Genomic DNA, 112,947 nt, shown 5'->3' with positions numbered 1-112,947 from the left:
AGCTATTACCGGACGGCGACCATTCCGGGGGGCATGTATCGCGGCACCGATGGCGATGTCACCACCTTTGGTGTGGGCGCGACCTTTGTGACCTCGGCGGATGTATCGGAAGACGCGGTCTATGCGGTTGTCTCGTCGGTCTTTGACAATTTCGATGACTTCAAGAAACTGCACCCGGCCTTTGCCAACCTCAAGCCCGAGGAAATGGCCACGGCGGGCCTGTCGGCACCGCTGCATCCCGGCGCGGCCAAGTATTACAAGGAAAAGGGCTGGATCGAGTAAACCGGCCACGGACCGGGGGCAGGAGGCTGCCCCCGGTCGTCATGTTACCGAACAATAAGAAATCGCACGAATGCGATGACCAGGGAGAGTAATCGATGGCCCAAGACACGCCGGGCAAAGGCCCTCTGAGCGAAGAAGAACTTCAGGAGCTGGTATCCTCCAGCGACTCAGGCGCACGCAATCCTGCCGGCACCGTCGGCACGTTTCTTGCCATCGTCGCGGTGATCTGGTCGGTGTTCCAGGTAGTGCTGGCCTCGCCGGTATCCAACCTCGTGCTGCCCGGAGCGATCATCAACAACGACCGCTCGATCCACCTTGCCTTTGGCCTGTTCCTGGCTTTCATGGCCTATCCGGCGCTGAAATCGTCACCGCGCGACTATATCCCGATCCAGGACTGGATCATGGGTGTGCTTGGTGCCTTTATCGCCATGTACGGATATTTCTTTTACGACAAGATCGTGAAATCCGGCGGCCTTGCGGATGACACCGACAAGTGGTTTGCGCTGGTCGGGTTGCTGCTGCTGTTCGAAGGCGCGCGCCGCGCGCTTGGTCCGGCAATGGCGATCATTGCCTCGATCTTCCTGCTCTACGTGTTCTTCGGCTCGTCCGCATGGGTGCCCGATGTGATCCGCTGGAAAGGTGCCAGCCTGCAAAAGGCGATGAGTCACATGTGGATCACGTCCGAGGGCGTGTTTGGCATCGCGCTCGGGGTGTCGACCAAGTTCGTGTTCCTCTTCGTGCTGTTTGGCGCGCTGCTCGACAAGGCGGGGGCAGGCAATTACTTTATCAAGATGGCCTTTGGTGCCCTTGGGCACCTGCGCGGCGGTCCGGCCAAGGCGGCGGTTGTCGGTTCGGCGGCCACCGGGTTGATCTCGGGCTCGTCCATCGCAAATGTCGTGACAACCGGCACCTTTACCATCCCGCTGATGAAGCGCGTGGGATTCAGCAGCGAACAGGCCGGATCGGTCGAGGTCGCCAGCTCGGTCAACGGCCAGATCATGCCACCGGTCATGGGGGCGGCTGCGTTCCTGATGGTGGAATATGTCGGCATTTCCTATGTCGAGGTCATCACCCACGCTTTCCTGCCCGCCGCGATTTCCTATATCGCACTGGTCTATATCGTGCATCTCGAGGCGGTAAAGCGGAACATGCCGACCCTGGGCAACCGCACCGTGTCGATGGGCAAGACCATTGGCGGCATGGCGCTGTTCTTTGTCGGCTTTGCGCTGCTGTGTTACGGTGTGCAGTATCCGGTCAAGGCGATCATCGCGCTGATGCCCAATGCTTCGGGGCTGTCGCTTTCGATCCTCGTCATCGCCGCCTATATCGTGCTGTTGTGGCTGGCGTCGGGCACCGATGACCTGGTGCCGGACGATCCGAATGCCGAAGATGTGGAATTGCCGGTGGTGGCCGAGATCTACCGCGCCGGGCTCTATTTCCTGTTGCCGATCATCGTGCTGGTCTATTTCCTGATGATCGAGCAGAAATCTCCGGGGCTGTCTGCCTTCTGGGCCACCGCGCTGCTGTTCGTGATCCTGCTGACCCAGAAGCCGCTCAAGGCGATTTTCCGCGGCCAGAGCAACATGGCGCAAACCTTCATGAGCGGTGTCGGTGATCTGTGGCAGGGGCTGATCGATGGGGCGCGCAACATGATCGGGATCGCCCTTGCAACCGCAACCGCCGGTGTGATCGTCGGCACCGTCACGCTGACCGGTGTGGGTCAGGTGATGGCCGATCTGGTCGAGTTCCTCTCGGGAGGCAACCTGATCCTGATGCTGGTCATGGTGGGGCTGCTATCGCTGATCCTCGGAATGGGGCTTCCGACCACGGCCAATTACATCGTGGTCAGTTCGCTCATGGCGGGGGTCGTGGTGGAACTGGGCGCGCAATCGGGGCTGATCGTGCCGTTGATCGCGGTGCACCTCTTCGTGTTCTATTTCGGGATCATGGCCGATGTGACGCCGCCCGTGGGGCTGGCCAGCTTTGCGGCTGCGGCAGTATCCGGGGGGGATGCGATCAAGACCGGGTTTATCGCCTTTTTCTACAGCCTGCGGACCGTTGCGCTGCCCTTCGTGTTCATCTTTAACACCGATCTTCTGCTGATCGATGTCGGGTGGGTTCAGGGGATACTTGTTGCGGTCACGGCGACAATCGCAATTCTGGTGTTCACCGCCGGCACCATGGGCTGGTTCGTGACCAAGAACCGCATCTATGAAAGCGTCGCGCTGATCCTGATCGCCTTTGCGTTGTTCCGGCCCGATTTCTTCATGAACCGGCTGCAACCGCCCTATCAGGAGATCGAGCCCACGGCTCTTGTCGAGCGGCTGGATGGCGCGGCCGAGGGGCGCGAGCTGCGGGTGGTGGTCAGCGGCCCGGATTTCGATACCGGCGAGCCCAAGGAAACCACCCTGGTCCTGACCGTCGGGCCAGAGGCCAGCGGGCAGGAGCGGCTGGATGCGATGGGGCTGATCTTGCTGGAAGAAGACGGCATTGCCAGGCTGGACGAGCCGATGTTCGGCACCCCGGTATCCGGTGACCTGGGCAGCTTTGACTTCTACGGCGACACACCGGTGCAACTGGCCAAGGTGCAGGTGCCGGCGGATCAGATGCCCAAGGAGCTGGTCTTTATCCCGGCGCTGATCCTGCTGGCATTGCTCGCCTTTGCGCAGCGCGCCCGCGCATCCCGACAAGGAGTTCCCGCATGACGACATCCGTTCTTTGTGCCGTTGATGTCAGCGACGGCGATACCGACAGTGCCGTTCTGACCGAGGCCGCCAAGATCGCCGCGTTGCATGACGCACAGCTGGATGTGATCACCGTGCTGCCCGATTTCGGCAGCAGCCTGGTCTCGGGGTTCTTTCAGCCGGGGTTCCACCAGCAGGCCGAGGAAGAGGCGGCGAAACACCTTCAGGAACTGTGCATCGCGACCCTCGGGGAAGAGCGCAACCAGACCGTGCGCCATGTCATCGCAACCGGGTCCGCCTACAAGGAAATCCTCACCACCGCGCAAAAGGCGGGCAGCGACCTGATTGTCATCGGGGCGAGCAAGGCGGATATCAAGGATTTCCTGCTTGGCCCCAACGCATCGCGGATCGTCAACCATTCGCAATGCTCGGTCTATGTCGTGCGGTGACACGTAATGCGGCGCGGGCGGGGCTCTGCCCGCGCCCGCGCGCAACCACCAATCCGGCGGATCACAACCCTGTGCAGCGCTGCCCCACAACGGCGACCCTGCTCATTGACCCATCAGGGCGGCATCGAACGGGTATCGGGTCAGGTTCTCGTAGCCGTCCTTGGTTATCAGCACCTGGTCTTCGAGCTTGATCGTGAAATCGCCGCCAACCTCGCCGACACAGGCTTCGACACACAGCACCATCCCCGGTTCCAGCGCATAGTCAAAGGCACCGGCAACCGCCTTGTCCGGATAGCTGACCAGGGGCCATTCATCGCAGAGACCGACCCCGTGCATGATACATCCGTATTTCTGGGCCTGGTATTTGTCGTCCAGCCGATGCGCCCCGGCGGTCAGCTCGGGGATGGTTACGCCGGGCCTCAGCATCTCCATGTTGGTCATGACATGTTCATGCGCGTGCTGCATCGCATAGACCATGTCGGGCCGGGGTTTCTGATCGCCGATCCACCAGCTGCGCGAGATGTCGATGCAGATGCCATAGCTGCCCACCAGGTCGGTATCAAAGCTGATGATCTCGTTGGGCTGGGCGATGCGGGGGCCGCATTCCTGGAACCACGGGTTGGTGCGCGGGCCTGACGCCAGCAGACGGGTTTCGATCCATTCGCCGCCACGGCGAATATTCTCGGCATGCAGCACCGCCCAGATATCGTCTTCCGAGGCATCGGCTGTCGGCACCGTGGCGCGGGCGAAATCCTCCATCGCCCGCACGGCGGTTTCACAGGCATGGCTGGCGCAGCGCATTGCCAGAATCTCGTCCGGCCCCTTGACGGCGCGGGACTTCTCGGTGACTTCCTCGCCTTCCATGATCTCAAAACCCTGCGCCTGCAATGCGCGCAACCCGTGCAGCATCACCTTGTCCACCGCCAGCCGCATGTTGCCGGGGGCATGTTCCGCCAGCAGCGCGCGGACCTCGTTGGCAAAGACATCGGCGGCCACGTCCACCTTGTCGCCGCGGTCGAAATAGAACAGATCGGCCCCGCTGCGCTGTTCGCGGACCAGGGGGTTGAATTTGCTGAGAAAGGGCGAGTTCTTGTAATCCCAGATCACCATGTAGCCATCGGCGCAGAGCAGCACCGCGCGAAACGGGTTATGGGTGTTCCACAGCTGCATGTTGGTGCTGTCGGTGGCATAGCGGATGTTCAGCGGATCGAACATCAGCAGACCGCCATAGTCGCGGTCAACCACGTGCTGCGTCAGCCGCGCCCAGCGGTGTTCGCGCATCGCCGGCAGATTGGGCAGTGTCAGCCCCGCCGCCTGCCACTCGGACAGGGCCAGCCGGGTGGGGCCGATTTCAACGCGGTCCTGGTCGTTTGGGGTCCCGTCATCCAGGGTATCGCCCCGGCTCGGATCGATCTTGCGCGTGTCGCGGTAATGAGTGTTCATCGGACACCTCCTGGGGGCAGGGTGCAGGGCGTCGCGCGGCTTTTCCGCTCCGAATGCGACGGGTGCCATGTCATATTGCGACCCGGTCGGAAATTGTACGCCGCGCGGCGGAGCACCACCGTCAGCGATCGAACGAGATCGGCACCGTAAAACTGTAGCTGGCGTTGGACAGTCCTTTGGGCGCGGCCGGAAACCGGCGGGCGGATTGCACCGCGCGCAGGGCCGCCTGATCGATATGCGCATTGCCTGACGAGCTGACGATCGATGCCCCCTGCAAGGTGCCGCCAGAGCTCACCGAGAGGCGAATCCTGACGATTCCCGAGGCCCCGCGCGCCGCACGGGGATATGATTTTCGCCGTTCGATACGTGAACGGATCTGCGCGCCCCATTGTGACATCAGGCTCTGACGCTGACCCTTGCTGAGCGTGGCGGTGGCCTGGCTGTTGGCGAGCCCGGCCTGTTGCCCGCCGCCCTGGCCGGCGGCGCGTTGGACCGCGCTTGCCGCCGACGCCCGGCTCTTCTGGGCGGCTGGCTCGGTCGGAGTCTTGCGCGGTGGCTGCTTGGGGTGTTGTGGCCGTGATTGTGGGCGGATATCGGCGATCTCGGGCTGTTCCGGCTGCACCTCGTCGGGCACATCGGGTGGCGGCGGCGGGGCGGTTGCCTGTGCATCCGGCAGGGTTTCCGGCCGGGGCAGGGCCAGCCCCGCAACCCTGGGCAGGGCGGGTACTACCGGCGCGTCGGGGGTGGTCTGTTGCGGCAGATCGGGCGTGTCTGGCCTTGGCTGTACCAGCTTTGGTGCGGTCCGCGGTGACGGGGTCACCGGCGGCTTTTCCCAGGTCTCGACCATTTCCGCGATACTGGCGGTTGACGCTTGCAGCGACATCAGCGCTTCGCCGCCCTCGCCGGATGACGCGATCCCGGCTTCGGATGCGCGCAGGGTCAACAGCGCCAGATGCACCGCCACGGCCAGCGCCACGAAGACCACGAGTTCCGCCAGGCGTTTCATTGCTTGACCGTCACCAGCTGAACCACCTGAAACCCTGCGGCACCCAGTTTCGGCATCAGCGCGGCCAGCCGCGTGGCGTCCAGCCCGGCATCCGCGCGCAGGATCAACGCCGGTGGCGCGTTCTCGGGGCAAGGTTCGGAGTCGCAATGGCTTTCACGCGCGGCGGTGAGGGCTGCCAGCGCCTCGGTCTCGCCGATGATGTCGAGATAGCCCAGCCGCCCCTCGGCATCCATGTAGAGACGAAATGCCCCCTCGGCACTTTCGGTCTCGGCCATCACCGGCGGTTCGACGGCAAAGGGTTCCGGCGGGGCGATCTGGGCTGACATCAGGAAAAAGATCAGCAACAGGAACACGACATTGATCATCGGAACGATGCTCTCGGTCGGTTGCCGGCGCGGAGGAGTGGAGAATTGCACGGGGCTACTCGATCAACACAAGCGCGGAATATCCCGCCGCTGACAGCGTTTCCATCACCGTGATGACCCGTTGCAGATCGGCCCCCTGAGCGGGGCGCAGGATGATCGTGTCGTCCGGTTTGGCGGTCAGCTCGCCAATCTGCGCCAAAAGCGCGTTTGGCGTCAGGGCCACGCCGTTCAGCAACAGCGCATCAGGCTGGATATCGATCAGTCGGGGCGGGCCGGAATACCCTTGGCCACTGGCCGTGCCCGCGACATTCAATGGGATATGCATGTCGAGACCAAAGCGCGAAGCCAGCATGAAAAAGACCAGCAGCAGAAACACCACGTCGATCATCGGCGTCAGGCTGGGCTTGCGCCGGGGGCGGTCTTCGGTGAAGTCGAACATTATTCCGCCGCGGTGCGCAGCGTGGCGTTGGCGGCGTTGGTCGTCGGGCGCAGAAAGATGCGGGTGGCGGCGTCTTCCATTTGCAGGCGCAGGCGGTCGACGATGCTCTCGAACCATGTCAGGGCCGCCGCCGCCGGGATCGCCACCGCCATGCCCGCCGCCGTGGTCAGGAGCGCCTCCCAGATGCCGCCGGCAAGGGTGGCGGGATCGGCGCTGCTGCCGGCTTCTTGCAGGGCCTGGAACGCGGCGATCATGCCCATCACCGTGCCCAGCAGGCCGAGCAGCGGCGCGATGGTGGCGATCAGTTCGAGCGGACGCAGGCCGGACCGTGCGCCGGCGATCAGGTTGCGGGCCACGCGCGCGGTTTCTTCGCGGGCGGCCTCGTCATCCAGGGTTGCGTCGTGGCGCGCCGACATGGCGGCACGGGCCAGCACCGCACGGCAGGTGCGGCGATTGCGCAGCAGGTCAAGCGCGGCGTCCTCGTCGCCTTCCGACCACAGGGTTACCGCGCGCCTAGCCCGCGTGCCGCCGGACCATGCGCCCAGAATGGCCAGCCGCCAGATCTTCCAGAGGATCAGCGCCAGCGCCGCGACGCTGAGCGCGGAGATCGCCCAGATCGCGGGGCCGCCAAGCAGGATGAAATCATAGAGCCTGTTCAGTGCCTCGGCGCCGAGAACCGTTGATCCGTCAAACTCCATACCGCGTCTCTTTCAGGCTGGTTCCATGAAACGCCTTTGTCGCTATTTATACAGAGTGTTTTTGTCAACATTTTATCCGTAGTATTTTGGTCAGGATCGGCGGCGCGGGCAGGAACCGGCGCGGCCATGTGCAGAGATCAATGGAAATCCCGGCTGGGAAACAATTGCTTGGCCTGCTCGCGCGGGTGGCGGGCACCGCTGCGATAGCGGGGCGGGCGCGGGGCATCGTCGGCTTGCGGCTGGGTGATGCCGATCGCATCCTCCAGCGGGTGCCCCAGATCGGTCAGCCGATGCGACAGATCCTCGATCGTGGCGGCGATCAGGTGCACCACGATGCCTTCGCGCTGGATCTGGCCCGTCACGCGCAGCAGGCGGCCACCCATGACAATGCGGCGATAGCGTTCATAGACCTTGGGCCAGACCACCACGTTGCTGACGCCGGTTTCGTCTTCGAGGGTGAGAAAGATCACCCCCGAGGCGGTCCCGGGCCGCTGGCGGGTGATCACCAGCCCGGCCACCGAAATCCGGCCCGGCGGCACCTGTGCCAGGTCGCCATGCAGGGTCAGGCCGGGCAGGTCGGGGCGCAGCAACTCCATCGGGTGGGCGCGCAGCGACAGGCGCATGGCAACGTAATCCTCGACCACCTCTTCGCCCAGATGCATCACCGGCAGATCGACTTGGGGTTCCTTCAGGCCCTCGCCATCCAGCGGGTCGGCAAAGAGCGGCAGCGGTGCGGGTGCGCGGATCGCCCGCACCTGCCACAGCGCGTCGCGCCGGGTCAGGCCAAGGCCCGAAAATGCATCCGCCTCGGCCAGCCGCTCCAGAACCGGCGGGGCCATGCCCGCGCGCAGCCACAGGCTCTCGGGGTCGGTATATCCATTGCCACGCGCGGCCACGATCCATTCGGCGTCGTCCTTGCGGAACCCCTTGATCTGGCGAAACCCCAGCCGCAGCGCCAGCGCGCCATCCGCACGCCGTTCCAGATGATTGTCCCAATCGCTGTGATTGACACAGACGGGGCGGATTTCGACATGGTGTTCACGGGCGTCCCGCACGATCTGGGCCGGGGCGTAAAACCCCATCGGCTGGGAATTGAGCAGCGCGCAGGCAAAGATCGCCGGGTGATGACGTTTCAGCCATGAGGAGACATAGGTCAGCATGGCAAAGGCCGCCGCGTGGCTCTCCGGAAAGCCGTAATCGGCAAAGCCCTCGATCTGGGAAAAGCATTTTTCCGCCATGTCGCGGGGATAGCCATTGCCCATCATGCCGTCGACAAACCGGTCCCGATGCGCGCCGATGGTGCCCATGCGCCGGAACGAAGCCAGCGAGCGGCGCAGCCGGTCGGCCTCTTCGGCGGTATAGCCCGCGCCAACCACGGCGATCTGCATGGCCTGTTCCTGAAACAGCGGCACGCCCAATGTCTTGCGCGTCACTTCCGCCAGCGCCGGGCCAAAGGGTTCCGCCTTTTCCAGCCCCTGACGCCGCCGGATAAATGGCTGCACCATGCCGCCCTGGATCGGGCCGGGGCGCACGATGGCGACCTCGATCACCAGATCGTAAAAGGTGCGGGGCCGCATCCGGGGCAGGAAATTCATCTGCGCGCGGCTTTCGACCTGAAACACACCAACCGCATCGGCCACGCACAGCATGTCATAGGTTGCCGTGTCCTCTTGTGGCACCGAATCCAGCGTCAACTGTGCGCCTTCGTGCCGGTCGATCAGCTCAAACGCCTTGCGGATACAGGTCAGCATGCCAAGGCTCAGCACATCGACCTTGAGAATGCCCAGCGTGTCGATATCGTCCTTGTCCCATTCAATGACGGTGCGGTCTTCCATTGCGGCGTTTTCGATGGGGCACAGCTCGTCCAGCCGCCCCTTGGTGATGATGAACCCGCCGACATGCTGGCTCAGATGGCGGGGAAAGCCGATGATCTCGCCGATCAGGTGAATGGTCTGGGCCAGCCGCCGGTCGTTCAGATCCAGCCCCAGTTCGCGGATGCGGTCGGGATCGGCACCGCCGTTGGACATGCCCCAGATCTGTCCCGACAGGCTGGCCGTCACGTCCTGGCTCAGGCCCATCACCTTGCCCACCTCGCGGATCGCGGCCCGGCTGCGGAAATGGATCACGGTGGCGCAGAGCCCGGCGCGGTGGCGGCCGTATTTTTCATAAATCCACTGGATGACCTCTTCGCGCCGCTCATGTTCGAAATCCACATCGATATCGGGCGGCTCGCCGCGATAGCGCGAGACAAAGCGTTCAAACACCATGCCGATCTGATCGGGGCTGACATCGGTGATGCCAAGCGCCCAGCACAGGATCGAATTGGCCGCCGAACCGCGCCCCTGGCACAGGATGCCCAGCGATCGGGCATAGGTCACGATGTCATGCACGGTGAGGAAATAGGCGGCAAAGCCGAGTTCCTCGACCAGCTGCAATTCCTTGTTCGCCAGCGCGTGGTAGCGGTCGGGGATGCCATCGGGACAGCGCCGCGCCAGCCCCTCATCGGTCAACCGCATCAGCCGCTCCTGCGGGGTTTCGCCCCCCTTGGCAATCTCGTCGGGGTATTCATAGCTGAGTTCGCTCAGGCAAAAGGCGCACCGTGCGGCGATTTCCAGCGTCCGGCGCAGGGCGGCGGGATGGTTGCGATAAAGCCGCGTCATGTCGCTGGCCCCCTTGAGCCGCCGTTCGCCATTGGGCAGGGCGCGGGTGCCGATCTGGTCAATGGTGCAGCCCTCGCGCAGACAGGTCAGCACATCGGCCAGTTGCCGCCGTGCAGCGCGGTGCATCAGCACATCGCCCACCGCCACCATCGGTGCCCCGACCCGCAGCGCCAGCCGCGCGCAGCGATCGAACCATGCCTGGTCCGAGCCGTCATAACGCGGCGCGGCCCCGAGGAAGACCGACCGGGGATAGCGGCGTTTGACCCCCTGGATGATACGGGCGCTGGCCGCCGGATCGCTGGCCATGTCGGCCGGGGGCAGGGCGATCAGGATCATCCCGGCGCAACCCTCTTGCAGGTCGTGCAGGTCAAGATGGCATTCCCCTTTGCCCGCCCGGCGTTTGCCGCGGGTCAGTAATCGGGACAGGCGGTGATAGGCGGCGCGGTCCGTGGGCAGGGCGATCCAGTCGACCGGGCAGTCGCGCAGCACCAGCCGGCAACCGGTGATCAGGCGGGGCAGCGAGATCCCGGTGGGGCGGGTTATATCCTCGGGGGTGCCAACCTCCTGTCGCGAGCAGCTGTCGGTGCGGTGTTGCGAGCGGATTTGCACCGCCTCTTCGGCCTCGCGGCGCAACTCTTTCAACGCGCTATAGGCGCGCACCACCCCGGCCAGCGAATTGTGGTCGGTGATGGCAATGGCATGCAGGCCCAGTTCGGCGGCGCGCACCACCAGTTCCTCGGGATGCGAGGCCCCGGTCAGGAAGGTGAAATTGGTGGTGACGCCCAGCTCGGCATACCCGGTCTGGGCAGGGTGGGCATTCATGCGAACTCTCCCTGCACGAACCAGCCGGGGTTCTGCGGCGTATAGAACAGCCACAGCCGCCGGCCTTGCCGCGTGTCGACCTGCCAGTAATCGCGCACGCCGCTGCGCCAGGCATCATCCTCCAGCCACCATTCCGGGGCGATGCGTTCCGGGCCGGTGGCGCGGGCGGTGTCCAGCGTCATGCGCCGCCAGCGCAGGCGGCGCGGCGGGCGGGGTCCGGCCCCGGCGATGGGTTCCGGCGGAAACAACCGCACCGGGCGCGGGCGCGGCGCATGCCACGGGCCTTCGGGGCGGGCATAGGCCGCCGGTGCAACCAGGAACCCGCGTTCCGGGATGTGGCTGTCGGCGGGCAGGAAACGTTGCACATTCTCCAGCCCGATCCGCGTGCCGATCCGGGTGATCAGATCGTCGAGCTGTTGCTTGCTGTTGTCGGTGACGGAACTGATCTGCTGAACCGGCAGCGGCTCGACCTGCACCGCCTCAAGCCGCATCTGGTCGATGCCGAACCCGGCCTCGATCCCGGAAACACCACGTTCAAACAGCGGCAGGATACGCGTGGCATGGCGCATGGCGCTGGCCAGCCGCAATTCCACCTGCTGGTTGCTCTGGTCGATCCGCCGCAGCGTCAGGCACAGCAACCGCGCCCCGGTTTCCCGTTCTTTCAAACGATCGCATAACCGCTCCAGCAGGCGCGCGGTGCCGGCCATCACGTCACCGACCAGCCCGATCGGCTCGGGCAGGGTCAGGCGCACCGCGTAATGCGGCGGCTCGGCCATCGGCGTTATCGCCTCGGGCTGCGCGCCAAGCGCCTGATCGAGCCGCAACAGCACTGCCTGTCCAAACCGGCGGGCCAGCGGCGCGCGCGGGGCCACGGCCAGGTCGGATATCCGCCGCAGGCCCAGCCGCTGCAACCCGGTGACGGTGTCCTGCGGCAGGCGCAGCGCGGCCACGGGCAGACCGCCAAGGGCCGCCAGCGGATCGCCGGGCTCGGCAACCCCTTCGCCATGATGCGCCAGCGCCCAGGCCGCGCCACGGCTGTCGGCGAGGCCAAGCTGCAAGCCCAGCCCGGCGCGCGCCATCCGCCTGCGCATATCCGCCAGTAGCCCGGATTCGCCGCCCAGCAGATGCGCCGCACCGGTGATGTCGAGCACCAGCCCGTCCTCGCCCTCGGGGCCCACCCAGGGGCAATAGCGGGTCGCCCAACGCGCCAGGGCGGCGAGGAAACGGGCATCGCCGCGCGGATCGGCGGGCTGGCTCAGCAGGTCGGGGCAAAAGGCACGGGCGTCGGAAAACGGCATGCCGCGCGACAGGCCAAGCGCCTCTGCCCGCCGGTTCAGGCAATAGAGGCGTTCGGTGTTGTTTTGTTTCAGCGTCAGCGCAAAGGGCGCGTCAACCGGGCTGGCCCGCAGGACCCGGTCACTGGGCAGGCGGGGAAACCACATCGAGACGACGCGCCGGGTGATCCCATCGAACATCCCAGGCTCCTAATGTTCCTGATTTGTTCTTTATAAGTTTCCACCGCATCAGTGTCGAGTCCCCCGGCAGCGGATCATAGAGCGCAGAGACGTGCCAACGGGTCTCGGCGGCATTGCTGCCCATGTCTTCTGCAATCAGGCACAGCCCGGTCGAGCCCCCCGCCTTGGCCGCCAGTTGCAGGCGCCGCCCGGCGGTCAGGCCAAGGGGCTGGCCAAGTTCGGCGATCACCAGCGGCACGCTGCCATCGCGCAGGGCCTCTTCGGCTACGGCCAGCACATCGGTCTGCTCTCGGGTCTGCGCCACCAGCAGCCGGTCGGGATCAAAGAACCGGCAGAGCCCCACGGGGTTCGGGAACTCAGCCCGCCAGGTTTCGCGAATCCACAACAGGTTGCCCGGAACGCGGGCACAGGCCGCGGCGGCAAACCCGGTCGCACCGGGGCCGCAGACCTCGTGAACGCGGGTCTTGCGCAGGGGGAAACAGGTATGAAAGGCCGCAGACATGAGATCAAAATAACCCGGATTTCCGGCGATAGAAACCACCGTTGATCGCGATGCCTAGCGATCCGGTTCGATCAGCCCAAGCCCGCGCAAATAGATGCCGATCCCGGATTCCAGCAATTCCTCGGGCGGAAAGGGCGAGCGATTGCCCGGCGTGGCGCGCGCGTAAAGTTCGACAACCCCGTGGCTGAGGGCCCAGATATGCGCGCTGAACATCGACGCGGGCGGACGCTTGTCGGGGGGGATATGTTCGGACAGATCCGCCGCCGCGCGTTCCAGCACATCACGCGCCCGCGCCGAGGCCGCCGCCAGTTCGGGGGTGCGATTGACCGAAATCCCGCTTTCGAACATCGAGATGTAATGCCCGGGATGTTTGCGCGCAAAGGCGAGATAGGCGCGCCCGGTTGCCTCGAACGCCGCCAGTGCCGAAGGTTGGCCGGATTCATAGGCATATTGCATGAGATCGGCGAACATCTCGAAACCCTGCCGCGCGGCTTCGGCGATCAGGTCCTCGCGCCCGGCGAAATGGCGATAGACCGCCGCCGGCGTGACGCCCGCCTGCTTCGCCGCCTCCGACAGGGTAAAGCCGGTGGGCCCCTTCACCTCGATCAACTCGAGCGCGGCGTCGATCAACGCCTGCCGCAGGTTGCCGTGATGATAGCCGCGTTTAGACATCCCAGATGTCCGGCCCGCCGCAGACCTTGTCGTCGATCCGCCCGAGCGCCTTGCTGCTCTTGCGCTGATAATCCACGCCGTCCAGCACCGCGCGGATGGCATTCAACCGGGCGCGGCGCTTGTCGTCCGAGCGGATGATGGTCCAGGGCGCGGCCTTGCTGTGGGTGCGCTCCAGCGTTTCGGCGATCGCGCCCGAATAAGACTCCCATTTGCGCAGCCCGTCCACATCGATCGAACTCAGCTTCCATTGCTTCAGCGGGTCCGATTCCCGCGCGAGAAAGCGGCGCAGCTGTTCGGCGCGCCCGACATTGATCCAGAACTTGAAGAGCAGGATGCCGTCCCCCACCAGCGCCTGTTCAAAGGGTGCGACCTGGCGGAAAAACCGCTCGCGCTCCTTGTCGGTGCAAAAGCCATGCACCTTTTCGACCACCGCCCGGTTGTACCAGCTGCGGTCGAAAAACGTGATCTCTCCGGCAGAGGGCAGGTGGTCGATATAGCGCTGGAAATACCATTGGCTCTGTTCGGCATCCGAGGGTTTGGGCAGGGCGATCACCTTGGCCCCGCGCGGGTTCAGATTCTCGCGGAACCGCTTGATGGTGCCGCCCTTGCCCGAAGCATCGCGGCCTTCGAACACGATGACGACCCGCTGGCCGCTTGCCTTGACCCAGGCCTGCATCTTGACCAGCTCGATCTGAAGCGCGCGCAGTTCCTTTTCATAGACCTTGCGGGCCAGCCGTTCGCTATGCGGATATGTCGGTGACAGGATATCTCCCTTTTCCGCGCGCTTGATCGCGTTCCGGATGTCTTCGGGCGCGTCGTTCTTGAAATAGGCACTGATCGCGCCGTCAAACGGGAGTTCCATCGACATGTCCTTTTGTCTGTCTTTTCAGCAATATGGGATGTTAATGGGCTTAACGCAAACCCGCACGTGTCGCGGCGCGGTCGATTGCGGCAACGATCTCGTCCTCCGAGGCGTGATGGGGCATGTGACCGATCCCCTCAAGACGGGTCAGGAGCGCGCCGGGGATTTGTTCAACCAGCTTCTCGGAATGGATCGACAGGCCGACGATCTCGTCCGCCGTGCCATGTACGATTTCGGTGGGCACGGCGATCCGGTCGTAATCCGCGACCTGGGCGGTGATTTCGTCCAGCAGGTTGGCGCGCTGATCGGCATTGGCGCGCATCGAGACACGCCGCAAGGTCAGCGGCGCGCCGATCTGCGCAGCGTAACCTTGGGGCGCGGCTTGCGGTTCAAAGATCGACCGGATGGTGCGTTCGACGCGTGCTTCGCTGACCAGCGCGGTGATCAGCGGCACGACGATGCGGCTGCCCCACCACGAGGATGTCACGCGATAGAGCGGGTCAAGCGGGGTGGTCCAGGGGTTCGAGGGCGCGGATACCGGCACCAGCGCGGCAAGCGTGTCGGGATGATGGATCGCCCAGGCCAGCGCCACCGCGCCGCCATAGCTGTGCCCCACGACAATGGGCGCGCGCGCGCCCAGCAGCCCCGCGGCCTGCTGCATGAGCGCCGCCTGCTGGCGCAGGCTGGCTCCGGTCGTGCTCAGCCGGTCCGTATAACCCAGCCCCGGACGGTCGATGACAAAGACGCGATATGTCTCGGCCAGACGCGGCGCGAGCGAAAAGGTCATGTCGCGGGTGCTGCCGCTGGCGCCGTGGATCAGAACGAGATCGGGGCCGCTGCCCATCACCACCGCATGTACATCCGTGTCGCCGACGCGCAGGATTTGGCCCTGCGGGGGAAACCGCCGTTCGGCCGCGTCTTCGCGCGCGCCGGCGCGCAGCAGGACAATGGCCCAGCCGATGGCCAGGACCGCGATGATCAGGATGAACGCCTTGACAGCCATACCCTGGATCAAGCGCGAAGGTCGGTTGTTTCCAGTCCTATTTTCGCGATGTCAAAGGGCGTGGTCTCGTAAACCTCGTTGATCCAGTTGCCATAGAGCAGATGCGCGTGGCTGCGCCAGCGGTTCTGCGGTGCCTTGCTCGGGTCATCGCCGGGGTAATAGTTGATCGGCACGTTGATCGAGACGCCTTCGGCAACGTCGCGGTCATATTCCTGTTTCAGCGTGTCGCTGTCATATTCGAAATGATTGAAGATATAGAGCGCGCGATGGGCGCGATCCTCAACCAGACAGGGGCCGACCTCGTCGCTGCCAAGCAGGGTGCGCAGGCCATCGGCGGCATCGATCTCGGCCTGCCGCATCTCGGTCCAGCGCGACACGGGAATCACGCAGATATCGGAGAAGCCGCGCAGATAGGGCGATGCGGGCGCAAGGTTGTTATGCCCGAAACAGCCGAACGCCTTGTGGTCCAGAATGTGTTTCCTGACCCCGTGAAAATGGTTGATCATCGCCATCCCGCCCCAACACACACCCAGCGTCGAGTGCACATTGGTCTGGGTCCATTCAAAGACCCGGGTGATTTCCTCCCAATAGGTGACCTGGTCGAAATCCAGATGCTCGATCGGCGCGCCGGTGATGATCAGCCCATCGAATTTCTTGTCCTGCAATTCCGAGAAGGGCCGGTAAAAGCTCTCCATGTGATCGGCGGCGGTGTTCTTGGCCTGATGTTCGGACATGCGGATCAGGGTAAGTTCGATCTGAAGCGGTGTGGCGCCAATCAGCCGGGCAAACTGGGTCTCGGTCTGGATTTTCTTGGGCATCAGGTTCAGCAACCCGATATGCAGCGGGCGAATATCCTGCCGGGCGGCCTGATCCTCGGCCATGACCATCACGCCTTCCTGGGTCAGAACCTCATAGGCGGGCAGGTCGGCTGGGATCTTGATGGGCATGTCGGATTTCCTCTTGCTCGAACGCGGTAGATAGCCCCGTCAGCGCCGGCTGCCAAGGGGGCGGAGGCGCACAATATGGTGTTGTATGTCGTTGGGATTGCGGTAACTCCTTGTCAGGTATCCTGTTGCTGTCCGAAATCAGAGCGGAGCGTCACATGCCGAGACTTGCACTTGCCTTCTGCCTGCTGGCAACCGGTGTCCTAGCGCAGGGGAATGACCCGATGGCCATGCAGCGGTGCATCTGGCGGTGTCTTGCCAATTCGCCGGGCGCGAGCAGCGTGGAATACAACCAATGTGTTGCCCGCCTGTGTACCGGTGATGAAACCCCCACCGCATCCGCGGCGATCTCCGGGACCTGGCGCAGCGGGATCGCCGGGGACGGGCGCACCGCCTTTGCCGGTGTCGACAGCCCCGATGGCGATGGCTCGGGCCTGTTCTACATGTGCGACCCGGCCGGGCAGAGCTATCTCATGCTGTATGGTGCGGATGCGCCGCCCGGCGCGTTTCACCTGGACGTGGCCGGACAGCGATATACCCTGAACTTCGACATGATGCGCAGTCAATTGACCAGCAACATCGCGCCGCGCGTCGGTCTGTTGTCGGTGCTGGCCAGCGCGTCTTCGGTTGCGATTGTCAATCCGTTCGGGCACCGGCTGTTCCAGGTCGGGCTGGGCAATTCCCGTGCGGCGCTGGAGCGGGCCTATGCCGCCTGCGGCAGATAGGCACCGGGATCAGGCCGCGCCAGACGCGATGCGCGAGTCGATTGCCCCGGCGATCAGATCGTCGAAATCCCCGGCATCGCGCAACCCGGCAATTTGATCGGCGCTGACCGTGACGCCCCATTTCGCCATCGCCTCATACCGGGGCTGACGATGTGCAAGCGCCTGGGCATAGGTCCAGCGCACAAAGGCATCCGGATCAACATCACCCTCCTGGCAATTGTTTTCGCTCAGGTATTTTTCCCACATGCGCGACAGGAATTCGGGCTGATAGGACATCGGCTTGGGGGCCTTGTCAAAGCGGCGGATCAGGTCCTGGGTATGCGCCTCGTCGCCCTTGATCCACACCATCAGCGTGTGTTTGGCAAGTTCGGACAGGATCGGATCGTCGGGGTTGGCCGCGTCCACCCATTCGCAGATCGACCCCCCGGTGTCGCAGATGAAGTTGGAATAGCCATACAGCCGCTGGGCGCGATCGATGAAATACTCGGTGTCCAGCAACGCATGAATCTCTGCCTGCCGGAACTGTTCCTGCCGGCGGCGATATTCCTCCATGCTCATCCCGCCCTTATCGGTGTTTCCGGGCTTGCCCAGATAGGCGGAAACCGGGGTCAGGTTGGCAAAGCTGATATTCGACCCGATATAGATCGAGTCCGACAGGAGCAGGTCGCGCAGGAAGGGTACTTTCATCGCCTCGGCCTTGGCGTTGTCGGCGATGTACTCGCCCATATAGCGCGTGCCGATGCGGTAATCGATGCTGTAGTGAAACCAGCCGCCGGAATCGCGCAGCAGCTGGCTTGCATGGGTCTTGCCAAGGCCGGACATGCCAAAGAATAGAATGCGTTTGGTCGGCGCGGCGCGCCAGTCCTGTGCCGTTTGGTAGATCATCAAACCCGTTCCCTTTTTGCCTAGCTACTCAGCCGGGCGGGCGGGGTCAATTGCGTGGTTTTCCAATCGTTCCGTTCAGGATCAGCAACCCGAGCGCCAGCAGGGCAAACCCGGCATAGGCGCGGGGGTGGAGATCTTCTCCGAGCAGCCATGCACCCAGAACGATGGCCACCGGCGGGATCAGCAGCGTGACCAGCATCAGATTGCCGCTCCCCGCCATGGCCAGCACCCGGTAATAGAGCAGATAGGCCCCGGCAGTGGCGATCAGCGCGTAATACCCGATGGCCGCCCATGTGACCGGTTGCAGGTCAAGCGCAACCGGGCCGTCGATGATGAACGCGGCGGGCAGCATGATCAGCGTGGACCCGCTCAGCATCCCGGCAGCGGCGACCTGCGGCGGCAGATGGCCCAGCCGGGCACGGGCCCAGGCGCTGGCAAAGGCATAGCTGACCGTTCCGGCGAGCACCGCCAACTGTGCGGTGCTGCGCAGATCGAAGGTGGCGAGATTGCTCAACCCGATGGCCGTGGCCACCCCGACAAAGCCCAGCCCGACGCCGGCCACCTTGCGCAGGGTCAGACGTTCATCGGCAAACAGGATCGCGGCGACAAGCACGCCGAATATCGCGGTGGCGGCGTTGAGGATCGAGGTCAGCCCGCTTTCGATATGCAATTGTCCCCAGCTCATCAGGCCAAAGGGAATGACATTGTTCAGTACCCCCATGACAAGGAACGCGCCCCAGACGCGCGGCGCGCGCGGGATCGGTAGCCGCGCGCAGAATACGACAATCCAAAGGACCAGCATCGCCCAGCCGGTGCGATGCAGCACGGCAGTGGTTACCGGAACCTCGTTGAGCGCGACCCGGATCGACAGGAACGAGCCGCCCCAGATCAGGCCAAGCAACAGCAATTCGCCCCAGGCGCGCGGGGATATGGTTTTCTGTTCGGTCATGCCGTCTTATGTCTGGCTTTGACCGTCCAACGCGACCCGGATCTTGCGGGTTTCCGACAGGATGTTGAGGTAGTTGGCAACAAAGATCACCGCCGCGCCGACAAAGACCCAGACATCCAGGGCCTCGTGATAGAGCAGCATCCCCACCACCGCGATGGTCGGCAGACGGGCAAAATCGATGGGCATGACCACGGTGGCCGGAGCGATGGCCAGCGCGTTGGTGATGCAGAAATGCGCAAGCAGCCCGCCAAGCGCGATCACCACCAGCCAGGGGGCCGTTTGCAGATCCGGCAACGCCACGTCGCCGTCGAACCCGGCCGCGAGCAGCCCAAAGCCCAGTTGCATCACCGTCAGCCAGAACATGATGCAGCCGACGCTGTCGGTGCGGGTCAGGCGCTTGGTGAACATGCCGGTAAAGGCAAAGAAGATCGCCGCAGAAGCCGCCGCGAGGATGCCGGTATTGATGCTGTCGGGGCTGGGCCGCGCGACGATCAGGATGCCGACAAATCCCAAAGCGGCGGCAAAGGCCCGCATCGGGGTCAGACGTTCGCCAAGCACCAGCGGCGACAGGATGATGATCCAGAGCGGTGAGGTGAATTCGAGCGCAAAGACCTGGGCCAGCGGGATCAGGGTGATCGCGTAGAACCACAGGTTCTGGCCGCTGAAATGCACCAGGTTGCGCAGGAAATGCAGCCCGATCCGCTCGCGGGAGACCTGTTGCAACGTGCCGGTCAGCCCCAGGACAGCGACCACGATCACCACGCCGATGGCACTGCGATACATCATGATTTCAAAGGTATCGAGCGCAAAGCTCACCTCGCGCCCCGCCACCGCCATCGACGAGAACGAGGCAATCGCCCCGGTCATCCAGAGCGCCGCGCGCAGGGTTTGCGCCGGTTGCGGGCCGCTCGCCGGGGGGCGTTTTGTCGACATGCTCTCAGCGACCGCCCGGCGGTGCAAAGAGCGATGTCAGATCGCTGCGGATAAAGACGAAGTTGGAAAACATGAACAGGTTGGACAAGGGATCCTTGGGATCGCGGGGTGCGATGCCGCCGGGCACCAACTGGAACACGTCATAGCCCTTGAGAAGCGCCGACAGCATGTAAAGAGAATGGCCCCGGAACATGTGGTGCCAGTTGAATTCGAGTTGAACCACGCGTGGTCGGTGCTGGGCAATCACCCGCTGGGCACCTTGCAGGACCTCGTATTCGAACCCTTCCACATCGATCTTGATCAGATCGATGGTCTTGCCGTCGAGCGGCCCGTCAAAATAGCTATCCAGAGTGACAACGTCGATCAGCTCTCTCTGCGCGTTCTCGACATAGGGAACTTCGGTGGCTTCGTTCGAAAACGAAGCATGGGTCTCGGCGCCATCGCTGAATTGCAGCTCAAGTTCGCCATTCTCGGCACCGACACCGGCATGCACTGGCGTGAAGCGCGCGCCATGTTCCTGGGCCAACCCTTCAAGCGCGACGAATGTATTGCGCAGTGGCTCAAACGCATGGACCTGTGCCTGGGGAAAGGTCTCAAGCAGTTTCTTACTGTATTTGCCGACATTTGCGCCAACATCGACCATGATGCCAGCACCAGCGCCCTGCGCCAGAAGCTGCTGAAGAACGACATCTTCGGCATCGGTCCCGATGTCGACATCGTTGTTGTATCCATAAGCCCGAAGCGCGCGGTAGATATTCTTGCGGTTGCGGGCCTGCAGATCGACCCGGCCGTAGCGCTCGGTGTATTTCCTTGTCAGAAAATTGGACAGCCAGCTCATTTTGCAACCTCCGTTCCCTTGGGAATCGCCTCATGGTCGTCTGGGTCAGGGACGGTCTCGCGCGATGCCGGGATCACTCCCATTCAATCGTTCCCGGCGGTTTGCTCGTCACGTCATAGGTAACGCGGTTGATGCCCTTGACCTCGTTGATGATGCGGGTGGCGGTTTCGCCCAGGAAATCGTGGCTGAACGGGTAGTAATCCGCCGTCATGCCATCGACCGAGGTGACCGCGCGCAGGGCGCAGGCATAGTCATAGGTGCGCCCATCGCCCATCACCCCGACCGTGCGCACGGGCAGGATTGCCACGAAGGCCTGCCAGATCTCGTCATAGAGCCCGTGTTTGCGGATTTGGTCGATATAGACCGCATCGGCCTTGCGCAGGATTTCCAGCTTTTCGCGGGTGATTTCGCCGGGGCAGCGGATCGCGAGGCCGGGTCCGGGAAAGGGGTGGCGACCGATGAAGCTGGCCGGCAGGCCAAGCTCATGGCCCAGCACGCGCACCTCGTCCTTGAAGAGTTCGCGCAGGGGTTCGACAAGCTTGAGCCCCATCTTTTCCGGCAGGCCGCCCACATTGTGGTGGCTCTTGATGGTAACCGAGGGGCCGCCCGAGAACGACACCGATTCGATCACGTCGGGATACAACGTGCCCTGGGCGAGGAACTCGGCCCCTTCGATGGTGTCGGCATATTTCTGGAACACGTCGATGAACAGCTTGCCGATGATCTTGCGCTTGGTCTCGGGGTCGCTGACGCCGTCAAGCTCGCCAAGGAACAGTTCGCTTTCATCCGCGTGGATCAGTTGCAGGTTGTAATGTTCGCGGAACATCGACACGACTTCCTGCGCCTCGTTCATCCGCAGCAGGCCGTGATCGACAAAGACACAGGTCAGTTGCTCGCCGATCGCCTCGTGGATGAGGATCGCCGCGACCGAGCTGTCGACGCCGCCGGAAAGGGCACAGATCACTTTGCGATCGCCGACCTGTTCGCGGATCTTGCGGATCATTTCCTCGCGATAGGCCCCCATCGTCCAGTCGCCGGTGAACCCCGCGGCGCGCACAAAGTTCTCATAGAGCGTCTTGCCGTTGGGGGTGTGGTGAACCTCGGGATGGAACTGTACCGCGTAAAAGTTGCGCGCAGGGTCGGCGGTGATGGCATAGGGCGCGCCAGGCGATGTGCCGAACACCTCAAAGCCCGGGGCGATTTCGGAAACATGGTCGCCATGGCTCATCCAGACCTGTTCGCGCCCGGTGCCATCCATGAACCAGCCGTTCAGGAAATCGACACGCGCCTCAGCGGGCGAGACATAGGCCCGCCCGAATTCGGCGGTGGCGTGTTCCCCGGCTTCGACCTTGCCGCCGAGGTCATGCATCATGACCTGCTGGCCATAACAGATGCCGAGGATCGGCACGCCAAGCCCATAAACCGATTTCGGCGGTCGCGGGCTGCCCTCGCGCATGACCGAATCCGGTCCGCCGGAAAAGATCACGGCCCTGGGTGCAAACTCGGCGAGAAACGCGTCGGTCACGTTCTGGTAGGGGTGGATTTCGCAATAGACGTTCAATTCGCGCAGGCGACGCGCGATGAGCTGCGTTACCTGGCTGCCGAAGTCGATGATGAGAAGGCGGTCATGGCTGGTCTGGGTCATGTGCTGGCTTTAGGACGGAGCGGGCAGGCTGGCAAGAGGAATGCCGCCCGCGCGCGGTTTCAGCCCATCGAATCCGAGCTTTGCTTGCCACGCTGGACGGCGCGATCCACGTCCATGCGATAGCTCCAGAAGGCGATGGCGGACCATGTGAGAATGTAGAGAAATCCGACGATGATCACGACAAGACCGGGCAGGGGGCCGACATCGGCGCGCGCGAGCGCCTGCTCCAGCGAGGTCACAGGGGTCGGGTGAACCGCCAGCTTGCCGGCAAAGGCGATCGACTGGATCAGCAGGATCCAGAGATAATTCCGCCGAATCCGACGCCCGATCGCGATGAGCAACCCGACATGATAGGTCGGGCGCATGTAATCTTCTGCCAGAACCTGCTGCCAGTTGTCTTCCATGTGCAGGTCGCCGTCATAGAGCAACGGTGCGTAGAAATGGGTTTCAAGCCACCGGGCGCGGGCGCGCCAGACGCTGAAATAGCGGTAACGGCGCGCTTCCAGCATCAGGAACAGGATGATCAGTACCCCGACAAGCACCAGCGGCAGCGGCGAGGCTTCGGGGGAGGCAAAGGAAATCGACAATGCGACACCCAGGGTGACAACCGCCCAGTTCGTTGTCGTATCGAGCCGGGTCCGCCAGATCGTGCTGCGATAGACCTCGCCACGATAGAGATGCGCAACCGCCCCGATCTCCGCCGCGTTCAGGGTTTTACGGACTGATTCTGTTTCTGATATGACGCCGTCCTCCCATGGCTGACCGTCATAATGCCCCGGCAGTTACCCGGGGTCAAAGCCCGCGCCGCCGCCGCATATGTCGCTTTTCCCCCCCATGCGCCGCTATCTTCCCCGGCGGGGGCATCGCCTTGGGGTAAACCACAGGCGCAGAAGCCGCTTTCAACAGGGGACGTGGGCATGACCGAAGCAAATACCAGACGCAGGGCACGAGGTGGCGGCGGCGCGGCGCGCCGGGCCGAGCGAACCGCGGTCAGCGTCGAGACGGCCAAGTATATCGAACGCAATATTCCGAATTTCGAGGTTCTGACCACCGAGGCGCTCGAGATCATCGAGGCCAATGCGGAAAAGGTGCTGGCCGAGATTGGTGTGAATTTCGTCAACAATCCGGCGGCGCTCGAACGTTGGCGCGATGCCGGTGCCGAAGTTGATGGCGAGCGGGTTCGGATCCCGCCGGGCCTGGCGCGCAAGCTGTGCGCCACCGCGCCGTCAAGCTTTGTTCAGCACGCCCGCAACCCCGCACGCAATGTCGAGATCGGCGGCAAGAACCTGGTGCTGGCACCGGTTTACGGCCCGCCCTTTGTGCGTGATGCCGAGGGTGGCCGCCGCTATGCGACGATGGAAGATTTCCGCAAATTCGTGAAGCTCGGTTACATGTCCAAGTGGCTGCACCATTCGGGCGGGACAGTGTGTGAACCCACTGACGTTCCGGTGAACAAACGCCACCTGGACATGTTGCTCGCGCATATGACGCTGAGTGACAAACCCTTCATGGGATCGGTGACGGAACCCAGCCGGGCGCAGGATTCGGTCGATATGTGCGAAATCCTGTTCGGCAGGGACTTTGTTCAGCAGAACACGGTGATGACATCGCTGATCAACGTGAATTCGCCGCTGACCTTTGATGATGTGATGATGGGCGCGCTCGAGGTCTATGCACGCAACAATCAGGCCTGCATTGTTTCGCCGTTCATCGTCGGCGGCGCGATGGCGCCGGTTTCGGTTGCCGGAACGCTGACGCAGGTTTTGGCCGAAGTGCTTGCCGGGATCGCCTATTCCCAGCTGATCCGTCCCGGTGCGCCGGTGATCTTTGGCGCCTTTGTGACGTCGATCGACATGAACAGTGGCGCGCCCACCTTCGGGACGCCCGAGGCCAGCCAGATCCTCTATGGCGCGGGGCAACTGGCGCGGCGTCTCGGGCTGCCGTTCCGTTCGGGCGGCGGGTTGTGCGCCTCAAAACTGCCGGATGCACAGGCGGCATATGAAACCGCCAATACCCTGAACGCAGCGTTGCTTGGCGGGGTCAATTTCATGCTCCACGCCTGTGGCTGGCTGGAAGGCGGGTTGGTCAGCAGTTTCGAGAAATTTGTTCTCGACGCGGACCAGCTCGGCGTGTTGCACAAGCTCGCCCAGGGGGTGCCGGTGGATGACAATGCCCAGGCCATGGGGGCCATTTCCGAGGTCGGCCCGGGCGGGCATTACCTTGGATGCGAGCATACCCAGGCCAACTTCAAGACCGCGTTCTGGCGCTCGGAAGTGTTTGATTACAAACCTTTCGAGACCTGGGAGGAAGAGGGCGCCCGCGATACGCAGACGCTCGCGTCGCTTCGTGTGGCACGCCTGCTGGAGACCTATCAGCAGCCGGCGATCGACCCGGCGGTCCAGGCCGAGCTCGAAGCCTATGTCGCGGCCAAGAAGGACTCGATGCCGGACGCCTTCATGTAGCAGAGTCCGAACGGGCGGAGCGCAGCAACTGGGCTTCGCCCATCATCGCTATCAGCACATCGACATGCCGCGCCAGCGCATAGCCGGCGTCATCGCTGTTGCGCTGTTCGTTCAGCGTGCGTTCGATGTCCATCAGCCGCATGATCGCCGCCGCCGGGCGCGGCAGGGTGCCATATCCAAGCAACCGCTGTAGGTGCCGGTCGCGGCGATATTCCCGTGCGCCAAACTGCGCAGCACGGATCAAAAGCTGTGGACGGCGCAGTGCGTTCAACATGCTCATTACATCTTGCATTTCCCGAAATCCTTTTCCCTCGTTTTCCTGATGGGGTTGATCTATTGCACAACTTTCGCGGGTGTTGCGTGCATTTCGAAACCACCGTGCGCCGGTTTCATTACTGTTTATCATTTAAAAACAATGGTGAACGGGTGGGTGCTCCATTAACACTAGAGTAATAGAATCGCTCATAGGTTGTTGGTTAATGAATAGGTAATCGATACAGCCCTGACGATTTCGAGGACGGATCAACATGGGAAATCAAGTTGTGATGGCGCTGCCAAACTGGGTTCCGGAGAGCGTTCAGCGGTATCTCGCGCATACCGAAGCCGGGCAACCGATCCGCGACCTCGCCCGGAGTGCGAGCTGTCATGCATCCACGGTTCTGAGACAAATCCGCAAGGTCGAAACCCGCCGGGACGACCCGCTTGTCGATGCGGCGCTGGCGATGCTTGCGGATATTCATTTCCCCGTGCCCCGGCGCGGCGCCGCGATCAGTGGCGACCCGGCACAAGCGAAAAAGGACAAGACTGCAATGAGCTATAGCGAAAAGATCACGGTCCCGACGCCCGATGCGGCCACTCTTGAGAGCGAGGCGCGCCGCGTCTTGCGCCGGCTCTGTGAAACCGGAGCCGTTCTGGCGGTCGCCGAGAACATGGAAAAGGCGGTGATCGTGCGGGATGGCGAGGGGGCGACTACCACCCGAACCGCCGTCGTGGATTGCGAGATCGCCCAGGCCATGGCGTTGAAAGACTGGATTTCCTGCGCCAATCCCGGACGGATCAGCCGCTATCGCATCACCGCGGCGGGGCGCGCGGCGCTCGGGCAATTGCTGGCCGAACAGGAAAACCGCGCGCGGCAGGAAAAGGAACATGGCTTTGCCGAGGCACAGACCCCCTTTGTCGTGTCGGGCGAGGCAGGCTCGGCGACGGCGGGCAACGCCGCCGCGCCCCTGCGCCGCACCCGGTACAACCTGTCGGAAAGCCCGCTGATCGCGCTGGCGCGGCGCAAGGACCGGGATGGCAAACCGTTTCTGGATGATGACCTGGTGCGCGCCGGCGAACGGCTGCGCGAGGATTTCGAGCTTGCACAGATGGGGCCGCGTGTGGCGCAGAACTGGGATCGCTTCCTGACCGGCGGCGGGCGCGGGGGCTTTGATGCGGGGCTTGACGTGGCTTCGCGCCCTTCAGAAGCGCGCGACCGCGTGGCCCGTGCCCTGTCGGATCTCGGTCCGGGGCTGAGCGACGTGGCGCTGCGCTGTTGCTGTTATCTCGAGGGGCTTGAAACCGCCGAAAAGAAAATGGGCTGGTCCGCGCGCTCGGGCAAGATCGTCCTGCGTATTGCCCTGCAACGCCTGCGGCACCACTATGACGGCCTGAACGAGCCGGACCGCATGATCGGCTGACGCCGCCCATACCGGTCGGCCCAAACCTCAGAGTTTGCTGTCGGCCTCTTCGACCAGATCCTCCGCCGCATTGAACGCGTCTTCGCCGGCCTTGTGCTGATCGGCAACGGATTTGATCAGGCTGTTCATCTTGCCCTGTTCGTTATGCGCCGCGATCAGCTTGGCCTGTTTCTTCTTGGCAGCCTGTAATTCCTTGTTGAGCCCTTCGAGCGTCTTCAGATGTTCGGAGGCTTTTTTCAGGCAGGCCTTGGCGGTCTGAACATCCTTTTCCAGATCCTTCTTGCCCGGCACATCCGCCGGAATTGTCGCGAATTTCTCCTTGGCGCAGAGCATATTGGCGTGGCTGGTGAATTTCTCGATATTGCGGGCCAGCCGTTTCGCCTTGTTATCGGTCTGTTGCCGCTTGGGATTTTCCAGCAACATGTCGGGCAATTCGTCGCCTTTGCCTTCCTTCAATGCCTTGGTGACGATCACATCCCGCGATTTCTTGAGATTGGCACCGAAAAACGCGTCCTTGGCCTGCAAGGTTCCAAACGCGTCTTTCGAGGTGGTCAGATCGGTCAGGATCGCGGCGGATTTATCCATCCATTTCTTGACCGACTTGTTGGTTCGTTCCGCCTGGCCCGCCTTTTTCATTTCCTTTTCGAAATCGTCGCGGGCGCGTTTGAATTCCTGGAACCGCTTCCGGGCATCTGCACTCAGATCTTCCAGCGACTTGACCAGCGCCTGCTGTTCGCCCAGCGATGCTTCCCAATCCGCCAGGGCTTTCTTGAAATCCTTGTCGGCCAGGAAGTCTTTCCACTTCTTGCCGGTGACGCCCTTCTTGATCGCTGCCGGGATGCTCTCCGAGAGCTTGTCTTCGCGATCATAGGCCATCTTGCGATTGCTCTTCATCCTGGCCTTGAGCGCGGTCGCATTGGCCGGCGGGCACAGTTTGGCGACCTCCTTTTCCATCGCGACACATTTCTTTTCAAAGATCTTGGCCTTCAGTTCCCAGGGTTCGATACTTGGCATGGCGTCACCTCGCTTTCGGTTCGTGCCACGGCCGCTCTGCCGTGACAGGAAGTCATCCAACTTGCGAATCAGTATTGCGGCAGAGCGGCGTTTGAACAAGGAACTGGTTCACATACCGGCCACGAACGCGCCCCCGAACGCATAGCACCTATGTGCTGCTGGCAGTTTCAATGACGCCGCGTTATGTTAGGGAGTACTGCAATCGACGCAAGAGACCGGATTCCCATGACGCGAGACCTGAAAATCCCCGAACAGCGCCATCCGGAGAAGGCGCACCGTCCCGACAATGCACAGCCGAAGAAGCCAGCATGGATTCGTGTCAAGGCACCCGGCGGCAAGGGATATGCAGATACCCGCAAGATCATGCGCGACAACAACCTCGTGACGGTCTGCGAAGAGGCGGGTTGCCCCAATGTCGGCGAATGCTGGAGCCAGGGCCACGCCACCATGATGATCATGGGCGAAATCTGTACCCGCGGCTGCACCTTCTGCAATATCGCCACCGGGCGTCCGGACACGCTGGACGCGTTCGAACCGGGCCGCGTGGCGCATGCGGTGGAAAAGCTGGGGCTGAATCACGTGGTGATCACCTCGGTGGATCGGGATGACCTCAAGGATGGCGGCGCGGACCATTTTGCCCAGACCATTCGCGCCATCCGCCATCGCAGCCCGAAAACCACCATCGAAATCCTGACCCCGGACTTTTTGAAATGCGACCCGTCGGTTCTGGAAATCGTCGTCGAGGCGCGGCCCGATGTGTTCAACCACAACCTCGAGACGGTGCCGGGCCTCTATCCGACGGTCCGACCCGGTGCGCGCTATTTCCACTCGCTGCGCCTGCTGCAACGGGTCAAGGAACTTGACCCGGCAATCTTTACCAAGTCGGGCATCATGGTCGGGCTGGGCGAAGACAGCCAGGCGGTGAAACAGGTGATGGATGACATGCGCGCGGCGGATGTGGATTTCCTGACCATCGGACAATACCTGCAACCGACGCCCAAACATCACCGCGTCGATCGTTTCGTGACACCGGAAGAATTCGAAACCTATGAAAAGGCGGCCTTTGGCAAGGGGTTCCTTATGGTGTCCGCGACGCCACTGACCCGGTCATCCTATCACGCGGGCGACGATTTTGCCCGTCTGCGGGATGCTCGGCAGGCAAAACTCGGCCTCGCCTGAGTCCGCTGTGCTCCGGGGTTTCCCGGCGCAGCTGAGATACGTCGTATCATACGTGTCGAAATCCCTGGTTTCGGGCAGCGTCAGATGTTGCAGGTCTGGCGCGAATTGCCTTAGCTGTTGTCTGGCAGGGCCTTGAGGTATGCGGCAATTGCCTTGCGATCCTCGGGGCCTAGATGGGCGATGCTCTCGACCACCTTTGTCATGTGCCCCCCGGCGCTGTCATAATCGGGGGTAAACCCGGTTTCGAGATAATAGGCGATGTCGCTTTCGCTCCATTTCAGCGATTGCGGGTCGATCGCCGGTATCTCGCCCTTGCCGGACGGGTTCGGTGCGCCCTGCATCCAGCGGCTGGTGTCCAGCGCACCGGTCAGGTCGCGCGGGGTGTGGCACTCGGCACAGTGGCCAAGCGCCTCGACAAGGTATCGACCGCGCTCGATTTCGGGGCTGGCCGGATCGGCCAGGTGCCAGTCCGGCGTCAGGTTGGCCAGTTTCCACAGCCCAAGCCCCCGGCGCATGTTGAAGGGAAAGGCCAGCTCATGCGGCTGGCTCGGCTGGTCGGAGACCGGCAAGCTGTCCAGAAACGATTTGAGATCGGCCACGTCCTGCAGCGTCATCCGGATATAGGTGGTATAGGGCAGGGAGGGATACAGGTGCTTGTCATCCGGCGATACCCCGGCCTTGAGCGCATTGGCCAAATCCCCGGTGCTCCACCCGGCAAGCCCTTGTGGCCCCGGCGAGATATTGGGGGCGATGAAGGTGCCGAACGGGCTTTCGATCCGATACCCCCCCGACAGGATCAGCTTGTCCTCGCCCTTGGCCTCGGGATCCGCATGGCACGAGGCACAGCCGCCGGCCCAGAACACGGTTTCGCCATGTGCCGGATCCCCGGTCAGCCCCGCCATGGCGTCCTCGGCGAGCGGCACGGGGCGGCTCAGAACCCATAGGGCAACCGCACAAAGACCCGCCAGCAGCAGGCAACCCATTAGAAATTTGCGCATCCTGGCCTCGTTTGCCGGGGGCCGTCACGTGCCCCCGGTCGGCGTTTCGTCACTGGGCTCAGTTCTTGGCCTGTCGATAGGTCTCGTGGCAGCTGCCACAGGCCTTGCCGACGGGTCCGATCGCTCCGCGCAGCGCATCCAGCCCTTCCCCGGCGGCGGCTTGCAGCGCCGCGGTAGCTTCGGCCAGGGCCATTGCGTCCGCGCCGATCTTGCTGTCCGCGGACCAGATGGCCGGCAGGGCCTCGGTCACGTCATCGCCCAGCGTCGCGTTGTCCGACCCCGGAGGCCACATGCGCGACTGGTCCATCGTCGCCAGCGCGGCGAGATTGCCTGCGGCGGCGCTGGCCGCGGCGGCGTCATATTCGACATCACCCTTGGCCATGCCCCCGAGCAGGCCGATATTGAATGCCTGTAGCGACATCAGCGACTGACGTGCCTTGACTGCTGACAATGTTGCCTTGTCCGCGTGGCCATCGCCAATCGCGGCCGTGCCGATAACGCCGGCGGCGAGAATGCCGGCGATAAAAGTAGGTACATGTTTCATCAGATTCTCCCGGATGATCCTGTCGAGTAAGGACAGTATACATGTGATAATTTGTAGATATACTGTCGATTCCTGCAAAAGGACTCGTAATTCTTGCACAACACGAATTGGGACAATCTGCGCTATGTTCTGGCGGTAGCCGATATGGGCAATGTCAGCGCGGCGGCACGGGCCTTGGGGGTGAACCATGCCACCGTCCTGCGCCGGGTCGCCGCGTTCGAGACCGATCATGGCGGCGCGGTGTTCGAGCGCACGGCAACCGGATACCGGGTTTTGCCCGAACGGTCGCGGGTGATCGATGCGGCGCGCGAGGTCGAAAACGGCATCCTGTCGGTCGAACGGCTGATGCACGGATCGCTTGCCCCCTTGCGCGGCGAGGTCCGGGTGTCGTCGACGGATTCGATTTGCCAGGTGCTGTTGCCGCCGCTGGTGGCTCAGCTGCACGCGGAATCGACAGAGTTGCAGGTGAACTTGCTCAGCGCCAATACCCAGACCGATTTTGCCCGAATGCAGGCGGATATCTCGGTGCGCCCGGCGCAGGCGCTGCCCGATGACATGGCCGGAGACTGCGCCGCCCATGTCGCCTTTCACGCCTATCGCCTGCCGGGGGCCAGCGACCATTGGCTCAGCCTGTCGGGCGCGCTGGCCCGTTCGAACCCGGCCCGGTGGATGGACAAACAGGTGCCGGCGGACCGGATTGCCAATGGCGGGGACAGTTTCCTGGTCCTGCGCGAGCTTGCCAAGCTTGGCCTAGGCACGGCGATCCTGCCGGTGTTCATTGGCGATGCGACGCCGGAACTGGAACGACATGCCGACGCGCCGCCGATTCCATCGGTCCCGGTCTGGGTGGGCACCCATTTCGACCTGCGTGACGTGCCACGAATCCGTATCGTGCGGGATCGTATCCTGAACTACCTGGCAGAGCGCGCCTCGATCCTGGACGGCAGCATCAGCGGTTAGTGACCCGCGCTAGGTGAACCGCACCTTGCCGATATAGGGCAGGTTGCGGTTGCGTTGCGCGAAATCGATGCCATAACCGACCACGAATTCATCGGGGATCTCGAACCCGATCCAATCGGCGCGAAAATCGACCTCGCGCCGGCTTGGCTTGTCCAGCAGGGCGATTGATTTCAGGCGGGCGGGCTTGCGGCTGTTGAGCAGGTTGATGACGTGGTTCAACGTGTGGCCGGTATCGACGATATCCTCGACCACCAGCACGTCGCGCCCTTCAATTGCGCCACGCAGGTCCTTGAGAATGCGGACTTCCCGGCTGCTTTCGGTGCTGTCCCCATAAGAGGAGGCTTCGAGGAAATCGACCTCGATCGGCATGTCGAGCTCGCGCACGAGATCGGCGATGAAAACGAAACTCCCCCGCAGCAAGCCGACCACGACCAGCTTGTCGGTGTCGGAAAACTCGCTGCGGATCTTTCGGCACAGCTCTTCGATCCGCGCCGCGATCGCCTTGGCGGAAATCAATTCGTCGATGACATATGGCCGCTCTGACATGGTCCCCTCTTGATCTTTTGGGCCAATCATACGACACGACGCGCCACTGTCATCCACGAACTGCCGGACCCGAACCCATGCCAACCCATTCGGAAACCCGCCCCATGCCGTATTCGGCACAGCAGATGTACGATCTTGTCGCGGATGTGGCGTCTTATCCCCGGTTCCTGCCATGGTGCGCCGCGGCCCGGGTGCGCAGCGTCACGCCACGGGGCGAGGCCGAGGTGATGGAGGCCGACCTGGTGATCAGTTTCAAGGTGTTCCGCGAACGTTTCGGCAGCCGGGTGACGCTCTGGCCGCAAAAAAAGGCGATCGACACCGAGTATATTGACGGTCCGTTCAAGTTCATGAAATCGAACTGGTCCTTCAGCGATACGCCGAGCGGCTGTGATGTGTCGTTTCACGTGGATTTCGAGTTCAAGAACGCGATCCTGCAACGGGTCATCGGACTGGTTTTCAACGAGGCGATGCAGCGGATCGTGCGGGCATTTGAAACCCGTGCCGCCGAACTCTACGGCCCGGCGGCCTGATCGGGTGGCGGCCCCGGCACGGGCCGCCGCGCCCTGTCGTCAGCTGGTCATGTCATAGGCGCGTTCGCCATGCACATCGAGATCGAGCCCGTTGGTTTCAGTTTCGAGATCCACCCGCAACGGGGTGATCATCGCGACCAGCTTGAGCAGGACAACGCTCACCACCAGGGTAAAGGCACCGACGATGGCGAGGCTGCCCAGCTGCGCGGCCCAGGTTCCGGCGCCGAACACCGCGATCATGATGGTGCCGAAAATGCCGCCAACCCCGTGTACCGCGAACACGTCAAGCGTATCGTCGATCTTGAGCACCTGGCGCATCAGCGTCACGGCTTCCTGGCAGAGCAACCCGGCGACCGCGCCGATGATCAGCGCCTCGACCGGGCCGACAAAGCCGCTGGCCGGGGTGATCGAGGCAAGCCCCGCAATGGTGCCGGTGACCATGCCCACAAGCGATGCCTTGCCGAACTTGATCCGCTCCCACAGGGCCCAGGTCAGCGACGCGGTCGCTGCCGAGATATGGGTCACGGTCAGCGCCATCGCCGCGCCGCCATCTGCGGCAAGCTGGCTGCCGCCATTGAACCCGAACCAGCCGACCCACAGCATCGCCGCGCCGATCATGACATAGCCCGGATTGTGCGGCGGCGTGGTGCGGTTCTTGCGCGGCCCCAGGAAAAAGGCGATCACCAGCGCCGCCAGCCCGGCGGTTTCGTGCACCACGATGCCGCCGGCGAAATCCCGGACACCGATCTCGCCAAAGATGCCGCCATCCGACAACATCCCGCCGCCCCAGACCCAATGCACCACCGGCGCATAGCAGATCAGCATCCAGAGCGCCGAGAACAGCAGCACAAAGCCGAACCCGACACGCTCGACATAGGCCCCGACGATCAGCGCCGGGGTGATGATGGCAAAGGTCATCTGGAAGGCAAAGAACAGGATCTCGGGCAAAGTACCCGCGAGGTCATCCGGCCCGATCCCGATCAGCAGCAATTTGTCGAGCCCTCCCCAGAACCCGGATTCGCCGCTGCCAAAGGCGATGGAATAGCCGGCAACCAGCCAGAGCACGCTCATCAGACAGGCAATGGCAAAACAGTGCATGAACACGCTCAGAACATTTCGCGCGCGCACCAGACCGCCGTAAAACAGGGCCAGCCCCGGCAATGTCATGAAAAGGACCAGGGCCGTTGCCACTATGATCCATGCTGTGTCGGCTCCGTTCATCGCGCCGTTCCTTCCCTCTGATTTCTCCGTTCCGCGGGTAGAGCCCAAAGCGGCGCGCGAAAAAAAGAGGCAACCCTGTCGGGGCGGCACAAAATGCGGGCATTTTGCGATTTGCCGTGAAATTGAGCAGGGAAAGGCGACATGCGCCGAAAATATGGCCGCTTTACGAAAGCGCGCGCAGCAGCAGGGACAGGGCGTGATCACGGGCGGCGAGGCGCACCTTGTCGCGGCCGGGGGCACCGAATTCGACGGTTTCGGTGATCGTCGCCCGCCCGGACATGGCCAGCCCGAAACAGACGCGCCCCTCGGGTTTGAACTCGGAACCGCCCGGACCGGCGATGCCGGTGATCGAGACAGCGAGATCGGCCCGGGAATGACTCAGTGCGCCCTCCGCCATCTCCTGCGCAACTTCTTCCGACACCGCACCCACACGCGCCAGGGTCTCGGCGCGCACGCCCAACATCTGTTGTTTCGCGGCGTTGGAATAGGTGACGAAACCGCGATCGACCACATCGGACGAACCGGCAATATCGGTGAGGGCGGCCGCGACCATGCCGCCGGTACAGCTCTCTGCGGTGGCGATGCAAAGCCCGGCGGCGCGGGCACCGGCGAGCAGGGCGGTGACATCTACCATCCCATAACCCCGTGCCACAATCCGGCGAGCAGCATGACACTCAGGGCGGCGAACACGCCGGCAATGACATCGTCCAGCATCACCCCAAGCGGATCGCCGCGCCGGTCCGCCCAGCCAACCAGCCACGGTTTGCTGATGTCAAACAGCCGGAACAGCAGAAAGGCCGCGATCCAGCCCGGCCAGAGGTCGGTGATCTCAAGCCCCATGGACCAGGCCGAGTAGCTGAGCGGCGCAAGCGCGATCAACTGGCCGGCCACCTCGTCAATGACGATTTCCGATGGGTCATGATCGTCGCTGTCGCGGGTCATGAGGCGTGTCGCCCAAAGCCCCTTGAAGAACGTCGCGACAATGGCGAGCAGGAACAGGGGAAAACCGCCCACCACATGCACCAGCCACCCCAGCGGCAGCGCCACCAGCGAGCCCCATGTGCCGGGGGCCGGGCGCAGATAGCCGACACCGCAGACCGTCGCGATCAGTTCCGCCAGACGCTTCATGCCGATACCAGCGTCGCGGTCGCAATGGCCGCGATGCCCTCGCCGCGCCCGGTAAAGCCCAGCCGCTCCGAAGTTGTCGCCTTGACCGAAACACGGGCAACATCCATGCCCATGATCCCGGCAAGGCGGTTGCGCATGGCGGTTGCGTGCGGCCCGATCTTGGGGGCCTCGCAGATCAGGGTGACATCGACATTGGATGGCACCAGCCCCATGCTTTGGGCGAGCTCGACCGCGTGGCGCAGGAAAATGTCGCTCGCCGCGCCCTTCCATTGCGGATCGCTGGGCGGGAAGTGCTGGCCGATATCGCCTTGCGCAAGCGCACCGTAAATCGCATCGGTCAGCGCATGCATCCCGACATCGGCGTCGGAATGGCCCTGCAAGCCGCGATCAAAGGGAATCCCGATTCCGCAAAGCGTGACCGTGTCGCCAGGTTCGAACCTGTGCACGTCAAACCCGTTTCCCAACCTGATATCCATATGCGCGCCTCTGTCCTGCTGCGCCGGTCCCGGAAATCGGGGCCGGCGGGTGCCGTGGCCGCTGTTTAGGCTGTGGGTCAATCTGTGGCAATCACCCCGGGCGATCTGCCTAATAATTGTGCAGATGCAATTCGTGAGTGCAGATTGCCCCTGCTGAACGTTGTGTGGCACAGGTGCGTCCACTAAACCAAAGGCAACTGCACAAGGATTGGGCACTTGACGCCACAATTAGACATCTCCGTCCTGACGCCCCCGGTGGCCTTGGCCCCGATGGCCGGAATCACCGACCGTCCGTTTCGCGATCTGGTGCGGGGGTTCGGGGCCGGCTTGGTGGTCAGCGAAATGGTCGCCAGCCAGGAAATGGTACAGTCCAAACCCGGTGTGCGCGAGCGGGCGGAGCTGAGCGCGGATGTGGCCAACACGGCGGTCCAGCTTGCCGGGCGCGAGGCGCATTGGATGGCCGAGGCGGCCCGGCAGGTTGCCGATCGCGGGGCGGCGATCATCGACATCAACATGGGCTGTCCGGCCAAGAAGGTGACCAATGGCTATTCCGGTTCGGCCCTGCTCAAGACCCCGGATCACGCGCTGCGCCTGATCGAAGCGGTGGTTGCGGCGGTGGATGTGCCGGTGACGCTGAAAACCCGGCTGGGCTGGGACGACACCTGCCTGAACGCGCCGGATGTGGCCCGCCGGGCCGAGGAAGCCGGGGTGCGGATGATCACCATTCACGGGCGCACCCGGTGCCAGTTCTACAAGGGCAGCGCCGATTGGGCGGCGATTGCGCGGGTCAAGGAACAGGTGAACGTGCCGGTCATCGCCAATGGCGACATCATCGACACCGCCACGGCCCGGCGCGCGCTGGCGCAATCGGGTGGCGACGGGGTGATGATCGGGCGGGGAGCACAGGGCCGGCCGTGGTTGTTGGCGCAGGTTGCCCATGACCTGTGGGATGCGCCGCAACCCGAGGTGCCGCGCGGCGATGCGCTGGTGGCGCTGGTCTGCGGCCATTACCAGGCGATGCTGTCCTTTTACGGTGCCGACCTCGGGGGGCGGGTCGCCCGCAAACACCTTGGCTGGTACATGGACCGGGCGCGCACCGATGGCGGCCTGCGTCGCCGTGTACTGACTTCGAAAGACCCGCAAGAGGTTCTGCGCCTGTTGCCGGACGCGCTTGCACAACAGCCCGAGGATGCCGCCGCATGATCTCTGATTCCGATATCTGGGCCTCTTTGCCGGTGCCGGCCTTTCTGATCGATGCCGGGGACAGGATTGTCGATGTCAATTCGGCGGGCGAGGGGTTTCTGAACCTGTCGGCCAAGTCGGTTCTGGGCAGCCCGGTCTGGGATCAGATCGCCATAGATGCGCCGATCGAGGATGCCTTTGCCCGCGCGCGCAAGAATGGCACACCGCTGTTTGTCAACGATATCGATGTCGGTTCGGGCAGCCGGGCGCCGCTGCAATGTGCGCTGCAAATCGCACCGCTGATCGCGGATCCAACAAAGATGATCATGATGATCTCGCCGCGCGAACTCGCCGGGCGCATGACCCAGAGCCATTCGGTGAAATCCGCCGCCCAGTCGGCGATCGGAATGGCCGAGATGCTGGCCCACGAGATCAAGAACCCGCTCGCTGGAATCACCGGTGCGGCGCAGCTGCTGAGCATGAGCCTGCCGGCGGAAGACCTTGAGCTCACGGACCTTATCGTGGCCGAGGGGCGGCGGATCGTGAAGCTGCTTGAACAGGTGGAACAGTTCGGCAACCTGTCGCCGCCCGAGTTTCGCGCGGTGAATATTCACGACGTGCTCGACCGGGCACGCCGCTCTGCCTTGCTCGGGTTCGGGGCGCATATGCGGATCATCGAGGATTACGATCCGTCGCTGCCGCTGGCTTATGGCGATCCGGACCAGCTTTTGCAGGTCATTCTCAATCTCCTCAAGAACGCCTCCGAGGCGGCGGATCCCTCTGGCGGAACCATTCGGATCCACAGCTATTTCGAACATTCCTTCCGCTTGCGCCGCGCCGATGGCAGCGGCCAGTCGCTGCCGCTGCAGGTCGAGATCATCGATGACGGTCCGGGGCTTCCCGAAGACATCCGCGCCGATGTGTTCGACCCCTTTGTGTCGGGGCGCGAGAACGGCACCGGGCTTGGGCTGGCGCTGGTGAGCAAGATCATTTCCGATCACGGTGGCTGGATCTCGGTCACTTCGGTCCCCGGGCGCACGGTGTTCCGCCTGTCGCTGCCGCGGGTGCCCCGCAATCTTGATAACGAGGAGACTTCCTGATGGACGGCACGGTACTTGTCGCCGATGACGACCGCACGATCCGTACGGTCCTGACCCAGGCCCTGACCCGGGCCGGGTGCAAGGTCCACGCGACCAGCTCGCTGACCACGCTGATGCGGTGGGTGAGCGAGGGCAAGGGCGACGTCGTGATCAGCGACGTGATGATGCCCGACGGGAACGGGCTCGAGATGCTGCCCAAGATCGCCGAGGACCGTCCGGGCCTGCCGGTGATCGTGATCTCGGCGCAGAACACCATCATGACGGCGATCCAGGCGGCCGAGGCCGAGGCCTATGATTACCTGCCCAAGCCCTTTGATCTTCCCGACCTGATGAAGCGCACGTCGCGGGCGCTGGAACTCAAGCGGCGGGCGCCCAGCGGGGCCGCCGAACCGGCAAGTGACGAACGCCCCGAAGAGCTGCCACTGGTCGGGCGCACGCCGATCATGCAGGCGCTGTACCGGCTGGTTGCCAAGGTGATGAACACCGATCTGCCGGTCCTGATCTCGGGCGAGAGCGGCACCGGAAAATCCCTGATCGCGCGGGCGATCCACGATTTTTCCGACCGGCGCACCCTGCCGTTCATCTCGGTGACAAGCGCCGACCTGCAAGAGCTCGAAGGCCCGGCGCGTGTTTTGGCGCGGGTCAAGGGCGGCACCGTTCTGATCGACGAGATCGCCGATGTCGACGACGAGATCCAGGCCCGTATCGTGCGGATGATCGACGCCCCGGGAGATCATGTGCCGCGCTTCATGGCAACCGGGCAGGGGGATCTGGCCGATGCGATGGAAAAGGGCAAGCTGCGCAAGGATTTGTATTACCGCCTGAGCGGCGCGACGCTGAACGTGCCGGCGCTGCGCGAACGCGTGGATGACATTGCGCTGCTGGCCGAACATTTCCTGAACCGGGCCGAACGCGAAGGCTCGGCCAAACGCTGGCTCAGCGATGGCGCGCTCGAGCTGTTTCGCGCCTATAGCTGGCCCGGCAATGTGCGGCAGCTGGAGAATGCGATTCGCCGCCTGGCCCTGACCAGCCGCGCCGACGAGATTTCGCGCGCCGAGGTCGAAGTGGTGCTGGGCAACCAGCCCGAGATGGAACCGGTCCTGGGGCAGGGCAGTGCCGAGAAGCTTTCGGCTTCGGTCGAACGCCACCTGCGCCGCTACTTCGACCTGCACGGCAACATGCTGCCGCCGCCGGGGCTCTATGCGCGAATCCTCAAGGAAATGGAGATCCCGCTGATCGAGATCGCGCTGGAGGCTACCGGCGGAAACCAGGCGAAATGCGCGGATCTGCTTGGGATCAATCGCAATACTTTGCGCAAGAAGATCACGGATCTCGATATAGAGGTGACACGGCGCCGCAAATTGATGTAAAACCGCCACATAAGCGTGGCAGACCGGTGTCATTTGTTTAGTGCACCGGGACAAGACCACGAAATATGGCGGTACGCCGCGCGAGCGGCACATCAATATGAGGACGACACGTGACAGCCCGGTCACAGAACAGGCCGTTCATGACTTTCAACCGGTGGCGCAAGACCAGGCGCGCCAAGAACGCGGGCACGTTGGGGCTGGTGTTGTTGGGGCCTGCGCTGGCGCTGGCGACCTTCATGGTGCTCGGCCCCTTCGATCAGCACGCCTCGTCGCCCGCGTTGCGGTTTATTCTGCTGGCGGACCTGGTCTATATCCTCGTGGTTGCGACGCTGGTTCTGGGACAGGTTGCCCGGCTGATTGCGGCGCGCCGGGCGCGGTCGGCGGGGTCGCGGCTGCATTTGCGTCTGACCGCGGTTTTTGCGCTGCTGGCGCTGATTCCGACAGTCATCGTTGCGGTGTTTGCCGGGCTGACCGTCAATATCGGGCTTGAGGGCTGGTTTTCCGAACGGGTCCGGCAGGTGGTCGGCTCGTCCCTCTCGGCCGCCGAGGCCTATGAAGAGGAACACCGTGCCAACCTGGCGCAGGATGCGCGCGCCTTGGCCCGCTATCTGGCGACGACACGGCAGGTCAATGTCTTTGTCAACGACGCCGAACTGCGCCAGTTTCTCGGACAGGGGCAGGCCCAGATCCAGCGCGGTCTGCGAGAGGCTTATGTCATTGACGGAACAGGAGAAATCCGGGCGCGGGGCGAAGGCTCGTATCTTTTTGATTTTGAGCGCCCGACGCCCGCGCAACTGGATCTGGCGATCGGGGACGGCCTGCTGATCATTCAGGACTGGGACAATAACGAATTCCGCGCGCTGCTGCCGCTGGAGACTTTTGTCGACCGCTATCTCTATGTGAGCCGCGAAGTGGATGGCGACATCCTGAACCTGCTGGACGAGACCAAGGAAACGGTGGTGCTCTATCAGCAGCTCGAGAATGAACGCGGGCGGGTGCTGTTCGAATTCGGGCTGCTGTATCTCGGATTTGCCCTGATCCTCGTGTTGGCGGCGATCTGGTCGGGCCTGTGGTTCGCCGAGCGGCTGAGCCGGCCGGTGGGGCGTTTGACCACGGCGGCGCAAAAGGTCGGGGCGGGCGATCTGGATGTGCAGGTGGACGAGGAAAAGGGCGATGACGAGATCGCCTTGCTTGGCCGTTATTTCAACCAGATGACCTATCAGCTCAAGGGCCAGCGCGCGCGGCTGTTGGAGAACACCCACCAGATCGAGCGGCGGCGGCGGCTGTTTGACTCGGTGCTGACCTCGGTAACGTCCGGGGTGGTCGGGCTCGATCCCAATGGCAAGGTCACTTTTGTCAACCGCTCCGCCGAACGTTTGCTGGACTGGACCGGCCACGAGCAAGAGCTCGCCCTGACCGTGGCCGTGCCGGAATTCGGGGCCCTGTTCGAGAATCTCAAGACCGGCACTGGCGAAGTCGCCCAGAGCGAGATCAAGGTCTCGCGGCAGGGGCGCATGGAAAACCTGCTGGTGCGCATGTCGACCCGGCGCGAGACCGATGGCAGCCTTGAAGGCTATGTGGTTGCCTTTGACGATGTGACCGACCTGGTCAGCGCACAGCGCATGGCGGCCTGGGGCGATGTGGCGCGGCGCATTGCCCACGAGATCAAGAACCCGCTGACCCCGATCCAGCTGAGCGCGGAACGGATCAAGCGCAAGTTCGGACCCGTCGCGGGCGAGGATCGTGACAAGCTGGAATCCATGACCGATGTGATCGTGCGCCAGACCAACGATTTGCGCCGCATCGTCGATGAGTTCAGCAAGTTCGCACGGATGCCCGAGCCTGACCGCCGCAACGAAGACCTGGTGGCGCTGGTGCGGGATGCGGTGCTGCTGCAACAGACGGGCCAGCCCGATGTCAGGATCAGTGCCGCGCTTCCCGAGGTCGAGGTTTCCGCCGAACTGGACGCGACGATGATGTCACAGGCGCTGACGAACCTGATCAAGAATGCCGGGGAAGCGATTGATACCCTTAAGGAAAAAGGCCCGCCGGATGACCTGGTTCCAGAGATCCGCGTGTCGCTGAATATCGCAGGGCCGGCCTGTACCATCACGGTTGCGGATAACGGGATCGGGCTGCCCGAGGACCGCGCAAGGCTGTTTGAACCCTATGTCACCACGCGGGACGAGGGCACCGGGCTGGGCCTGCCCATCGTCAAGAAGATCATCGAGGAACACGGGGGCACGTTGACCCTCGAAGATGCGCCGGTATTCGACGGACAATCCCATTTCGGGGCAATGGCCGTGATCAAGCTGGTGATCGCCAATACAACCGATACAACTGAACCGAACGCCACCACGGAAGGCGCGGCAGAGGCAGAAAGAGCAGGAGTGATATGAGTGACATTCTGATTGTCGACGACGAACGCGACATCCGGGAACTGGTGGGCGATATCCTTGAAGACGAAGGGTTTGCCACGCGACTGGCGGGAAATTCCGACGACTGCATGTCCGCCATCAACGCGGAACCGCCGGCGCTGCTGATCCTTGATATCTGGCTCAAGGACAGCCGGATGGACGGGATCGACATTCTCAAGGCGGTGAAACGCGACAACCCGGATGTGCCCGTGGTGATCATTTCGGGCCATGGCAATATCGAGATCGCCGTCGCCGCGATCAAGCAGGGGGCCTATGATTTCATCGAAAAGCCCTTCAATATCGATCAGCTGCTGGTGGTGATCCGGCGGGCGATGGAGACATCGCGGCTGCGGCGGGAAAACAGCGCGCTCAAACATCGCGATGGTGCGGTGGCGGAGATGATCGGGGCGAGCTCGGCCTTCCGCACCCTGATCAGCAATCTCGACAAGGTGACCAAGTCGAACGGGCGGGTGATGCTGACCGGGCCGGCGGGGTCGGGCAAGGAAATCGCCGCGCGTTACATTCACGCACATTCCAACCGATCCGGCGCGCCCTTTGTGACGGTGAACTGCGCCAGCATCGAGCCCGAGCGGATGGAAGAGGTGCTATTCGGTCGGGAAAGCCCCGAGCGCGGCGTCGAACCGGGGCTGCTTGAGCAGGCCCATGGTGGTGTCGTCTATTTCGACGAGGTCGCGGACATGCCCATCGGCACGCAGTCCAAGATCTTGCGGGTGCTGGTCGACCAGCAATTCCAACGGGTTGGCGGCAATGACAAGGTGCGCGTCGACCTGCGGGTGATCTCCAGCACCAACCGGAACCTGGAAGAGGAGATCCGCGCCGAACGCTTCCGCCAGGAATTGTACCACCGCCTGAACGTGGTGCCGATCGCGGTGCCGTCGCTGGAAGAACGGCGCGAGGATGTGCCGGTTCTGGCCGAACATTTCATCGAAAGCTGCCACAAGAGCCAGGGCCTGCCGTTGCGCGAAATCTCGGAAGAAGCCATCGCGCTGATGCAGACCATGGTCTGGCCGGGCAATGTGCGCCAACTCAAGAACCTGATCGAACGGGTGTTGATCCTGGGCGAGGGGACCGGACCGATCGAGGCGCGCGAATTGCCGGGCGACGAGGTAAAGCCCGCTGATGACGGGCGTGTGGTGCTGTCAGGGGCGCTGGCGACGCTGCCGCTGCGCGAGGCGCGCGAGGCGTTCGAACGGGAATACCTGCTGACGCAGATCAACCGCTTTGGCGGTAACATCAGCCGCACGGCATCGTTTGTCGGAATGGAGCGCAGCGCGCTGCACCGCAAGCTGAAATCGCTGGGCGTGGTCACGTCGAGCAAGTCCGGCGCGCGGGTGGCGCATGTGGAACAGGAGACCGCCGAAGCCGCCGAATGACCGGCGGCGCGGTCAATAGGCGGTCCAGATCGCCAGCGTGCCGACGACAATCAGGCTCAGCGCCCAGAGCATATCCATGTTGAACCAGGCGCGGGACAGGAATTTCAAGCCTAGCCAGGTATAGACCCCGAGCGCGATAGCTCCGCCGGACAGGGTCATGGCGGCGGTGTGAACCGCCGCGACGCCGAGCGAGATGTCGAGATTGCTGAGCATCAGTTCGGCGGCGGCACGATGGCCCGGTTCCGCCTCTTCGATGCCGCAAAGGCCCAGGTAAATGGGCAACAACATCAGCCCCGCGCCATGGGCCATCGCCGCCAGAAAGGACCACAGGGCAAGCCGCGTCGGCTTGACCCGCGCCAGCGCCCGTGGGTGGCGGCGGTTGATCATCAGGTAGACCCCGGCGGCAATCACCAGCAGCCCCGCGCCAAGGCGGATTTCGCGTTGCCAATCGACCAGCGCAAAGATCAGCGTGAATGGCAGCAGGATCGCCGACATCGCCAGGAAATGCCCGAGCGCGAGCAGCAGCAGCGCCTTGCCAAGCGCCGCCCGCCGCCCTTCCATGAGCGCCGCAGAGACCGAGAGGGGCCAGCCCATCCCCGGGTTCACACCGTGATAGATGCCCGATGCAATGACGGCCCACCACAGGGCCGCCGCCGATGTTTGATCCACGCCTAGCTGTTCGGATAGCAGAAGCTGTCGGTTGAGCAATCGCCGCCCTCAAGACGGATCTGGTGGCTGCGATAGCCATCCGGGAACTCGACCCAGAATGAACCGTCCAGCGTCAGGCCGCCATCCGCACCGGCATTTGCCATCACCATCGCCGCGCCACGGTCGCCGGGATAGAACTGGTCATCCCACGTGGAATAGAGCGAATTGGTCCAGTAGACCCGCTTGCCGTCACGGCTGATCTCGACCATCTGCGGGCCATAGCCGAATTCCTTGCCGTTCGGATGTTTGGTCTTCTTGACGATACCGCCGATCTCGACCTTGCCGGCGAGAACCGGGTTCATCGGGTCGGAAACGTCGTATTGATGCATCTCGCCAGTGCCCCAGCAGGAGACATAAAGAAACCTGTCATCCAGGCTGAGGTCGATATCGGTGACCAGCGGCGGCACCGCCCCGAACCCCTTGAGCAAGTCGGGCAGGTCATCGGCATCCGCGGGCTGCGGGTCGATGGTGACGGTTTTCCTGGCCTCGAACGTGCCATCGTCATTGCGCCACCAGGTAAAAATCGCGCCTTGCAGGTTGGTCGTGTCCACCACCACGCCACAGAACCCGTATTGCTTGGCCGGGTCATGGGCGGGGCGGATCTCCAGCGCCATCTGGTGATTTTCGCCCAGGTCAATGGTCTGGATGTTGCGGCGCCCGCGCAGATCCCAGAAATGGATGCTGTGACCGTATTTGTTGGCGAGCAGGTCCTCGGCGACGATGCCGTTTTCGAATTGCGGTGGCAGACCCCATTCCGAACTGACCATGTAGTCGCGCGGCAGGTTCCACCAGAAATCGTAATGCTTGTCCTGCACCCCGCGATCCATCTCGTAGCGGCCCAGGATATCGAAGGTTTCGCAATCCATGATGAAGATGCCAGGAGGTCCGTCGGTGCCGTCCTCGCCACCGCCGCCCAGGGTCGAGACATAGATGCCCTCGGGGCCGCAATGGATCGTGTGAGGGCGGGAATACCCGGTTTTTTCAAACAGTTCCTCGGGTTCGATAATCTTGTGAATCTTGGCCTTGAGCGGTTCCTTGACATCGATGATGTAGATCCGGCTTGAGCGGATCCCCGGAATGATGAGATAGCGCCGCTCAAGAAAGGCATGCCCGGTCAGCGGGCTGAGCGACGAGGAACAGGCATTCCAGCCGAAATGGTGAAACTCGTCGCCCGTGTTGGGCATGATCACCGAATGCACCACCTGCCCATAGCTCTGGGATTTCGGGTCGACATCGACCACCGCCAGCCCGTCGGGCTGTGATCCATCCGGGCTGAGCATGAGCGTGAAGGCGAGCTTTTCCACAGGGGCCGCCATCGCGAGTTTCGGGGTCGCGTGAAATGTCGGATCCGGTCTCAGGTTCATGATGTTTTCCTCCCAGAATGCAAATCTTGCTGAACATGGTTTCTGATCGACGCCAAAATGCGGAACGTCGTTACCGGTTAGTAACAATCTTTCGCGCCGCTGCGTCAATAGAGACTGAGGTGGCCCATGGCCGGGATTATTGCGATGCGGTGGCCGATTGCGGTGTCACGATCTGCCAGCTGCCGTCATCATAGCGGATCGCGCAGGAGTTCCGCGCCAGCGTGGGCAATGTCGAGGTGGCGACCCGTGGCGCGGCGCTTGCGACATTGGCCGCACAGCGCGGGATGCTGACCGGTTGATAGCCTTTCTCGGCCATGCAGATATCCATCACGCGGCGGCGCAGGTCCTGGTTGACATCGACCGAGTAAAGCCCGCCATCGACCCAGTACCCGGGATTATAGTAACACCCGTTGCCGGTGCAGTAGCGATTGCCGGGAAAATAGACGGGCGGGCGCTGGCGGATTTCATTGGCCACCGGCGCATCTCTGAGCGCATCGACCTCGCAGCGGGTCGCGTCGGTCTGCATGCGGCTGACCTCGGCCCCGGGCCGGTAATAGAGCGACAATGGCCCGCACGCGCCAACCATCATCCCCGCCACGATAATCCGCATCATCAGTTTCATGACGCCAGTGTGCAACAACGCGCGGCGGGTGACAATTGAATTGACCCTTCTGGGGGCTTCTGTCATGCAAATGAACGCAGAACACCGGACCAAGGGTCAAAAGCGCATGAAGGTCATCATTTGCGGTGCCGGCCAGGTTGGCTGGCAGATCGCACGTCACCTGTCAGGCGAATCCAACGATGTCACCGTTGTCGACAGCAACCCGGATCTCGTGCGGCGGGCCACCGATACGCTGGATGTACAGGGCATCGCCGGGTTTGCCAGCTATCCCGACATTCTCGACCGGGCGGGGGCGCGGGATGCCGACATGATCATCGCGGCGACCCATTCGGACGAGGTCAACATGGTGACCTGCCAGGTGGCGCATTCGGTGTTCTCGATCCAGCGCAAGATCGCGCGGCTGCGGTCGCAATCCTATCTGACGGCGATCTATTCCGATCTTTACCGGCGCGATCATCTGCCGATCGACGTGGTGATCAGCCCGGAGCGCGAAGTGGCGGCGGCGGCCATGCAACGGCTCGCGGCCCCGGCGGCCTTTGATACGGAAACCTTCATGGAGGGCAGGGCGCAGTTGCTCGGGATCGCGCTGGACGAGGAATGCCCGGTGCTCAACACCCCGCTGCGCCAGTTGACCGACCTGTTTTCCACGTTGCGGTCAATTGTCGTCGGCGTGCGTCGTGACGGCAGCCTGTTCGCGCCCGAGCCCAACGACCAGCTGTTTGTCGGCGATGAATGTTATGTCTTTGCCCATGTCGACGATGTCGGCCGCACGATGGAGATTTTCGGCAAGGAACAATACAAGCAGGAACGGCTGGTGATCGTGGGCGGCGGCAATGTCGGCCTGACCGTCGCCAAGACGCTGGAAACCCGCCAGAAACGCACCCGCGCCAAGGTTATCGAGAAAAGTCGCAAATGCGCCGAGCTGGCCGCCGATGCGCTGGAACGCACCATCGTGCTGCATGGTGACGGGCTTGACGCGACGCTGCTGCGCGAGGCCGGGATCGACCGGGCCGACGCGATGCTGGCGGTAACCGATGATGACAAGACCAACATGCTGGCGGCGGTGCGTGCCAAGGCCGAGGGTTGCCCCTATGCGATTGCGCTGATCAATGATCCGACGCTGGTGCCGATGATGGCGCCGCTTGGCATCGACGCCTATATCAACCCGCGCGCCACCACCGTGAGTTCGATCCTGCGCCATATCCGGCACGGGCGGGTGCGCGCGGTCTATTCCATCGGCGATGCCGAGGCCGAAGTGATCGAGGCCGAGGTGATGTCGACCTCGCCGCTGGCCGGGCAGCGCATTCGCGACATCGACTTTCCCGAAGGGGTGCTCGTGGGGGCGATCATGCGAGAGGGCGAGGTGATGCGCCCGACCGGCGGCCTGCGGATCGAGGAAAAGGACGTGATCGCGCTGTTTGCACTGGCCGATGACGTGCCCGAGGTCGAGCGGCTGATGCAGGTCTCGATCGACTATTTCTGATCATGAAGCGCGAGCAATCCCCAACCGGGCCGCTATGGCGCTTGCCGCTTTCGCTGTTGATGTGGGGCGTGTTCTCGGCGTCGATGTTCGTGCCCGCCGCCTATGCGGTGGTGCGCGACAATCACCCGGCGTCGCAATCGTTTTTCTATTCCGGGCTGCTGGGCCTGATCTGCGTGATCCTGATCGCGCTGGCGCTTGGCGACCGCAAACCGCGATACGGTGCCCTTGGTCAGCTCTTGTCGCTGCTCTTTGCCTTTGCCATCCTGCCGGTGTTCCTGGCGGTTCCGCTGCATGATGCATTGCAGACCACGTCCTTCCTGAATGCCTATTTCGACATGGTCAGCGCGATCACCACAACGGGTGCCGACCTGTTTGCCGATCCCGAACGGTTGTCGCCGCCGCTGCATCTGTGGCGCGCCCAGGTTGGCTGGCTGGGTGGCATGTTGATGTGGATCGCGGCCTCGGCCATCCTGGCACCGTTGTCGCTTGGCGGGTTCGAGGTCACGGCGCGCGGCGAACCGGGGCGGGCGGCCTCGGGGCCGAGCATGATCGCCCGCGCCGATCCGCGCAAGCTGCTGCTGCGCTCGGTCGCGACACTTGCGCCGATCTATACCGGGCTTACCCTGACGCTCTGGGTGCTGCTGCTGATGTCGGGCGAAAATTCGCTGACGGCGTTGTGTCACGCGATGTCGGTCATGGCCACCTCGGGGATTTCGCCGGTGGGCGGCATCGATGGCTCGACCTCGGGCATGGCGGGCGAGGCGCTGCTGTTTCTCTTCATGTTCTTCGCGCTGTCGCGGCTGACCTTTTCCAGCGATACCACCAACACAACCGGGTTCCGGCGGCTCGAGACCGACCCGGAATTCCGCATCGGCCTGCTGCTGGTCTTTGGCCTGCCGACCCTGTTGTTCCTGCGCCATTGGATCGCGGCGCTCGAGGTGACCGAGGGCGAGAATTTCATGCTTGGATTGCGGGCCTTCTGGGGGGCGATGTTCACGGTGATTTCCTTTCTGACCACCACCGGTTTCGAAAGTGCCGACTGGGAAGAGGCGCGGCGCTGGTCGGGGCTGGGCACGCCGGGGCTGATCCTGCTGGGGCTGTCGATGATCGGCGGCGGGGTCGCGACCACCGCTGGCGGGGTCAAGCTGCTGCGGGTCTATGCGCTCTATCTCAACGGGCTTCGCGAGATGGAAAAGCTGGTCCATCCATCGTCGATGGATACCGTTCACCGGACCACGCGAATCCAGAAAAACGGCGCGTTTATCGCCTGGGTGTTCTTCATGCTGTTTGCCATGTCGCTGGCGGTGATCAGCCTCGCGCTGGCGGCACTTGGGGTCAGTTTCGAACATGCCATCGTGCTGAGTATCGCGTCGCTGTCGACCACCGGGCCGCTGATCGAATTCGCCAGCGAAACCCCGATACGGCTGGTCGAACTTGGCGGCTTGGCCAAGGTGATCCTCTGCGCGGCGATGGTCCTGGGGCGGCTCGAAACCCTGGCGATCATCGCGCTTTTCACTCCCGGCATATGGCGCAATACCTGACTCTTTGCGCATTGCGCGTAACAGGCTGTTTTTTTGGGTGGAAGTTCCCCGCTTGCCGCGACATACTCGCACATTAGGGGCAATGCCGGTCCGCGGCATGTGGCAAGAACAACGGCGAGAATTTCAAATATGGCATCTGACAGACAGAATCTTCAGGACGCATTCCTGAATCATGTGCGCAAGACCAAAGTTCCGGTTACCATTTTCCTGATCAATGGCGTGAAATTGCAAGGTGTCATCACGTGGTTTGACAATTTCTGCGTGCTGCTGCGCCGGGACGGACAATCCCAGCTGGTGTATAAACACGCGATTTCGACCATCATGCCGGCCCAGCCGATCAGCCTTTACGAGGGCGAAGACGCCACTTGATGGACCATGATCGTGTAAGCACCCGCGCCTGGGTGCTGCATCCGGACATTCGCACCGATTCCGACCGTCGCGCCGCTGGCCCGGCCCTGGAAGAAGCCGTGGCCCTTGCCGCGGCGCTTCCGGACCTGGAGGTTGTCGGCGGCACCGTCGTGCCCTTGCCCAAGGCACATGCGGGGATGTTGTTTGGCAAGGGCAAGATCGAAGAACTGAAAGCTCAGTTTGCCGCCGCCGATGTCGAACTGGTCCTGATCGATGGGCCGGTCTCGCCGGTGCAGCAACGCAATCTTGAAAAGGCCTGGGGTGTCAAGCTGCTTGATCGCACCGGCCTGATCCTTGAAATCTTCAGCGACCGCGCCCGCACCCGCGAAGGTGTGCTCCAGGTCGAGATGGCGGCGCTGTCCTATCAGCGCACCCGGCTGGTCCGGGCCTGGACCCACCTTGAACGTCAGCGCGGCGGGCTGGGGTTTGTCGGTGGCCCCGGTGAAACCCAGATCGAGGCCGACCGGCGGGCGATCGACGAACAGCTGGTGCGGCTGCGCCGGCAATTGGACAAGGTGGTCAAGACCCGCGAGCTGCATCGCAAGGCCCGCGCCAAGGTGCCGTTCCCGATCGTGGCGCTGGTGGGGTATACCAACGCGGGCAAATCGACGCTGTTCAACCGGCTGACCGGGGCCGAGGTGATGGCCAAGGACATGCTCTTTGCCACGCTGGACCCGACCATGCGCCGGGTGGTGTTGCCCGAGGGGCCCGAGATCATCCTGTCGGACACGGTGGGTTTCATCAGCGATTTGCCCACCGAACTGGTCGCGTCGTTCCGTGCCACGCTGGAAGAGGTTCTGGCCGCCGACCTGATCGTTCATGTGCGCGATATCAGCCACGCGGAAACCGACGAACAGGCCCGCGACGTCGAAGCCATCCTGAATTCGCTGGGGGTGGATGAAGAGCGCAGGATGCTTGAGGTCTGGAACAAGCTCGACCTGCTCGACCCCGAAGCGCAAGAGGCATTGCGCGCCCGTGCGGCGCGGGATGATGCGCTGTTCTGTCTCTCGGCGCTGACCGGCGAGGGCATCGATCCGCTGCTGGCCGCGATTGCCGAGGCCCTGCAGGGCACACGGTTTGCCGAAGACCTGAATCTGGCGTTTTCCCAGGGGCGGCAACGGGCATGGCTGTTTGCGCAGGACGTGGTTCAGTCCGAAACCCAGACCGACGATGGTTTCGAGATCTCGGTGATCTGGACCGCGCGCCAGCAGGCTCAGTTCAAGGCCCTCTAGGTACCAGAGCATTCCCTGCGTTTGTCCGGGGAATCCGGCGGGAATGCTCTGGCGGCTTGCGCGGCCGCGCGGGGATCACTCCTCGCGGGGGACAAGCATCGTGGTGCCGACCGCGGCGGCCCGTGCAAGCTCCTGGTCCAGCGACATGGGAATGTATTCGCCACGCCGCCAGAGCTGTGCCAGATCGTCATAATGGCGCGACAGGAAATGGCCCGATTGCCCGGTCGAGGTGATGAAAACCGAGCTGTCGGGATCGGCAAAGTCGTAGACCCCGCGATAGCCCGCACCATGCACGTTCTCGAACGGGGCCGGATCTTCGCCCGATGTCAGCCCGCGCAGCAGGGTATTGTCGCCGCCGCTGGTGGATTGGCGGATATTGACGAAATAGCGCAGGATCGGAACATCACCCAGAACCGGGTGATCATGGGTTGCCTGATGCGCATCGCCCCATCGCAGGCTTTCCAGCGCGGTGCCATAGGTTTCTGCGATCCAGTACAGCGCATCGTCCAGCGCAAGCCGCGCCATGTCGGTACAGGTTTCGACCGGCGCGCTCTGGCGCACGTCACACCAGGCGGCGGCACCGTCGATATCGCGATAGACCCGTTCGATGAACACCGGGTCGGCATGTTTGAACTCCTCCCCCAGGGGGCCAAGCTCATCGCGGATCAGCCGCTGGTTCAGCGCCCGCAGCCAGGCCGCATAGATCAGCGGCTCGGGCAGGTGCTCGTTCATTTCGCCATTCCAGTCGGCCAGCAACGAAAGGGCAATCTGGCGCTGACGTTCCTGTGTGCCCTCGGGCGCGGATTCGCCGGTGAACCACAGATCGGCACCGATCAGCGGCAGCAAGGAGCGCGCGGTAAAGCTCACGGGATCAAGCTGTGCCTCGATAAAGCTGTCGCGGGTGTGCACCTCGCGCGATTGCATCAGCCGCTGCCAGCGATTGACCCGTTGCGTGTCACCCCAGACGAACGAGACATGATCGGGAAACGGGCGGTCGACGATCTTGTTGTTGGTGTTGCCAAGGATGCCGCCGCGCGGGGATACGAATTCCGGGTTGCTGTCATAGGGCATGCGCCCCTGCCAGCGGTTCTCTTGCCGCCAGCCCTGTGACGGCATGCGGCCCTGGCTGTTGTGGCGCGCATCCCGGCGCGGAACCGCCCCGATCAGTTTCAGCGCAATGGTGTCCTTGTCGATCAGCGACAGGTTCTGGGCCGGGGCGACATAGGATTCGTTCAGCCGGATCGCCTCCTGCACCGATTTCGCCTCCATCATCGCCATCGCGGCAGAGAGCGAGGTGTCTTGCGGGCTGAGCGCGGTCCAGCCAAGGGCAACCACGTGGCCGGGCGGTGTGATCGCGTCGAGGTCGAACTGCCCGCGCGGCAGGACCGGCCCGTTTTCGGTCCAGCGCAGGGTCAGGGTGATGGGGGCGGCGTCCTTGATCTCGATGATCGACGGGCGGCTATCGAATGCCCTGAACCCGTCCGGGGTCTCGTATTCTTCGGGATTGTCGGGGTTCAGGCGCTCCATGAACAGGTCCTGATCGTCCACATAGGCCGAGGTCAGCCCCCAGCCCAGCGTGTCGCTGCGCCCGGTCATCACCACGGGAATGCCGGGAATGGTGCCGCCGATCACGCCGCCGCTGGCAAGTTCGAGCCGCGCCAGATACCAGATCGACGGGGCGGAAAAGCCCAGATGCGGATCATTGGCGAGCAATGTCCCCCCCGCAGCCGAGCGGAACGGCGCCGCCGTCCAGGCATTCGAGGCCCCCGCCATGCCGCGTTTGGCCATAGGCGTCAGCGCGGATCGCCCGGAGGACTTGGAATTGGCATAGCGGGGCAGGCCGGGGAACAGTTCGGAATATTCGGGCAACGAGGCAATCCCCGTGCCGGGGGCGTCGGGCAGCACATCGGCCACCCGTGCCGGATCGTCCAGCATAAGCGACACCCGCGCCCGCAAAACCTCGTCCACCACATGGCCGGACAGTTGCAGCGCCATCAGCTTGACCAGCGCCAGCGAATCCGCCGGGGTCCAGGGGGCGACGGGCGCGTTGAACAGGAACATCTCGGGCGCGCCCCGGCCAAGGGCGTCTTCGTTGATTTCCGCGAGACGCGCATTGACCCCCGCCGAATAGGCGGTCAGCGCCTGCAACGTCTGGTCATCCTGCGCCCCCACCGACTGTGCCGCCAGCCGATAGATGTCGAGCCGCCGCATCAGGCGATCATCCGCCACGGTTTCCTGCCCGAATACCTCGGACAACCGCCCCTGCGCGGCGCGGCGCATCGTGGTCATCTGCCACAGCCGGTCCTGCGCATGGGCATAGCCAAGCCCAAAGAACACATCCGCGTCGGTCGCGGCAAAGATATGCGGCACGTCGGCATTGTTGCGCACGATCTCGACGGGCGCGGTCGGCCCTGTGACCTGCACGGTGCGGTCATAATCGGGCAGCGATTGGCTGGCGAGGTAATAGACCAGCATAACCAGGATCACGACCAGCCCGACCAGCCCGGCGGCGATGCGCAACAACCAGCGAAAAACGATGCTCATATTGTCCTCACGAAAATCGTCGGCCCCTGGCCGGCAATTGGCGATTTTGTCTGGCAGAGATGCCTGTTAGATACGGACGCAATCTATTTCAATCGGGTTCGAAGGGAAAGCAAATGGCGAAACTCGCGTTTCTGGGGCTTGGGGTGATGGGATACCCGATGGCCGGGCATCTCGCGTCTGCGGGACATGACGTGACCGTGTATAACCGAACGCCCGCCAAGGCCGAATCATGGGTGGCCGAACATGGTGGTGCGCGGGCGGATACGCCGCGCCAAGCCGCGCAGGATGCGGATTTCGTCATGTCCTGTGTGGGCAATGACGATGACCTGCGCAGTGTCTGCCTGGGCGAGAACGGGGCCTTTGCCGGCATGGCGGCGGGATCGGTTTTTGTCGATCACACCACGGTGTCCGCCAAGGTGACCCGCGAGCTTTATGCCGCGGCGAACGCGGCGGGGATCGGGTTTGTCGATGCGCCGATTTCCGGCGGCCAGGCAGGCGCGGAAAACGGCGTTCTGTCGGTGATGTGCGGCGGAGATCAGCCGATCTATGACCGAGCGGAAGAGATCATCGGCGCTTATGCGCGCATCTGCCGGCGCATCGGCGACAGTGGCGCCGGGCAGATGACCAAGATGTGCAACCAGATCGCCATTGCCGGGCTGGTGCAGGGGCTGTCCGAAGCGCTGCATTTTGCCGAAAGCGCCGGGCTGGACGGGCGCGCGGTTGTCGAGGTGATCAGCCAGGGGGCCGCCGGGTCGTGGCAGATGTCGAACCGGTATGAAACCATGCTCGACGATCATTTCGACCACGGGTTTGCCGTCGACTGGATGCGCAAGGACCTGGATATCTGCCTTGGCACCGCGGATGAGATCGGCGCATCGCTGCCGGTCACCGCGCTGGTCGATCAGTTTTACAAGGATGTGCAGCATATGGGGGGCGGCCGCCGGGATACGTCGAGCCTGATCCAGCGCCTGCGCGCCTTCAAACGCGGCGGCGCGGGGCACTGAGAATGCGCAAGGTCAGGCGCCGCGCCTGGGTCAACAAACCCGCCTCCGAACGGGTCAGGGTGCTGGGCCACCGTGCCTATGTCGGCGGCGGCACGCCGGAAATGTGGTACGGCATCGGCAAGCAGCAATATCACTGGCTGGTCAGCCAGGGCCTGCGCCCGGACCACCGCTTTCTCGACATCGCCTGCGGCAGCCTGCGGCTCGGACAATACCTGATCCCGTTCCTGAACCAGGGGCAGTATTTCGGGCTCGAGCCAGAAGCCGAGCTGGTGGAAAAGGGCCTTGCAGAAGAGCTGCTCTACGACATTGCCGAAATCAAGAAACCGACATTCGCGCATAACTACGATTTCGATTTCTCGTTCGTTGATGGCTATGACTATGCAATCGCGCAATCACTGGTGACGCATCTGAATCTCGAAGACACCACCCGGCTTCTGGCCGGGCTGCACAAGGTCAGCGGACCGCAAAGCACGTTCTTTTTCACCTTTTTCGAGGGCGACAGCGCGCGTAATCCAAAGGGGCCATCGCATGCCAACAAGCGCTGGCGCTATTCATTCGAGACGATGGCCGAAATCGGGGCTGAGACCGGCTGGACGCTGGACTATATCGGCGACTGGAAACACAAGCGCCGTCAGATGATGATCAGGGCCCGGCCCGCCTGAATGCGGGCGGGGCCGGTCTGCGGGATCAAGGGATGATGCGGGTGTATTTCGCGCCTTCCAGGGACGCGCCGGCATAGAGCCCCGCCTGACCGAAAATCGCGGCCAGGATCGGCGCGGTCAGCACGTTGGTATCGGTCGATGCGGATTCACCGCCTTCGGGCGTGACATAGTCGATCTCGGCCCCGGCGGTCCATCCGCTTGAGCGGCGGAACCCTTCCAGCGCGTCATGGGTCATGAAGAACAGAACATGGGCATATTGCTTGGCCCCGATCTGGAATCCGGCGCTGGCCTTGGTGTTGGAATAGTAGTCGACGGTCACGTCATTGACCCGCAGCGCACCGCGCCCATAGCCGCCGCCAAAGCCGAACCCGGCCTCGGTCACCAGCGGCATGACCAGCATGCCGTTGGCCTTGGCCGCGAGGTCGCGGGTGTTGGGATAGGTCCGGTACATCTGGGACAGTGTCGCGTCGACGCGGGCGTCGATGGTGGCCGCGCCCGTGCTGCCGATGCCATTGCCGCATGCCGCGATCAATGTGGTGCCGGCCAGCGCGCCGAATGCAAAACCCCGCCGGCTCAGGGCCACGGGGCGCGTGGGTTTCGTTGTGATGCTGCTCATGTCAATATTGCCTGTAAATGTTTGCCTGATCTGGCCGTTTTTCCGACCTTGCCGCGAAATATACGCAAGATCCCGTGGATTGTCACGCCGCTAAAGCGCCTCATGGCCAATCTGAGCCGTTCATTGCCGCCCGAAATCCGGGTTTCCCGCGCGCCGGATTGCAGGCAGACCCCGAATCGATTGGAGCCGCGCCCCGCAACCGCCGTCAGAGGATGAAATCCGCTTCGGTCAAATCGATCAGCCCGGTCATGTCGATCTGCATCTCGGCCGCCAGATCGCCGTCAAGATCCAGCAACACGCGGGTCAGCGCGCCGTCATGCTGATAGGCAAGGCTGGCGGAACCGGCCAGCAATGCGCCATTGCCCATGAAAGAGAGCATCGCGCCCAGCTGTGACAGGTCGATCAGGTCCTGACCCTGCTCAAAGTCGCGGATCAGGTCCGCATCCGGGCCCGGGCCGCTGTCCTCGGCTGTGCGAAACAGGAAGTGATCGTCGCCATCATTGCCGCTCAGCCGGTCGCGCCCCTTGCCGCCGTCGATGATGTCGTCGCCCATCCCGCCCTTGAGCTCGTCATCGCCCTTGCGACCAAACAGGCGGTCATCTCCGGCTCCGCCAAGCAGCACGTCACCGTCGCTGCCGCCCGACAGCCAGTCGTTGCCATGCCCGCCAATCAACCGGTCCGCGCCGCCGCCGCCATAAAGCATGTCGTTGCCCAGCTGCCCCAAGGCCAGATCCGCGCCCGCCGCACCGTCAAGCCGGTCGTCCTGGGCGCGGCCTTCCAGCCGGTTGTCCGCCGCGTTGCCGGTGATCTCATCCGCCCCGTCGCCGCCGATCGCGTTTTCGATCAGCGAGCGGGGATCGTCCTGGTATTGCAGGGCGTTGAAGATATTGCCCCGCGCCAGGGTGTCCTCGCCCAGCCGGGCGAGCTGGGCAGTGTCGAAAACCGAGTGTCCGCCCGGAGCGAGGTCGATCACAACCGGGGTGGAATAGGCGCTCAGGTCATAGGTGTCTTGGCCGCCGCCATCCCAGATCGTCGCGAAAATCCGGTTGCCCGCCGCGGTAAAGGCGATGGTGCCATCCACCAGCGTCGCTCCCTTGTAGGGATACCAGGAATAGACGGTGTCATCGCTGTTGACTTCGAAATTGGCGCCATACAGATATTGCAGCGCCGCGATGTCCAACATCATGAAACCTTGCGCATAGCCGTTGGTTTCATTGGTGTATTGCCCGGAAGCCGCCCCGACATGCGAGCGATAGGTCATGACCGTGTATTCCATCGAGTCATAGTCCGCGGGCAGGGTGCCAAAGGCCGTGCCCTCATGCCCATGCACCAGTCCCAGCGTGTGCCCCAGTTCGTGAACCAGCGTATGATGCGCATAATTGCCCGGAAGCGGGCCGGTATAGTCCAGACGACCGTTATGGGTCCAGATATCGCCCGATGTGGTGAAGGTGCCGGGAAAATAGGCCCATGCCGTGCCGAAATCATAGGGGTCGGCGGCGGTCTGTGCCAACCGGACCGAGGCATCCCGCTCGCGTCCGGGGGTAACATCCAGCGCGGTAAACCCTTCGACGGCAAAACCCGCATGGACCCGGTTGCCGCTATCCGCATCGAGCAAACGGGTCAGGGCGGCCCGCATCAGCGGCGAGGCGGGCAGGAACCCCTGGTTCTCGCCGCCGCCATAGCCGGGCTCATAGGCCCCGAGATCGGCGGGGGCGCTATAGGTGATCGCCCCGTCAAGCCATCTCTGGTTATGCAGGATGGCATCGATCCTGGGGTCTCCGGAGGCGATGACCGAGGTCACCTGTTCACGAACGCCGCTCAACCGCGCACACCGCAGGACAAGAAAAACTCATAGGACATGAATGCAACACCTCTTCAAAACCAACTAACGCCACATCGGGAAATCGCCCGGCGCAGCCGCAACATATTCCCGCCGGGCGGGGTACAAGCGGTTGCGGCCTGACCACAAGACTGAGCCGGATCCCGGATGCGATACAAGGTAAGGGATCTGCTACCTTCGCACAATGATCTTGCATCGGGACGGGCGGATGTCAGCCGTTCAGCAACCGCGCGACATCGGGGGCGAAATAGGTCAGGACACCATCACAGCCCGCGCGCTTGAATGCCATCAGGCTCTCCATCATCACCCGTTCGCCATCGATCCAGCCGTTCTGCTGGGCGGCGCGGATCATCGCGTATTCGCCACTGACCTGATAGGCAAAGGTCGGCGCGCCGAACGTGTCCTTGACCCGTCGGCAGATGTCCAGATAGGGCAGGCCGGGTTTGACCATCACCATGTCGGCCCCTTCGGTCAGGTCCCGTTCGATCAGGCGCAGGGCCTCGTTCGAATTGGCCGGATCCATCTGGTAGGTGTTCTTGTCCCCGCTCAGCGCCGCGGACGCGCCGACCGCATCGCGGAACGGGCCATAGAAGGCGCTGGCATATTTTGCCGCATAGCTCAGGATCATCACGTCCCGGTGCCCGGCCTGCTCGAGCGCGGTGCGGATTGCCCCGATCCGGCCGTCCATCATGTCGCTCGGACCGATGATGTCGGCACCGGCCTCGGCCTGCGCCAGCGCCATTCTCACCAGCGCCTCGACGGTTCTGTCATTGACGATTTCACCGTCCACCACGAACCCGTCATGGCCATTGATATTGTAGGTATCCAGCGCCACGTCGGTCATGATCGCGATCTCGGGGACGGCGGCCTTGATCGCCCGTATGGCGCGGTTGGTGTGGTTCTCGGGATCCCAGGCCCCGGCGCAATCCTCGGTGCGTTCTTGCAGGCCGGTATAGGGAAACAGGCAGATCGCCGGGATGCCCAGGTCGGCCGCCTTGCGCGCCGCCTCGACCGCCTTGTCGACGCTGCGCCGCATGACGCCGGGCATCGAGGGCACCGGCTCCTCCACCCCGTCACCGGCACGGACGAATATCGGCCAGATCAGATCCCCGACCGACAGCGTGTTCTCGCGGACCAGCCCGCGCACCGCCGGCGACTGGCGGGTCCGGCGCAGGCGTGCCGCGGGAAAGGGGGCAACGGTGGGTTTCATGGCGCAGTCTCCTTGAACAATTCGCCATTGGGTGGCATGGAAAGCCGGCATCGGCAAGAGCAACGCGAACCCGCGTGCAATTCAGGCCAACAACCGGAACCGGGGACAGCGCGTGGAATGGTATTCCTCCATATTCGAACTGATCGACATGCGGTCGTTTTCCAACCTCTGGTTCTGGATTGCGCTGGCGGTGTTCTGGTCCTCGGCGAGCCATTGGGTGCTGGGCATTCCCTTTGACATGGTACAGCGCGCCCGGCGCGTCGGCGGGCAGGCCGAGCTTGACCTCGAGATCATCGCGCGGGTGAATGTCAACCGGTTGCTTTATATCGGGCGGGTGTCCGGTATCTGGCTGCTGGGCTTTGCCTGTTTCCTGCTGTCCGGGCTGGTGGTGCTGGGGTTCTGGTACCGGATGGAATTCGCCCAGGCGGTGCTGTTCCTGATGTTGCCGATGACGCTGGTCAGCGCGATGAGCCTGGCCACCGCGCGCCGCATCGAGCAACAGGCCGCCTCGGGCGAGGCGCTGCGCCGGATCCTGGCGCGGCACCGGTTCTTTACGCAGGTGATCGGGATGATCTCCATATTCTTCACGGCGCTCTGGGGGATGTACCAGAACCTGACCATCGGCGTCCTCGGGCACTGAGACAGCACTAGCAAACGGAGCAAGACAGATGAAGCCATCGGCCCATATCACCGTCGGCGGGGCACCCGAAGGCTATGACGCGCGTCTTATCCTGAACGAGGTCGCCCGCGAACAGGCCCCGGTGATCCATATCGCCCGCGACGACAAACGGCTCGCGGCGCTGCGCGCGGCGCTGGCGTTCTTTGCGCCGGATATGCCGGTGCTGGTGTTTCCGGGCTGGGATTGTCTGCCCTATGACCGGGTGTCGCCCCACGCGGACATTTCGGCGGCGCGCATGGCGACGCTGGCGGGGCTGGTACATCAGGTCCCCGGCCGGTTCGTGTTGCTGACGACGCTGAACGCCGCGACCCAGCGGCTGCCGGCCCGGGATGTGTTGCGCGATGCGGCCTTTACCGCCCGTGTCGGCGACCGCATCGACGAAAACGCCCTGCGCCAGTTTCTCGTGCGGATGGGATTCAGCCAGAGCCCGACGGTGATGGAGCCGGGCGATTACGCGATCCGGGGCGGTATCATCGACATTTTTCCACCGGGCGAGGGCGGTCCGGTGCGGCTTGATTTGTTCGGCGATGTGCTGGATGGCGCGCGCCGGTTCGATCCGGCCAGCCAGCGCACAACGGAAAAGCTCGACATGGTCGAGCTTGCCCCGGTTTCCGAGGTCATTCTAGACGACGCCGCGATCACCCGGTTTCGCCAGAATTACCGCATCGAATTCGGTGCTGCCGGCACGGATGACCCGCTCTATGAAGCGGTCAGCGCCGGGCGCAAGCATCAGGGCATCGAACATTGGTTGCCGTTCTTTCACGACCGGCTGGAAACCCTGTTCGATTACCTGCCCGGCGTGACGGTCACGCAGGACGATCAACTGACCCCCTCGCGCCTGTCGCGATGGGAGGGGATCGAGGACCAATACGAGACCCGCAAATTGGCGATGCAGGCAAAATCGCGTATCGACAGCGTCTACAAGCCCGCGCCCCCCGATCTGCTCTATCTGAACGATGCCGGCTGGCAAGAGGCGGTTTCAGGCCGCCGCGTGCTGCAATTCCATGCGCTGCCGCAGGCCATCGGACCCGGCGTGATCGACGCGGGCGGACGCATCGGGCGCAATTTCGCACCGGAACGGCAGCAGGAACAGATCAGCCTTTTCGGCGCTCTGGCCGATCATGTCCGCGAGCGGATGCAGGCCGGGCCGGTGGTGATCGCGTCCTATTCCGAAGGCGCGCGCGAGCGGCTGGCCGGGTTGATCGAAGACGAGGGGCTGGCCGAAACCATCGCCATTCCCGACGCCACCCGCATCGGCAAGCGCGGGCTGCACCTTGCGGTCTGGGCGCTGGAGCACGGGTTTCAGACCGATGAACTGACCGTGATCTCGGAACAGGATGTACTGGGCGACCGGTTGATCCGGTCCGCCAAAAAGCGTCGCAAGGCCGAGAACTTCCTGACCGAGACGCAATCCCTGTCACCCGGTGACCTGGTGGTGCATGTGGATCACGGGATCGGCCGCTACCAGGGGATGGAAGTCATCACCGCCGCCGGGGCCGCGCATGAATGCCTGCTGCTGGAATATGCCGAAAGCTCGAAACTCTACCTGCCGGTCGAGAACATCGAATTGCTGTCGAAATATGGCCACGAGGAAGGTTTGCTCGACAAGCTGGGCGGCGGCGCGTGGCAGGCGAAAAAGGCCAGGCTCAAGGAACGCATCCGCGAAATGGCCGACCGGCTGATCCGGGTTGCGGCAGAGCGCGCGTTGCGCAAGGCCCCCGTGCTGGAACCCGAGCACCACGCATGGGAGGCGTTTTCCGCGCGCTTCCCGTATCAGGAAACCGATGATCAGCTGGCGGCGATTGCCGACGTTCTGGGAGACATGACCAGCGGCAACCCGATGGACCGGCTGGTCTGTGGCGATGTGGGCTTTGGCAAGACCGAGGTGGCGATGCGCGCGGCCTTTGTCGCGGCGATGTCCGGCGTTCAGGTGGCCATCATCGCGCCGACAACCCTGTTGGCCCGGCAGCATTACGCCAGCTTTGCCGAGCGGTTTCGCGGCTTTCCGTTCCAGGTGCGGCAATTGTCGCGCTTTGTCTCGGCGAAAGAGGCGCAACAGGCCCGCGACGGCATGGCGCGCGGCACCGTCGATATCGTGATCGGCACCCATGCGCTCTTGGCCAAGGGCGTGCGCTTTCAGAACCTTGGCCTGCTGATCATCGACGAGGAACAGCATTTCGGCGTCACCCACAAGGAACGCCTCAAACAGCTGCGCAGCGACATTCACGTGCTGACCCTGACCGCCACGCCGATCCCGCGCACGCTGCAACTGTCGCTCTCCGGTGTGCGCGACCTGTCGATCATCGGCACGCCGCCCGTCGACCGGCTCGCCATCCGCACCTATGTCAGCGAATTTGACGCGGTCACCATCCGCGAGGCGCTCTTGCGCGAACACTATCGCGGCGGGCAGTCCTTTTACGTCGTACCGCGCATTTCCGACCTGCGCGAGATCGAGGAATTCCTCAAGGAACAGGTCCCCGAAATCAGCTTTATCACGGCCCATGGCCAGATGGCTGCTGGTGAACTCGATGACCGGATGAATGCCTTTTACGATGGCAAATACGATGTGCTGCTCGCCACCACCATCGTCGAATCCGGCCTCGACATTCCAACCGCCAACACCATGATCGTGCACCGCGCCGATATGTTCGGGCTGGCCCAGCTCTATCAAATCCGGGGCAGGGTGGGCCGCTCCAAAACCCGCGCCTATGCCTATCTCACAACCAAACCCCGCACCAAGCTGACCCCCACCGCCGAAAAGCGCCTGCGCGTGCTCGGCAGCCTTGATACACTGGGCGCAGGCTTTACCCTGGCCAGCCAGGATCTCGATATTCGCGGCGCGGGCAACCTTCTGGGCGAGGAACAATCCGGCCAGATGCGCGATGTGGGTTATGAACTCTATCAATCCATGCTCGAAGAGGCGATCGCCAAGATCAAGGCAGGCGAGCTTGAGGGCCTGTCTGACTCCGATGATCAATGGGCACCACAGATCAACCTCGGCGTGCCGGTCCTGATCCCCGATGATTACGTGCCCGATCTGGATGTGCGCCTCGGCCTCTACCGCCGCCTTTCGGCCCTCTCGACCAAGGTCGAGCTCGAAGGCTTTGCCGCCGAACTCATCGACCGGTTCGGCAAGCTGCCCAAAGAGGTCAACACCCTGCTGCTGGTGGTGCGGATCAAGGCGATGTGCAAACGCGCCGGGATTTCCAAGCTCGATGGTGGCCCCAAGGGGGCGACGATCCAGTTTCACAACGACAAGTTCGCCAGCCCCGAAGGGCTCGTGGCCTTTATCCAGGACCAGAACGGCCTCGCCAAGGTCAAGGACAACAAGATCGTCGTGCGCCGCGACTGGAAAAAGGACAGCGACAAGATCAAGGGGGCCTTTGCCATTGCCCGCGATCTGGCCGAGAAACTGGTCCGCAGGAAAAAGGCCGGCTAGCGGGGGGGGACCCGGCATCCGGGCGCGAACATGCGGGCATTGCGGCCGCTGCCCCTTGCCTCGGGACCGGCCGATGTGGCACAGCGATGCGACGCAGGAGGGAACGGTGGACCGTTCTGTCGCAGGACCTTGAGAATAGGGTGTTAGAGTTATGAAATTCCTGGACCTCGCCAAGGTCTATATCCGGTCTGGCGCCGGCGGAAACGGCTGTATCAGCTTTCGCCGCGAGAAATACATCGAATATGGCGGACCTGATGGCGGCGATGGCGGCAATGGCGGATCGGTCTGGGCCGAAGCGGTCGACGGGCTGAACACGCTGATTGATTTCCGCTATCAGCAGCATTTCTTTGCCAAGAACGGCCAGCCGGGCATGGGGCGGCAGCGCACCGGCAAGGATGGCGATGAAATCGTATTGCGCGTGCCCGTGGGCACCGAGATCCTCGACGAGGATCAGGAAACCGTCATCGCCGATCTCACCGAGGTTGGTCAACGCATTCAACTGGCGCGTGGCGGCAATGGCGGCTTTGGCAACCTGCATTTCAAATCCTCGACCAACCAGGCCCCGCGCCGGGCCAATCCGGGGCAGGAGGGGGTCGAGCGCACCCTTTGGCTGCGGCTCAAGCTGATTGCGGATGTCGGGCTTTTGGGGCTGCCCAATGCGGGTAAATCGACCTTTCTCGCGGCCACCTCGAACGCCCGGCCTAAGATCGCCGATTACCCGTTCACCACCTTGCACCCGAACCTGGGCGTGGTTGGGGTCGACAATGTGGAATTCGTGATCGCGGATATTCCGGGGCTGATTGCCGGCGCCCATGAAGGGCGCGGGATCGGGGATCGGTTCCTGGGGCATGTGGAACGCTGCGCCGTCCTGCTGCACCTGGTTGACGGTACTTCCGAGACGATTGCCGAGGATTATCAAACCATTATCCACGAACTCGAAGCCTATGGCGGCGAGCTGGCGGACAAGCCGCGCGTCACCGCGCTCAACAAGGTCGATGCCCTTGATGACGAAGAGCGCGAGGCGGCGGTTGCCGCGCTCATGCAAGCCAGCGGCGGCAGCGTGATGACCATGTCCGGCGTCAGCCGCGAGGGGGTGCAGGAGGTGCTGCGCGCCCTGCGCTCGCAGATCGACGCGGACCGGCTGCGCCAGAAGCCCGAGACCGAGGCGGAACCGTGGCGTCCCTGACACGCGCCCGGCGCGTCGTTGTCAAGATCGGGTCGGCCCTACTGGTCGACCGCGAAACCGGCGCGCTGCGGGCGGATTGGCTGACCTCGCTGGCAGAGGATGTCGCCTGGCTCAAGCTGGGCGGGGCCGATGTGATCCTGGTTTCTTCGGGTTCGATCGCGCTTGGGCGCGGGGTGCTGGGCCTGCCCGCAAGCGAACTGGCGCTGGAGCAATCGCAGGCGGCGGCGGCGGTCGGGCAGATCCGGCTGGCCCGCGCCTATGAAGAGGCGCTGACCCCGCATGGCATCACCACCGCCCAGGTGCTCGTGACCCTGGAAGACAGCACCAACCGGCGGCGCTATCTCAATACGCGGGCGACGCTGGAAACCCTGCTCGGACTGCAAGCCGTGCCCATCGTGAACGAGAATGACACCATCGCCACCGACGAAATCCGCTATGGCGACAATGATCGTCTGGCCGCGCAGGTGGCGGTGACGGTGGGGGCGGACCAGCTGATCCTCCTGTCGGATGTCGATGGCTTTTATACCGCCAATCCGGCGACCGATCCGGACGCCACGCGCTATGAGTTGATCGACACCATCACGCCCGAGATCGAGGCCATGGCCGGTGACGCGGGCTCGGGTCTGTCCAAGGGCGGGATGAAGACCAAGCTGATGGCCGCCAAGATGGCAACCGCCGGTGGCTGTGCCATGGCGATCACCGAAGGATCGACCCACAACCCCTTGCAATCGCTTGAAAACGGCGCAAACGCCACCTGGTTCACCGCACAGCTTGATCCGCAGGCGGCGCGCAAGCGCTGGATCAACGCGATGAAGCCGCGCGGGGTGGTGACGATTGATGCCGGCGCGGCCGGGGCCCTGGGGCGCGGCAACAGCCTGCTGCCCGCCGGGGTCGTCAGGGTGACCGGCAGTTTCGGGCGCGGCGACCCGGTCGAGATTCACGACCCCGACCAGCACCGGATCGGCCAAGGGCTCAGCCGCTATACCGCCTCCGAGGCGCGGTCGATCATGGGGTGCAAATCCACCGATATCGAAGCGCGGCTTGGTTATCCGGGCCGCGCGGCTTTGATCCATCGCGACGATATGGCATTGTAGATTTCTCACCGGCTTCTGTTTTGACGCAGGATTTGCCGGTCAAGCACGGACAAGGGCGAAGATGATGAAAGACATGGACAATATTCCCGCTTTGATGGCCGAGATTGGCACCCGCGCCAAGGCCGCCAGTCAGACCCTTGCCTTTGCCAGCCCAGAGAGCAAACGCGCCGCGTTGGTCGCGGCGGCGGACGCGGTGTGGCGCGGGCGCGCGGACATCATCGCCGCCAATGCCCGCGATCTGGACTATGGCCGCGACAAGGGGCTGTCGGGCGCGATGATGGACCGGCTGATGCTGGATGATGACCGTATCCGCGGTATTGTCGACGGGCTGCGCGCGGTGGCAGAGCAACCCGATCCCGTTGGGGAGATCATCGAGGAATGGGACCGGCCCAGCGGGCTGCATATCAGCCGGGTGCGCACGCCCCTTGGCGTGATCGGCGTGATCTATGAGAGCCGCCCCAACGTGACGGCGGATGCCGGGGCGCTGTGCCTGAAATCGGGGAATGCCGTGATCCTGCGCGGCGGGTCCGAGAGTTTTCATTCTTCGGCCGCGATCCATGCCTGCCTGGTCCAAGGGTTGCGCAGCGCGGGCCTGCCGGAGGAGTCGATTCAACTGGTGCCGACACGTGACCGCGCCGCGGTTTCCGAGATGCTGACCATGACCGACACGGTTGACGTGATCGTGCCACGTGGCGGCAAGGGGTTGGTCGGGCTGGTCCAGCGCGAGGCGCGGGTGCCGGTGTTTGCCCATCTTGAGGGCATCGTTCACATCTATCTGGACAAGGACGCCAACCCGCAAAAGGCGCTTGATGTGGTACTGAACGCCAAGACACGCCGCACGGGGATCTGCGGCGCGGCGGAATGTCTGCTGATCCACGAGGATATTGCCGAAACCATCGGGGCCGAGGTGATTTCTGCGCTGCTGGCTGCCGGGGTCGAGGTGCGCGCCGAGGGGGGGCTGGCCCAAATTGCCGGGGCGGTCGCCGCCAGTGACGACGATTGGGGCCGCGAGTATCTCGACATGATTATCGCCGCCAAACCGGTTGCCGATCTGGACGCGGCCATCACCCATATCCGGACCTACGGATCAAACCATACCGATTGCATCATCACCGAGAATACCGGCGCAGCGGCGCGGTTCTTTGAACGGCTGGACAGCGCGATCCTGATGCAGAACGCTTCGACCCAGTTTGCGGATGGCGGCGAGTTCGGCATGGGTGCCGAGATCGGCATCGCAACCGGCAAGATGCACGCGCGCGGCCCGGTGGGGGCCAGGCAGCTGACCAGTTTCAAATACCTCGTGCGCGGGGATGGAACGGTGCGCGACTAATACGGCCCCCCCCGACGCACGAAACCTAGGTTTCAACGCGCCGGGGGGGGGGTGGCCCGTCAGGCGTTGTGCGCCGCTTTGGAAGCACCATCTCAGAAATGGATGACGATGCGGCCATCCACCTGTTCGGTTGAAATGCTGCGCCCCAGATCGGCGGCCACGGTCGGCATCAATGGGAATTGCACCTGTGCCGGGGTGACCTGGTCCAGCGTTTCCGGAGCCGACAGCCCGGCCCATAGCGACGGATCGACATTCAGCTTGTCCGACACGCCGGCGATGCTCCAGCGGTCGTCCTCGACTGTCACCATCACGGTGCCGCCATAGGGCATCGCGGTTTCAAGGCACTGGATCGCCAGAAACGCCAGCCGCACATTGGCGCGGCTTTGCGGTTCAACCGGGTTCCAATGCAATTGCAGACGCCCGCCACGGCTGACATCGTCGAGCACCGACATGATTTCGGCGCGCCCGAGCATCTGTTCGCCGGAGGCGCCATAGGCAATGCGAAAGAACCGGATGCGCGCGCCGGCATTGCCAACGCTGTCGCTGATCAGGTCCAGTTCGGGGCCCTGTACGCCCCCGGCCATGTCGAGCAGTTCGAGACCATTGGTAATGGCCCCGATGGGGCTGATCAGGTCATGGCAGATTCTGGACCCTATCAAGGACGCCAGATTGTGGTTACTCTGTCCCACGTGTTTCCTCCGTTTCAGGGCCTGTTGTGACCGATCTCAATGCGATTCTCGAACCCGGTATGCTGGTGCGCCACCCCGACTTCAATGACTGGGGCGTCGGACAGGTGCAATCGAATGTTGGCGGCAAGATCACGGTCAACTTTCGCGAGCAGGGAAAGGTGGTCATTGACGGCACACGCGTGTCGCTGGTTCCCGTCTTTGATTCCTGAAACCGGTTTACGAATGGTTAATTTTCGACGAATGCATTGCATCTGTTGCCATTGTGCACCGATGCGCGCTATGGGTCGCCAACTGAATTCCGGATAGATGACCTCAGCCACGATGCCTGGACCCGAGCCCGAATTTACCGTCAGGCTGGCGCAGAGCGACGCCGATCTGCGGGCGGCCCAGACGCTGCGCTATGACGTTTTCGTGCGCGAACTGGGCGGGGGTGGTCCGCTGGTCGATCACGAGAGCCAGCTGGAACGAGACCGTTTCGATCCCTATTTCGACCACCTGCTGGTGTTTCACGAGCCCACGTCACAGGTTGTCGGAGTCTATCGCCTGATGCGCGCGGATCAGGCGGTCAAGGCCGGACAGTTCTATTCCGAGAGCGAATATGATCTGGGGCCGCTCAGATCATCGGGCCGCAGGTTGCTCGAACTGGGGCGATCCTGTTTGCACCGAGACTTTCGCGGCGGTGTTGCGATGTTCCATCTTTGGACCGGGCTGGCGCGTTATGTCGAAACACACGGTATCGACATCCTGTTCGGCGTCGCCAGTTTTCACGGAACCGATGCGCAGAAGCTGGCGCAGCCGCTTGCCATGTTGAACCACGCCCACCTTGCGCCACCGGAACTGCGGGTGCGGGCGCGGGCGGATCACTTTCAGCGCATGGACCTTGTCGCGCCCGGCGATCTTGACCGGCGGCGCGCCATGATCGAGATGCCCGCCCTGATCAAGGCCTATCTGCGGCTGGGCGGATTTGTTGGCCAGGGGGCCTATCTCGATCACGCGTTCAACACAACGGATGTCTGTCTGGTCCTCGACACCGCACGGATGAACGCCCGGCAGAGGCGCATCTACGCGGGCGAGCGCGCGGGATGAACCCGACCTGGGAAAGCGAAACCGACCCCGATCCGGTCCGCATCGGCCCGGGCGGCTGGATGCGCGTTGCATTGCGCGGGTCGGCGCTGGCAATCCTCGTGTTCGGCTGCCTGTTGGTCCTGTTGCTCGTGCGATTGATCGAAAGGCCACTCTTTGGGGTGAAACGACCGGTCACGCCGTTCATCACGCAATTTGTCTGTCGCAACGCGTTTCGTATTCTGGGCATGGAGTTTTCGGCGTCGGGTCGGTTGATGTCCGAACACGGGGCGGTTGTCGCGAACCATTCTTCTTGGCTTGATATCTTTGCGCTGAACGCCCGAAAACGGGTGTATTTCGTGTCGAAATCCGAAGTGGCGGGTTGGCCCGGGATCGGATGGCTGGCCCGGGCCACCGGCACGGTATTCATCGAACGCAACCCCGCGCGGGCGCGCGAGCAGACCGCGCTGTTCGAGCAGCGGCTGTTGGCCGGTCACAAGCTGCTGTTCTTTCCCGAGGGCACGTCAACGGACGGATTGCGGATATTGCCATTTAAAACAACGCTTTTCGAAGCGTTTCTTACGGATAATCTGAAGAATACGGTGTGTGTGCAGCCGGTAAATGTGATTTATCATCCGCCAAGGGGCCAGCCCGCCCGGTTTTATGGCTGGTGGGGCGACATGGATTTCGGCACCCACCTGATCAAGACGCTGGCGGTGCGGCATCCGGGGTCGGTTGAACTGGTCTATCATCCGGCGGTGCCGGTGGCCGATTTCGCCAATCGCAAGGCGTTGGCCGCGCATTGCGAAACGGTTGTGCGCACCTGTCATGCGGCGCGAACAGGCTGAGCCGCTGCGAGAGGGCGCGCTGTCTGGCAATCTCTCGCCGAAAAGGCCTTGCGCCCGCCGGCATCGTGCAGTATGGCCCCAGCACTCAACCCGCAGGTGGGGTTGGGCCGATGGGAGAGACATCCCCAAAGGTCCGCCGGTTGGCGCATCCGCGTCGAGACCCCCGCCGAGGACAAAACCGGAAAGGAAAACGAGCATGGCTCTTCCCGAGTTCACCATGCGCCAGCTGCTGGAAGCAGGCGTTCACTTTGGCCACCAGACTCAGCGCTGGAACCCGCGCATGGCGCATTACATATACGGCGCGCGCAACGGCATCCACATCATGGACCTGACGCAGACCGTGCCGATGCTGGACCAGGCGCTGCAAATCATCCGTGACACCGTCGCCAAGGGTGGCCGCGTGCTGTTCGTCGGCACCAAGCGTCAGGCCAGCCAGCCGATCGCCGAAGCCGCCGAGAAATCCGCGCAATATTACATGAACCACCGCTGGCTGGGCGGCACGCTGACCAACTGGCAGACCGTTTCCAAGTCGATCCAGCGCCTCAAGCATATCGACGAGCAAATGGAAACCGGTGCCGCCGGCCTGACCAAGAAAGAGCGTCTGGGCATGGAACGTGACCAGGGCAAGCTTCAGGCGTCGCTGGGCGGTATCCGCGAGATGGGCGGCACGCCGGACCTGCTGTTTGTCATCGACGTCAAGAAAGAAGCGCTGGCCATCGCCGAAGCCAACAAGCTGGGCATCCCGGTTGTCGCCGTTGTCGACACCAACTGCTCGCCTGACGGCGTTGATTTCGTGATCCCGGGCAACGACGACGCGGCCCGTGCCATTGCGCTCTACTGTGACCTGGCCGCGCGCGCCGCGCTGGACGGTATGTCGGCCCAGCTGGGTGCCGCTGGCGTTGACCTCGGCGCAATGGAAGAAGCGCCCGTCGAGGAAGTCGTGGCCGAGGAAGCTCCCGCCGAAGCGGCGGCTGACAGCTCGAGCATCGACGCCGCCGCCAAGGCGCTGGAATCGGCCTCCAAGGCCTGATCCCCGTCCGTCATTCAATTGACACGCAGCGCGGGCATATCCCGCGCTGCACCCGTTGAACATTTCCGTGAAGGAGAGCCGAACATGGCAATTACCGCATCTATGGTAAAAGAACTGCGCGACAGCACCGGCGCAGGCATGATGGACGCCAAGAAGGCGCTGACCGAAACCGCTGGCGACATGGAAGCCGCCGTCGACTGGCTGCGCACCAAGGGCCTGGCAAAGGCCGCCAAGAAGTCCGGCCGCGTTGCTGCCGAAGGTCTGGTTGCCGTTGTCGTTGAAGGTGGCAAGGGCGTGGCCGTCGAGGTCAACTCGGAAACCGATTTCGTCGCCAAGAACGGCGAATTCCAGGAAATGGTGAGCGGTATCGCGCGCGCCGCCCTCGGGGTTGACGATGTCGAGGCGCTGAAATCCGCCGACATGGGTGGCAAATCGGTCGCCGATGTCATCACCGACAAGATCGCCACCATCGGTGAAAACATGTCGGTGCGCCGCATGACGGGCATCGAAGGCGAAGCCGTGGTTTCGTATGTCCACAACGCGGCCACCTCGGGCATGGGCAAGATCGGTGTTCTGGTTGCGCAGACCGGTGGCGACGAAGCCTTTGGCAAACAGGTTGCCATGCATATCGCCGCGGTGAATCCTGCCGCGCTGAGCGAAGCCGACATGGACCCCGCCGTCATCGAGAAAGAAAAGCAGGTCCAGATGGACATCGCCCGCGAAAGCGGCAAGCCCGAGCAGGTCATCGAAAAGATGATCGTCGGCCGGATGAAGAAATTCGTCGCGGAATCCACGCTGCTCAACCAGCAATTCGTGGTGAACCCGGACCTGACCGTGGGCGAGGCCGCCAAGGAAGCCGGCGCAACCATCACCGGTTTCGTGCGTCTTGAGGTCGGCGAAGGCATCGAGAAGAAAGAAGAAGACTTTGCCGCCGAAGTCGCCAAGGCCGCGCAGGGCTAAGCCCCTGTCACAATAATACGGGCCCGTTTGGAGCAATCCGGGCGGGCCTTTTTCATTGCCGCAGGCATATGAACAATTGGAGCCGCGCCATTGCGGGCACGGCTCCGATCAATTGAACGCCCCGATTCTATGGGGATGGAAGGGGCTACTCAAAGGTTCCGACCCGATACGCGGAACAATGCACGCACGAGCCGGACAGGTAAGAGAGCCTTGAAATTGCAAGGGTCGTTTCCCGATGTTCCCAGGCCAAAGCCACCACTCACGGAACAATTGCACTTTGCGATTTAAAGCGCGTTTGTAAAAGTAATGTATTCCTTACCCGGGGTAAACACCCATGGGTATAACGAAATATCCGAGCAAAATCAGGACTCTGAGGGCATGGTGAACATCTGGTTCAACAATGCCGCCTTGAGCACCGCCTGCGCCGATGTTTCCACCGAAAGCGACTCGCGCGCGAGCCGGAGATGTTTTTCCACGGTGGCCGAGGTCAGCCCCATCAGGATCGCGATATCCTGTGTCGTCTTGCCATCGCCGACCCATTCGAGCGCCTCGCGCTGTCGCTTGGTCAGGGCACGGTTGGGGGGCGCGTAGGGCAGGGTGAGAATACGCAGATGCGCGATATTGTTCATCAGGTGGATATCCGCGCCATGCTCGGCCCAGACCCGGTCGATGTCTTCCTGTGACATGTCCGCCCGTGCCGCCAGCGAGATCGCCCCCTTGGCGCGCGGGGATATGGATTTGAAGCTGATGGTATAGCCGGACTTGACCTTGAAGGTCAGGTTGAACTCGACCACCTTGATCTGTTCCGGCGTCAGCTTGCCCAGATCGAATTTTTCGTAGATCTGCCGCCAGCTGCCCGCACCTTCGTGTTCCAGCGCCCAGTTCAGCATCGGCGCGTGGAAATACAGGCCACGATGCAGGAAGCCCTCGATATATTCCGGGCTGTGGTTGCTGAGGATGGTGAAATCGTCGGGATCGCCAAGCGATGTTTCCGTGCGATAGCGGGTAAACCCATAGATCAGCCGGTCAAACCCGTATTTCGCCATCTGAGCCGTATGCGCGGGCCAGAGTTCTTCGAGGCTTTGCGCGTTGGTGATGGCAGTCAGGTATTCGCGCAACTCCATGACGCTCATGCCCCTTCCAGATGGGCCTTGAGCGCATCCAGCGCCATGATATAGCCCTGTGGTCCGAACCCGCAGATCTGCCCTAGAGCGACCTTGGCCAGGTACGAGACATGGCGAAAGGGTTCACGTGCGTGGATGTTCGACAGATGCACTTCTACCGCCGGCAATTCGACCGAGGCCACCGCATCCATCAGCGCGATGGAGGTATGGGTATAGGCCCCCGCGTTGATCACCAGCCCCGCCTGCACACCCCGGGCCGCGTGGATCGCATCGACCATGCCGCCCTCGTGATTGGTTTGCAGACAGGACACGCTCAGCCCGATCGCCTCGCCATGGGCGCGGCAGGCATCCTCGACCATGGCCAGTGTGGTGGTGCCGTAGACCTCTGGCTGGCGGGTGCCAAGCAGGTTCAGGTTCGGCCCGTTGAGGATCAGAATGCCAGTCATGATGCCAGTTTCCCTTTTGTCGATAGGTCTTAGGCACGAATGGTGGCGTCTGTCCAGTTCAGAGGGCGATTTGCCCTGAAATCACTCGAAAACCGCCAATCCGAGCCATTGCGCCACCAGCGCGGGCGTGTCCTGGCCCTCGATCTCGATGGTCAGGGTGTTCTCGCGCAGCAATTCGCGTGCGTTGCGCTTGTTGGCCTCGGTCAGCACGAACCGCCCGCGCAACCGCGACCCCGCCCGCACCGGTGACAGGAAGCGCAGCTTGTTGAAGCCATAGTTGATACCCATCACCTGTCCCGGCAGCATCGGAAAGCAATCATAGGCAAAGCGGCTGGCCAGCGACAGCGACAGGAACCCGTGGGCAATGGTGCCGCCAAAGGGGGTTTGCGCCGCCGCGCGGTCCTGGTCGACATGAATCCACTGGGTGTCATGGGTCACGTGGGCAAAGCTGTCGATCATCGCCTGGTCAACGGTGATCCAGTTCGACACGCCGACCTCGGTGCCCAAAAGCGCCTGCGCCTCGTGCAAGGCGTCATCGATTGCGGCCATTGGGGTCTCCTTTCATCTTGCGACAGATCAGGGATCGGGGCCGACGCGCACCATGCGCTTGCCCTTGTTTTCACCGGCAAGCAGACCGATCAGCGCGGCGGGCGCATTGTCGATCCCCTCGACGATATCCTCGAACACCTTGATCTGGCCGGTGCCAACCCAGCTTTGCAGCGCGCGCAGGGCGGTTGCGTCCTGCCGGGCGAAATCCATCACGATGAACCCCTCCATGCGCAGCCGTTTGACCACCACGAGGCCGGGCAGGTTGCGCGGGCCGGTGGGGGCGTCGGTGTCGTATTGGCTGATGGCACCGCAACAGGAAATCCGCCCGCGTTCATTCATCACCGCCAGCGCGGTTTCCAGCACCGCGCCGCCCACATTGTCGAAATAGACATCAACCCCGTCGGGGCAGGCGGCGCGCAGGGCCTTGAACAGGCCGGGATCGCGATAATCGACACAGGCGTCAAAGCCGAGCGTCTCAACGACCCAGCCGCATTTCGCGGCACCGCCGGCAATTCCGACCACGCGGCAGCCCAGGGCCTTGGCGATCTGCCCGACATATCCGCCCACCGAGCCCGCGGCGGCAGAGACCAGTACGGTTTCCCCGGCAATCGGCTGCGCCACATTCACCAGCCCGTGAAACGCGGTCTTGCCCGCGATCCCGTAGACCGACATCAGGTTCGAGAGCGGCCGCACATCCGGCATGTTCTGCACCTTGTGGGCCGGGCGCGTGACGTATTCGGCCCAGACCGACTCGGTGGCCACGATGTCGCCCTTGGCGAGCCGTGGGCTGTTGCTCTGCATGACTTCGCAGATCGCATAGGTGGGCATGATGTCACCGGCCTTGACCGCGTCGCGATAGGTGGCGCCCTGCATCCAGCTTCGGTTCGCGGCATCGATTGACATCAGGATGGTGCGTAGCAGCACCTCGCCATCGCCCGCGATCGGCATGTGGCCATCAATCGCGGTGAAATGCGCCTGTGTCAGTTCGCCCCTGGGCAGGTCTGAAATCGCGATCATTCGGTTTGTCATGGTCATGTCCTGTGGCTAGGGCAATGGTCGGGGTGTTCACTGGCGGACGATCCCGCTAAGCGTTTCGGCAATGGCAATTGGCGAGGGTCCGGGGCATGGGCAAAGAGTATCATCAAACCAGGTTTACCCCGCCGCCGGGCGCGGCCGATCTGCTGTTGATCCGGCACGGGCGCACCGAAGCGGCCCGGCCCGGTGTGTCCTTTCCCATGAAGGACGGCCATGGCGATGCTGCGCTGCATCCCGAGGGCGAGGCGCAGGCGCTGGCGGTGGCCGACCGGCTTGAACACGAACCGCTGGCGGCGATCTATGTTACCAACCTGCGCCGCACCCACCAGACAGCGGCACCGCTGGCGGCGCGGCTGGGGCTTGAGCCGCGTGTCGAGGCCGACCTGCGCGAGATCCATCTCGGGGAATGGGACGGGGGTCTTTACCGGATCAAGGCCGCCGAGAACGCGCCCGAGTTCCAGCGCGCCTTTGAACGGCAGGAATGGGGCGAAATCCCGGGGGCCGAAACCACGGCGGCGCTGCACAGCCGCGTGCGGGCCGGGTTGCTGCGCATTGCGGCGGCCCATCCGGACGAACGTGTGGCGGTCGTGGTTCATGCGGGCGTCGTCGGGGCCGCGATGGCGATTGCCAGCGGTTCGCAGCCCTTTGCCTTCAACCGGGTCGCCAATGGTTCGATCAGCCGCATCGTGATTCAAGATGACCGGATGATCGTGCAGGGGTTCAACGACATGTCGCATCTGGGTTGAAGGTCACGCCATCGTCACGACGACTTTCCCCATCACCTTGCGGTCCTGCATCATCTCCAGCGCCTCTGCGGCCTGCGCCAACGGAAACCGCGCGCTGATGCGGGGTTTGATCTTGCCTGCCGCGTAAAGCTCGAACAGGTCCCTGACATTCTGCATGTGCCCCTTGGGATCGCGCATGGTCGACGCCCCCCAGAACACGCCAACCACCTGACAGCCCTTGAGCAATGTCAGGTTCAGGGGCAGCTTGGGAATTCCGGCAGGGAAGCCGACAACAAGGAAACGCCCTTCCCAGGCAAGCGACCGCAGCGCCGGTTCGGCATAGGCCCCGCCCACCGCGTCATAGACCACATTGACACCATCGGCACCGGCAAGCGACTTGATCTCGCCCGAGAATGCCTTTTGCGCATCGCGGTCCATCTCGCGCGGATAGATCAGCGTTTCATCGGCCCCGATGGAGGTGCAGAATTCGGCCTTTTCCGCGCTGGACACGGCGGCGATAACACGGGCACCGGCGGCCTTGCCCAGTTCGATGGCCGCCGCACCGACACCGCCCGCGGCCCCCAGGATCAGCAGGCTTTCGCCCCGGCGCAGATGCGCCCGGTCTTTCAGTGCGTGGTATGAGGTTCCATAGGTAAAGATGAAACAGGCGGCCTCGTCATAGGGCATGTCACCGGGTATCTTGACCAACCGCGCGGCATCGACGGCCAGATGCGTGGCGAACCCACCAAAGCCGGTCAGGGCCAGCACGCGATCACCCACGTCAAAGCCGGTCACGTCCTTGCCAATGGCCGCAACCTCGCCCGCGATCTCGCCACCTGGGGCAAAGGGGCGGGGCGGTTTCATCTGGTAAAGATCTCGGATCATCAACGTGTCGGGAAAATTCACGCCAGCCGCATGAATGCGAACGATTACCTGCTTGTCATTTGGTTGCGGGTCCGCGAGTTCGGTCAATTCCAGCGTCTCCGGGCCGCCGATGGCATGGCTCAGCATTGCGTGCATGTGATCTCTCCCTGGTGTCGCGCATCGTGATCCTGTCGGGCGACTGTTTCCGCGCAGAACGGTGTTGTCAATCGAAATTCGAAATGCAATTCTGCACAGCGGAACAGGAGCCAGCAACGGAGACACCCCATCATGACCCCCGATATCCTTTTTTCCCTCAACGGGAAGACGGCCCTGATTACCGGTGGTGCCACCGGAATCGGCCGGATGGCGGCAGAAGCATTGCTGCGTGCCGGGGCGCGGGTCCTGATCGCGTCGCGCAAGGGCGAGGCCTGCGAGGCCGTTGCAAACGAGTTGAACGCGCTTGGCGCGAGCGGATCGGCCGAAGGCTTTGCCGGCGATGTCGCAAGCGAAGAGGGCGTCGATGCGCTGGCCAAAGCCGTGGCTGAGCGTACCGACCGGCTTGATATCCTGATGAACAATGCCGGCGTGACGTGGGGCGCGCCGCTGGGCCAGTTCCCCTTTGGCGGGTGGGAAAAGGTGAACGCCGTCAATGTGGCGGGCCTGTTTCACCTGACCCAGAAATTGATGCCGATGTTGATCGCATCCGGAACGGCCCAAGACCCGGCACGGGTGGTCAATGTCGGCTCGGTCATGGGCGAGGTGCCGATGGGTGACGGGGCCTATAGCTATGCCGCGTCCAAGGCCGCGGTGCTGCACCTGAGCAAGATCCTCGCCAAGGAACTTGCCGGCCACCATGTCACGGTCAACGCCCTCGCACCCGGACCCTTCGTGTCGCGGATGACCGCCTTTGCCACCGGCGATGAAGCACTGCGGGACAAGGTCGGAGCGGATGTGCCGCTTGGCCGGGTCGGACGGGATGAGGACATAGCCGGTTGCATGCTGTTCCTGTGCGGACGCGGCGGTGCCTATGTGACCGGAGCGGTGATCCCGGTCAGCGGCGGGATCAATGTGATGACCGCGCCGAATATCTTCGCAAGCGCAATGGAATAGAACCGGAGGTTCAAGCATGGAAATCCGATTTGACAACCGTGTGGCCATCGTGACCGGAGCAGGGACAGGGCTCGGGCGCTGCCATGCGCTTGGGTTGGCCTCGCGCGGTGCCAAGGTCGTTGTCAACGACCTTGGGGCGGCGACCGATGGCACCGGAACCTCTTCGGACGCGGCCCTTGCGGTGGTGGATGAGATCAAATCCGCAGGGGGGCAGGCGATCGCCCATGGCGCGGATGTCGCGGACCCGGATGCGGTGGCCGATATGGTTGCGCAAACCATGGCCGAATGGGGCCGCATCGATATAGCGGTGAACAACGCCGGCATCCTGCGCGACAAGACCTTTGGCAAGCTGGACCTCGATGATTTCCGCAAGGTCGTCGATGTGCACCTGATGGGCAGCGCGACGGTCTGTCATGCCTGCTGGCCGATCATGCGCGACCAGGGATATGGCCGGATCGTTCTGACCTCTTCGGGCAGCGGGCTGTACGGCAATTTTGGCCAGTCCAATTATGGAGCCGCCAAGGCGGCGATGATGGGATTGATGAACGTCCTGCACATGGAAGGGGCACGCGACAATATCCGGGTCAATGTGTTGGCACCGACTGCGGCGACGCGCATGACCGAGGCGCTGATCCCCGCCGATGCGCTGGCGCTGATGTCACCCGAGACGATCACCCCCGGCCTGCTCTATCTCGTGAGCGAGAACGCCCCCAGCCGGGTGATGCTGGGGGCCGGGGCGGGGTGCTTTGCCCAGACGCGGGTCTACGAAACGCCGGGGGTCACGTTGACGGGCGAGATCACCCCGGAGATTGTCGCGGCGCAGTTTGCCGGGATATCTGATCCGAAAGGTCAGAAAGAGCTCGCAAGCGCCTTTGATCAAACAAGAAAATATGTCGCCAACGCCGCGCGGGCCCGTGGTCTGACGCTGGATTGGAACTGAGAGGATTGAAACATGCCTGATCACATCGCAACCCCGCCCGGTCGACGACCGGCCCCGACCATCAGCCAGCCGGGAGAACGGTCATGGTAGCCTGGAAACGCGACGAGAGCCATCTGCCCGCCGCGCTGCGCGGTCTTCGTCTGCCGCTGGTGGGGTCGCCGCTGTTCATTGTGTCCTCGCCCGATCTGGTGATCGCCCAATGCAAGGCCGGGATCGTCGGATCGTTCCCGGCACTGAACGCGCGTGAGGCCGAAGGCGAACCGCCGCTGCTCGAGGCATGGCTGCAACGGATTACCCAGGAACTGGACCGGCACAACCAGGACAACCCGGATCGCCCCGCCGCCCCGTTTGCGGTCAACCAGATCGTGCATCGCTCGAACGCGCGGCTGGATCGGGATCTCGAGATTTGCAATCGCTACAAGGTGCCGATCTGGATCACCTCGCTGGGTGCGCGGGTCGAAGTGAACGACGCGGCCCATGATTGTGGCGGTATCGTGCTGCACGATATCATCAACAACACCTTTGCCAAAAAGGCCATCGACAAGGGTGCTGACGGGCTGATTGCGGTGGCGGCCGGGGCAGGTGGTCATGCGGGTCCGCAATCGCCCTTTGCCCTGATCCGTGAAATCCGCGATTGGTTCTCCGGGCCGCTGCTGCTGTCGGGTGCCATCGCAACCGGCGACGCGCTGTTGGCGGCCTTGGCGGTTGGTGCGGATTTCGGCTATGCGGGCTCGCCCTTCATCGCCACGACCGAGGCCAATGCGCAAGCCGCCTACAAGGAAATGATCGTGGCGAGCGGTGCCGAGGATATCGTGACGTCCACGTTGTTCACCGGGGTGTCGGGCAACTATCTGAAACCCTCGATCACGGCGGCGGGAATGGATGCCGACAACCTGCCATCCGCTGACGCCAGTTCGATGAATTTCGGCTCCGGTTCTTCCAAGCCCAAGGCATGGAAGGAGATCTGGGGATCGGGGCAGGGCATTGGCGCGATCAACGAAATCTCCGACACCGCGGCGCTGGTCGATCGGTTCGAGCGGGAATTCCTGGGTGCCGGTGCCCGGCTCGCTGGCGAGTTCACCGGCTAGATGGCCGAGCTTCTGGTGATCCGGCACGCCCAGGCGAGCTTTGGTGCCGACAATTACGACCGGCTGTCGGCCCTTGGCCACCGGCAGTCGGAGCTGGCGGGCGGGGCGTTGCGCGCCTCGGGCTGGGTGCCGGACCGGCTGGTGACGGGAACCCTTGCCCGTCAGCGCGAAACCCTCGTCTCGATGGGGTTTGACGCGGCACCGGAGCAGCATCCGGGGTTCAACGAATACGATTTCCACGACCTGCTGTCGGTGCGGTTCAACGGCAATGTCCCCGATCCGGTACGCCATGATCGCAAGACGCATTTCCGCGCCCTGCGCGAGACCATTCTCGAATGGCAGGCCGGCGGGCTGAGCGGGGCCAGAGAGAGTTGGAAAGACTTCTCTGAACGCGTTGAAAACGCGCGTAAATTTGCCACTGAAACTCCGGATCGGCGGGTTCTTGTCATCAGCTCGGGCGGCCCCATCGGTGCCTTGGTCAAATCCTGCCTTGGCGCACCGGACGCGCAGATGATGGCGCTGAACCTTCAGGTCAAGAACACATCCTGGACGCGGTTTTTCTTTAACGCCGGCACCTTCCTGCTGCATGAATTCAACGCCACGCCGCATTTTTCCACCCCGGATCGGGCAAAGCTGCTGACCTTCAGCTGAGGAGCGACCATGACACATGAGACTCAGACACTCGACCTTGACGCGGTGGGGGCCTATCTCGGCGCGCATCTTCCGGGCTTTGAAGGCCCGCTGACCGCGCATAAATTCGAAACCGGGCAGAGCAATCCGACTTTCCTGCTCAAGACCCCCGGGCGGAACTATGTTCTGCGCCGCAAGCCACCGGGAACATTGCTGAAATCGGCACATGCGGTGGATCGCGAGTTTCGCGTGCAAAAGGCGCTGGCCGAAACCGACGTGCCCGTGGCGAAGATGCACCTGCTTTGTGACGATGACAGCGTGATCGGTTCGATGTTCTATATCATGGACCATGTGGACGGGCGCAATTTCAACGAGCCGACGATGCCGGATGTTTCGAACGACGTGCGCGGGGCGGTGATCGATGACATGAACCGGGTGCTTGCGGCCCTGCATATGGTCGATATCGATGCGGTCGGCCTGTCCGATTACGGCCCGCCCGGCAATTATTTCCAGCGGCAGGTCGAGCGTTGGTCAAAGCAATATCGCGCCTCGGAAACCGACCCGGTTCCGGCAATGGATGCCCTGATGCGCCAACTGGTCGAACAGATGCCGCAAGATGATGGTCAACGCAGCCTGGTGCATGGCGATTACCGGCTGGACAACATGATCTTCGACGGAACCGGTGCGACATGTCTCGCGGTGCTCGACTGGGAATTGTCGACAATCGGACACCCGTTTGCGGATCTGGCTTCGGTCATCATGCAATGGCAGATGCCGCCCGGACGCGAGGGGCGTGGGCTGGCCGGGGTGGACCGAAAGGCGCTTGGCCTGCCGACGGATGCCGAGTTCATCGCCCGCTATTGCGACCGTCGCGGATTGCCGGGCATCGAGAATTTCGGGTTTTACCTGTCCTTCTGTTTCTTTCGGATGGCGGCGATCATTCAGGGCGTGTTGAAACGGGCGCTGGACGGCAATGCCAGCAACCCGGAACGCGCCATCAAGATCGGTCAATACGTCCCGGTATTCGCGGATCACGGGTTGAAAGCCCTGTCCAAATAGGGCGATTGGGCAGCCAGGAAGGGAAGCGACATGGCGGAAGCGGAATTCAGGGCCAATCCCGACGAGGAAAAGGACCGCAACTTTATCACCGCGTTGGCGCGCGGGCTCGACGTGCTACGGTGTTTTCGACCCAATGAAACAGAGCTGACCAACCATGACATCTCGGAACGCACCGGTTTGCCGAAACCGACGGTCTCGCGGCTGACGCATACGCTGTGCAAGCTGGATTACCTTGTCGCCGACACCCGCTCCGGCAGCTACCGGCTGAGCGCCGGCGTATTGCAGCTGGGCTATGGCGTGTTGTCCGGCATGGAGATCGGCGAGCGCGCGGCGGATGCGATGCGCGAACTGGGCAACGGGCCCAATTCCTATATCACCTGCGCGCTGGCGGAACGGCACCGGATGGATGTGGTCTATCTCGCGGTGCAAGGCTCGCGCGAAGAGATTTCGCTGACCATGCATGTGGGGTCGCGGTTGCCGCTGTTTCGCTCGGCGATGGGGCGCTCGATACTGGCCGGGATGAGCGCGCGGGATCGCGAAGCGGTGCTGGCCGATGCCGACCGGCAGGATCCGGACGGGCAGGAGGGGCGCCACGCCAGCGTCGAGCGCGCGCTTGCCGAGTACAAGGCCAACGGATTTTGCACCGGCTATGGCGACTGGCGGCCCGACGTGAATGCGATCGCGGTGCCGGTCTATTCGCTGAACGGCACGAGGGTCTATGGCCTGAATGTCGGAGGACCGGCCTTTCACGTTAAGGCAAAGCAGCTTGAACAACATTATGCCCCCAACCTGATCCGCGTTGCCGAGGCGCTGAGCTGCCGACCGCGTCACTAGCCGGTGCGCCGATATGGCAATGTTGACGCGGATCATGATTTTACGCGGAAAAGCAAACCCGTAAGGGGCAACAGGTTCGGGCGTCCAGCTTGGCGCAGGGGCAGGAAATGTTGACCGGAAATCATGGGAACCGTGCGCCCGCGATGATGTGCCCAAGGAATGCCGCGCAATCCGGCCAACCGGCGGCAATAGGCGCGTCACATGCTTAGGCCGTTGATTTTTCCGGCTTTCACCGGTTGCGATTTTGCGGGCGAGGCGCATAAATACCGGATGAACCGCACGGCCTTCGCCGGGCGTTGGGGATATGAACATGGATCACCTGCTGCGCAAGGATCGTGACAACGGCATTTCCGAGATCCGATTGCGACGGGCCCCGGTCAATGCGCTGAGCGCGGAGTTCCTGATGGATTTCGCCGGGCTGATCGATGAATTGGTCGCGGATGACACGGTTCGGGGCATCGTGATTGCCAGCGATTTCAAGGTGTTTTCCGCCGGTCTTGACCTGAAGGAAGCGCAGGGCTTTGATCTTGCGGCGCAGAATGCCATTGTCAGGGGGCTGAACCTGGGTTTTCTGGCCCTGTATACCTGCCCGAAACCGACGGTTGCGGCGGTCAATGGCGCGGCGATTGCCGGGGGACTGTTCTTTGTGCTCGCAAGCGACGCGCGCCTGGCAACGCCGGATGCGCGTTTTGGTCTGGCCGAGGTGCGGGTTGGTGTGGATTTCCCGGTGGGGCCGCTTGAAATCGCCCGCGCCACGCTCGATACCAACAGCTTGCGGCGCTTGATGCTGGGCGGGCAGCCGATCAATGCGCAGCAGGCCAGCGCGGCGGGGATCATCGACAACATCGTGCCACCGGACCAGTTGGACGCCGCCGCCCGGGCCGCAGCCCTGGGGCTGGCGGATAGCCCGCCCAACACATATGCCAGCGTAAAGCGCCAGATCCGGGGCGCGGTGTGCGATCGGATCGAACATGCGATGGCCCATGGGGGCAATGCGCCGCCGGGTGGATGGTTCAATGATGAAACCGTCGCGGCGATGCAGCGGATGATCGGTTAGCTTGTCCGCGCAGGGCATTGTGTTTACTTGGAAAAGGGCAAAATCTTATGCAGACCATCAAACCACGGGACGCGGGCTTTGACGGCGACCGGCTGGACCGGATCGCGGCCTGGATGGATCGCTATGTCGGGGAGCGGAAATATCCCGGGTCCTCGGTGCTGATCGCGCGGGGCGGCAAAGAGGTCTATTTCAACGCAACCGGTCGCCGGAATATCACCGCCGATCTGCCGTTTGAGCGGGATACGGTGGCCCGGATCTATTCGATGACCAAGCCGGTCACCACGGTGGCGGCGATGACGCTGGTAGAGCAGGGGCTGTTTCACCTCGATGCGCCGGTCTCCGACTTCCTGCCTGCGTTCAGCGACATGACCGCCCTAGTGCCCGGTGCCGAGCGGCTGGACCAGATCGAACCCTGCGCCAGCCCGACCATTCACCAATTGATGACCCATACCAGTGGGCTCAGCTATCCGTTCAACCCGGGCGTCCTGTCACGGGAAATGGATGAACAAAAGATCATGTTCGGCCCCAACCAGGGCAAGCTTGCGGATATGGCCGACCGGCTTGGCGATTTGCCGTTGGCTTTTCGTCCGGGGTCGCGGTGGGAATACTCGGTCGGGATCGATGTTCTGGGGCGCGTGATCGAGGTTGCGACGGGGCAATCGCTCGACAGGTTCATGGCCGACACCATTCTGGAACCGCTGGGGATGCACGAAACCCGGTTTGTCGTGCCCGACGGTACGGGGGACCGGTTTGCATCGCTCTATACACCGCTGGCGGGCAGCGCGATGGATCTGAATGCCGCGCAGAAGGGCGCGGATACGTTGCGGCTGACCGACGAGCACGGCACTTCGCCCTTTGAAACCGCCGAGATGCACTCTGGCGGCGGTGGTCTGGTGGGGACCATTGACGACTATATGGCCTTTGTCGAAATGCTGCGCCGAGGCGGGGTCTGCGAGGGCGGTCATATCCTGTCGCCGCGCACCGTTGCCTTCATGATGCGCAACCATCTGCCCGGCGATATCGCCTCGATGGGACCGCAGAGCTTTGCCGAACAGCCGATGGAGGGCATGGGCTTTGGTCTTGGTGGCTCGGTCGTGCTGGAACCCGGCCGCGTGCGCAGCCCGGGCAACGTCGGCGATTTCAGCTGGGGTGGCATGGCCTCGACTTTCTTCTGGATCGACCCGGTTCTGGACCTCTCCGTGGTGTTCTTTACCCAGCTTTCGCCGTCCAGTTCCTATCCCGCGCGACCGCAACTCAAGGCGCTGGTCCATGGGGCGTTGACGGGTTGATCCGTCCTTCCCCGAGCCGCCCGTTGGCACCTGGCGGGCAAGGCGCTGGAAAAAGCAGCCGAAAAGGTGTTGTTGGGCGTGGAACCGGAAATCGGGGTCGATCGTGATTCCATGAACAGACCGGTCAACATTGAGCCCTCGGCGCCCATGCACCTTTGCGGGCGCGAACCCAGATCGGAAAGGAACAGGTGCCCATGACCGGTGTCGGAGAAGAATTGCTGAACCTGCTGGATGTCGAGCAGCTCGAAGTCGACCTGTTTCGCGGCATCGGTTCGGGTGGCGAAACCACGACGCGGATCTTTGGCGGGCAGGTGATCGCCCAGGCGCTCGCGGCGGCATACAAGACCGTGCCCGATCGGCTGTGTCACTCGCTGCACGCTTATTTCATCCGTCCCGGCGATCCGTCCATCCCGGTGATCTACAGTGTCGACCGGGCGCGTGACGGCGGCAGCTTTACCACCCGCCGGGTCGTCGCGATCCAGCACGGGCGACAGATCCTGAACATGTCGGCTTCGTTTCACATCGAGGAGGAGGGCTGGGACTATCAACACCAGATGCCGGATGTCGAGGGCCCGGACGGGTTGTTGTCACATGCCGAGCGCCGCGATGACTTTGTCGACCAGATCCCCGAAAAATTCCGGCAAGAATTCCTGCGCCCGCGACCCATTGAAATCCGCGAGGTCGCGCCGCGCGATTTCATCGCGCCCGAACCGACCGGTGACACCAACCATGTCTGGTTCCGGATGCCCGATGCCAGGGGAACCGACCGCAAGACCGAACATGTGCTGCTGGCCTATGCCTCGGACATGTACCTGCTGGGCTCATCGCTGCGCCCGCACGGGTTGACCTGGTTTCAGGGCAAGACGATGACCGCCAGCCTGGATCACGCCATGTGGTTTCATGCACCGATCCAGTTTGAAGACTGGCACCTTTATTCGATGGACGCGCCCTTTACCGGCGGGGCGCGCGGGTTCAATCGCGGTTCCATCTATCGGCAGGACGGCACGCTGGTTGCCAGCGTGGCGCAGGAAGGGCTGATACGGCCGCTCAGGACGAAACCCGCCGGGTGAACCCGGGCGACGGCGGCCCTATGAGCCTTTGCCGTCGCCATAAATGCGGTTGAGCTTGCGCATGCCGCCGATCCAGCGGTCATAATTCTCCGTCTTGAGCCGCATATAGCCCTGTACCTCGGGATGCGGCAGCACGAGAAAGGTCTCGTCATGGATCGCCCTGACGCAGGCCTCGGCCACAGCCTCGGGCTCCAGCATCCCGTCCAGCGCCGCCACCGAGCCTTCGTGCCCACGGGTCATTTCGCTGCGCACCGCCTGCGGACAGAGAACCGAAACGCGAATGCCCTGATCCCCATGGCTAAGCGCCAGCCATTCCGCCAGCCCGACGGCGGCGTGTTTCGTCACCCCGTAAGGCGCGGCGCCAACCTGGTTCAGCAACCCGGCGGCAGAGGCGGTGTTCAACAGGTATCCACCGCCACGCTCAATCATCAGGGGCAACAGGTGCCGGGCCGCCCAGACATGGGACATCACGTTGATATCCCATATCTTTTGCCAATCTTCATTGGCAACTTCCATACCGCCCAGGGTCAGGATCCCCGCGTTTGAACAGAACAGGTCGATGGGGCCGATATCGCTTTCGACCCGATCAATCAGCGCGGCGATATCGCCCTCGCGCCCGACATTGACCGCAAATGCCACGCCGTCAATCTGTTCGGCGGTCTCGATGGCCCCCGTCAGGTTCAGGTCGGCACATACCACGCTCTTGGCACCCTCGGCGGCAAAGCGCAGGGCCAGTGCCCGGCCAATGCCGCTGGCCGCGCCGGTCACCACCACGATCTTGTCTTTCAATTCCATGATCTTACCCTCATGCCCACATGTTGGACCCGCCACAGACCGTCAGCGCCTGACCGGTCATGTAGCGGCTTGCATCCGACGCCAGAAACACGGCGATGCCCTCGAAATCCTCGGGCTCTCCCAGGCGGCGCAGGGGGATGTCCTTGCGGATACGTTCTTCGACCTCGGGCTTGTCCCAGAGTTCCCGCGCAAAGTCGGTCTTGACCAGCCCCGGACAGATGGCATTGACCCGGATGCCGGCGGGGCCGAATTCTGCCGCGATATTGCGCACCAGCCCGATCAACGCCAGCTTGGACATGCCATAGGTTCCCAGCATCGTTGAGGGTTTGAAGGCCCCGATCGAACTGGTGAACATCATCGATCCGCCACCCGCCCGGGCCATGTCGGGGGCAACCATCCGGGCCAGCCACAGGTTCGATTGCACATTGGCCGACATGGTCTTGTCATAGGCATCGTCGGGGATTTCCGAGGTCGGCCCGTAGTAGGGGTTCACACCCGCATTGCCGATCAGGATATCAACCGGGCCGGCGCGCGCGCGGGCCGTATTCACAAGCGCCTGCACCTGCTCCTTGGAACCGATGTTGCAGGCCACCGCGATGGCTCGCCCTGATCCGGCTGCCGAGTTGATCTGCGCCGCCGCATCGTCAAGCTGCTCCTGCTTGCGCGCGGCAATCACCACGGTCGCACCATGGCGGGCGAGGGCGGTCGCCATGTGCAAGCCCATGCCCCTGGAAGCCCCGGTCAGCACCGCGACCTTGCCCGTCAAATCAAAGAGCTCCGCCATGTTGCTCAGGGTCCCTCGAACATACGGCCACGCGATTGATCCTTGCTGTCGGACTTGCGGTGGTTGGAGTTCTGAAAGTCCTTGACCTCGGCCCGCGCAACCACGTGATGATGCACCTCGTCCGGCCCATCGGCAAACCGCAGGGTCCGCTGGCCAGTGTACATTTCCGACAGGGGCGACCATTGCGAAAGGCCGGTCGCGCCATGCACCTGCATCGCCTGATCGATGATCTGACAGACCTTTTCGGGCACCATCGCCTTGATCATGCTGACCCAGATGCGCGCTTCCTTGTTGCCCAGCACGTCCATCGCCCGCGCCGCCTTGAGCACCATCAGGCGCATCGCCTCGATATCGATGCGCATGCGCGAAACCGTCTCCATGTTCTTGCCAAGATCGATGATCTTCTTGCCAAAGGCTTCGCGCGAAACCCCACGTTCGATCAGCAGGTCCAACGCCCTTTCCGCCTGACCGATCGAGCGCATGCAGTGGTGAATACGACCGGGCCCCAGCCGCAGCTGGCTGATTTCAAACCCGCGCCCTTCACCCCAGAGCATGTTGGCGGCCGGAACCCGCACATTGTTCATCCTGATATGCATATGCCCATGCGGTGCGTCGTCATGGCCAAAGACACACATCGGGCCGACAATCTCGACGCCCGGCGTGTCCATGGGCACCAGGATCTGGCTCTGCTGGCGAAAGGTCTCGGCCTCGGGCGAAGTCTTGACCATGCAGATCATGATCTTGCAGCGCGGATCACCGGCACCGGAAATGTAATATTTCTCGCCATTTATGACCCATTCATCACCTTCCAGCACCGCACTGGTCGAAATGTTGCGGGCATCCGAACTCGCCACATCCGGCTCGGTCATCGCGAAACACGACCGGATTTCACCGGCAAGCAGCGGTTTCAGCCATTTTTTCTTCTGCTCCTCCGTGCCGATCCGCTCCAGAACCTCCATGTTGCCCGTATCCGGTGCGGAACAGTTCAGGGTTTCAGACGCCAGGGGATTCTTGCCCAGCTCTGCCGCAATATAGGCGTAATCAAGGTTCGACAGCCCTTCGCCGGTTTCCGCGTTGGGCAGGAAAAAGTTCCACAAACCCGCTTCGCGCGCCTTGATTTTGGCGCTTTCGAGCAATTCCAGCTGGCCCGGCGCATAGGACCACCGATCGGCACGGCCTTCACCAAGGCGATAGAATTCGTCAGTGATCGGATCGACATTGTCGCGGATGTGCCGGACCACCGACGCCAGCAGCGGCTTGGCCTTGTCCGACATTTCCAGATTGTTCAGCTCCAATGGCGTGTTGTCATGGACCATGTGGACTCCCTTTCAATATTCGTCTTCAGTGCGTTTGATGATGGTTTTACGACCCGCAGGAACAGGGCGCGGGCAGGGGCTCCAAGACGGGGACGCTACCGGTTGGGTGTTCAGGATCGATCGGCAAAGTATTGGAAAGTAATAGAAAGGCATTCGGCGCAAACGTAGAGCGAACTCTACCGCCCAGCGTGTCCCGTTCGATCGGCAGTAGATCAGACTCATGCGCGAACACGATCCGAACCCCAGTCGCTGAAACACGCGCAAACTGCATTGCACATCTGATGCTCCTCCCAAGGCGCGAGTTCGGCGTCAGCACAAACCGCCGCGACTCTGCCGTTGAGGAACGTTAGACCGAATTGCCCATGCTTCCAACCTGTACCGCATACCGAAACGCCGTTTCGCAGCGTCAGTATTTGATTTCGGCCCACTATTTACATAATACCGATTACAGGAATAATCAATGTAAGACGGGCACATTCTAAACTGGGTTGAGACAAATCCCCTATCTTGCTGAAAAACGAGAATAACGGGTCACGACAGCGGATTCACCAACCGACACACCGCGCCGCAAGCGGCCCTGCGGCGCGGTGTGTTGGGGTCAGAAAAACGCCTGCAACCCGGTTTGCGCGCGTCCAAGGATCAGGGCGTGAACGTCGTGGGTGCCTTCATAAGTGTTCACGGTCTCGAGATTCAACAGATGCCGGATCACCTGGTATTCGAGGCTGATGCCGTTGCCGCCATGCATGTCCCGCGCCATCCGCGCCACGTCGAGCGCCTTGCCGCAATTGTTGCGTTTGACGATCGAGATCATTTCGGGCGCGGCATTGGCGTCATCCATCAAACGGCCCACGCGCAGGCTCGCCTGAAGGCCGAGTGCGATCTCGGTCTGCATGTCGGCCAGCTTTCTCTGGAAGAGCTGTGTCTGTGCCAGCGGTCGGTTGAACTGTTGCCGGTCCAGCCCATATTGGCGTGCCGCGTGCCAGCAGAATTCCGCGGCCCCCATGGCACCCCAGCTGATCCCGTATCGTGCGCGGTTCAGGCAGCCGAACGGACCTTTGAGTCCCTGAACATTGGGCAGCAGCGCGTCGTCGCCGACCTCGACCCCATCCATGACGATTTCGCCGGTGATGGACGCCCGCAGACTCATCTTGTTTTCGATCTTGGGCGCGCTCAGCCCCTTCATGCCTTTCTCAAGAACAAACCCGCGTATCTTGCCGCCATGTTCGTCGGATTTGGCCCAGACCACGAACACGTCTGCCAACGGCGCGTTGGAAATCCACGTCTTGGACCCGGTCAGCTTGTAACCGTTTGCGGTCTTGACGGCGCGTGTCTTCATCCCGGCGGGATCGCTGCCGGCATCCGGTTCGGTCAGCCCGAAACAGCCGATGAATTCACCGCTTGCCAGCTTGGGCAGATATTTCTGGCGCTGTTCCTCGCTGCCATAGGCATAGATCGGATACATTACCAGCGAACTCTGCACCGACATCATCGAGCGATAGCCGCTGTCGACACGCTCGACTTCACGCGCCACCAGGCCATAGCTCACATAGCCAGCGCCCAGCCCGCCATATTCCTCGGGGACCGTCACCCCCAACAGGCCCATATCACCCATTTCCCGGAAAATCTCGGGATCGGTCTTTTCATTGGCAAAGGCATCGAGAATGCGGGGTTGCAGTTTTTCCTGCGCATAGGCCCGCGCACTTTCGGTGATCATGCGTTCATCCTCGGTCAGCTGATCCGCCAGTCGCAACGGGTCGTCCCATGTAAACTGACCGAGCTCCGGTGCATCCTTGGCCTTGAGGCTGGGTTTATGCGAAATGTTCATGCGATGCTCCTGGTGCACTGAGGTTTTTGGGCAAGATATCCCGCCATCGCCGCTAAATATAGCGAGACATTCACATGCTTTCATGAGTATACCGCATACATGAATACCCCTCGCCGCCTCCTGCCCTCCTTGTCCTCGTTGCGCGCTCTCGAAGCCCTCGACCGCCTTGGCAGCGCCACCGCCGTCGCCGATGAGTTGTCGCTGACCCAAAGCGCGATCAGCCGGCAACTGCAGACGCTGGAGCAACAGATGGGGCTGAAAATGATCGTCCGCGATGGCCGTCGGCTGACCCTGACTCCGGGCGCACGCAAATACGCGGGCGAGGTTCGACTGGCGCTTGACCAGATCGCGCAGGCCTCGTTGCGCTTGCGCATTGCCCCGGATGGCGGCACCCTGAACCTCGCGATCCTGCCAACCTTCGGGATGCGGTGGCTGGTGCCCCGGCTTCCGGATTTCGCACGGCTGCACCCGCAGGTGACGGTCAACATGAACACCCGCTTGCAACACTTCAACTTTGCCAGAGAAGGGTTTGACGCTGCAATACATTTTGGTCAGGCAGATTGGCCTGACACCGGCCACATGCTGTTGCGGCACGAGCAGCTTCTGCCGGTCTGCGCCCCGTCGCTCGTGCCGGATGACCGCATCCTTGCGCCGCGCGATCTGTTGCAGATGCCGCTGTTGCATATCGAGACGCGCCCCGATGCCTGGGCTGACTGGTTTCACGCCCAGGGCGTCACGCTGACCAAGCCGGTGACCGGAACGCTGTATGACCAGTTCTCGACCATCACACAGGCTGCGCAGCATGGGTTGGGTGTCGCGCTGATGCCGGATTACCTGGTCGAGCAGGACCTTGCTCTTGGCAATCTGGTTGCACTGCATGACCGCCCGACCGAGGCGCACGGCGCGTATTACCTCGTCTGGCCGCTGGACAAGGCCGGCGATACGGCCTTGCTGCGGTTTCGCGAGTGGTTGGCCTCACAGGTCGAACCCGAGGACCTGCTGCCCCGCTAGCGCGGCAGGATCACGGTAAAGGTTGCGCCCTGCCCCGGTTCGCTTGCCACTTTCATGCGGCCCCGGTGCCGATTGACGATATGCTTGGCGATGGCAAGCCCAAGCCCGGTTCCGCCCAATTGCCGCGACCGGTGATTGTCGCCGCGATAAAACCGTTCGGTCAGGCGCGGCAGGTGGATGGGATCGATCCCCGGCCCCTTGTCTCGCACCTCGACCTTGGCGGTTGGCGCACGCAGCGCGGCGTCGCGTTCGCAAAGCTCGACCGACAGAACCACCTCTTTGCCGGCACCGCCATATTTGATCCCGTTCTCGATCAGGTTGGTGAACACCTGCCGCAGCTGGTCCTCGTCGCCGGGGATCACCACCGGATCGGCTGGCCCGTCCACCGCCAGGGAAACGCCGTTGGCATCCGCCAGCGGCCTGAGCGATGACAGCGTCGATGAGAGCAGCGGCAGCAGTTCGACCCGCCCGGTGGGGCGCACACGCTCTTCCGCCTCGACCCGGCTCAGCGACAGCAGGTCGCCGACCAGGCGATTCATCCGCCCGGCCTCTTGCTCCATGATGGTGAGGAACCGATCCCGCGCCTCGGCATCATCGCGCGCCGGGCCGCGCAGCGTTTCGATGAACCCGATCAGCGCCGTCAGCGGCGTGCGCAATTCGTGGCTGACATTGGCGACGAAATCGCGGCGCATCTGGCCCGCCTGCTCCATGTCCGCGCGATCCTGAAAGCTGACGACCGCGACGCCGGGCTGTCCGCTCCCGGTCATCTCGATATAGCGGCAGGTCACGTCCAGCGGCGCGTCCTGTGTCGCACTGCCCAGCTTGTGCCGCGCAAGATGTTCCCCGTGATCCGCGAGCGTCGCCTCGATTGCCGCGATCACCTGGGGTTGGCGCAGAACCGTGGCGAAATGCCGACCGACCATTTCCGGGCTGAACATCTTGAGCGCCTCGGGATTGGCCGCGACGATCCATTCGGTCTCGTTGATGATCGCCGTTGGCAGCGGCGTCGCGCGCAGCAGCAGGTCAAGTGCGGTTTCAGGCATCGCTCTGGACCATGCCGGCGGCGGCCACCGCGTCGGTAAAGACCGCCTTGAGCTGTTCGGGATCCTCAAGGCCGACGGAGACCCGGAAGAACCCCTCGCTCAGCCCGTTTGCTTCACGGTCGGCGGCGCTCATGGATCGGTGCGACGAAGATGCAGGATGCGACAGGGTGGTGCCCACATCGCCAAGTGTCGGCGCAAAGCTCAGCCCGTCCGCCGCGCGGGTAAAGGCATTGGCCGCACCCCGCCCGCCAGTCAATTCAAAGCTCACCATGTTGCAGCCCTGCCCCGCCAGCAGCTGCGCAGCGCGGGCGTGGTCCGGATGGTCGGGACGCATCGGGTAGATCACCCGCCTGACCCCTGGCAGGGTGGCCAGGTGATCCGCCAGGATGGCCGCGCTCTGCTGCGCCCGGTCAAACCGCAGCTCGAAAGACAACATGCCCCGCTCTGCCAGCCAGCAATCAAAGGGGCTTGGCGTCAGCCCCGTGGTCACCGCGAACACCCGCAGCTTTTCGGTCAGCTCCGGATCGCGGGCCACCGCATAGCCCAGCATCACGTCGGAATGCCCCGCCAGCAGCTTGGTCAGCGAATGGATCACGATATCCGCGCCATGATCGAACGGGCGAAAGGCGCGCGGCGTGGTAAAGGTATTGTCCACCACCAGCAGGATCCCCCGCTCGCGGCACAGCCCGGCAAGCCCCGTGATATCGGCAAGGCGCAGGGTGGGGTTTGACACCACTTCGACCAATACCATGCGGGTTTCCGGGCGTATCGCCGCCCTGACCGCCGACACGTCACCGGGGTCCGCAAGCGTGGTGGCGATCCCCAGGCGCGGCAGATCTTCGTTCATCAGCCGCAGGGAGCGTCCGTAAAGCTGGGTGCCGCCGATGACGTGATCGCCCGCGCTCAGCAGCCCCATCAGCACCGCGCTGACCGCCGCCATGCCCGAACCGGTCATCACCCCGCCCTGCGCGCCCTCCAGCACGTCCATGCGGGCGGCGACCACATCGGCATTGGGATGGCCTTCGCGCGAATAGGTGTAGCCGTGCAGCCGCCCGTCATATTGATCGTCGAGCATGTCCGGCGTTTCGCTCGCATAGACCACCGAAGGAGACAGCGGCGTGACCACCGGCTGACTGGCGCTCGCGGGCAAGGGATCGGGCCGCACCAGCGATCCGCGTGCGTTTTTCATGGTTCAACGACCTTCAGTTGTTCACGGAAAATGGACATGTTCTCGTGGTAATGCGCCGCCGATGCCGCCAGCATCTTTTGCGCCTTGTCATCCAGCTGTCTGACCACACGTCCCGGCGCCCCCATCACGACGCTGCCATCGGGAATGTCCTTGCCCTCGGTGATCAGCGCCCCTGCCCCGATCAGGCAGTTGCTGCCGATGGTTGCGCCGTTCAGCACCGTGGCTCCCATCCCGATCAGCGAATTGCTCCCCACGGTACAGCCATGCAACATGACCTTGTGGCCGATGGTGCAATCCCTGCCGATCGTCATGGGAAAGCCGGGATCCACATGCAGGACACAGTTTTCCTGCACGTTTGATCCCTGGCCGATGCGGATCCGTTCATGATCGGCGCGGATCGTGGTGCCGAACCAGACCGATGCGCCGGCCTCGATCTCGACCAGCCCGATAACATTCGCATCCGGCGCAACCCAGGTATCCGGGTGCAGCGTCGGAGTCTTTCCATCCAGCGCGTAGATCGTCATGCCTTGTCCTCGAATTCCGCCTGAAGCGCGCGCACATGGTCGGTCAGGTCCGGCTGCTGGCTGCGGCGCAGGCGGGTGGCCGTCACGATGGTCTTGAGCCGCTCTTCGGTGGCGTCGAGATCGTCATTGACCAGCACGAAATCATAGCCGTCCCAGTGGCTGATCTCGTCCCAGCTCTTTTGCATCCGCCGCGCGATGGTCTCGGCATCGTCCTGTCCCCGACCTTCGAGCCGCCGGCGCAGCTCGGTAATCGACGGCGGCAGCAGGAAAATCGACAGCGTGTTCTGGCCAAGCGCCGAGTTGCGGATCTGCTGCGCTCCCTGCCAGTCGATGTCAAACAGAACATCCTGCCCCGCGTCGATCGCCCGTTGCACCGGGGCGCGCGGCGAGCCGTAGAAGTTACCGAACACATGCGCATGTTCCAGCATGTCACCGGCGGAAACCTGCGCCTTGAAATCCGCATCCGAGGTGAAAAAGTAATCCGCGCCGTCAACCTCGCCCGTACGCGGGGTGCGGGTCGTGGCGCTGACCGAGAACAGGATCGAGGAATCCCAGTCGCGCAGCCGCCGGGCCAGGGTGGATTTGCCCGCGCCCGAAGGCGAGGAAAGGATGATCAGAAGCCCGCGCCGGTCTACCATGTCGATTGGATGCCTCTTGTTATTCCACGTTTTGCACTTGTTCGCGCATTTGATCGATCACCGCCTTGAGGTCGAGCCCCACCGCCGTCAATTCGGTGGATTGCGACTTGGAGCACAGCGTATTGGCCTCGCGGTTGAACTCCTGCATCAGGAAATCGAGCTTGCGCCCGACCGCACCGCCCTTGGCCAGCAGATCGCGTGCCGCTGTCACATGGGCACCCAGCCGGTCAAGCTCTTCGGTGACATCCGCCTTGACCGCGATCAGCGCCAGTTCCTGCGCCACGCGCGCCGGGTCCGCCCCCTCGGCATTGTCCAGCACCCGCGCCAGGTTGCTCCGCAGCGTCAGTGCCATCGCCTCGCGGCGCGCCCCTGCCAGTACCGCCGCCCGCGCCGCCAACTCGGCGATCCGGTCAAGCTGCTCGCCAAGCACCTGTTGCAGCGCGGCCCCTTCGTTGCGCCGCATGTCAAGGAATGCCGCGACCAGCGCCGGGAAATCCGCGCGCAGCCGGGCGATCAGCGCCGTGTTGTCATCCTCGCCCGAAACGGCATCGAACATGCCGCGCAACGTGAACAGATCGCTCGCCCGCGACGGGGCCAGGGTCATGCCGCGCTCCTGCGCCTCGGCCTCGATCTCGGCCAGCGCCGCCAGCGCCGCCTGCATGACCGGACGGTTCAGGGCAAGATCGCCGGTCTCATCCGAGCGCGAGATGCGCAGTGACAAGGTGACATTGCCGCGGGTGACAGATTTCGCCAATTCTGCGCGCAGGGCCGCTTCGAGCCCCTGCAACCAATCCGGCACCCGCAGCCGCAGATCCAGGCCCTTGCCATTGACGCTGCGCAGCTCCCAGCCCCAGGAATGCGGCGCGCACGCGCCCTTGGCCGAGGCAAAACCCGTCATCGAATTGATCATCTGCGCCCTGCCCGTGATCTGTCATTTGTCCTGTCGCGGCATACCTAAAGGCATTGCCCGATACAGGGCAAGCCCCCGCCGGTACAGCCGGTCGGCCGGCACCGCCAAACAGTTAACCAATTCTTAAAGTTCTTGTTCAAAATCTTAAAAAATATGTCACGTTAACACTTGAGTAACCATTATGAAGCAAGTCCTACGAGTGGGTTTGGCCAGAAGGCAAACCCGATGCGTCCGGGGCGGCTGCGCGAGAGAGTTAAAGAGATGTTCAGTATTTTCCGCCCGAGAGATACGGGAAAGGTGGTAGCAATGGACCGGTTCCGCAGTGGGGCGAGCCTGTCGCCGATACGGCAGACCGAAGCCTATTGGAGCGCGCTGCGCGAGGGGACCGACATCCCCTTCCGCTCGCAGATCGACCCGCGCGGGCTTGAGCAGGTTCTGGAATATGCGTTCATTCTCGAACGCGTCGCCCCCGGCATCGGCCGATTCCGGCTGGCCGGGCAGCATCTGTGCCAGCTTGCCGGGATGGAGGTGCGCGGCATGCCGATCACCTCGTTCTTTACCACCGACGGGCGCGAAGGCATGGCCGCGACTCTGGAATATGTCTTTGACACGCCGGCGGTGGCCGAACTGAGCCTCATGGGAGAACGTCAGAGCCTGCGCGGTACCTGCGAGGCCCGCATGATCCTGTTGCCCCTCAAGAGCGATCTGGGCGATTGCAGCCGCATCCTCGGGGTATTGGTGGCCGATGGCGATTTTGGCCGCACACCGCGCCGTTTCGACATTGCCGACACCCAGATCCGCGATCTGGCCGCCGGTCAGGCGGCCCCCACGCCCGCCGCCGAGGCCGCGCGTGGATTTGCCGAGGCTCAGACGGTGCTGGGCGGCAAGGCGCCGCATCTGAGGCTGGTGAAAAGCGACGAGCGTTAATCGCCCCCGTCCGAACATGTAAGGCGCCGGTCATCCCGGCGCCCCGCATTGCTGTCAGACCGCTTCGCGCTGCTGCCGCCTGGCCCGCAGGCCGGACAGTTCCTCGGCCACCAAGAACGCCAGTTCCAGCGACTGGCTGGCATTCAGGCGCGGGTCGCAGGCGGTGTGGTAACGATCGGACAGGTCCTCTTCGCTGACCGCCTGAACGCCACCGGTACATTCGGTCACGTCCTGGCCGGTCATCTCGAAATGCACCCCGCCCGGCACCGTGCCTTCGGCCGCATGGATGCCAAAGAACTCGCGCACCTCGCGCAGCACCGAGTCGAACGGCCGGGTCTTGTAGCCGCTGGATGACTTGATGGTGTTGCCATGCATCGGGTCACAGACCCACACCACCTCGGCCCCTTCTTCGCGCACGGTCTGGATCAGGCGCGGCAGGTTCTCTGCCACCTTGCCCGCCCCAAAGCGCGAGATCAGCGTCAGGCGGCCCTGCTCGTTGCCGGGGTTGAGCTTGGCCATCAACACCTTCAGGTCCTCGCTGGTCATGCTGGGCCCGCATTTGAGGCCAATCGGGTTCAGCACGCCACGCGCGAATTCCACATGCGCGCCGTCCGGCTGACGGGTGCGGTCGCCGATCCAGATCAGGTGCCCGGACCCGGCCAGCCAGTCGCCGGAAATGGAATCGCGCCGGGTGAGCGCCTCTTCGTATTCCAGCAGCAGGCTCTCGTGGCTGGTGTAGAATTCGACCGATTGCAACGTGTGCGCCGTATCCTGGTTGACGCCCGCCGCCTTCATGAAGTCAAGCGTGTCGCTGATCCGGTTGGCCACTTCGCGATAGCGTTCCGCCTCCTGGTTCTCGGTAAAGCCGAGGGTCCAGGAATGCACCTGGTGCACATCCGCGTAACCACCCGTCGAAAACGCCCGGATTAGGTTCAGCGTCGCCGCGGCCTGGGTGTAGGCTTGCAGCATCTTGCCCGGATCGGCGATGCGCGCTTCGGGGGTAAAGGCCAGCTCGTTGATGATGTCGCCACGGTAACTCGGCAGCTCGACACCGTTCACCACCTCGGTCGGGGCGCTGCGCGGCTTGGCAAACTGGCCGGCCATGCGGCCCACCTTGATCACCGGAACCTTGGCGCCATGGGTCAGCACCATCGCCATCTGCAACATCACCTTGAACGTGTCGCGGATGCTGTCGGCGCTGAACTGGTCAAACGCCTCGGCGCAATCGCCGCCCTGAAGCAGGAACGCCTCGCCCCGCGCAGCGGCCCCGAGATGCGCCTTGAGGCGACGGGCCTCGCCGGCAAAAACCAGCGGCGGATATTTCGAGAGTTGCGCCTCGACCGCGTTCAATGCCGCCTGGTCGGTATAGTCGGGCATCTGAATCCGAGGCATGCTGCGCCATCCGGTTTTTTGCCACTCACTCATCGCTCTGATCTCCGTTCCGCGTCTCAGGGGGCCTCTATACAAAAGCGCGGCGCAGGTTGCCATATCCGAAATGCGTCTCTTGACGTCGCAGATCGGGTTTGAGCAAGGTGAAACCCGCAAGGCCCCGCGCGAAGGAAACAGAGCCATGACAGAGCAACGCCAAGTTGTCGATTCCGACATGACGTCGCTGAAACCGCGCCGCTTCGTCTTTGTGCTGCTTGAGAATTTCACCATGCTGAGCTTTGCCTCGGCGCTCGAAAGCCTGCGCATCGCGAACCGGATGGCCGGTCGCGAGATCTATACCTGGCGGCTGATCGGGGAAGGTGGCGACACGATGCGCTGTTCGGCGGGCACGGTGTTTCCGCTGGATGGGGACCTCGACGAGTTGAACCGTGACGACACGGTGCTGATCTGCGGCGGCATCGATGTACAGGCGGCGACCACCAAGCGCCTGCTGGGCTGGGCCCGCCGCGAGGCCCGCAAGGGGCTGCTGGTCGGGGGGCTGTGCACGGCGGCGTTCTCGCTGGCCAAGGCGGGGTTGCTGGATGGCAAGAAGGCGACGATCCACTGGGAAAACTCCGACAGCTTTGCCGAGGAATTCGAAGATGTGATGCTGACCAAGTCGGTCTTTGTGATCGACGGCAACCGCATGACCACGGCGGGGGGCACATCGTCGATCGACCTCATGCTCAAACTGATCGCGGATGAGCATGGCGAAGATCTTGCCAATTCCGTAGCTGACCAGCTGATCTATTCCAGCATCCGCACCGACCAGGACACCCAACGCCTGTCGGTGCCCACGCGGATCGGCGTACGCCATCCCAAGCTGAGCCAGGTCATCCAGATGATGGAACAGAACATCGAAGACCCGATCAGCCCCTCGGTGCTGGCCAAGGATGTGGGCATGTCCACGCGCCAGCTGGAACGGCTGTTCCGGCGCTATCTCAACCGCTCGCCCAAGCGCTACTACATGGAACTGCGCCTGCAAAAGGCCCGCAACCTGCTGATGCAGACCGACATGAGCGTGATCAACGTGGCGCTGGCCTGCGGCTTTGCCTCGCCCAGCCATTTCTCCAAATGCTACCGCGCCCATTACGACACGACCCCCTATCGGGAACGCGGCAGCCACGCGGCGCGGCTGTCGGTGTGATCCGCACCCGCCGGCTGGTGCTCAGAGCGGCCCGCGCCGATGACCTGATGCCGCTGCACGAGATATTCTCGGATGCCCGGACCATGCGCTATTGGAGCCATCCGGCGCATCAGGACCTGTCCCTGACCCGTGATTTTCTGGACTGGTTCCTGCGCCCCGACCCAAAGAACCGCTATGAATTCATCCTCGAGCTTGACGGTGTCTGTGTCGGCAAGGCCGGGGTCTGGGCCAGGCCAGAAGTCGGTTTCATCCTGAACCGGGCCCATTGGGGCAAGGGGCTGGTGCGCGAGGCGCTTGGCGTCATCCTGCCCGGTGCCTTTGCCGCATTCCCGGAATGTGACCACCTGACCGCCGAGGTCGACCCGCGCAACACGGCATCCTGCAGGTTGCTTGAACGGCTCGGGTTCATATGCGACCGCATCCGGGAACGGGACTTTCTCTATGGCGGGACCGAATGGTGCGATACCGCCTATTACCGGTTGCCCCGGCCGGTCGATCACCCGGCGGGCGAGATGCGATAGACCGTGCCCTGCCCGACGGAAATGAACCAGATCGTTCCATCGGGTGCCTCGACAATATCGCGAACCCGTTCGGTCTCGGGGCCGGAAATCCGTTCGGCTTCGCGCAGCGGCGATCCATCAAGCCGGCCGATGTAGTCGAACTTCAACGACCCCACGAACACATCCCCGCGCCAGTCGGGCCACAGCCGTCCGGAATAGACCAGCAAGCCCGACGGCGCGATGGACGGGTCCCAGTAGAATTGCGGTTGCTCCAGCCCCGGCCTGGCGGTGCCCTCGCCGATCTTGCGGCCCGAGTAGTGGCGACCATAGGAAATCACCGGCCAGCCATAGTTGCGCCCCTTGCCGATCAGGTTGATTTCGTCCCCGCCCCGTGCGCCATGCTCCGATGTCCAGAGCCGACCCCGCGCATCCAGCCCCGCGCCCTGCGGGTTGCGGTGGCCAAACGACCAGATTTCAGGCCGCGCCCCCGCGACACCGACAAACGGGTTGTCCGCCGGAACCGATCCGTCGCGATTGATCCGCACGATCTTGCCGTTATGGGCCCCGAGATCCTGGGCAAGGGCATCCTCGCCGCGATCACCGATGGTCACAAACAGCGTGCCATCGCGCCCTTCAACCACACGGCTGCCAAAGTGACGCCCGGCCCGCCCGCCATCCGCGGATTCGAACAGGACCCGCATATTGGTGAGTGCGGTGCCATCGGTGCTCAGACGGGCGGTGGCCAGCGCTGTGCCAGCGCCCCGGCCCTGTGGTTTGGCATAGGTCAGCAGGATGTCGCGGCTGCTGGCGAAATCGCGCGGAACCGTCACGTCGAGCAACCCGCCCTGCCCCGATGCCCGTACCGGCGGGACGCCTTCGACACGGTTCGCGGTGCCATTGCGAACATGCAGCAAGTCACCATCCCGCTCGGTCACCAGAAACCCGTCACCCGGCAGGAAATCGATGGCCCACGGCGTATCGAGCCCGGTAATCATCGCGTCGACCCGCACAGCCCCGACGCGCGTTTCAAGCGCGGCGGCCTGGGTGGCCAGGGTGACAAGCGCGCTGATGGCACCGATCAAAACATGCAGCATGATTAACCTCTTCTTAATTTTTCTACCTAGGCTGGACTCCGCCGAGGGCAATACCACCCAAGGCCATTCTGACCCGGCGGAACCGGCCTCACATGGGACTTTTCTTTTTGGAACGCCTTGCCTAGGGTTCGAATTGAACATTGCGTTCCAACACGGGAGAAACCAAATGAAAAAACTGCTCTTGGCGACAACGGCCACGGCGCTGATCGCGGGCGCGGCCCTGGCGGATGGCCATGCAAAAGAGGTGAAACTTGGCATCCTGATCGGCTTTACAGGCCCGATCGAATCCCTGACCAGCGCGATGGCGGCGGGTGCGGAACTGGCGATGGCGGAAGTCACCGATAGCGGTGCGCTGCTGGATGGTGCGACGGTCACGCCGATGCGCGCCGATACCGGCTGTATCGACAACGGCCTGTCCACCGCCAACGCGGAACGCCTGATCGCCGACGGGATCAACGGGCTGATCGGCGGCGATTGTTCCGGCGTCACCGGCGCGATCCTGCAGAACGTCGCGATCCCCAACGGCATGGTGATGATTTCACCTTCGGCGACCTCTCCGGGGCTGTCGACGATGGATGATAACGGGCTGTTCTTCCGCACTGCCCCGTCAGATGCGCGCGAAGGCCAGGTCATGGCCGACATTCTGAAGGATCGCGGCATCAGCTCGATTGCCCTGACCTATACCAACAACGACTATGGCAAGGGGCTTGCCGATGCCATCGTCACGTCTTTCGAGGCGGCGGGTGGCGAAGTCACCATCAGCGCGGCGCATGAAGACGGCAAGGCGGATTATTCCGCAGAGGTCGGCGCGCTGGCCTCGGCGGGTGGCGACATGCTGGTGGTGGCCGGTTATCTCGATCAGGGCGGACTCGGGATCATCAACGCCTCGCTCGACTCGGGCGCGTTTGACACGTTCGGCCTGCCCGGCGGGATGATCGGCGACAGCCTGCCCGAGAATGTCGGCCCGGACCTGAACGGATCTTTCGGCCAGATCGCGGGGTCCGGCGGCGACGGCATCGAGAAACTGACCGCAATGGCCGGGGACGCGTTTGACGCGACATCGCCCTATACGCCCGAAAGCTATGATGCGGCGGCGCTGTTCATGTTCGCGATGCAGGCGGCCAATTCGACCGATCCGGCCGAATACGGCGCCAAGATCCTCGATGTGGCCAATGCGCCGGGCGAGAAAATCTATCCCGGTGAGCTGGCCAAGGGTCTGGAGATCATCAAGAACGGCGGCGATATCGACTATGTCGGGGCATCGGCTGTTGAACTGATCGGACCCGGTGAAAGCGCCGGCAGCTATCGCGAGATCGAAGTCAAGGACGGCAAGAACGAAACCGTCAACTTCCGCTGAACACGCATTGAGACGACAGAAACAGCCCGGCCATCCTGACCGGGCTGTTTCATAATCGAGAACCGCGCAAAGCGGACCGGAAGAAATGCCGCGATCAATGCGGCGCAGGGGGTGCGATGATCGTCGTTGATGACGTGCACAAGCATTTTGGCGGATTTCACGCGGTGGACGGGGCCTCGCTGGAGATCGTCGAGGGATCGATCACCGGTTTGATCGGCCCCAATGGCGCAGGAAAAACCACTTTGTTCAACGTGATAGCGGGGGTTCTTCAACCCACCTCCGGTCGCGTTACAATGGGTGGTGAGGAGATCACCGGGCTGCCGCCGCATGATCTTTTTCACAAGGGGCTTTTGCGCACCTTTCAGATCGCGCATGAGTTTTCGTCGATGAGTTGCCGCGAGAACCTGATGATGGTGCCCGGCGGACAATCGGGCGAGACATTGTGGAACACCTGGTTCGGGCGCAAGCGGATCGCCGATGAGGAGCGCGCGCTGCGCGCCAAGGCGGACGAGGTGCTGGAGTTCCTGACGATCGAGCACCTGGCCGATCACAAGGCGGGACAGATTTCCGGCGGACAGAAAAAGCTGCTGGAACTTGGCCGCACCATGATGGTGGATGCGCGGATCGTGTTCCTGGACGAGGTGGGGGCCGGGGTGAACCGGACGCTGCTCAACACCATTGGCGATGCGATCATTCGCCTGAACGAAGAGCGCGGCTATACATTCGTGGTCATCGAACATGACATGGATTTCATCGGCAGGCTGTGTGATCCGGTGATCTGCATGGCCGAGGGCAAGGTTCTGGCGGAGGGGACGCTGGACGAGATCAAGGCCAACGAACATGTGATCGAGGCCTATCTGGGGACCGGTCTCAAGAACAAGGACAAGGTTGGCGCATGATGCGGGCCGTGCAGCTGCGCGCCGTTGGCGCGGATCATGGTCCGATTGGGGCTCTGCCCCAAACCCCGGAGTATTTCACCAAAGATGAAGGGGGGCGGCATGTCGGCTGATCCATATGGCGATCGCGGCAACAGGGATCGTTCGATTGCAAACCCGCATGGGATCGGAACCTTGCGTGCCTCGCCCGGCACCGGGCACGGGATGGAAACCGCCAGCGCCTTTCTGATCGGGGACAGCATGACCGGCGGTTATGGCCGGGGGCCGGACATTTTGCATGACTGTACCGTTGCCGTCGACAAGGGGGAAATCGCGGTGATTGTCGGCCCCAACGGGGCGGGAAAATCGACGGCGATGAAAGCTGTGTTCGGCATGTTGGACGTGCGGCAGGGATCGGTGCGGCTGGATGGCGAGGATATCACCGGCCTGACACCACAGGATCGCGTGGTGAAAGGGATGGGGTTTGTGCCACAGACCAACAATATCTTTACGTCGATGACCGTCGAAGAGAACCTGGAGATGGGGGCGTTCATCCGCACCGATGATTTTTCCGACACGATGGCGCAGGTTTATGACCTGTTTCCCATCCTCAAGGAAAAGCGCGCACAGGCGGCGGGGGAATTGTCGGGCGGGCAGCGCCAGCAGGTTGCCGTGGGGCGAGCGTTGATGACGCGGCCCAAGGTGCTGATGCTGGACGAGCCAACCGCGGGGGTGAGCCCGATTGTCATGGATGAGCTGTTTGACCGGATCATCGAGGTGGCCCGCACCGGCATCCCGATCCTGATGGTGGAACAGAACGCGCGGCAGGCGTTGGAGATCGCCGACAAGGGCTATGTCCTGGTGCAGGGGCGCAATGCCTATTCCGGGACCGGCAAGGATCTGCTTGCGGATCCGGAAGTGCGCAAATCGTTTTTGGGGGGCTGACCGAATGGATTTTCTCAACGCCGTTATCGCCCTGGCCAACTACGTCCTGATCCCCGCCATGTCCTATGGCAGCCAGCTTGCGCTTGGGGCGCTTGGGGTGACGCTGATCTACGGGATCCTGCGGTTTTCGAATTTTGCCCATGGGGATACGATGGCGTTCGGGGCCATGGTGACGATCCTCGTGACCTGGTGGATGCAGTCGGTCGGTATCGGGCTGGGTCCGTTGCCGACTGCCCTGCTCGCCCTGCCCTTTGGCATCCTGGGCTGCGCCATGCTGGTGCTGGCGACGGACAAGCTGGTCTATCAGTTCTATCGCGAACAAAAGGCCAAGCCGGTCATCCTGGTGATCGTATCGATGGGGGTCATGTTCATCATGAACGGGCTGGTGAGGTTCATCATCGGGCCGGATGATCAGAACTTTTCCGACGGTGCCCGCTTCATCATTTCCGCGCGTGATTTCAAACGCCTGACCGGTCTTGACGAGGGGCTGGCAATCCGCACCAGCCAGGCCATCACGGTGATTACCGCGATTGTTGTGGTGGCGTTGCTGTTCTGGTTCCTAAACCGCACGCGCACCGGAAAATCCATGCGGGCCTATTCCGATAACGAGGATCTAGCATTGTTGTCGGGGATCAACCCGGAGCGGGTCGTGATGTATACCTGGTGCATCGTTGCAGCGCTGGCCACCGTGGCCGGGGTGTTGTACGGGCTTGATAAATCCTTCAAACCCTTCACCTATTTCCAGCTGTTGCTGCCGATTTTTGCCAGCGCGATCGTCGGCGGCCTGGGCAGCCCGCTTGGCGCCATTGCCGGTGGCTTCATCATCGCGTTTTCCGAGGTCACGATTACCTATGCGTGGAAAAAGATCCTGGTTTACCTGATGCCCGAACCGCTTGAGCCGGACGGCTTGGTGCAATTGCTGAGCACGGATTACAAATTCGCGGTGTCTTTCGTGATCCTGCTGATCGTGCTGCTGTTCCGACCGACCGGTATTTTCAGGGGGAAAGCGCTATGAGCGAGACTGTGAAAAACACCGGGCTGTTTGCCATCGTGGGCGGGTTGATCCTGCTGACCGGGGTGATGCAAAGCTGGAACGCGGCGCTGCTGATCCTGAACATGGGGCTGATCTCGGCGATCATGGCCATTGGTGTGAACCTGCAATGGGGCTTTGCCGGGCTGTTCAATATCGGTGTCATGGGGTTTGTTGCGCTTGGCGGGCTGGCCGCCGTGCTGGTCTCGATGCCCCCGACTCCGGCGGCCTGGGCGGCGGGCGGCGCGGGGATCCTCGCGGGGCTAGTTCTGGGGGCGCTGACGGTGGCGGCTGCGGTTCAGTTGCTGCGGCGGATGCGGGCCGGGGCGGCGCGGAACATCGCCCTTGTTGCCCTGCTGGCGGGCGGTTTCTTTCTCTATCGGGCGGTTCTCGATCCTTCGGTCGAGGCGGTGGAAAAGGTTGACCCCGCGATCACCGGATATCTGGGCGGGCTTGGGTTGCCTGTGATCCTGGCCTGGCCCATTGGCGGGCTGCTGGCGGCGGGCGCGGCGTGGCTGATCGGCAAGACGGCCCTGGGTCTGCGTTCGGATTACCTGGCGATTGCGACGCTTGGCATTGCCGAGATCATCATCGCCGTGCTCAAGAACGAGGACTGGCTGTCGCGCGGGGTCAAGAACGTGGTCGGCATTCCGCGCCCGGTGCCTTATGAGATCGACCTTCAAGGCGATCCGGGATTTGTCGAACGGGCCGCCGGGTTCGGGCTTGATCCGGTCACGGCGTCGACGCTTTATGTCAAGCTTGGCTATGCGCTGCTCTTTACCATCGTGCTGCTGGCGCTGCTCTGGATGGCGCAAAAGGCACTCAACAGCCCCTGGGGGCGGATGATGCGGGCCATTCGCGACAACGAGGTCGCCGCCGAGGCCATGGGCAAGGACGTGACGCGGCGGCATCTTCAGGTTTTTGTACTGGGCAGCGCGGTCTGCGGAATCGCGGGTGCGATGATGACAACGATGGACGGGCAGTTGACGCCCGGCACCTATCAACCGCTGCGCTTTACCTTTCTGGTCTGGGTGATGGTGATTGTCGGCGGCTCGGGCAATAATTTTGGCGCGGTGCTGGGGGCGATGCTGATCTGGTTCCTGTGGGTACAGGTCGAGCCGATCGGTATTTTCCTGCTCGATGTTCTGACCTCGGGCATGGCCGAGGGGCCGCTGAAAACGCACTTGCTGGACAGCGCGGCGCATATGCGTCTGCTGACGATGGGGCTGGTGCTGATCCTTGTGCTGCGGTTCAGCCCCCGTGGCCTGATCCCGGAAAAATAGCGATTTGTCCTGCGCCGTTAACATTTCTTGGGTCGGACGACGCTAAATTCCCCGTACCCGTGCGGTTCGCCGCACGCTAGCGTTCGGATATGAAACCCCTGGCTGTTCTGAGTGAGTATGGAGACTCTTATGAAAACACCCCGTTTACCCGCCGCGCTGATCCTGTCAGGGCTGGTCGTCATGGGCTGCACGCCCTCTCCGGCCGCATACGAAACTCCACCGGTTCAGGTGAAAACCCCACAGGGCATCGTGACCTGCCAGCTCTACACGCCCGAGCGTGTGCTGTGGGATCGCGCCATCGACCGACCGAATTCGATGTCGGTACAGGAAGGCGACGCGGTATGCCGCGCCGAGGGCGAACGCCGCAAGAACGGCTGAGCGTCCGAAAACCCCTAGCGCCCCTTGAACAGCCCGCCAAGAATGCCGCGCACGATGCGGCGTCCGGTGGTGCCCGAAAGCTCTTTCATGACGTTCTTGGTCAGCGCTTCGGCGAATCCGCCGCCGCTCTGCTTGGTTCTGCGTGAGGTTGATCGGCTGACCCGGCTGCCGGAATACCGGCGGCCGGCGTTGAACTCGCGGAACATCGGCTCCATATCTTCGGCCTTTTCCTCGGCGGCGGCGGCTTGGGCTGCTGCCTGCTCGGCCCGCTGTGCCAGGATTTCATAAGCGGATTTGCGGTCCAGCGGCGCGTCATATTTTCCGGCCATGTCCGAAGCCGCCAGATGTGCCTTGCGGTCCTGTGCCGTGATCGGGCCGAGCTGCGACGAAGGCGGGCGGATCAGGGTACGTTCCACGATCCCCGGCACCCCCTTGTCGAGCAGCATCGAAGTGACGGCCTCGCCCACGCCGACTTCCTTGATGGCATCCTCGGTCGAAAAGCGCGGGTTCTCGCGATACGTCTCCGCCGCCAACCTGAGATTTTTGCGATCCTTCGCGGTAAACGCCCGCAGCGCATGTTGGATGCGGTTGCCCAACTGCCCCAATATGTCTTCCGGCACATCGGCTGGGTTCTGGGTGATGAAATAGACCCCGACCCCCTTGGAGCGGATCAGGCGCGCGACCTGCTCGACCTTGTCGATCAGGGCCTTGGGCGCATCGTCAAACAGCAGATGCGCCTCGTCAAAAAAGAACACGAGCTTGGGCTTGTCCGGATCGCCAACTTCGGGAAGTTCCTCGAACAATTCGCTGAGCAGCCACAGCAGGAAGGTGGCATAAAGCCCCGGCGCGCCCATCAGCTTGTCCGCGGCAAGGATGTTGACCTGCCCGCGCCCATCCGCGTCCGTGCGCATCAGGTCGGCCAACATCAGCGCCGGTTCACCGAACAGCTGGGTTCCTCCCTGGTTCTCCAGCACCAGAAGCCGCCGTTGAATCGCCCCGATCGACGCGGTCGAGACATTGCCATAGCGCAAGGAAAGCGTTTCGCGATTCTCTCCGATCCAGACCAGAAGCGCCTGCAGGTCCTTGAGGTCCAGCAGCGGCAGCCCCTCTTCGTCCGACAGCCGGAAGGCGATGTTCAGAATGCCCTCCTGTGCTTCGGTCAATTCCAGCAGCCGCGCCAGCAACAACGGCCCCATCTCGGCCACGGTGGTGCGCACCGGGTGCCCCTGGTCGCCGAACAGGTCCCAAAACGTCACCGGATAGGCCCGGTATCCATAGCTTGTGAAGCCGATCCTGGCGGCGCGCGCAGTGAACGCGTCGTGCAGCTTGTGATCGACCCGTCCGGCCTTGGCCAGTCCCGACAGGTCGCCTTTGACATCGGACAAGAACACCGGCACGCCCGCGTCGCTGAACCCTTCGGCCATGATCTGCAAGGTGACGGATTTGCCGGTCCCGGTAGCCCCCGCAACCAGCCCATGCCGGTTGGCATAAGTCAGGCTGAGCCCCTGCGGGCTTGCATATTCCTCACCGCCGCCACCGATAAAAATCTTGCCATCCATAGCCGCCTGCCCCTGTCTCTGCCGTGCCTGTCGCCCCGACCATACTAACTTAACCTTTGCCTGCCATAGTTAATTCGCTCGCCATTCAGGGTCGCTTGGCCCGGCGGGCACTTCCTCCCTGTTAGACTGGCCGTGCCCTCGGGTACGGCCCTTTTTTCGTCCGGTTGCTGATTCTCTGCCGAAACGCACGGAATTCGCGCCTTTTTCTTGGCATAGCTGTTGACCGACGCGCGGCCCTCTCGTAACCTCGCGCCATAACTAAGTCGGCCAGTCCGACGGGGAGACAACCTATACTTAAAGGGGGCTTTACGGCCCCCTTTTGCTTTTCCGGGAAATACGGGAACAGGCCCCGGTTTTGCGGGCGAAATCCGACCGATCCGCCCAGGCTGGGCGCAATATCAGCCTGACACTGAGCAACCGCCATGCTAAAGCCAGCGCAATTGCGAACTGTGCGCCGCGGATTCGCCGCTGCCGTGCAGAATGCTCCGAGCAACCATAAACAAACGAGACAGGCACATGTTCAAACATCTTTCTCCGATTGCCGCGCTGGCATTGGCCGCGATGACCGTCCCGGCTCTGGCACAACAGGCAGAGGCACCCGCCGCAGACGATGCACCGGCAGCGGCCGACGACAGCGCAACCTCGCCGCAGCTGGACCTGGGCCAGCCGGTGAATGACGGACCCAAGCTCGGCGAGCGGTACTCCAAGGAAAAAATCGGCGACTGGGATCTCGCCTGCATCCGTACCGAGGCTGAAAACGACCCCTGCTCCCTGCTCCAGGTGATGCGTGATGACTCGGGCAACCCGGTCGCGGAAATGTCGCTGTTCCGCATCGAGAATGGCGGTCAGGCCGCCGCCGGTGCGACCATCCTCGTGCCGCTGGAAACGCTTTTGCCGGCACAGCTCACCATCGCTGTCGATGACGCGCCGGGCAAGCGCTATAATTATACCTATTGCAGCCCGATCGGCTGTGCGGCGCAGATCGGCCTGACACAGGAAGATATCGATGCGTTCAAAAAAGGCGGCAAGGCAACCGTGACACTTGTACCCGCCCCGGCCCCGGACCAGGTCGTGTCGCTGACCCTGTCGCTCTCGGGCTTTACCGCCGGCTATGACGCGGTCGATGTCGTTAAACAATGACGTGATCGCAGTCGTCAAACAATAAGACGCAAGACCGCTGACAGTGAATAACGCCGGGCCGATTGGTCCGGCGTTGTTCGTCAGACCTTGCGCAGGACCAGAACCGCGTTCAGCCCGCCAAAGGCAAAGGCATTCGACACCGCCACTTCGACCTTGGCGTTGCGCGCGACATTGGGCACAACATCCAGCGCGCATTCCGGGTCGGCCTCTTCATAGCCAATGGTCGGCGCAACAATCCCGTCGCGCAACGCCATGATGCAGGCCAGCAATTCCACCGCGCCGGTGCCACCGATCAGGTGCCCGTGCATGGATTTGGTGGAACTGATCATCAGGCTGTCGGCATGCGGGCCAAACACATCCGCGACGGCGGCGCATTCGGTCTTGTCATTGGCGGCGGTGCCGGTGCCGTGGGCGTTGATATAGCCCACATCCGACGGCGCAACCCGCGCATCCGCCAAAGCGCCTGACATGGCCCGCGCGGCCCCCTGTTTGGAGGGCATCACGATGTCCGAGGCATCGGACGACATCGCAAAGCCGGCAACTTCGGCCAGGATCTCGGCACCCCGGGCGCGGGCGTGCTCGTATTCTTCGAAGACGAAAATCCCGGCACCCTCGCCCTGCACCATGCCGTTGCGCCCAAGGCTGAACGGACGGCAGGCATCCCGCGACATCACCCGCAACCCTTCCCAGGCCTTGACCCCGCCAAAGCACAGCATCGATTCCGAGCCGCCGGTGATCATCGCCGGCGCCATGCCGCTGCGTACCATGGCAAAGGCCTGGGCCATCGCGTGGTTCGAGCTGGCACAGGCGGTGGACACCGTAAAGGACGGCCCCTTGAGATTATGTTCCATGCTCACATGGCTGGCCGCCGCATTGTTCATCAGCTTGGGCACCACAAAGGGATGCACCCGGTTCTTGCCGTCCTCATAGACACTGCGGTAATTGTCGTCCCAGGTCGAGACGCCCCCGCCCGCCGTGCCCAGAACCACGCCCGAGCGCGCCGAAAGATCACCGTGAAATTCAAGCCCCGACTGGGCGATCGCTTCCTTGGCGGCAGTCAGCGTGAACTGGGTAAAGCGGTCATAGAGCGCGATTTGCTGGCGATTGAACCGGCCTTCCGCCTCGAACCCGCGCACCTGTCCGCCAATGCGGATCGAGAGCCGCTCGACATCCCGGAAATCCAGCTCACCGATGCCGCACCGCCCTTCGCGCATCGCGGCCAGCGTTTCGGGCACCGAATGCCCAAGCGCATTGATCGTGCCGGCGCCGGTGATGACGACCCTGTGCATTGCCACCTCGACCGACCCTAGCCCTTGGCCGCGACGAGCTTTTCGATCCCGGCGACAATGGCAGCGACGCTGGAAATGTCGAAATCGCTCTGGGTCGGCTCGTTCGCGTTGAACGGGATGGAAATGTCGAATTCTTCCTCGATTGCAAAGATGCTCTCGACCAGCCCCAGGCTGTCGATGCCCAGACTGTCCAAAGTGCTGTCCATCGTCACGTCAGTCGGTTCGAGAACGGCCTGTTCCGCGATTATCGCGATGACCTTGTCGCTGATGCTCATAAGTGGTTCCCACGCTGTAGCTTGCGGCGTTGATTTAATCTTTCGCCTCGGCCTTGAAAACAGCCTTTTGTAACGCTGCCACGTCACGGGCCAAACGCGGGAGCCGGCGCTGCGCCTTGTAGATCTCGGTATGGGTTTCCATCTTGATCGCCGGATAGCCCATGATGACACGGCCGGCGGGGGCGTTCGACAGGATCTTGGTGCCGCCCGCGGCGATCACGTTGTCGCCGATAAAGATATTGTCGACGACGCCGACCTGCCCGCCAAGGATCACGTTGTTGCCGATCTCGACCGAACCGGAAATCCCCGCCTGCCCGCATAACAGGCAATCATTGCCGACGCGGGTGTTGTGGCCCACATGGACCAGATTATCCAGCTTGGTGCCGTTGCCGATCCGGGTGTTGCGGATGGTGCCATTGTCGATCGTGCTGTTGGCGCCACATTCCACGTCGTCGCCGATTTCAACCGCGCCGAGCGAATGGATGCGGACCCAGCTCTGGGCTTTGGCGTCGCCCTGGTCGCCCATGGTCTTGCGCACGTTTTCGGCACCGCTCACCTCGGGGGTGACAAAGGAAAACCCGTCCGCGCCGACCCGCGCACCGGGCTGCGCGATATAGCGATCTCCGATGACGACCCGCGCACCGATGCTGACCATCTCGCGCAGATAGGCTTGTTTGCCCAGCCGCGCGCCGGTACCGATCGTGCAATGCGGGCCAATCACCGACCCGTCCCCGATCCGGACCCCGGCGGCAACATAGCTGAACGGTCCGACGGCGACATCATCGGCCAGTTCGGCCGTGGGGTCGATCACCGCGGACGGATGAATGCCTGGCGCAAACCCCTGTCCCGGATCGAGCGCAGAGGTCAGGCTGGACATGGTCATGCGCGGGCGGGCGGTAAAGATCGCCGCCTCAAGCCCCAACTCCTGCCAATCGGCACCCTCCCAGAGGATCGCCGCCCGCGCCTGTCCCTGGCCGAGCGCATCACCGTATTTCGGGGACATGGCAAGCGCCAGATCGTCCTGAGTGGCATCGGCCGGTTCTGCCGCGCCCCGGATGGAATAGGACAGGTCGCCGACCGCTTCGGCGCCAAGCGCGGCCGCAATCTCTTGGATCGTAAATGTCATCATGGTCCCCGTTGCAAACAGCTCCGGGTTTGTGATTACCCCTGAACCGCGCCCAGTGTCACCCCCGCATTCTCGAGCGCGTTCCAGATCTTGGCATCGCGGCCATAGACATCACGGCGGTATTCCGCGCGGCCCTTGGCGTCGATGACGGCGGTACGATAGATCAGGTGAACCGGCACCGGCTGATCCAGCGTGACCTTGGTTTCGCGCCCCGATTTCAGAATGCGCTGGAACGTGCCCTTGGGGTCGTCCGATTGCCGCGCAAGCAGCGCATAGGCAAAGTCGAACGGATCGGCGAGCCGGATACAGCCATGCGAAAACGCGCGAACCTCGCGGTCAAACAGGCTCTTGGACGGGGTGTCATGCAGGTAGATGTTGTACTTGTTCGGGAACATGAACTTTACCAGGCCAAGCGCATTTCGGCTGCTAGGCGGTTGGCGCATCGCATAGGGGAAATTCCGGGCCGAATACTGGCTGAAATTCGCGTTTGCGCGGTTGACCCGCCGCCCGCGGCTGTCGGTGATCTCGATATGGCTTACCGCGTTGGGGTTGTTGCGCAGCTTGGGGAGATATTCCTTGGTCACGATCGAGCGCGGCACATACCAGCTCGGATTGATCACCATGAATTCCATCACATCGGAAAACTCCGGGCTGCGCCGGTCGCTGGTGTTCTTGCCGATCACCGAACGGGTCCGGAAGGTGACACGCCCGTCATCGATGATCTTGGCCGTGAAATCCGCCTGGTTCACCAGCACGTGACGGTCGCCAAGATCCATGTTGATCCAGCGTTCACGCTCCATCGCAACGATCACCGATTTCAGCCGCTGTTGCACCGAGACGTTAATCTCGCTGATTGTTCCCTTGCCGGCTACACCGTCCTCGGCAAGCCCATGCGCGGCCTGGAAACGGCGGACGGCATCCTGCATCGCGGGCCCATAGCTTTGCGAGGCGCTGCGGGTCATGTAACCCATGGTGATCAGGCGATTGCGCAAAGCCACGACGGACGCGCCGGACTCACCCGGCTTGACGCTGCCCACCGCGATGGTTGGTCCCCAGCCGCCCCGCTCGAGCATCTGTTCGAGCCTGAGCTTTTCCTTCATCAGGGCGCGATATTGATCCGATTGCGGCGGCAGGGAGCGCATGAAATCGCGCGGTGTACCGCTACGCGCCAGATCGGTCAGATACCGGCCACGATCGCGATACGGCACTTGCCGCACCAGCCCGCCATCAACGCGCGACGGCACCAGCGTGCCGGTCTGAACATCGCGGGCATATTGCAGGAACACCTTGCTGAGCGCGACCTCGACCAGCCCCAGATCGCGGGTTGTACGGGCGGTTTCCATCTGTTGCCGCAAAGATGCAACCTTGTAGCGCGCGGGCGACAGACCATGGATATCCGCCGCCGACAGCGCCCGCATCAGGGCGACACGGCGCTTGCGATCTTGATCCCCGGCACCGGTCCACAATGGCGCATAGCCATTGGCGCGATAAAAATCCGCGAGATCGCTGTCATCCGCCGCCGTCTCGGCAATTGCCTGTTTGAACGCGGTGACCTGTGCAATGGCGGGTGCCGACCAGATCGCGCAGAGCAGACCGACCGCAGCAATCAATCGCAGGACGTTGAATTCACGGATAAGTTTTGTGTCGACGATCATGGGACATTCCTTGAAACCAATACCAATGCAAAATGCGGGCACCAAAACCCAGAATTGAGCCGCCGGGCGCGCATGTCCATCATAGTTTGCATGCAGGGCTAACACCAAGTTACCCTGATGCCCGATTGCATCGCGTCCTCAGCACCCGCGCGCAGGCGCGTTGCGCGATAATTCGCCGAAATTCCAGCAGAAATGATCCTCGCACAATTCCCAGCTTGGAATGTGGGCGGGATTGTGGCATGAAAACGACACATCAGGGGATGGATGTAACTATGAAGTAAGAATGTGTGCGTAACATCGCGCACGGGCAGGAATAGTAGCGTACAGGACGGCGCAGGACATGAGACAGAACGACTCATCGGGTTTTTCCCGGCGTGCCCTATTGGGTGCATTCGCGGCTACCGCATTGACAGCGGCTCCAACCTTTTCCAACGCAGCAGGGTTTCTTCGGGGTGGTGGCGATATCCGCCGCATCCGCATGTATTCCGGGCGCACCGGTGAACGGCTGGACATGATCTATTGGATCGACGGCGACTATATCAAGGACGCGGTCAAAGAGATCAACTATTTCATGCGCGACTGGCGCACCGACCAGGCCAAGAGCATGGACCTGCGCACCATCGACATCATGGCCGCCGCGCATAACCTGATGGACGTCAATGAACCCTACATGCTGTTGTCCGGCTATCGAAGCCCGCAGACCAACGCCATGCTGCGCAGCCGCTCGCGGGGCGTGGCCAAGAATTCCCTTCACATGAAGGGTCAGGCCGCCGATCTGCGGCTCTCCTCGCGCTCGGTTAGCCAGATGGCCCGCGCCGCAAGCGCCTGCAGCGCCGGTGGTGTCGGGCGCTATTCCCGTTCGAATTTTGTCCACATGGATTGCGGCGTTGTCCGCACCTGGGGCGGCTGACGCCCCGCCCTGTCCACATAAGAACGCACCAGGGAAAGGCCGTTGCTTCACGCAGCGGCTTTTTTCTTTTGACCATCCGATAGCCACAACATGCGCGGTCTCTGGCAGGTCGCCGAAAGCAATCGGGCGGTCGCATCACATG

General features: G+C 62.9%; 108 protein-coding genes (1 of these 108 only partly in view). 52 read left to right on the top strand and 56 right to left on the bottom strand.

What is annotated here, in order from left to right; all coding sequences use genetic code 11:
- The 3 genes from ACP15R_RS12610 to ACP15R_RS12600 form a co-directional block, all read left to right on the top strand.
- Positions 1–282, top strand: partial view of a TAXI family TRAP transporter solute-binding subunit gene (locus tag ACP15R_RS12610; RefSeq protein WP_424986768.1) — the 3' end only. The gene continues 690 nt to the left of window position 1, outside the view; 282 of the gene's 972 nt are visible here — the last part of the coding sequence; the start codon falls outside the window, past its left edge; it ends in the stop codon at positions 280–282.
- Between the two features lie 95 nt (positions 283–377).
- Positions 378–2,987, top strand: coding sequence for a TRAP transporter permease (locus ACP15R_RS12605; RefSeq protein ID WP_424986767.1), 2,610 nt, complete (start codon positions 378–380; stop codon positions 2,985–2,987).
- Complete coding sequence (locus tag ACP15R_RS12600) at positions 2,984–3,415, top strand: universal stress protein (protein WP_424986766.1); 432 nt, start codon at positions 2,984–2,986, stop codon at positions 3,413–3,415. The genes ACP15R_RS12605 and ACP15R_RS12600 overlap by 4 nt, the downstream gene beginning before the upstream one ends.
- Before the next feature lie 102 nt (positions 3,416–3,517).
- On the opposite strand, the gene dddP is transcribed toward ACP15R_RS12600, so the two are convergent.
- The 12 genes from dddP to metA all read right to left on the bottom strand — a co-directional run bounded on the left by dddP (position 3,518) and on the right by metA (position 16,309).
- Entirely contained in the window at positions 3,518–4,858 is a 1,341-nt protein-coding gene (gene dddP / locus ACP15R_RS12595) for a dimethylsulfonioproprionate lyase DddP (RefSeq protein ID WP_424986765.1), read from the bottom strand.
- A gap of 121 nt (positions 4,859–4,979) precedes the next feature.
- Positions 4,980–5,864 (bottom strand): energy transducer TonB, encoded by an 885-nt coding sequence (locus tag ACP15R_RS12590; protein ID WP_424986764.1) that lies wholly within the window; start codon positions 5,862–5,864, stop codon positions 4,980–4,982.
- Positions 5,861–6,280 (bottom strand): ExbD/TolR family protein, encoded by a 420-nt coding sequence (locus ACP15R_RS12585; RefSeq protein ID WP_424986763.1) that lies wholly within the window; start codon positions 6,278–6,280, stop codon positions 5,861–5,863. The genes ACP15R_RS12590 and ACP15R_RS12585 overlap by 4 nt, the downstream gene beginning before the upstream one ends.
- 4 nt (positions 6,281–6,284) lie before the next feature.
- On the bottom strand, positions 6,285–6,668 hold the full coding sequence (locus tag ACP15R_RS12580) for an ExbD/TolR family protein (protein ID WP_424986762.1): 384 nt from the start codon (positions 6,666–6,668) through the stop codon (positions 6,285–6,287).
- A complete protein-coding gene (locus ACP15R_RS12575; protein WP_424986761.1) occupies positions 6,668–7,366 on the bottom strand; it encodes a MotA/TolQ/ExbB proton channel family protein in 699 nt (232 codons plus the stop codon). Before ACP15R_RS12575 ends, ACP15R_RS12580 begins: the two co-directional genes overlap by 1 nt.
- Before the next feature lie 137 nt (positions 7,367–7,503).
- The gene (locus tag ACP15R_RS12570; RefSeq protein WP_424986760.1) at positions 7,504–10,848 is read right to left on the bottom strand and encodes an error-prone DNA polymerase; all 3,345 of its coding nucleotides are present in this window, start codon (positions 10,846–10,848) and stop codon (positions 7,504–7,506) included.
- Positions 10,845–12,323: a Y-family DNA polymerase gene (locus tag ACP15R_RS12565; protein ID WP_424986759.1), complete on the bottom strand. Its 1,479-nt coding sequence runs from the start codon at positions 12,321–12,323 to the stop codon at positions 10,845–10,847. The genes ACP15R_RS12570 and ACP15R_RS12565 overlap by 4 nt, the downstream gene beginning before the upstream one ends.
- On the bottom strand, positions 12,265–12,825 hold the full coding sequence (locus tag ACP15R_RS12560; protein WP_424986758.1) for an ImuA family protein: 561 nt from the start codon (positions 12,823–12,825) through the stop codon (positions 12,265–12,267). The genes ACP15R_RS12565 and ACP15R_RS12560 overlap by 59 nt, the downstream gene beginning before the upstream one ends.
- A 54-nt stretch (positions 12,826–12,879) precedes the next feature.
- Positions 12,880–13,497: a TetR/AcrR family transcriptional regulator gene (locus ACP15R_RS12555; RefSeq protein ID WP_424986757.1), complete on the bottom strand. Its 618-nt coding sequence runs from the start codon at positions 13,495–13,497 to the stop codon at positions 12,880–12,882.
- On the bottom strand, positions 13,490–14,359 hold the full coding sequence (gene ppk2 / locus ACP15R_RS12550; RefSeq protein WP_424986756.1) for a polyphosphate kinase 2: 870 nt from the start codon (positions 14,357–14,359) through the stop codon (positions 13,490–13,492). Before ppk2 ends, ACP15R_RS12555 begins: the two co-directional genes overlap by 8 nt.
- Before the next feature lie 49 nt (positions 14,360–14,408).
- Positions 14,409–15,362: an alpha/beta fold hydrolase gene (locus tag ACP15R_RS12545; protein ID WP_424986755.1), complete on the bottom strand. Its 954-nt coding sequence runs from the start codon at positions 15,360–15,362 to the stop codon at positions 14,409–14,411.
- Positions 15,363–15,370: 8 nt separating this feature from the next.
- On the bottom strand, positions 15,371–16,309 hold the full coding sequence (gene metA / locus ACP15R_RS12540; protein ID WP_424986754.1) for a homoserine O-acetyltransferase MetA: 939 nt from the start codon (positions 16,307–16,309) through the stop codon (positions 15,371–15,373).
- Positions 16,310–16,464: 155 nt separating this feature from the next.
- Between metA and ACP15R_RS12535 the strand changes: the two genes are divergently transcribed.
- Positions 16,465–17,031: a hypothetical protein gene (locus ACP15R_RS12535; protein ID WP_424986753.1), complete on the top strand. Its 567-nt coding sequence runs from the start codon at positions 16,465–16,467 to the stop codon at positions 17,029–17,031.
- Between the two features lie 9 nt (positions 17,032–17,040).
- Here the strand turns inward: ACP15R_RS12535 and ACP15R_RS12530 are convergent, their stop codons facing one another.
- The 6 genes from ACP15R_RS12530 to ACP15R_RS12505 all read right to left on the bottom strand — a co-directional run bounded on the left by ACP15R_RS12530 (position 17,041) and on the right by ACP15R_RS12505 (position 22,976).
- Positions 17,041–17,916, bottom strand: a complete 876-nt coding sequence (locus ACP15R_RS12530) for a hypothetical protein (RefSeq protein ID WP_424986752.1) — start codon at positions 17,914–17,916, stop codon at positions 17,041–17,043.
- Between the two features lie 46 nt (positions 17,917–17,962).
- Positions 17,963–18,865 (bottom strand): DMT family transporter, encoded by a 903-nt coding sequence (locus tag ACP15R_RS12525; RefSeq protein WP_424986751.1) that lies wholly within the window; start codon positions 18,863–18,865, stop codon positions 17,963–17,965.
- Positions 18,866–18,871: 6 nt separating this feature from the next.
- Positions 18,872–19,798, bottom strand: a complete 927-nt coding sequence (locus ACP15R_RS12520; RefSeq protein ID WP_424986750.1) for a DMT family transporter — start codon at positions 19,796–19,798, stop codon at positions 18,872–18,874.
- 4 nt (positions 19,799–19,802) lie between these two features.
- Entirely contained in the window at positions 19,803–20,636 is an 834-nt protein-coding gene (locus tag ACP15R_RS12515; RefSeq protein WP_424986749.1) for an FkbM family methyltransferase, read from the bottom strand.
- A gap of 73 nt (positions 20,637–20,709) precedes the next feature.
- A complete protein-coding gene (gene guaA, locus ACP15R_RS12510) occupies positions 20,710–22,281 on the bottom strand; it encodes a glutamine-hydrolyzing GMP synthase (RefSeq protein WP_424986748.1) in 1,572 nt (523 codons plus the stop codon).
- A 59-nt stretch (positions 22,282–22,340) separates the two neighbouring features.
- A complete protein-coding gene (locus ACP15R_RS12505; RefSeq protein ID WP_424986876.1) occupies positions 22,341–22,976 on the bottom strand; it encodes a DUF2270 domain-containing protein in 636 nt (211 codons plus the stop codon).
- Between the two features lie 222 nt (positions 22,977–23,198).
- On the opposite strand from ACP15R_RS12505, the gene ACP15R_RS12500 reads away from it, so the two are divergent.
- Entirely contained in the window at positions 23,199–24,743 is a 1,545-nt protein-coding gene (locus ACP15R_RS12500) for a trimethylamine methyltransferase family protein (RefSeq protein WP_424986747.1), read from the top strand.
- Here the strand turns inward: ACP15R_RS12500 and ACP15R_RS12495 are convergent.
- Complete coding sequence (locus tag ACP15R_RS12495; protein WP_424986746.1) at positions 24,736–25,035, bottom strand: DUF6477 family protein; 300 nt, start codon at positions 25,033–25,035, stop codon at positions 24,736–24,738. The two genes, ACP15R_RS12500 and ACP15R_RS12495, sit on opposite strands and share 8 nt — an antisense overlap.
- Before the next feature lie 235 nt (positions 25,036–25,270).
- Here ACP15R_RS12495 and ACP15R_RS12490 point away from each other — a divergent pair, with 235 nt between their 5' ends.
- Entirely contained in the window at positions 25,271–26,422 is a 1,152-nt protein-coding gene (locus ACP15R_RS12490; RefSeq protein ID WP_424986745.1) for a DUF6456 domain-containing protein, read from the top strand.
- Positions 26,423–26,449: 27 nt separating this feature from the next.
- Here ACP15R_RS12490 and ACP15R_RS12485 read toward each other — a convergent pair whose 3' ends face one another.
- Positions 26,450–27,436, bottom strand: coding sequence for a hypothetical protein (locus tag ACP15R_RS12485; protein ID WP_424986744.1), 987 nt, complete (start codon positions 27,434–27,436; stop codon positions 26,450–26,452).
- 225 nt (positions 27,437–27,661) lie between these two features.
- Here ACP15R_RS12485 and lipA point away from each other — a divergent pair, with 225 nt between their 5' ends.
- Positions 27,662–28,615 (top strand): lipoyl synthase, encoded by a 954-nt coding sequence (gene lipA, locus ACP15R_RS12480; RefSeq protein WP_424986743.1) that lies wholly within the window; start codon positions 27,662–27,664, stop codon positions 28,613–28,615.
- A gap of 110 nt (positions 28,616–28,725) precedes the next feature.
- Here the strand turns inward: lipA and ACP15R_RS12475 are convergent, their stop codons facing one another.
- Together ACP15R_RS12475 and ACP15R_RS12470 are read right to left on the bottom strand one after the other, a co-directional pair.
- Positions 28,726–29,613 carry a c-type cytochrome gene (locus ACP15R_RS12475; protein ID WP_424986742.1) on the bottom strand — a complete coding sequence of 296 codons (888 nt, stop codon included), beginning with the start codon at positions 29,611–29,613 and terminating at the stop codon, positions 28,726–28,728.
- Between the two features lie 58 nt (positions 29,614–29,671).
- On the bottom strand, positions 29,672–30,157 hold the full coding sequence (locus ACP15R_RS12470; RefSeq protein ID WP_424986741.1) for a c-type cytochrome: 486 nt from the start codon (positions 30,155–30,157) through the stop codon (positions 29,672–29,674).
- 93 nt (positions 30,158–30,250) lie between these two features.
- On the opposite strand from ACP15R_RS12470, the gene ACP15R_RS12465 reads away from it, so the two are divergent.
- Complete coding sequence (locus ACP15R_RS12465; RefSeq protein ID WP_424986740.1) at positions 30,251–31,117, top strand: LysR family transcriptional regulator; 867 nt, start codon at positions 30,251–30,253, stop codon at positions 31,115–31,117.
- Between the two features lie 9 nt (positions 31,118–31,126).
- Here the strand turns inward: ACP15R_RS12465 and hpt are convergent, their stop codons facing one another.
- Complete coding sequence (hpt, locus tag ACP15R_RS12460; protein WP_424986739.1) at positions 31,127–31,663, bottom strand: hypoxanthine phosphoribosyltransferase; 537 nt, start codon at positions 31,661–31,663, stop codon at positions 31,127–31,129.
- Between the two features lie 77 nt (positions 31,664–31,740).
- On the opposite strand from hpt, the gene ACP15R_RS12455 reads away from it, so the two are divergent.
- Positions 31,741–32,193 (top strand): type II toxin-antitoxin system RatA family toxin, encoded by a 453-nt coding sequence (locus ACP15R_RS12455; RefSeq protein WP_424986738.1) that lies wholly within the window; start codon positions 31,741–31,743, stop codon positions 32,191–32,193.
- A gap of 39 nt (positions 32,194–32,232) precedes the next feature.
- Here the strand turns inward: ACP15R_RS12455 and ACP15R_RS12450 are convergent, their stop codons facing one another.
- The 4 genes from ACP15R_RS12450 to ispF form a co-directional block, all read right to left on the bottom strand.
- Positions 32,233–33,414: an ammonium transporter gene (locus ACP15R_RS12450; protein ID WP_424986737.1), complete on the bottom strand. Its 1,182-nt coding sequence runs from the start codon at positions 33,412–33,414 to the stop codon at positions 32,233–32,235.
- A 163-nt stretch (positions 33,415–33,577) separates the two neighbouring features.
- On the bottom strand, positions 33,578–34,048 hold the full coding sequence (locus ACP15R_RS12445; protein ID WP_424986736.1) for a CinA family protein: 471 nt from the start codon (positions 34,046–34,048) through the stop codon (positions 33,578–33,580).
- Entirely contained in the window at positions 34,042–34,542 is a 501-nt protein-coding gene (locus ACP15R_RS12440) for a phosphatidylglycerophosphatase A family protein (RefSeq protein ID WP_424986735.1), read from the bottom strand. The genes ACP15R_RS12445 and ACP15R_RS12440 overlap by 7 nt, the downstream gene beginning before the upstream one ends.
- Positions 34,539–35,018 (bottom strand): 2-C-methyl-D-erythritol 2,4-cyclodiphosphate synthase, encoded by a 480-nt coding sequence (ispF, locus tag ACP15R_RS12435; protein ID WP_424986734.1) that lies wholly within the window; start codon positions 35,016–35,018, stop codon positions 34,539–34,541. Before ispF ends, ACP15R_RS12440 begins: the two co-directional genes overlap by 4 nt.
- Before the next feature lie 216 nt (positions 35,019–35,234).
- Between ispF and dusB the strand changes: the two genes are divergently transcribed.
- The 5 genes from dusB (at position 35,235) to ACP15R_RS12410 (ending at position 42,481) form a co-directional block, all read left to right on the top strand.
- On the top strand, positions 35,235–36,221 hold the full coding sequence (gene dusB / locus ACP15R_RS12430) for a tRNA dihydrouridine synthase DusB (RefSeq protein ID WP_424986733.1): 987 nt from the start codon (positions 35,235–35,237) through the stop codon (positions 36,219–36,221).
- Positions 36,218–37,300 carry a two-component system sensor histidine kinase NtrB gene (locus ACP15R_RS12425; protein WP_424986732.1) on the top strand — a complete coding sequence of 361 codons (1,083 nt, stop codon included), beginning with the start codon at positions 36,218–36,220 and terminating at the stop codon, positions 37,298–37,300. Before dusB ends, ACP15R_RS12425 begins: the two co-directional genes overlap by 4 nt.
- The gene (locus tag ACP15R_RS12420) at positions 37,300–38,670 is read left to right on the top strand and encodes a response regulator (protein ID WP_424986731.1); all 1,371 of its coding nucleotides are present in this window, start codon (positions 37,300–37,302) and stop codon (positions 38,668–38,670) included. The genes ACP15R_RS12425 and ACP15R_RS12420 overlap by 1 nt, the downstream gene beginning before the upstream one ends.
- Positions 38,671–38,810: 140 nt before the next feature.
- Positions 38,811–41,069 (top strand): ATP-binding protein, encoded by a 2,259-nt coding sequence (locus ACP15R_RS12415; RefSeq protein WP_424986730.1) that lies wholly within the window; start codon positions 38,811–38,813, stop codon positions 41,067–41,069.
- Positions 41,066–42,481, top strand: coding sequence for a sigma-54-dependent transcriptional regulator (locus ACP15R_RS12410; protein ID WP_424986729.1), 1,416 nt, complete (start codon positions 41,066–41,068; stop codon positions 42,479–42,481). The genes ACP15R_RS12415 and ACP15R_RS12410 overlap by 4 nt, the downstream gene beginning before the upstream one ends.
- A 12-nt stretch (positions 42,482–42,493) precedes the next feature.
- On the opposite strand, the gene ACP15R_RS12405 is transcribed toward ACP15R_RS12410, so the two are convergent.
- The 3 genes from ACP15R_RS12405 to ACP15R_RS12395 form a co-directional block, all read right to left on the bottom strand.
- Entirely contained in the window at positions 42,494–43,150 is a 657-nt protein-coding gene (locus tag ACP15R_RS12405; RefSeq protein WP_424986728.1) for a hypothetical protein, read from the bottom strand.
- Between the two features lie 2 nt (positions 43,151–43,152).
- Positions 43,153–44,553 carry a selenium-binding protein SBP56-related protein gene (locus ACP15R_RS12400; protein ID WP_424986727.1) on the bottom strand — a complete coding sequence of 467 codons (1,401 nt, stop codon included), beginning with the start codon at positions 44,551–44,553 and terminating at the stop codon, positions 43,153–43,155.
- A gap of 136 nt (positions 44,554–44,689) precedes the next feature.
- Positions 44,690–45,175, bottom strand: a complete 486-nt coding sequence (locus ACP15R_RS12395; protein ID WP_424986726.1) for a hypothetical protein — start codon at positions 45,173–45,175, stop codon at positions 44,690–44,692.
- A gap of 106 nt (positions 45,176–45,281) precedes the next feature.
- Between ACP15R_RS12395 and trkA the strand changes: the two genes are divergently transcribed.
- The 4 genes from trkA (at position 45,282) to hflX (ending at position 49,839) form a co-directional block, all read left to right on the top strand.
- The gene (gene trkA, locus ACP15R_RS12390) at positions 45,282–46,658 is read left to right on the top strand and encodes a Trk system potassium transporter TrkA (protein ID WP_424986725.1); all 1,377 of its coding nucleotides are present in this window, start codon (positions 45,282–45,284) and stop codon (positions 46,656–46,658) included.
- Between the two features lie 2 nt (positions 46,659–46,660).
- On the top strand, positions 46,661–48,199 hold the full coding sequence (locus tag ACP15R_RS12385) for a TrkH family potassium uptake protein (protein ID WP_424986724.1): 1,539 nt from the start codon (positions 46,661–46,663) through the stop codon (positions 48,197–48,199).
- Positions 48,200–48,328: 129 nt separating this feature from the next.
- Positions 48,329–48,568 carry an RNA chaperone Hfq gene (hfq, locus tag ACP15R_RS12380; RefSeq protein WP_027260655.1) on the top strand — a complete coding sequence of 80 codons (240 nt, stop codon included), beginning with the start codon at positions 48,329–48,331 and terminating at the stop codon, positions 48,566–48,568.
- Positions 48,568–49,839 (top strand): GTPase HflX, encoded by a 1,272-nt coding sequence (hflX, locus tag ACP15R_RS12375; RefSeq protein ID WP_424986723.1) that lies wholly within the window; start codon positions 48,568–48,570, stop codon positions 49,837–49,839. The genes hfq and hflX overlap by 1 nt, the downstream gene beginning before the upstream one ends.
- Positions 49,840–49,914: 75 nt before the next feature.
- Here the strand turns inward: hflX and ACP15R_RS12370 are convergent, their stop codons facing one another.
- Positions 49,915–52,383, bottom strand: a complete 2,469-nt coding sequence (locus ACP15R_RS12370; RefSeq protein ID WP_424986722.1) for a penicillin acylase family protein — start codon at positions 52,381–52,383, stop codon at positions 49,915–49,917.
- Positions 52,384–52,496: 113 nt separating this feature from the next.
- On the opposite strand from ACP15R_RS12370, the gene ACP15R_RS12365 reads away from it, so the two are divergent.
- Both ACP15R_RS12365 and ACP15R_RS12360 read left to right on the top strand, forming a co-directional pair.
- Entirely contained in the window at positions 52,497–53,387 is an 891-nt protein-coding gene (locus ACP15R_RS12365; protein WP_424986721.1) for an NAD(P)-dependent oxidoreductase, read from the top strand.
- 2 nt (positions 53,388–53,389) lie between these two features.
- A complete protein-coding gene (locus ACP15R_RS12360) occupies positions 53,390–54,049 on the top strand; it encodes a hypothetical protein (RefSeq protein WP_424986720.1) in 660 nt (219 codons plus the stop codon).
- Between the two features lie 25 nt (positions 54,050–54,074).
- Here ACP15R_RS12360 and ACP15R_RS12355 read toward each other — a convergent pair whose 3' ends face one another.
- The 3 genes from ACP15R_RS12355 to hemB all read right to left on the bottom strand — a co-directional run bounded on the left by ACP15R_RS12355 (position 54,075) and on the right by hemB (position 57,715).
- The gene (locus tag ACP15R_RS12355; protein ID WP_424986719.1) at positions 54,075–54,665 is read right to left on the bottom strand and encodes a YSC84-related protein; all 591 of its coding nucleotides are present in this window, start codon (positions 54,663–54,665) and stop codon (positions 54,075–54,077) included.
- A 205-nt stretch (positions 54,666–54,870) separates the two neighbouring features.
- Positions 54,871–56,487: a M10 family metallopeptidase C-terminal domain-containing protein gene (locus ACP15R_RS12350; RefSeq protein ID WP_424986718.1), complete on the bottom strand. Its 1,617-nt coding sequence runs from the start codon at positions 56,485–56,487 to the stop codon at positions 54,871–54,873.
- A gap of 229 nt (positions 56,488–56,716) precedes the next feature.
- Positions 56,717–57,715: a porphobilinogen synthase gene (gene hemB, locus ACP15R_RS12345; protein WP_424986717.1), complete on the bottom strand. Its 999-nt coding sequence runs from the start codon at positions 57,713–57,715 to the stop codon at positions 56,717–56,719.
- 112 nt (positions 57,716–57,827) lie between these two features.
- Between hemB and ACP15R_RS12340 the strand changes: the two genes are divergently transcribed.
- The 5 genes from ACP15R_RS12340 to ACP15R_RS12320 all read left to right on the top strand — a co-directional run bounded on the left by ACP15R_RS12340 (position 57,828) and on the right by ACP15R_RS12320 (position 65,443).
- Positions 57,828–58,355: a hypothetical protein gene (locus ACP15R_RS12340; protein WP_424986716.1), complete on the top strand. Its 528-nt coding sequence runs from the start codon at positions 57,828–57,830 to the stop codon at positions 58,353–58,355.
- Positions 58,356–58,383: 28 nt separating this feature from the next.
- A complete protein-coding gene (gene mfd / locus ACP15R_RS12335) occupies positions 58,384–61,833 on the top strand; it encodes a transcription-repair coupling factor (RefSeq protein WP_424986715.1) in 3,450 nt (1,149 codons plus the stop codon).
- Positions 61,834–61,984: 151 nt separating this feature from the next.
- Entirely contained in the window at positions 61,985–63,019 is a 1,035-nt protein-coding gene (gene obgE / locus ACP15R_RS12330) for a GTPase ObgE (protein ID WP_424986714.1), read from the top strand.
- Positions 63,007–64,113, top strand: a complete 1,107-nt coding sequence (gene proB / locus ACP15R_RS12325) for a glutamate 5-kinase (protein ID WP_424986713.1) — start codon at positions 63,007–63,009, stop codon at positions 64,111–64,113. Before obgE ends, proB begins: the two co-directional genes overlap by 13 nt.
- A gap of 73 nt (positions 64,114–64,186) precedes the next feature.
- A complete protein-coding gene (locus ACP15R_RS12320; RefSeq protein ID WP_424986712.1) occupies positions 64,187–65,443 on the top strand; it encodes a glutamate-5-semialdehyde dehydrogenase in 1,257 nt (418 codons plus the stop codon).
- Between the two features lie 92 nt (positions 65,444–65,535).
- On the opposite strand, the gene ACP15R_RS12315 is transcribed toward ACP15R_RS12320, so the two are convergent.
- Positions 65,536–66,132 carry a histidine phosphotransferase family protein gene (locus tag ACP15R_RS12315; RefSeq protein WP_424986711.1) on the bottom strand — a complete coding sequence of 199 codons (597 nt, stop codon included), beginning with the start codon at positions 66,130–66,132 and terminating at the stop codon, positions 65,536–65,538.
- A gap of 26 nt (positions 66,133–66,158) precedes the next feature.
- Between ACP15R_RS12315 and ACP15R_RS12310 the strand changes: the two genes are divergently transcribed.
- The 5 genes from ACP15R_RS12310 to tsf all read left to right on the top strand — a co-directional run bounded on the left by ACP15R_RS12310 (position 66,159) and on the right by tsf (position 70,032).
- Positions 66,159–66,341: a DUF3553 domain-containing protein gene (locus ACP15R_RS12310; protein ID WP_424986710.1), complete on the top strand. Its 183-nt coding sequence runs from the start codon at positions 66,159–66,161 to the stop codon at positions 66,339–66,341.
- Positions 66,342–66,438: 97 nt separating this feature from the next.
- Complete coding sequence (locus ACP15R_RS12305) at positions 66,439–67,218, top strand: GNAT family N-acetyltransferase (RefSeq protein ID WP_424986709.1); 780 nt, start codon at positions 66,439–66,441, stop codon at positions 67,216–67,218.
- Entirely contained in the window at positions 67,215–68,042 is an 828-nt protein-coding gene (locus ACP15R_RS12300; protein ID WP_424986708.1) for a lysophospholipid acyltransferase family protein, read from the top strand. Before ACP15R_RS12305 ends, ACP15R_RS12300 begins: the two co-directional genes overlap by 4 nt.
- Before the next feature lie 196 nt (positions 68,043–68,238).
- Entirely contained in the window at positions 68,239–69,072 is an 834-nt protein-coding gene (rpsB, locus tag ACP15R_RS12295) for a 30S ribosomal protein S2 (protein WP_424986707.1), read from the top strand.
- Positions 69,073–69,156: 84 nt separating this feature from the next.
- Positions 69,157–70,032 (top strand): translation elongation factor Ts, encoded by an 876-nt coding sequence (gene tsf / locus ACP15R_RS12290; RefSeq protein WP_424986706.1) that lies wholly within the window; start codon positions 69,157–69,159, stop codon positions 70,030–70,032.
- A gap of 362 nt (positions 70,033–70,394) precedes the next feature.
- On the opposite strand, the gene ACP15R_RS12285 is transcribed toward tsf, so the two are convergent.
- The 4 genes from ACP15R_RS12285 to ACP15R_RS12270 form a co-directional block, all read right to left on the bottom strand.
- A complete protein-coding gene (locus ACP15R_RS12285; protein ID WP_424986704.1) occupies positions 70,395–71,165 on the bottom strand; it encodes a helix-turn-helix transcriptional regulator in 771 nt (256 codons plus the stop codon).
- Positions 71,162–71,602 carry a type II 3-dehydroquinate dehydratase gene (aroQ, locus tag ACP15R_RS12280; RefSeq protein WP_424986703.1) on the bottom strand — a complete coding sequence of 147 codons (441 nt, stop codon included), beginning with the start codon at positions 71,600–71,602 and terminating at the stop codon, positions 71,162–71,164. The genes ACP15R_RS12285 and aroQ overlap by 4 nt, the downstream gene beginning before the upstream one ends.
- 81 nt (positions 71,603–71,683) lie before the next feature.
- On the bottom strand, positions 71,684–72,151 hold the full coding sequence (locus ACP15R_RS12275) for a MaoC family dehydratase (RefSeq protein ID WP_424986702.1): 468 nt from the start codon (positions 72,149–72,151) through the stop codon (positions 71,684–71,686).
- Between the two features lie 27 nt (positions 72,152–72,178).
- Complete coding sequence (locus ACP15R_RS12270; protein ID WP_424986701.1) at positions 72,179–73,180, bottom strand: NADP-dependent oxidoreductase; 1,002 nt, start codon at positions 73,178–73,180, stop codon at positions 72,179–72,181.
- A gap of 95 nt (positions 73,181–73,275) precedes the next feature.
- Between ACP15R_RS12270 and ACP15R_RS12265 the strand changes: the two genes are divergently transcribed.
- Positions 73,276–73,932: a histidine phosphatase family protein gene (locus ACP15R_RS12265; protein ID WP_424986700.1), complete on the top strand. Its 657-nt coding sequence runs from the start codon at positions 73,276–73,278 to the stop codon at positions 73,930–73,932.
- Between the two features lie 3 nt (positions 73,933–73,935).
- Here ACP15R_RS12265 and ACP15R_RS12260 read toward each other — a convergent pair whose 3' ends face one another.
- Positions 73,936–74,931, bottom strand: a complete 996-nt coding sequence (locus tag ACP15R_RS12260) for an NADPH:quinone oxidoreductase family protein (protein ID WP_424986699.1) — start codon at positions 74,929–74,931, stop codon at positions 73,936–73,938.
- Positions 74,932–75,063: 132 nt separating this feature from the next.
- Between ACP15R_RS12260 and ACP15R_RS12255 the strand changes: the two genes are divergently transcribed.
- The 9 genes from ACP15R_RS12255 to ACP15R_RS12215 all read left to right on the top strand — a co-directional run bounded on the left by ACP15R_RS12255 (position 75,064) and on the right by ACP15R_RS12215 (position 83,852).
- Positions 75,064–75,885, top strand: coding sequence for an SDR family NAD(P)-dependent oxidoreductase (locus ACP15R_RS12255; protein WP_424986698.1), 822 nt, complete (start codon positions 75,064–75,066; stop codon positions 75,883–75,885).
- Positions 75,886–75,901: 16 nt separating this feature from the next.
- Entirely contained in the window at positions 75,902–76,825 is a 924-nt protein-coding gene (locus tag ACP15R_RS12250) for an SDR family NAD(P)-dependent oxidoreductase (RefSeq protein WP_424986697.1), read from the top strand.
- 83 nt (positions 76,826–76,908) lie between these two features.
- A complete protein-coding gene (locus ACP15R_RS12245; protein ID WP_424986696.1) occupies positions 76,909–77,913 on the top strand; it encodes an NAD(P)H-dependent flavin oxidoreductase in 1,005 nt (334 codons plus the stop codon).
- Entirely contained in the window at positions 77,914–78,564 is a 651-nt protein-coding gene (locus ACP15R_RS12240; RefSeq protein ID WP_424986695.1) for a histidine phosphatase family protein, read from the top strand.
- Between the two features lie 9 nt (positions 78,565–78,573).
- Entirely contained in the window at positions 78,574–79,602 is a 1,029-nt protein-coding gene (locus ACP15R_RS12235) for a phosphotransferase family protein (RefSeq protein ID WP_424986694.1), read from the top strand.
- Positions 79,603–79,632: 30 nt separating this feature from the next.
- Entirely contained in the window at positions 79,633–80,436 is an 804-nt protein-coding gene (locus tag ACP15R_RS12230; RefSeq protein ID WP_424986693.1) for an IclR family transcriptional regulator, read from the top strand.
- A gap of 310 nt (positions 80,437–80,746) precedes the next feature.
- Positions 80,747–81,493, top strand: a complete 747-nt coding sequence (locus ACP15R_RS12225) for an enoyl-CoA hydratase/isomerase family protein (protein WP_424986692.1) — start codon at positions 80,747–80,749, stop codon at positions 81,491–81,493.
- A gap of 47 nt (positions 81,494–81,540) precedes the next feature.
- Positions 81,541–82,782: a serine hydrolase domain-containing protein gene (locus ACP15R_RS12220; RefSeq protein ID WP_424986691.1), complete on the top strand. Its 1,242-nt coding sequence runs from the start codon at positions 81,541–81,543 to the stop codon at positions 82,780–82,782.
- A 194-nt stretch (positions 82,783–82,976) separates the two neighbouring features.
- Positions 82,977–83,852, top strand: a complete 876-nt coding sequence (locus ACP15R_RS12215; protein WP_424986690.1) for an acyl-CoA thioesterase — start codon at positions 82,977–82,979, stop codon at positions 83,850–83,852.
- An 18-nt stretch (positions 83,853–83,870) separates the two neighbouring features.
- Here ACP15R_RS12215 and ACP15R_RS12210 read toward each other — a convergent pair whose 3' ends face one another.
- The 4 genes from ACP15R_RS12210 to ACP15R_RS12195 form a co-directional block, all read right to left on the bottom strand.
- Positions 83,871–84,647 (bottom strand): SDR family oxidoreductase, encoded by a 777-nt coding sequence (locus tag ACP15R_RS12210; protein WP_424986689.1) that lies wholly within the window; start codon positions 84,645–84,647, stop codon positions 83,871–83,873.
- Between the two features lie 10 nt (positions 84,648–84,657).
- Positions 84,658–85,431 (bottom strand): SDR family NAD(P)-dependent oxidoreductase, encoded by a 774-nt coding sequence (locus tag ACP15R_RS12205; protein WP_424986688.1) that lies wholly within the window; start codon positions 85,429–85,431, stop codon positions 84,658–84,660.
- 5 nt (positions 85,432–85,436) lie between these two features.
- Entirely contained in the window at positions 85,437–86,747 is a 1,311-nt protein-coding gene (locus ACP15R_RS12200) for an acyl-CoA dehydrogenase family protein (protein WP_424986687.1), read from the bottom strand.
- A gap of 598 nt (positions 86,748–87,345) precedes the next feature.
- Complete coding sequence (locus tag ACP15R_RS12195; RefSeq protein ID WP_424986686.1) at positions 87,346–88,572, bottom strand: acyl-CoA dehydrogenase; 1,227 nt, start codon at positions 88,570–88,572, stop codon at positions 87,346–87,348.
- Positions 88,573–88,671: 99 nt separating this feature from the next.
- Here ACP15R_RS12195 and ACP15R_RS12190 point away from each other — a divergent pair, with 99 nt between their 5' ends.
- A complete protein-coding gene (locus ACP15R_RS12190) occupies positions 88,672–89,583 on the top strand; it encodes a LysR family transcriptional regulator (protein ID WP_424986685.1) in 912 nt (303 codons plus the stop codon).
- On the opposite strand, the gene ACP15R_RS12185 is transcribed toward ACP15R_RS12190, so the two are convergent.
- From ACP15R_RS12185 to ACP15R_RS12165, 5 genes are read right to left on the bottom strand one after another with little or no spacing between them, the layout of a single operon-like run.
- The gene (locus ACP15R_RS12185) at positions 89,580–90,626 is read right to left on the bottom strand and encodes a sensor histidine kinase (RefSeq protein WP_424986684.1); all 1,047 of its coding nucleotides are present in this window, start codon (positions 90,624–90,626) and stop codon (positions 89,580–89,582) included. The genes ACP15R_RS12190 and ACP15R_RS12185 overlap by 4 nt on opposite strands.
- Positions 90,619–91,815: a trans-sulfuration enzyme family protein gene (locus tag ACP15R_RS12180; protein ID WP_424986683.1), complete on the bottom strand. Its 1,197-nt coding sequence runs from the start codon at positions 91,813–91,815 to the stop codon at positions 90,619–90,621. Before ACP15R_RS12180 ends, ACP15R_RS12185 begins: the two co-directional genes overlap by 8 nt.
- Positions 91,812–92,339 carry a gamma carbonic anhydrase family protein gene (locus ACP15R_RS12175; RefSeq protein WP_424986682.1) on the bottom strand — a complete coding sequence of 176 codons (528 nt, stop codon included), beginning with the start codon at positions 92,337–92,339 and terminating at the stop codon, positions 91,812–91,814. Before ACP15R_RS12175 ends, ACP15R_RS12180 begins: the two co-directional genes overlap by 4 nt.
- Positions 92,336–92,977 carry a guanylate kinase gene (gene gmk / locus ACP15R_RS12170; RefSeq protein ID WP_424986681.1) on the bottom strand — a complete coding sequence of 214 codons (642 nt, stop codon included), beginning with the start codon at positions 92,975–92,977 and terminating at the stop codon, positions 92,336–92,338. The genes ACP15R_RS12175 and gmk overlap by 4 nt, the downstream gene beginning before the upstream one ends.
- Positions 92,978–92,996: 19 nt before the next feature.
- Positions 92,997–93,887, bottom strand: a complete 891-nt coding sequence (locus ACP15R_RS12165; RefSeq protein ID WP_424986680.1) for a YicC/YloC family endoribonuclease — start codon at positions 93,885–93,887, stop codon at positions 92,997–92,999.
- Between the two features lie 306 nt (positions 93,888–94,193).
- Here ACP15R_RS12165 and ACP15R_RS12160 point away from each other — a divergent pair, with 306 nt between their 5' ends.
- Positions 94,194–94,814: a PAS domain-containing protein gene (locus tag ACP15R_RS12160; protein ID WP_424986679.1), complete on the top strand. Its 621-nt coding sequence runs from the start codon at positions 94,194–94,196 to the stop codon at positions 94,812–94,814.
- Positions 94,815–94,868: 54 nt separating this feature from the next.
- Here the strand turns inward: ACP15R_RS12160 and ACP15R_RS12155 are convergent, their stop codons facing one another.
- Entirely contained in the window at positions 94,869–96,239 is a 1,371-nt protein-coding gene (locus ACP15R_RS12155) for a class II 3-deoxy-7-phosphoheptulonate synthase (RefSeq protein WP_424986678.1), read from the bottom strand.
- A 145-nt stretch (positions 96,240–96,384) separates the two neighbouring features.
- On the opposite strand from ACP15R_RS12155, the gene ACP15R_RS12150 reads away from it, so the two are divergent.
- Together ACP15R_RS12150 and ACP15R_RS12145 are read left to right on the top strand one after the other, a co-directional pair.
- A complete protein-coding gene (locus ACP15R_RS12150) occupies positions 96,385–97,389 on the top strand; it encodes a GlxA family transcriptional regulator (protein ID WP_424986677.1) in 1,005 nt (334 codons plus the stop codon).
- On the top strand, positions 97,386–97,910 hold the full coding sequence (locus tag ACP15R_RS12145; RefSeq protein WP_424986676.1) for a GNAT family N-acetyltransferase: 525 nt from the start codon (positions 97,386–97,388) through the stop codon (positions 97,908–97,910). Before ACP15R_RS12150 ends, ACP15R_RS12145 begins: the two co-directional genes overlap by 4 nt.
- On the opposite strand, the gene ACP15R_RS12140 is transcribed toward ACP15R_RS12145, so the two are convergent.
- Positions 97,886–98,983 carry a PQQ-dependent sugar dehydrogenase gene (locus ACP15R_RS12140; protein ID WP_424986675.1) on the bottom strand — a complete coding sequence of 366 codons (1,098 nt, stop codon included), beginning with the start codon at positions 98,981–98,983 and terminating at the stop codon, positions 97,886–97,888. The genes ACP15R_RS12145 and ACP15R_RS12140 overlap by 25 nt on opposite strands.
- 166 nt (positions 98,984–99,149) lie before the next feature.
- Here ACP15R_RS12140 and ACP15R_RS12135 point away from each other — a divergent pair, with 166 nt between their 5' ends.
- The 6 genes from ACP15R_RS12135 (at position 99,150) to ACP15R_RS12110 (ending at position 104,851) form a co-directional block, all read left to right on the top strand.
- Positions 99,150–100,340, top strand: a complete 1,191-nt coding sequence (locus ACP15R_RS12135) for an ABC transporter substrate-binding protein (protein ID WP_424986674.1) — start codon at positions 99,150–99,152, stop codon at positions 100,338–100,340.
- A gap of 116 nt (positions 100,341–100,456) precedes the next feature.
- The gene (locus tag ACP15R_RS12130) at positions 100,457–101,239 is read left to right on the top strand and encodes an ABC transporter ATP-binding protein (RefSeq protein ID WP_424986673.1); all 783 of its coding nucleotides are present in this window, start codon (positions 100,457–100,459) and stop codon (positions 101,237–101,239) included.
- 99 nt (positions 101,240–101,338) lie between these two features.
- The gene (locus ACP15R_RS12125) at positions 101,339–102,160 is read left to right on the top strand and encodes an ABC transporter ATP-binding protein (protein ID WP_424986672.1); all 822 of its coding nucleotides are present in this window, start codon (positions 101,339–101,341) and stop codon (positions 102,158–102,160) included.
- 4 nt (positions 102,161–102,164) lie between these two features.
- Entirely contained in the window at positions 102,165–103,175 is a 1,011-nt protein-coding gene (locus tag ACP15R_RS12120) for a branched-chain amino acid ABC transporter permease (RefSeq protein ID WP_424986671.1), read from the top strand.
- On the top strand, positions 103,172–104,473 hold the full coding sequence (locus ACP15R_RS12115) for a branched-chain amino acid ABC transporter permease (RefSeq protein ID WP_424986670.1): 1,302 nt from the start codon (positions 103,172–103,174) through the stop codon (positions 104,471–104,473). The genes ACP15R_RS12120 and ACP15R_RS12115 overlap by 4 nt, the downstream gene beginning before the upstream one ends.
- Before the next feature lie 129 nt (positions 104,474–104,602).
- Positions 104,603–104,851, top strand: a complete 249-nt coding sequence (locus tag ACP15R_RS12110; RefSeq protein ID WP_424986669.1) for a hypothetical protein — start codon at positions 104,603–104,605, stop codon at positions 104,849–104,851.
- A 14-nt stretch (positions 104,852–104,865) separates the two neighbouring features.
- On the opposite strand, the gene ACP15R_RS12105 is transcribed toward ACP15R_RS12110, so the two are convergent.
- A complete protein-coding gene (locus ACP15R_RS12105) occupies positions 104,866–106,410 on the bottom strand; it encodes a helicase HerA-like domain-containing protein (protein ID WP_424986668.1) in 1,545 nt (514 codons plus the stop codon).
- A 516-nt stretch (positions 106,411–106,926) separates the two neighbouring features.
- Here ACP15R_RS12105 and ACP15R_RS12100 point away from each other — a divergent pair.
- Positions 106,927–107,550 (top strand): invasion associated locus B family protein, encoded by a 624-nt coding sequence (locus ACP15R_RS12100; RefSeq protein WP_424986667.1) that lies wholly within the window; start codon positions 106,927–106,929, stop codon positions 107,548–107,550.
- 80 nt (positions 107,551–107,630) lie between these two features.
- Here ACP15R_RS12100 and ACP15R_RS12095 read toward each other — a convergent pair whose 3' ends face one another.
- Genes ACP15R_RS12095 through ACP15R_RS12080 form a run of 4 tightly spaced genes read right to left on the bottom strand, consistent with a single transcriptional unit; the run spans position 107,631 to position 111,895 of the window.
- On the bottom strand, positions 107,631–108,839 hold the full coding sequence (locus tag ACP15R_RS12095; protein ID WP_424986666.1) for a beta-ketoacyl-[acyl-carrier-protein] synthase family protein: 1,209 nt from the start codon (positions 108,837–108,839) through the stop codon (positions 107,631–107,633).
- A 17-nt stretch (positions 108,840–108,856) separates the two neighbouring features.
- Entirely contained in the window at positions 108,857–109,114 is a 258-nt protein-coding gene (locus tag ACP15R_RS12090; RefSeq protein ID WP_424986665.1) for an acyl carrier protein, read from the bottom strand.
- 34 nt (positions 109,115–109,148) lie between these two features.
- Positions 109,149–110,240 carry a UDP-3-O-(3-hydroxymyristoyl)glucosamine N-acyltransferase gene (lpxD, locus tag ACP15R_RS12085; protein ID WP_424986664.1) on the bottom strand — a complete coding sequence of 364 codons (1,092 nt, stop codon included), beginning with the start codon at positions 110,238–110,240 and terminating at the stop codon, positions 109,149–109,151.
- A 35-nt stretch (positions 110,241–110,275) separates the two neighbouring features.
- Positions 110,276–111,895 carry a L,D-transpeptidase family protein gene (locus ACP15R_RS12080; RefSeq protein WP_424986663.1) on the bottom strand — a complete coding sequence of 540 codons (1,620 nt, stop codon included), beginning with the start codon at positions 111,893–111,895 and terminating at the stop codon, positions 110,276–110,278.
- A 406-nt stretch (positions 111,896–112,301) separates the two neighbouring features.
- On the opposite strand from ACP15R_RS12080, the gene ACP15R_RS12075 reads away from it, so the two are divergent.
- Positions 112,302–112,805, top strand: coding sequence for a YcbK family protein (locus tag ACP15R_RS12075; protein WP_424986662.1), 504 nt, complete (start codon positions 112,302–112,304; stop codon positions 112,803–112,805).
- Positions 112,806–112,947 lie beyond the last annotated feature (142 nt).

It is taken from the genome of Microbulbifer sp. S227A (assembly GCF_049800935.1).
The sequence above is the reverse complement of the archived record's forward strand: the minus strand, read 5'-3'. Positions and strand labels throughout refer to the sequence as shown.

What these genes read in the sequence shown, in the direction of transcription:
- ACP15R_RS12605 (WP_424986767.1), top strand. Translation starts at nt 378, where the DNA reads ATGGCCCAAGACACGCCGGGCAAAGGCCCTCTGAGCGAAGAAGAACTT.
- ACP15R_RS12600 (WP_424986766.1), top strand. Translation starts at nt 2,984, where the DNA reads ATGACGACATCCGTTCTTTGTGCCGTTGATGTCAGCGACGGCGATACC.
- dddP (WP_424986765.1), bottom strand. Translation starts at nt 4,858, where the DNA reads ATGAACACTCATTACCGCGACACGCGCAAGATCGATCCGAGCCGGGGC.
- ACP15R_RS12590 (WP_424986764.1), bottom strand. Translation starts at nt 5,864, where the DNA reads ATGAAACGCCTGGCGGAACTCGTGGTCTTCGTGGCGCTGGCCGTGGCG.
- ACP15R_RS12580 (WP_424986762.1), bottom strand. Translation starts at nt 6,668, where the DNA reads ATGTTCGACTTCACCGAAGACCGCCCCCGGCGCAAGCCCAGCCTGACG.
- ACP15R_RS12575 (WP_424986761.1), bottom strand. Translation starts at nt 7,366, where the DNA reads ATGGAGTTTGACGGATCAACGGTTCTCGGCGCCGAGGCACTGAACAGG.
- ACP15R_RS12570 (WP_424986760.1), bottom strand. Translation starts at nt 10,848, where the DNA reads ATGAATGCCCACCCTGCCCAGACCGGGTATGCCGAGCTGGGCGTCACC.
- ACP15R_RS12565 (WP_424986759.1), bottom strand. Translation starts at nt 12,323, where the DNA reads ATGTTCGATGGGATCACCCGGCGCGTCGTCTCGATGTGGTTTCCCCGC.
- ACP15R_RS12560 (WP_424986758.1), bottom strand. Translation starts at nt 12,825, where the DNA reads ATGTCTGCGGCCTTTCATACCTGTTTCCCCCTGCGCAAGACCCGCGTT.
- ACP15R_RS12555 (WP_424986757.1), bottom strand. Translation starts at nt 13,497, where the DNA reads ATGTCTAAACGCGGCTATCATCACGGCAACCTGCGGCAGGCGTTGATC.
- ppk2 (WP_424986756.1), bottom strand. Translation starts at nt 14,359, where the DNA reads ATGGAACTCCCGTTTGACGGCGCGATCAGTGCCTATTTCAAGAACGAC.
- ACP15R_RS12545 (WP_424986755.1), bottom strand. Translation starts at nt 15,362, where the DNA reads ATGGCTGTCAAGGCGTTCATCCTGATCATCGCGGTCCTGGCCATCGGC.
- metA (WP_424986754.1), bottom strand. Translation starts at nt 16,309, where the DNA reads ATGCCCATCAAGATCCCAGCCGACCTGCCCGCCTATGAGGTTCTGACC.
- ACP15R_RS12535 (WP_424986753.1), top strand. Translation starts at nt 16,465, where the DNA reads ATGCCGAGACTTGCACTTGCCTTCTGCCTGCTGGCAACCGGTGTCCTA.
- ACP15R_RS12530 (WP_424986752.1), bottom strand. Translation starts at nt 17,916, where the DNA reads ATGATCTACCAAACGGCACAGGACTGGCGCGCCGCGCCGACCAAACGC.
- ACP15R_RS12525 (WP_424986751.1), bottom strand. Translation starts at nt 18,865, where the DNA reads ATGACCGAACAGAAAACCATATCCCCGCGCGCCTGGGGCGAATTGCTG.
- ACP15R_RS12520 (WP_424986750.1), bottom strand. Translation starts at nt 19,798, where the DNA reads ATGTCGACAAAACGCCCCCCGGCGAGCGGCCCGCAACCGGCGCAAACC.
- ACP15R_RS12515 (WP_424986749.1), bottom strand. Translation starts at nt 20,636, where the DNA reads ATGAGCTGGCTGTCCAATTTTCTGACAAGGAAATACACCGAGCGCTAC.
- guaA (WP_424986748.1), bottom strand. Translation starts at nt 22,281, where the DNA reads ATGACCCAGACCAGCCATGACCGCCTTCTCATCATCGACTTCGGCAGC.
- ACP15R_RS12500 (WP_424986747.1), top strand. Translation starts at nt 23,199, where the DNA reads ATGACCGAAGCAAATACCAGACGCAGGGCACGAGGTGGCGGCGGCGCG.
- ACP15R_RS12495 (WP_424986746.1), bottom strand. Translation starts at nt 25,035, where the DNA reads ATGCAAGATGTAATGAGCATGTTGAACGCACTGCGCCGTCCACAGCTT.
- ACP15R_RS12490 (WP_424986745.1), top strand. Translation starts at nt 25,271, where the DNA reads ATGGGAAATCAAGTTGTGATGGCGCTGCCAAACTGGGTTCCGGAGAGC.
- ACP15R_RS12485 (WP_424986744.1), bottom strand. Translation starts at nt 27,436, where the DNA reads ATGCCAAGTATCGAACCCTGGGAACTGAAGGCCAAGATCTTTGAAAAG.
- lipA (WP_424986743.1), top strand. Translation starts at nt 27,662, where the DNA reads ATGACGCGAGACCTGAAAATCCCCGAACAGCGCCATCCGGAGAAGGCG.
- ACP15R_RS12475 (WP_424986742.1), bottom strand. Translation starts at nt 29,613, where the DNA reads ATGCGCAAATTTCTAATGGGTTGCCTGCTGCTGGCGGGTCTTTGTGCG.
- ACP15R_RS12470 (WP_424986741.1), bottom strand. Translation starts at nt 30,157, where the DNA reads ATGAAACATGTACCTACTTTTATCGCCGGCATTCTCGCCGCCGGCGTT.
- hpt (WP_424986739.1), bottom strand. Translation starts at nt 31,663, where the DNA reads ATGTCAGAGCGGCCATATGTCATCGACGAATTGATTTCCGCCAAGGCG.
- ACP15R_RS12455 (WP_424986738.1), top strand. Translation starts at nt 31,741, where the DNA reads ATGCCAACCCATTCGGAAACCCGCCCCATGCCGTATTCGGCACAGCAG.
- ACP15R_RS12450 (WP_424986737.1), bottom strand. Translation starts at nt 33,414, where the DNA reads ATGAACGGAGCCGACACAGCATGGATCATAGTGGCAACGGCCCTGGTC.
- ACP15R_RS12445 (WP_424986736.1), bottom strand. Translation starts at nt 34,048, where the DNA reads ATGGTAGATGTCACCGCCCTGCTCGCCGGTGCCCGCGCCGCCGGGCTT.
- ACP15R_RS12440 (WP_424986735.1), bottom strand. Translation starts at nt 34,542, where the DNA reads ATGAAGCGTCTGGCGGAACTGATCGCGACGGTCTGCGGTGTCGGCTAT.
- ispF (WP_424986734.1), bottom strand. Translation starts at nt 35,018, where the DNA reads ATGGATATCAGGTTGGGAAACGGGTTTGACGTGCACAGGTTCGAACCT.
- ACP15R_RS12425 (WP_424986732.1), top strand. Translation starts at nt 36,218, where the DNA reads ATGATCTCTGATTCCGATATCTGGGCCTCTTTGCCGGTGCCGGCCTTT.
- ACP15R_RS12420 (WP_424986731.1), top strand. Translation starts at nt 37,300, where the DNA reads ATGGACGGCACGGTACTTGTCGCCGATGACGACCGCACGATCCGTACG.
- ACP15R_RS12415 (WP_424986730.1), top strand. Translation starts at nt 38,811, where the DNA reads ATGACTTTCAACCGGTGGCGCAAGACCAGGCGCGCCAAGAACGCGGGC.
- ACP15R_RS12410 (WP_424986729.1), top strand. Translation starts at nt 41,066, where the DNA reads ATGAGTGACATTCTGATTGTCGACGACGAACGCGACATCCGGGAACTG.
- ACP15R_RS12400 (WP_424986727.1), bottom strand. Translation starts at nt 44,553, where the DNA reads ATGAACCTGAGACCGGATCCGACATTTCACGCGACCCCGAAACTCGCG.
- ACP15R_RS12395 (WP_424986726.1), bottom strand. Translation starts at nt 45,175, where the DNA reads ATGAAACTGATGATGCGGATTATCGTGGCGGGGATGATGGTTGGCGCG.
- trkA (WP_424986725.1), top strand. Translation starts at nt 45,282, where the DNA reads ATGAAGGTCATCATTTGCGGTGCCGGCCAGGTTGGCTGGCAGATCGCA.
- ACP15R_RS12385 (WP_424986724.1), top strand. Translation starts at nt 46,661, where the DNA reads ATGAAGCGCGAGCAATCCCCAACCGGGCCGCTATGGCGCTTGCCGCTT.
- hfq (WP_027260655.1), top strand. Translation starts at nt 48,329, where the DNA reads ATGGCATCTGACAGACAGAATCTTCAGGACGCATTCCTGAATCATGTG.
- hflX (WP_424986723.1), top strand. Translation starts at nt 48,568, where the DNA reads ATGGACCATGATCGTGTAAGCACCCGCGCCTGGGTGCTGCATCCGGAC.
- ACP15R_RS12370 (WP_424986722.1), bottom strand. Translation starts at nt 52,383, where the DNA reads ATGAGCATCGTTTTTCGCTGGTTGTTGCGCATCGCCGCCGGGCTGGTC.
- ACP15R_RS12365 (WP_424986721.1), top strand. Translation starts at nt 52,497, where the DNA reads ATGGCGAAACTCGCGTTTCTGGGGCTTGGGGTGATGGGATACCCGATG.
- ACP15R_RS12360 (WP_424986720.1), top strand. Translation starts at nt 53,390, where the DNA reads ATGCGCAAGGTCAGGCGCCGCGCCTGGGTCAACAAACCCGCCTCCGAA.
- ACP15R_RS12355 (WP_424986719.1), bottom strand. Translation starts at nt 54,665, where the DNA reads ATGAGCAGCATCACAACGAAACCCACGCGCCCCGTGGCCCTGAGCCGG.
- hemB (WP_424986717.1), bottom strand. Translation starts at nt 57,715, where the DNA reads ATGAAACCCACCGTTGCCCCCTTTCCCGCGGCACGCCTGCGCCGGACC.
- mfd (WP_424986715.1), top strand. Translation starts at nt 58,384, where the DNA reads ATGAAGCCATCGGCCCATATCACCGTCGGCGGGGCACCCGAAGGCTAT.
- obgE (WP_424986714.1), top strand. Translation starts at nt 61,985, where the DNA reads ATGAAATTCCTGGACCTCGCCAAGGTCTATATCCGGTCTGGCGCCGGC.
- ACP15R_RS12320 (WP_424986712.1), top strand. Translation starts at nt 64,187, where the DNA reads ATGGACAATATTCCCGCTTTGATGGCCGAGATTGGCACCCGCGCCAAG.
- ACP15R_RS12305 (WP_424986709.1), top strand. Translation starts at nt 66,439, where the DNA reads ATGACCTCAGCCACGATGCCTGGACCCGAGCCCGAATTTACCGTCAGG.
- ACP15R_RS12300 (WP_424986708.1), top strand. Translation starts at nt 67,215, where the DNA reads ATGAACCCGACCTGGGAAAGCGAAACCGACCCCGATCCGGTCCGCATC.
- rpsB (WP_424986707.1), top strand. Translation starts at nt 68,239, where the DNA reads ATGGCTCTTCCCGAGTTCACCATGCGCCAGCTGCTGGAAGCAGGCGTT.
- tsf (WP_424986706.1), top strand. Translation starts at nt 69,157, where the DNA reads ATGGCAATTACCGCATCTATGGTAAAAGAACTGCGCGACAGCACCGGC.
- ACP15R_RS12285 (WP_424986704.1), bottom strand. Translation starts at nt 71,165, where the DNA reads ATGAGCGTCATGGAGTTGCGCGAATACCTGACTGCCATCACCAACGCG.
- aroQ (WP_424986703.1), bottom strand. Translation starts at nt 71,602, where the DNA reads ATGACTGGCATTCTGATCCTCAACGGGCCGAACCTGAACCTGCTTGGC.
- ACP15R_RS12275 (WP_424986702.1), bottom strand. Translation starts at nt 72,151, where the DNA reads ATGGCCGCAATCGATGACGCCTTGCACGAGGCGCAGGCGCTTTTGGGC.
- ACP15R_RS12270 (WP_424986701.1), bottom strand. Translation starts at nt 73,180, where the DNA reads ATGACAAACCGAATGATCGCGATTTCAGACCTGCCCAGGGGCGAACTG.
- ACP15R_RS12265 (WP_424986700.1), top strand. Translation starts at nt 73,276, where the DNA reads ATGGGCAAAGAGTATCATCAAACCAGGTTTACCCCGCCGCCGGGCGCG.
- ACP15R_RS12260 (WP_424986699.1), bottom strand. Translation starts at nt 74,931, where the DNA reads ATGCACGCAATGCTGAGCCATGCCATCGGCGGCCCGGAGACGCTGGAA.
- ACP15R_RS12255 (WP_424986698.1), top strand. Translation starts at nt 75,064, where the DNA reads ATGACCCCCGATATCCTTTTTTCCCTCAACGGGAAGACGGCCCTGATT.
- ACP15R_RS12250 (WP_424986697.1), top strand. Translation starts at nt 75,902, where the DNA reads ATGGAAATCCGATTTGACAACCGTGTGGCCATCGTGACCGGAGCAGGG.
- ACP15R_RS12245 (WP_424986696.1), top strand. Translation starts at nt 76,909, where the DNA reads ATGGTAGCCTGGAAACGCGACGAGAGCCATCTGCCCGCCGCGCTGCGC.
- ACP15R_RS12240 (WP_424986695.1), top strand. Translation starts at nt 77,914, where the DNA reads ATGGCCGAGCTTCTGGTGATCCGGCACGCCCAGGCGAGCTTTGGTGCC.
- ACP15R_RS12235 (WP_424986694.1), top strand. Translation starts at nt 78,574, where the DNA reads ATGACACATGAGACTCAGACACTCGACCTTGACGCGGTGGGGGCCTAT.
- ACP15R_RS12230 (WP_424986693.1), top strand. Translation starts at nt 79,633, where the DNA reads ATGGCGGAAGCGGAATTCAGGGCCAATCCCGACGAGGAAAAGGACCGC.
- ACP15R_RS12225 (WP_424986692.1), top strand. Translation starts at nt 80,747, where the DNA reads ATGGATCACCTGCTGCGCAAGGATCGTGACAACGGCATTTCCGAGATC.
- ACP15R_RS12220 (WP_424986691.1), top strand. Translation starts at nt 81,541, where the DNA reads ATGCAGACCATCAAACCACGGGACGCGGGCTTTGACGGCGACCGGCTG.
- ACP15R_RS12215 (WP_424986690.1), top strand. Translation starts at nt 82,977, where the DNA reads ATGACCGGTGTCGGAGAAGAATTGCTGAACCTGCTGGATGTCGAGCAG.
- ACP15R_RS12210 (WP_424986689.1), bottom strand. Translation starts at nt 84,647, where the DNA reads ATGGAATTGAAAGACAAGATCGTGGTGGTGACCGGCGCGGCCAGCGGC.
- ACP15R_RS12205 (WP_424986688.1), bottom strand. Translation starts at nt 85,431, where the DNA reads ATGGCGGAGCTCTTTGATTTGACGGGCAAGGTCGCGGTGCTGACCGGG.
- ACP15R_RS12200 (WP_424986687.1), bottom strand. Translation starts at nt 86,747, where the DNA reads ATGGTCCATGACAACACGCCATTGGAGCTGAACAATCTGGAAATGTCG.
- ACP15R_RS12195 (WP_424986686.1), bottom strand. Translation starts at nt 88,572, where the DNA reads ATGAACATTTCGCATAAACCCAGCCTCAAGGCCAAGGATGCACCGGAG.
- ACP15R_RS12190 (WP_424986685.1), top strand. Translation starts at nt 88,672, where the DNA reads ATGAATACCCCTCGCCGCCTCCTGCCCTCCTTGTCCTCGTTGCGCGCT.
- ACP15R_RS12185 (WP_424986684.1), bottom strand. Translation starts at nt 90,626, where the DNA reads ATGCCTGAAACCGCACTTGACCTGCTGCTGCGCGCGACGCCGCTGCCA.
- ACP15R_RS12180 (WP_424986683.1), bottom strand. Translation starts at nt 91,815, where the DNA reads ATGAAAAACGCACGCGGATCGCTGGTGCGGCCCGATCCCTTGCCCGCG.
- ACP15R_RS12175 (WP_424986682.1), bottom strand. Translation starts at nt 92,339, where the DNA reads ATGACGATCTACGCGCTGGATGGAAAGACTCCGACGCTGCACCCGGAT.
- gmk (WP_424986681.1), bottom strand. Translation starts at nt 92,977, where the DNA reads ATGGTAGACCGGCGCGGGCTTCTGATCATCCTTTCCTCGCCTTCGGGC.
- ACP15R_RS12165 (WP_424986680.1), bottom strand. Translation starts at nt 93,887, where the DNA reads ATGATCAATTCGATGACGGGTTTTGCCTCGGCCAAGGGCGCGTGCGCG.
- ACP15R_RS12160 (WP_424986679.1), top strand. Translation starts at nt 94,194, where the DNA reads ATGGACCGGTTCCGCAGTGGGGCGAGCCTGTCGCCGATACGGCAGACC.
- ACP15R_RS12155 (WP_424986678.1), bottom strand. Translation starts at nt 96,239, where the DNA reads ATGAGTGAGTGGCAAAAAACCGGATGGCGCAGCATGCCTCGGATTCAG.
- ACP15R_RS12150 (WP_424986677.1), top strand. Translation starts at nt 96,385, where the DNA reads ATGACAGAGCAACGCCAAGTTGTCGATTCCGACATGACGTCGCTGAAA.
- ACP15R_RS12140 (WP_424986675.1), bottom strand. Translation starts at nt 98,983, where the DNA reads ATGCTGCATGTTTTGATCGGTGCCATCAGCGCGCTTGTCACCCTGGCC.
- ACP15R_RS12135 (WP_424986674.1), top strand. Translation starts at nt 99,150, where the DNA reads ATGAAAAAACTGCTCTTGGCGACAACGGCCACGGCGCTGATCGCGGGC.
- ACP15R_RS12130 (WP_424986673.1), top strand. Translation starts at nt 100,457, where the DNA reads ATGATCGTCGTTGATGACGTGCACAAGCATTTTGGCGGATTTCACGCG.
- ACP15R_RS12125 (WP_424986672.1), top strand. Translation starts at nt 101,339, where the DNA reads ATGTCGGCTGATCCATATGGCGATCGCGGCAACAGGGATCGTTCGATT.
- ACP15R_RS12120 (WP_424986671.1), top strand. Translation starts at nt 102,165, where the DNA reads ATGGATTTTCTCAACGCCGTTATCGCCCTGGCCAACTACGTCCTGATC.
- ACP15R_RS12115 (WP_424986670.1), top strand. Translation starts at nt 103,172, where the DNA reads ATGAGCGAGACTGTGAAAAACACCGGGCTGTTTGCCATCGTGGGCGGG.
- ACP15R_RS12110 (WP_424986669.1), top strand. Translation starts at nt 104,603, where the DNA reads ATGAAAACACCCCGTTTACCCGCCGCGCTGATCCTGTCAGGGCTGGTC.
- ACP15R_RS12105 (WP_424986668.1), bottom strand. Translation starts at nt 106,410, where the DNA reads ATGGATGGCAAGATTTTTATCGGTGGCGGCGGTGAGGAATATGCAAGC.
- ACP15R_RS12100 (WP_424986667.1), top strand. Translation starts at nt 106,927, where the DNA reads ATGTTCAAACATCTTTCTCCGATTGCCGCGCTGGCATTGGCCGCGATG.
- ACP15R_RS12095 (WP_424986666.1), bottom strand. Translation starts at nt 108,839, where the DNA reads ATGCACAGGGTCGTCATCACCGGCGCCGGCACGATCAATGCGCTTGGG.
- ACP15R_RS12090 (WP_424986665.1), bottom strand. Translation starts at nt 109,114, where the DNA reads ATGAGCATCAGCGACAAGGTCATCGCGATAATCGCGGAACAGGCCGTT.
- lpxD (WP_424986664.1), bottom strand. Translation starts at nt 110,240, where the DNA reads ATGACATTTACGATCCAAGAGATTGCGGCCGCGCTTGGCGCCGAAGCG.
- ACP15R_RS12080 (WP_424986663.1), bottom strand. Translation starts at nt 111,895, where the DNA reads ATGATCGTCGACACAAAACTTATCCGTGAATTCAACGTCCTGCGATTG.